88 protein-coding genes, 4 tRNA genes, 1 other RNA gene and 1 pseudogene are annotated in these 101,444 nt (G+C 65.3%); 29 read left to right on the top strand and 65 right to left on the bottom strand.

Features of this window, described 5'->3' with window-relative positions:
* Window positions 1–159: 159 nt before the first annotated feature.
* From M7H45_RS09530 to M7H45_RS09500, 7 genes are all read right to left on the bottom strand, one after another.
* On the bottom strand, window positions 160–1,935 hold the full coding sequence (locus M7H45_RS09530; RefSeq protein WP_298216397.1) for a hypothetical protein: 1,776 nt from the start codon (window positions 1,933–1,935) through the stop codon (window positions 160–162).
* 47 nt (window positions 1,936–1,982) lie between these two features.
* Entirely contained in the window at window positions 1,983–2,870 is an 888-nt protein-coding gene (locus tag M7H45_RS09525) for a CoA ester lyase (RefSeq protein WP_298216396.1), read from the bottom strand.
* On the bottom strand, window positions 2,863–4,743 hold the full coding sequence (locus M7H45_RS09520; RefSeq protein ID WP_298216394.1) for a biotin carboxylase N-terminal domain-containing protein: 1,881 nt from the start codon (window positions 4,741–4,743) through the stop codon (window positions 2,863–2,865). Before M7H45_RS09520 ends, M7H45_RS09525 begins: the two co-directional genes overlap by 8 nt.
* 5 nt (window positions 4,744–4,748) lie before the next feature.
* Window positions 4,749–6,374, bottom strand: a complete 1,626-nt coding sequence (locus M7H45_RS09515) for a carboxyl transferase domain-containing protein (RefSeq protein ID WP_298216392.1) — start codon at window positions 6,372–6,374, stop codon at window positions 4,749–4,751.
* Entirely contained in the window at window positions 6,371–7,531 is a 1,161-nt protein-coding gene (locus M7H45_RS09510; protein WP_298216390.1) for an isovaleryl-CoA dehydrogenase, read from the bottom strand. The genes M7H45_RS09515 and M7H45_RS09510 overlap by 4 nt, the downstream gene beginning before the upstream one ends.
* A gap of 427 nt (window positions 7,532–7,958) precedes the next feature.
* The gene (locus tag M7H45_RS09505) at window positions 7,959–9,743 is read right to left on the bottom strand and encodes a monovalent cation:proton antiporter-2 (CPA2) family protein (RefSeq protein ID WP_298216388.1); all 1,785 of its coding nucleotides are present in this window, start codon (window positions 9,741–9,743) and stop codon (window positions 7,959–7,961) included.
* Window positions 9,744–9,796: 53 nt separating this feature from the next.
* The gene (locus M7H45_RS09500; RefSeq protein WP_298216387.1) at window positions 9,797–10,978 is read right to left on the bottom strand and encodes a UbiH/UbiF/VisC/COQ6 family ubiquinone biosynthesis hydroxylase; all 1,182 of its coding nucleotides are present in this window, start codon (window positions 10,976–10,978) and stop codon (window positions 9,797–9,799) included.
* 274 nt (window positions 10,979–11,252) lie between these two features.
* On the opposite strand from M7H45_RS09500, the gene M7H45_RS09495 reads away from it, so the two are divergent.
* From M7H45_RS09495 to M7H45_RS09475, 5 genes are all read left to right on the top strand, one after another.
* Window positions 11,253–12,578, top strand: coding sequence for an ammonium transporter (locus tag M7H45_RS09495; protein WP_298216385.1), 1,326 nt, complete (start codon window positions 11,253–11,255; stop codon window positions 12,576–12,578).
* 121 nt (window positions 12,579–12,699) lie between these two features.
* Window positions 12,700–13,107: a group II truncated hemoglobin gene (locus M7H45_RS09490; protein ID WP_298216383.1), complete on the top strand. Its 408-nt coding sequence runs from the start codon at window positions 12,700–12,702 to the stop codon at window positions 13,105–13,107.
* Between the two features lie 82 nt (window positions 13,108–13,189).
* On the top strand, window positions 13,190–15,226 hold the full coding sequence (gene tkt, locus M7H45_RS09485; protein WP_298216381.1) for a transketolase: 2,037 nt from the start codon (window positions 13,190–13,192) through the stop codon (window positions 15,224–15,226).
* 4 nt (window positions 15,227–15,230) lie between these two features.
* A complete protein-coding gene (gene gap, locus M7H45_RS09480) occupies window positions 15,231–16,244 on the top strand; it encodes a type I glyceraldehyde-3-phosphate dehydrogenase (RefSeq protein ID WP_298216379.1) in 1,014 nt (337 codons plus the stop codon).
* A 17-nt stretch (window positions 16,245–16,261) separates the two neighbouring features.
* Complete coding sequence (locus tag M7H45_RS09475; RefSeq protein ID WP_298216377.1) at window positions 16,262–17,470, top strand: phosphoglycerate kinase; 1,209 nt, start codon at window positions 16,262–16,264, stop codon at window positions 17,468–17,470.
* A 5-nt stretch (window positions 17,471–17,475) separates the two neighbouring features.
* Here M7H45_RS09475 and M7H45_RS09470 read toward each other — a convergent pair whose 3' ends face one another.
* Window positions 17,476–18,789, bottom strand: coding sequence for an MFS transporter (locus tag M7H45_RS09470; protein ID WP_298216375.1), 1,314 nt, complete (start codon window positions 18,787–18,789; stop codon window positions 17,476–17,478).
* A 99-nt stretch (window positions 18,790–18,888) separates the two neighbouring features.
* Window positions 18,889–19,095, bottom strand: coding sequence for a hypothetical protein (locus M7H45_RS09465; RefSeq protein WP_298216373.1), 207 nt, complete (start codon window positions 19,093–19,095; stop codon window positions 18,889–18,891).
* A 144-nt stretch (window positions 19,096–19,239) separates the two neighbouring features.
* Here M7H45_RS09465 and M7H45_RS09460 point away from each other — a divergent pair, with 144 nt between their 5' ends.
* Complete coding sequence (locus M7H45_RS09460; RefSeq protein ID WP_298216372.1) at window positions 19,240–19,797, top strand: type 1 glutamine amidotransferase domain-containing protein; 558 nt, start codon at window positions 19,240–19,242, stop codon at window positions 19,795–19,797.
* A gap of 18 nt (window positions 19,798–19,815) precedes the next feature.
* Here the strand turns inward: M7H45_RS09460 and M7H45_RS09455 are convergent, their stop codons facing one another.
* From M7H45_RS09455 to M7H45_RS09435, 5 genes are all read right to left on the bottom strand, one after another.
* The gene (locus M7H45_RS09455; RefSeq protein WP_298216370.1) at window positions 19,816–19,974 is read right to left on the bottom strand and encodes a DNA gyrase inhibitor YacG; all 159 of its coding nucleotides are present in this window, start codon (window positions 19,972–19,974) and stop codon (window positions 19,816–19,818) included.
* Window positions 19,971–20,822 carry a ribonuclease E/G gene (locus tag M7H45_RS09450; protein WP_298216368.1) on the bottom strand — a complete coding sequence of 284 codons (852 nt, stop codon included), beginning with the start codon at window positions 20,820–20,822 and terminating at the stop codon, window positions 19,971–19,973. Before M7H45_RS09450 ends, M7H45_RS09455 begins: the two co-directional genes overlap by 4 nt.
* Window positions 20,819–21,379, bottom strand: a complete 561-nt coding sequence (locus M7H45_RS09445; protein WP_298216405.1) for a nucleoside triphosphate pyrophosphatase — start codon at window positions 21,377–21,379, stop codon at window positions 20,819–20,821. Before M7H45_RS09445 ends, M7H45_RS09450 begins: the two co-directional genes overlap by 4 nt.
* Entirely contained in the window at window positions 21,364–21,567 is a 204-nt protein-coding gene (infA, locus tag M7H45_RS09440; protein WP_408832781.1) for a translation initiation factor IF-1, read from the bottom strand. The genes M7H45_RS09445 and infA overlap by 16 nt, the downstream gene beginning before the upstream one ends.
* Before the next feature lie 174 nt (window positions 21,568–21,741).
* A tRNA-Val gene (locus M7H45_RS09435) sits at window positions 21,742–21,816 on the bottom strand.
* A 47-nt stretch (window positions 21,817–21,863) separates the two neighbouring features.
* On the opposite strand from M7H45_RS09435, the gene M7H45_RS09430 reads away from it, so the two are divergent.
* Entirely contained in the window at window positions 21,864–23,189 is a 1,326-nt protein-coding gene (locus M7H45_RS09430) for a chloride channel protein (RefSeq protein WP_298216364.1), read from the top strand.
* On the opposite strand, the gene dnaE is transcribed toward M7H45_RS09430, so the two are convergent.
* Genes dnaE through def form a run of 4 tightly spaced genes read right to left on the bottom strand, consistent with a single transcriptional unit; the run spans window position 23,155 to window position 28,811 of the window.
* Window positions 23,155–26,565 carry a DNA polymerase III subunit alpha gene (dnaE, locus tag M7H45_RS09425; RefSeq protein ID WP_298216362.1) on the bottom strand — a complete coding sequence of 1,137 codons (3,411 nt, stop codon included), beginning with the start codon at window positions 26,563–26,565 and terminating at the stop codon, window positions 23,155–23,157. The two genes, M7H45_RS09430 and dnaE, sit on opposite strands and share 35 nt — an antisense overlap.
* A gap of 37 nt (window positions 26,566–26,602) precedes the next feature.
* The gene (gene truA, locus M7H45_RS09420; RefSeq protein ID WP_298216360.1) at window positions 26,603–27,364 is read right to left on the bottom strand and encodes a tRNA pseudouridine(38-40) synthase TruA; all 762 of its coding nucleotides are present in this window, start codon (window positions 27,362–27,364) and stop codon (window positions 26,603–26,605) included.
* Complete coding sequence (fmt, locus tag M7H45_RS09415) at window positions 27,361–28,263, bottom strand: methionyl-tRNA formyltransferase (protein ID WP_298216403.1); 903 nt, start codon at window positions 28,261–28,263, stop codon at window positions 27,361–27,363. The genes truA and fmt overlap by 4 nt, the downstream gene beginning before the upstream one ends.
* An 8-nt stretch (window positions 28,264–28,271) precedes the next feature.
* Window positions 28,272–28,811 (bottom strand): peptide deformylase, encoded by a 540-nt coding sequence (gene def / locus M7H45_RS09410; RefSeq protein ID WP_298216358.1) that lies wholly within the window; start codon window positions 28,809–28,811, stop codon window positions 28,272–28,274.
* A 136-nt stretch (window positions 28,812–28,947) separates the two neighbouring features.
* Between def and M7H45_RS09405 the strand changes: the two genes are divergently transcribed.
* The 5 genes from M7H45_RS09405 (at window position 28,948) to M7H45_RS09385 (ending at window position 32,658) form a co-directional block, all read left to right on the top strand.
* Entirely contained in the window at window positions 28,948–29,397 is a 450-nt protein-coding gene (locus tag M7H45_RS09405) for an Hsp20 family protein (protein ID WP_298216357.1), read from the top strand.
* 118 nt (window positions 29,398–29,515) lie between these two features.
* On the top strand, window positions 29,516–29,770 hold the full coding sequence (locus tag M7H45_RS09400; RefSeq protein WP_298216355.1) for a DUF1150 family protein: 255 nt from the start codon (window positions 29,516–29,518) through the stop codon (window positions 29,768–29,770).
* Window positions 29,771–29,838: 68 nt separating this feature from the next.
* Window positions 29,839–30,486, top strand: a complete 648-nt coding sequence (gene hisG, locus M7H45_RS09395; RefSeq protein WP_298216354.1) for an ATP phosphoribosyltransferase — start codon at window positions 29,839–29,841, stop codon at window positions 30,484–30,486.
* Window positions 30,483–31,772 carry a histidinol dehydrogenase gene (hisD, locus tag M7H45_RS09390; RefSeq protein WP_298216352.1) on the top strand — a complete coding sequence of 430 codons (1,290 nt, stop codon included), beginning with the start codon at window positions 30,483–30,485 and terminating at the stop codon, window positions 31,770–31,772. The genes hisG and hisD overlap by 4 nt, the downstream gene beginning before the upstream one ends.
* Window positions 31,773–31,794: 22 nt before the next feature.
* On the top strand, window positions 31,795–32,658 hold the full coding sequence (locus tag M7H45_RS09385) for a beta-1,6-N-acetylglucosaminyltransferase (RefSeq protein WP_298216350.1): 864 nt from the start codon (window positions 31,795–31,797) through the stop codon (window positions 32,656–32,658).
* Here the strand turns inward: M7H45_RS09385 and M7H45_RS09380 are convergent.
* The 6 genes from M7H45_RS09380 to ffs form a co-directional block, all read right to left on the bottom strand.
* Window positions 32,636–34,054: a pyridoxal-dependent decarboxylase gene (locus M7H45_RS09380; protein WP_298216348.1), complete on the bottom strand. Its 1,419-nt coding sequence runs from the start codon at window positions 34,052–34,054 to the stop codon at window positions 32,636–32,638. The genes M7H45_RS09385 and M7H45_RS09380 overlap by 23 nt on opposite strands.
* A 12-nt stretch (window positions 34,055–34,066) precedes the next feature.
* Window positions 34,067–35,410: a hypothetical protein gene (locus M7H45_RS09375; protein ID WP_298216346.1), complete on the bottom strand. Its 1,344-nt coding sequence runs from the start codon at window positions 35,408–35,410 to the stop codon at window positions 34,067–34,069.
* 10 nt (window positions 35,411–35,420) lie between these two features.
* Window positions 35,421–36,011 carry a recombination mediator RecR gene (gene recR / locus M7H45_RS09370; RefSeq protein ID WP_298216344.1) on the bottom strand — a complete coding sequence of 197 codons (591 nt, stop codon included), beginning with the start codon at window positions 36,009–36,011 and terminating at the stop codon, window positions 35,421–35,423.
* Between the two features lies 1 nt (window position 36,012).
* The gene (locus M7H45_RS09365; protein WP_298216342.1) at window positions 36,013–36,336 is read right to left on the bottom strand and encodes a YbaB/EbfC family nucleoid-associated protein; all 324 of its coding nucleotides are present in this window, start codon (window positions 36,334–36,336) and stop codon (window positions 36,013–36,015) included.
* Complete coding sequence (locus M7H45_RS09360; RefSeq protein WP_298216341.1) at window positions 36,333–38,108, bottom strand: DNA polymerase III subunit gamma/tau; 1,776 nt, start codon at window positions 38,106–38,108, stop codon at window positions 36,333–36,335. The genes M7H45_RS09365 and M7H45_RS09360 overlap by 4 nt, the downstream gene beginning before the upstream one ends.
* Before the next feature lie 28 nt (window positions 38,109–38,136).
* Window positions 38,137–38,235: signal recognition particle sRNA small type (ffs, locus tag M7H45_RS09355), an RNA gene on the bottom strand.
* 72 nt (window positions 38,236–38,307) lie between these two features.
* On the opposite strand from ffs, the gene nudC reads away from it, so the two are divergent.
* On the top strand, window positions 38,308–39,207 hold the full coding sequence (gene nudC, locus M7H45_RS09350) for an NAD(+) diphosphatase (protein ID WP_298216339.1): 900 nt from the start codon (window positions 38,308–38,310) through the stop codon (window positions 39,205–39,207).
* 311 nt (window positions 39,208–39,518) lie between these two features.
* Window positions 39,519–40,901 carry a hypothetical protein gene (locus M7H45_RS09345; RefSeq protein WP_298216337.1) on the top strand — a complete coding sequence of 461 codons (1,383 nt, stop codon included), beginning with the start codon at window positions 39,519–39,521 and terminating at the stop codon, window positions 40,899–40,901.
* A 119-nt stretch (window positions 40,902–41,020) separates the two neighbouring features.
* On the opposite strand, the gene msrB is transcribed toward M7H45_RS09345, so the two are convergent.
* A complete protein-coding gene (gene msrB, locus M7H45_RS09340; RefSeq protein WP_298216335.1) occupies window positions 41,021–41,458 on the bottom strand; it encodes a peptide-methionine (R)-S-oxide reductase MsrB in 438 nt (145 codons plus the stop codon).
* 164 nt (window positions 41,459–41,622) lie between these two features.
* Window positions 41,623–41,781 carry a hypothetical protein gene (locus M7H45_RS09335; protein WP_298216333.1) on the bottom strand — a complete coding sequence of 53 codons (159 nt, stop codon included), beginning with the start codon at window positions 41,779–41,781 and terminating at the stop codon, window positions 41,623–41,625.
* A gap of 298 nt (window positions 41,782–42,079) precedes the next feature.
* Here M7H45_RS09335 and gshB point away from each other — a divergent pair, with 298 nt between their 5' ends.
* Entirely contained in the window at window positions 42,080–43,030 is a 951-nt protein-coding gene (gene gshB, locus M7H45_RS09330; protein ID WP_298216331.1) for a glutathione synthase, read from the top strand.
* On the opposite strand, the gene M7H45_RS09325 is transcribed toward gshB, so the two are convergent.
* The 4 genes from M7H45_RS09325 to M7H45_RS09310 all read right to left on the bottom strand — a co-directional run bounded on the left by M7H45_RS09325 (window position 43,027) and on the right by M7H45_RS09310 (window position 46,840).
* Window positions 43,027–43,539 carry a flavin reductase gene (locus M7H45_RS09325; protein WP_298216330.1) on the bottom strand — a complete coding sequence of 171 codons (513 nt, stop codon included), beginning with the start codon at window positions 43,537–43,539 and terminating at the stop codon, window positions 43,027–43,029. The two genes, gshB and M7H45_RS09325, sit on opposite strands and share 4 nt — an antisense overlap.
* Window positions 43,540–43,709: 170 nt before the next feature.
* Entirely contained in the window at window positions 43,710–44,963 is a 1,254-nt protein-coding gene (locus M7H45_RS09320) for a DNA polymerase IV (RefSeq protein WP_298216329.1), read from the bottom strand.
* Window positions 44,964–44,965: 2 nt separating this feature from the next.
* Window positions 44,966–45,748: an SDR family oxidoreductase gene (locus M7H45_RS09315; protein WP_298216327.1), complete on the bottom strand. Its 783-nt coding sequence runs from the start codon at window positions 45,746–45,748 to the stop codon at window positions 44,966–44,968.
* A 51-nt stretch (window positions 45,749–45,799) separates the two neighbouring features.
* Window positions 45,800–46,840 carry an acyltransferase gene (locus M7H45_RS09310; RefSeq protein ID WP_298216325.1) on the bottom strand — a complete coding sequence of 347 codons (1,041 nt, stop codon included), beginning with the start codon at window positions 46,838–46,840 and terminating at the stop codon, window positions 45,800–45,802.
* A 158-nt stretch (window positions 46,841–46,998) separates the two neighbouring features.
* Here M7H45_RS09310 and rpmE point away from each other — a divergent pair, with 158 nt between their 5' ends.
* Entirely contained in the window at window positions 46,999–47,226 is a 228-nt protein-coding gene (gene rpmE / locus M7H45_RS09305; protein WP_298216324.1) for a 50S ribosomal protein L31, read from the top strand.
* Between the two features lie 61 nt (window positions 47,227–47,287).
* On the opposite strand, the gene M7H45_RS09300 is transcribed toward rpmE, so the two are convergent.
* The 14 genes from M7H45_RS09300 to secD form a co-directional block, all read right to left on the bottom strand.
* Window positions 47,288–47,731, bottom strand: a complete 444-nt coding sequence (locus M7H45_RS09300; RefSeq protein ID WP_298216322.1) for a hypothetical protein — start codon at window positions 47,729–47,731, stop codon at window positions 47,288–47,290.
* Window positions 47,732–47,754: 23 nt separating this feature from the next.
* Window positions 47,755–48,063, bottom strand: coding sequence for a flagellar biosynthesis anti-sigma factor FlgM (gene flgM / locus M7H45_RS09295; RefSeq protein WP_298216320.1), 309 nt, complete (start codon window positions 48,061–48,063; stop codon window positions 47,755–47,757).
* Complete coding sequence (locus M7H45_RS09290; protein ID WP_298216318.1) at window positions 48,060–48,461, bottom strand: flagellar protein FliS; 402 nt, start codon at window positions 48,459–48,461, stop codon at window positions 48,060–48,062. Before M7H45_RS09290 ends, flgM begins: the two co-directional genes overlap by 4 nt.
* 3 nt (window positions 48,462–48,464) lie before the next feature.
* The gene (fliD, locus tag M7H45_RS09285) at window positions 48,465–49,850 is read right to left on the bottom strand and encodes a flagellar filament capping protein FliD (RefSeq protein ID WP_298216317.1); all 1,386 of its coding nucleotides are present in this window, start codon (window positions 49,848–49,850) and stop codon (window positions 48,465–48,467) included.
* 69 nt (window positions 49,851–49,919) lie between these two features.
* Window positions 49,920–51,422 (bottom strand): flagellin, encoded by a 1,503-nt coding sequence (locus M7H45_RS09280; RefSeq protein ID WP_298216315.1) that lies wholly within the window; start codon window positions 51,420–51,422, stop codon window positions 49,920–49,922.
* Between the two features lie 82 nt (window positions 51,423–51,504).
* Window positions 51,505–54,228, bottom strand: coding sequence for a malto-oligosyltrehalose synthase (gene treY, locus M7H45_RS09275; RefSeq protein WP_298216313.1), 2,724 nt, complete (start codon window positions 54,226–54,228; stop codon window positions 51,505–51,507).
* Window positions 54,225–56,075 (bottom strand): 4-alpha-glucanotransferase, encoded by a 1,851-nt coding sequence (malQ, locus tag M7H45_RS09270; RefSeq protein ID WP_298216311.1) that lies wholly within the window; start codon window positions 56,073–56,075, stop codon window positions 54,225–54,227. Before malQ ends, treY begins: the two co-directional genes overlap by 4 nt.
* 65 nt (window positions 56,076–56,140) lie before the next feature.
* Window positions 56,141–57,871, bottom strand: a complete 1,731-nt coding sequence (gene treZ / locus M7H45_RS09265; protein ID WP_298216310.1) for a malto-oligosyltrehalose trehalohydrolase — start codon at window positions 57,869–57,871, stop codon at window positions 56,141–56,143.
* Window positions 57,868–59,973 (bottom strand): glycogen debranching protein GlgX, encoded by a 2,106-nt coding sequence (gene glgX, locus M7H45_RS09260; protein ID WP_298216309.1) that lies wholly within the window; start codon window positions 59,971–59,973, stop codon window positions 57,868–57,870. The genes treZ and glgX overlap by 4 nt, the downstream gene beginning before the upstream one ends.
* Before the next feature lie 5 nt (window positions 59,974–59,978).
* The gene (glgB, locus tag M7H45_RS09255) at window positions 59,979–62,096 is read right to left on the bottom strand and encodes a 1,4-alpha-glucan branching protein GlgB (protein ID WP_298216307.1); all 2,118 of its coding nucleotides are present in this window, start codon (window positions 62,094–62,096) and stop codon (window positions 59,979–59,981) included.
* Window positions 62,086–65,382: a maltose alpha-D-glucosyltransferase gene (gene treS / locus M7H45_RS09250; RefSeq protein ID WP_298216305.1), complete on the bottom strand. Its 3,297-nt coding sequence runs from the start codon at window positions 65,380–65,382 to the stop codon at window positions 62,086–62,088. The genes glgB and treS overlap by 11 nt, the downstream gene beginning before the upstream one ends.
* Before the next feature lie 5 nt (window positions 65,383–65,387).
* Window positions 65,388–68,210 (bottom strand): alpha-1,4-glucan--maltose-1-phosphate maltosyltransferase, encoded by a 2,823-nt coding sequence (locus tag M7H45_RS09245; RefSeq protein WP_298216303.1) that lies wholly within the window; start codon window positions 68,208–68,210, stop codon window positions 65,388–65,390.
* A gap of 173 nt (window positions 68,211–68,383) precedes the next feature.
* Window positions 68,384–69,331 carry a protein translocase subunit SecF gene (gene secF / locus M7H45_RS09240; RefSeq protein ID WP_298216301.1) on the bottom strand — a complete coding sequence of 316 codons (948 nt, stop codon included), beginning with the start codon at window positions 69,329–69,331 and terminating at the stop codon, window positions 68,384–68,386.
* 10 nt (window positions 69,332–69,341) lie between these two features.
* A complete protein-coding gene (secD, locus tag M7H45_RS09235; RefSeq protein ID WP_298216300.1) occupies window positions 69,342–70,922 on the bottom strand; it encodes a protein translocase subunit SecD in 1,581 nt (526 codons plus the stop codon).
* An 88-nt stretch (window positions 70,923–71,010) separates the two neighbouring features.
* Between secD and M7H45_RS09230 the strand changes: the two genes are divergently transcribed.
* On the top strand, window positions 71,011–71,988 hold the full coding sequence (locus M7H45_RS09230; protein WP_298216299.1) for a Gfo/Idh/MocA family protein: 978 nt from the start codon (window positions 71,011–71,013) through the stop codon (window positions 71,986–71,988).
* Window positions 71,989–72,058: 70 nt separating this feature from the next.
* Complete coding sequence (locus M7H45_RS09225) at window positions 72,059–73,237, top strand: acetyl-CoA C-acyltransferase family protein (protein ID WP_298216297.1); 1,179 nt, start codon at window positions 72,059–72,061, stop codon at window positions 73,235–73,237.
* A gap of 63 nt (window positions 73,238–73,300) precedes the next feature.
* Here M7H45_RS09225 and gatB read toward each other — a convergent pair whose 3' ends face one another.
* The 3 genes from gatB to gatC are packed head-to-tail and all read right to left on the bottom strand — an operon-like array spanning window position 73,301 to window position 76,511.
* On the bottom strand, window positions 73,301–74,752 hold the full coding sequence (gene gatB / locus M7H45_RS09220; RefSeq protein WP_298216295.1) for an Asp-tRNA(Asn)/Glu-tRNA(Gln) amidotransferase subunit GatB: 1,452 nt from the start codon (window positions 74,750–74,752) through the stop codon (window positions 73,301–73,303).
* Window positions 74,752–76,227, bottom strand: coding sequence for an Asp-tRNA(Asn)/Glu-tRNA(Gln) amidotransferase subunit GatA (gene gatA / locus M7H45_RS09215; protein WP_298216292.1), 1,476 nt, complete (start codon window positions 76,225–76,227; stop codon window positions 74,752–74,754). The genes gatB and gatA overlap by 1 nt, the downstream gene beginning before the upstream one ends.
* The gene (gene gatC / locus M7H45_RS09210; protein ID WP_298216291.1) at window positions 76,224–76,511 is read right to left on the bottom strand and encodes an Asp-tRNA(Asn)/Glu-tRNA(Gln) amidotransferase subunit GatC; all 288 of its coding nucleotides are present in this window, start codon (window positions 76,509–76,511) and stop codon (window positions 76,224–76,226) included. Before gatC ends, gatA begins: the two co-directional genes overlap by 4 nt.
* A gap of 47 nt (window positions 76,512–76,558) precedes the next feature.
* Here gatC and ruvX point away from each other — a divergent pair, with 47 nt between their 5' ends.
* Entirely contained in the window at window positions 76,559–77,020 is a 462-nt protein-coding gene (gene ruvX / locus M7H45_RS09205; RefSeq protein WP_298216401.1) for a Holliday junction resolvase RuvX, read from the top strand.
* Window positions 77,021–77,066: 46 nt separating this feature from the next.
* On the opposite strand, the gene M7H45_RS09200 is transcribed toward ruvX, so the two are convergent.
* The 4 genes from M7H45_RS09200 to lipB form a co-directional block, all read right to left on the bottom strand.
* Complete coding sequence (locus M7H45_RS09200) at window positions 77,067–77,246, bottom strand: CsbD family protein (protein ID WP_298216289.1); 180 nt, start codon at window positions 77,244–77,246, stop codon at window positions 77,067–77,069.
* Window positions 77,247–77,284: 38 nt separating this feature from the next.
* The gene (locus M7H45_RS09195) at window positions 77,285–77,452 is read right to left on the bottom strand and encodes an entericidin A/B family lipoprotein (protein WP_298216287.1); all 168 of its coding nucleotides are present in this window, start codon (window positions 77,450–77,452) and stop codon (window positions 77,285–77,287) included.
* A gap of 113 nt (window positions 77,453–77,565) precedes the next feature.
* Window positions 77,566–78,597 (bottom strand): LLM class flavin-dependent oxidoreductase, encoded by a 1,032-nt coding sequence (locus tag M7H45_RS09190; RefSeq protein WP_298216286.1) that lies wholly within the window; start codon window positions 78,595–78,597, stop codon window positions 77,566–77,568.
* 10 nt (window positions 78,598–78,607) lie between these two features.
* Window positions 78,608–79,255 carry a lipoyl(octanoyl) transferase LipB gene (lipB, locus tag M7H45_RS09185; protein WP_298216284.1) on the bottom strand — a complete coding sequence of 216 codons (648 nt, stop codon included), beginning with the start codon at window positions 79,253–79,255 and terminating at the stop codon, window positions 78,608–78,610.
* 57 nt (window positions 79,256–79,312) lie between these two features.
* On the opposite strand from lipB, the gene M7H45_RS09180 reads away from it, so the two are divergent.
* Window positions 79,313–79,398: transfer RNA gene (locus M7H45_RS09180), tRNA-Leu, on the top strand.
* 103 nt (window positions 79,399–79,501) lie between these two features.
* Window positions 79,502–81,778, top strand: coding sequence for an NADP-dependent malic enzyme (locus M7H45_RS09175; protein ID WP_298216282.1), 2,277 nt, complete (start codon window positions 79,502–79,504; stop codon window positions 81,776–81,778).
* 21 nt (window positions 81,779–81,799) lie between these two features.
* Here M7H45_RS09175 and M7H45_RS09170 read toward each other — a convergent pair whose 3' ends face one another.
* Entirely contained in the window at window positions 81,800–82,549 is a 750-nt protein-coding gene (locus M7H45_RS09170) for a GDSL-type esterase/lipase family protein (RefSeq protein ID WP_298216280.1), read from the bottom strand.
* Window positions 82,546–83,382, bottom strand: a complete 837-nt coding sequence (locus tag M7H45_RS09165; RefSeq protein WP_298216278.1) for an undecaprenyl-diphosphate phosphatase — start codon at window positions 83,380–83,382, stop codon at window positions 82,546–82,548. The genes M7H45_RS09170 and M7H45_RS09165 overlap by 4 nt, the downstream gene beginning before the upstream one ends.
* A 79-nt stretch (window positions 83,383–83,461) precedes the next feature.
* Here M7H45_RS09165 and M7H45_RS09160 point away from each other — a divergent pair, with 79 nt between their 5' ends.
* The 6 genes and pseudogenes from M7H45_RS09160 (at window position 83,462) to M7H45_RS09135 (ending at window position 88,582) form a co-directional block, all read left to right on the top strand.
* Window positions 83,462–84,637 (top strand): MFS transporter, encoded by a 1,176-nt coding sequence (locus M7H45_RS09160; protein ID WP_298216276.1) that lies wholly within the window; start codon window positions 83,462–83,464, stop codon window positions 84,635–84,637.
* On the top strand, window positions 84,634–85,854 hold the full coding sequence (locus M7H45_RS09155) for an SLC13 family permease (RefSeq protein WP_298216274.1): 1,221 nt from the start codon (window positions 84,634–84,636) through the stop codon (window positions 85,852–85,854). Before M7H45_RS09160 ends, M7H45_RS09155 begins: the two co-directional genes overlap by 4 nt.
* Window positions 85,839–86,723 (top strand): annotated as a pseudogene (locus tag M7H45_RS09150) (oligosaccharide flippase family protein); the annotation flags it as partial. The gene M7H45_RS09155 and the pseudogene M7H45_RS09150, both read left to right, overlap by 16 nt.
* A gap of 112 nt (window positions 86,724–86,835) precedes the next feature.
* Window positions 86,836–87,339, top strand: coding sequence for a polysaccharide biosynthesis C-terminal domain-containing protein (locus M7H45_RS09145; RefSeq protein WP_298216399.1), 504 nt, complete (start codon window positions 86,836–86,838; stop codon window positions 87,337–87,339).
* Between the two features lie 57 nt (window positions 87,340–87,396).
* Entirely contained in the window at window positions 87,397–88,272 is an 876-nt protein-coding gene (locus M7H45_RS09140; RefSeq protein WP_298216271.1) for an N-formylglutamate amidohydrolase, read from the top strand.
* A gap of 217 nt (window positions 88,273–88,489) precedes the next feature.
* Window positions 88,490–88,582, top strand: a tRNA-Ser gene (locus tag M7H45_RS09135).
* 90 nt (window positions 88,583–88,672) lie between these two features.
* Here M7H45_RS09135 and M7H45_RS09130 read toward each other — a convergent pair.
* The 11 genes from M7H45_RS09130 to ffh form a co-directional block, all read right to left on the bottom strand.
* A complete protein-coding gene (locus tag M7H45_RS09130) occupies window positions 88,673–90,130 on the bottom strand; it encodes an APC family permease (protein WP_298216269.1) in 1,458 nt (485 codons plus the stop codon).
* Between the two features lie 373 nt (window positions 90,131–90,503).
* On the bottom strand, window positions 90,504–91,217 hold the full coding sequence (locus M7H45_RS09125) for a hypothetical protein (protein ID WP_298216267.1): 714 nt from the start codon (window positions 91,215–91,217) through the stop codon (window positions 90,504–90,506).
* A 392-nt stretch (window positions 91,218–91,609) separates the two neighbouring features.
* Window positions 91,610–91,686, bottom strand: a tRNA-Arg gene (locus tag M7H45_RS09120).
* 55 nt (window positions 91,687–91,741) lie between these two features.
* On the bottom strand, window positions 91,742–92,845 hold the full coding sequence (leuB, locus tag M7H45_RS09115) for a 3-isopropylmalate dehydrogenase (protein ID WP_298216265.1): 1,104 nt from the start codon (window positions 92,843–92,845) through the stop codon (window positions 91,742–91,744).
* 4 nt (window positions 92,846–92,849) lie between these two features.
* A complete protein-coding gene (gene leuD / locus M7H45_RS09110; RefSeq protein ID WP_298216263.1) occupies window positions 92,850–93,464 on the bottom strand; it encodes a 3-isopropylmalate dehydratase small subunit in 615 nt (204 codons plus the stop codon).
* Window positions 93,464–94,867, bottom strand: coding sequence for a 3-isopropylmalate dehydratase large subunit (gene leuC / locus M7H45_RS09105; RefSeq protein ID WP_298216261.1), 1,404 nt, complete (start codon window positions 94,865–94,867; stop codon window positions 93,464–93,466). Before leuC ends, leuD begins: the two co-directional genes overlap by 1 nt.
* 113 nt (window positions 94,868–94,980) lie before the next feature.
* Entirely contained in the window at window positions 94,981–95,364 is a 384-nt protein-coding gene (gene rplS, locus M7H45_RS09100) for a 50S ribosomal protein L19 (protein ID WP_298216260.1), read from the bottom strand.
* 27 nt (window positions 95,365–95,391) lie between these two features.
* A complete protein-coding gene (gene trmD / locus M7H45_RS09095; protein ID WP_298216258.1) occupies window positions 95,392–96,102 on the bottom strand; it encodes a tRNA (guanosine(37)-N1)-methyltransferase TrmD in 711 nt (236 codons plus the stop codon).
* Complete coding sequence (rimM, locus tag M7H45_RS09090) at window positions 96,099–96,617, bottom strand: ribosome maturation factor RimM (RefSeq protein ID WP_298216256.1); 519 nt, start codon at window positions 96,615–96,617, stop codon at window positions 96,099–96,101. The genes trmD and rimM overlap by 4 nt, the downstream gene beginning before the upstream one ends.
* Before the next feature lie 16 nt (window positions 96,618–96,633).
* Window positions 96,634–96,978 carry a 30S ribosomal protein S16 gene (rpsP, locus tag M7H45_RS09085; protein WP_298216254.1) on the bottom strand — a complete coding sequence of 115 codons (345 nt, stop codon included), beginning with the start codon at window positions 96,976–96,978 and terminating at the stop codon, window positions 96,634–96,636.
* Window positions 96,979–97,019: 41 nt separating this feature from the next.
* Window positions 97,020–98,390, bottom strand: a complete 1,371-nt coding sequence (ffh, locus tag M7H45_RS09080; protein ID WP_298216253.1) for a signal recognition particle protein — start codon at window positions 98,388–98,390, stop codon at window positions 97,020–97,022.
* Between the two features lie 198 nt (window positions 98,391–98,588).
* Between ffh and M7H45_RS09075 the strand changes: the two genes are divergently transcribed.
* Both M7H45_RS09075 and M7H45_RS09070 read left to right on the top strand, forming a co-directional pair.
* Window positions 98,589–99,935 carry a lipopolysaccharide biosynthesis protein gene (locus M7H45_RS09075; protein WP_298216251.1) on the top strand — a complete coding sequence of 449 codons (1,347 nt, stop codon included), beginning with the start codon at window positions 98,589–98,591 and terminating at the stop codon, window positions 99,933–99,935.
* A 28-nt stretch (window positions 99,936–99,963) separates the two neighbouring features.
* On the top strand, window positions 99,964–101,094 hold the full coding sequence (locus M7H45_RS09070) for a hypothetical protein (protein ID WP_298216249.1): 1,131 nt from the start codon (window positions 99,964–99,966) through the stop codon (window positions 101,092–101,094).
* On the opposite strand, the gene M7H45_RS09065 is transcribed toward M7H45_RS09070, so the two are convergent.
* The coding region (locus M7H45_RS09065) for an ROK family protein (protein ID WP_298216247.1) at window positions 101,058–101,444 on the bottom strand (387 nt) is incomplete at its 5' end. The two genes, M7H45_RS09070 and M7H45_RS09065, sit on opposite strands and share 37 nt — an antisense overlap.

Below are 101,444 nucleotides of genomic sequence, written 5' to 3'. Positions count from 1 at the left end.
ATCGCCGCCGCGCCGGACGGGATGCGGATTCTCCTGCTGCGCCCCGGCGAGACGCCGCCGCCCGGCGCGGTGCGCGCCGCCATCCGCGCGGATGCCGCCAGCCGGGCCGAGGCGGCGGCGATGGAGTGCCCCGGTCTCGTCTGCGGGCCGTGACCCGCCCTAACGGCCCGGACCGGGACGGGGGACGCGCCAGCGCGGATCGCACCAGACGAGGGCGATGGCGATGTCGCGCGAGAGGTCTCTCAGCAAGGTCCGTTCCATGCGGTCATAGCCTTTGCCATGCGGGCGCGCGCCGCAATGCAGCAGGCCGATGAGATGGCCGAAAGTGACGAGCGGGAATAACAGCCCGGTGGCGAGGCGCGAGCCGGTCTCCTCCAGCTCGACCGGCTGGGTATCCCCGATCAGCGCCACCGCCGGATCCTGGGCGGGGAGGATCTGGCCAGGCGGGGAGAGGCTCTCGAAATCGCCCGCCGCGTTTCTGGTGTAGAGCGTCGCGCTCTCCATGTGCAGGGCCCGGCCGACGCCGCCGGTAACGAGCCGCGCCAGGGCGGGCAGGTCGGGCGCGGCGGGCAGGGCGGCTTGCAGCCGGGCCAGGGTCTGTTCGAGATGGCGGAGATCGCCATCGAGCAGGAAGATCACCAGCGTCGTCATCCGGCCCTGGAACCAGGCCATCGAGAGCGCCACGGCGACGGGGATGCCGTAAATCAGCCATTCATTGGCGCGGTGCGAATCCGCGAGGGTATCGAGAAGCTCCTCGGCCAGCTTGACGATGGCGAAGATGAGCGCGACCGACACCGCGTAGGCGATGCCGCGGCTGATGATGAAATCCACCCCGGCGATCCGCCGCGCGAAAATGGCCCAGGGATAGCCGATGCCCACGCCGAGCAGCGCCGTGTCAAAATACCAGAACATCCAGCCGGGCGGCTGCGCGCCGGCGAGGAGGAAAATTTCCTGGATGATATAGGAGGACAGGGTGACGAGGGTGGAGATGAAGATGATGCGCAGGACGAAGCTGCGCTCCGGGCTCGCGCTCCAGACGGCGGCGGCGAAAATGGCGAGGGAGCTCAGCTGTGTCAGGCATTGCGCGACCGGCAGCAGCAGGGGCGAAACCGGGATGAGCGGCGCGTTGAACAGTATGGTGGCGAGCTGGCCCGCGGAGAGACCCACCACGCAGAGCAGGGGGATGGCGAAGACCGCCCAGGTGGCGCGCTTGAGGGCGGGCGCGCCGGGAAACAGAGTCATGGCGAAGGCGGTGCGCATGGCATAGGCGCCGGGGCGGGCCAGGGTGGCGATGGTGAGGCCCGCCACCTGAAGGCTGACGGGCAGCCCGGCGAAGGTGCTCACCGGACTATCCGCCATCGCCCCGCAGCCGAGATAGAGCCCGGCCCAGAAGGCCGGGCGGCCATGGGCGAATTGGAGGATGCAGAGCGAGGACATCAGCAGCGCCAGGCGGATGAGGATGTCCAGCCCGTGCTTGGCAAAATTGCCGCGCTCATGATGGTTGAGGGCTTCCGCCAGCGCCTCGTCCTCCAACCCTTGATGCGCGGCGAGGGCGGCGCTGGCAGAAAGGTGCCGCGGAAGGGGATAGGCGAAGGCGAGCTTCTCCCGCAGGGTCCAGCCGGTCATGTCGATGACCTGGCCGGGGCGGAAGCCTTGCGCCTGCCCGGCGGGGGTCACCGAGACCAGCTGATACCGCCCGCCGCTCAGCATCCGCGAATCCATCTCGACCAGATGGCCGGTGCTGAGCTGCCGCGCCACGCCGAGCGGCGCGCGGGCGCCGCCCCGCACATAGCCCGTGGCCATGAGAATGATGACGAAAAGCCCGAGCGCGCCGAACAGCGCGACCGGGACGGCCCGCCGCCAGTCGAGGTCATGGTGGTTGGCGGCGCGGCGCGGCGGGCGGAGGGCGAAGCGGATGGATGCGAATGAGACCATGGCTCTGGCGCCTCCTGGCGGCTGGACCGGCCCCGCTCCGCTTCCCGCTAGCCCGGCGGCAGGCGTGACAGGGTTTTGCGCGCCTGTTTGAGATGGGGCATGTCGAGCATCTTGCCGTTGAGGGCCACGACCCCCGCCCCGGGATTGGCCTCGAAGAGGGCGACGATTTCCCGCGCGGCGGCGATATCCGCCTCCGAGGGGGTCATCACCTCGTTGATGATCGGCACCTGGGCCGGATGGATGGCCATGACCCCGGTGAAGCCGTCCCGCCGCCCGGCCTCCGCCCAGGCGCGCAAACCCGCCTCGTCGCGAAAATCCGGAAAGACGGTGTCGATGGCCGGCACCCCGGCGCTGGCCGCCCCGGCGATGCAGAGCGAGCGGGCGATGCGGCAGAGATCGTTGAGCACGCCCTCCGGCGTGCGGTTATGGGTGGCGCCGACGGCGGCGGGGAGATCCTCCGCCCCCCAGGTGAGGGCGGCGAGGCGCGGCCCCGCCGCGGCGTAGCCGCCGAGATTGAACACCGAGGCGGCGGTCTCGGTGGCGATGGCGAGGATGCGGGTGCTGCCGGGGGCAAGGCCCGAGGCGGCCTCGAACGCGTCCAGGTAATGAGAGAGGGTGATGACATCCGCCACCGAATCCGGCTTGGGCAGGGCGATGCCGTCGGGCGCGCCGGGCATGATGGCGGCGAGGTCCGCCAGGGTCAGCCCGGTGGCCAGCGGGTTGACGCGCACCCATAATTCCGGCCCGCCGCGCGGCCCGGCCAAGGTTTGCGCTGCCAGGGCGCGGGCCTGGTCCTTGGCGGCGAGCGCCACGGAATCCTCGAGGTCCAGGATCAGCGCGTCCGCGCCCGAGCCCTTGGCCTTGGCGAGCTTGTTGGGCGCGTCCGCCGGGACGAACAGCCAGGAGCGGGGGATCATGCGGGTGGGGTCAGCCATTGGATGTCTCTCCAGGGTCAAGGCGCAGCAGCACGACGCCCTCGGCCACGCGGGCGCCGGGGGAGACGTTGAGTTCCGCCACCACCCCGTCGCACGGGGCGGTGAGGGTCATTTCCATCTTCATCGCCTCCATCACCGCGAGGGGCGCGCCTTTCCTCACCTTATCGCCCAGGGCGACGGCGACGGAGAGGACATGCCCCGGCATGGGCGAGAGGACGAGGCCGCCACTTTCGCCGCCGGACTGGGCGTCGTCAAACGCCGCCGCCTCCCGGAAGGAATAGGCGCGGCCATGGGCGAAGACCACGATCTCCTCCCCCGCCACATGGACGGGCAGAGAGGGGGCGGCGCCGCGCGGCACAATGACTTCATGGGTCTCGCCCTCATATTGCAGCCGCGCCTCGATATGCGGCGGGGCGTTGAGGCGGAAGCCGCGCAGGCCGGGCGGCGCGTTCAGCGTGGCGATGCGCGCCAGGGCGGCGGCTTGCAGCACCTTCGGCTCCGGCGCGGCGGGGCCGAGCAGGGCGGGCAGATGCGTGGCGATGAAGCCGGTATCCAGCCGGGCCTGGAGAAACTCCTCCTGCCGGAGCGTGCGGGCGAGGAAGGCGGCATTGGTCTTCACCGGCCAGACCTGCACCCCGGCGCAGGCGAGGGCCAGGGTTTGCGCGGCGGCCTCGCGGCTGGGGGCGTGGGCGATGATCTTGGCGATCATCGGGTCGTAATAGGCGGTGACCTCGCTGCCCGGCTCGACGGCGCTGTCCACCCGCACGCCCGCCTCCGGCAGGACGAGATGCTCGAGCACGCCGGTGGAGGGGAGGAAGCCGGTTTCAGGATTTTCGGCGTAGAGCCGGGCCTCGATGGCGTGGCCGCTGAAGCGGATCTCCTCCTGGCGCAGGGGCAGGGCCTCGCCCGAGGCGACGCGCAATTGCCATTCCACCAGATCCTGGCCGGTGACCGCCTCCGTTACCGGATGCTCGACCTGGAGGCGGGTGTTCATCTCCATGAACCAGATGCGGTCGGCGCGCAGCCCCTCCGAGGCGTCGGCGATGAACTCGATGGTGCCCGCGCCCTCGTAATCCACCGCCCGCGCCGCCTGCACGGCGGCGGCGCAGACCGCCGCGCGCGCCTGTGCGCCCATGCCGGGGGCGGGGGCTTCCTCGATCACCTTCTGGTGGCGGCGCTGGAGGGAGCAATCACGCTCGAAGAGATGGACGACATTGCCATGGGCATCGCCGAAAACCTGGACCTCGATATGGCGGGGACGGCTGACATAGATTTCCAGCAGCACCTTGTCGTCGCCGAAGGCGGCGGCGGCCTCGCGCTGGCAGGCGGCGAGGGCGGCGGGAAATTCCTCGGCCGAATCGACCCGGCGCATGCCATTGCCCCCGCCCCCCGCCACGGCCTTGATGAGCAGGGGAAAGCCGATGCGCTGCGCCTCGGCCAGCAGGCGGCCGGGCGACTGGTCCTCCCCCAGATAGCCGGGGGTGACCGGCACGCCCGCCTTCTGCATCAGCGCCTTGGCCGCGTCCTTGAGGCCCATGGCGCGGATGGAGGCGGGTTTTGGCCCCACCCAGACCAGCCCGGCATCCAGCACCGCCTGGGCGAAGGCCGCGTTCTCGGAGAGGAAGCCGTAGCCGGGATGGATGGCGGCGGCCCCGGCGCGCTGGGCGGCCGCGAGAATCTTCTCCGCCGAGAGGTAGCTCTCCCGCGCCGGGGCGGGGCCGATCTCATAGGCCTCGTCCGCCTCGGCGACGAAGGGGGCGGCGGCGTCCGCCTCCGAATAGACGGCGATGGCGCGCACGCCGAGGCGCCGCGCGGTGCGGATGATGCGGCGGGCGATCTCGCCGCGATTGGCGATGAGCAGGGAGGGGATCATGCGCGTCACATCCTGAACAGGCCGAAGCGCGGCGCCTCGGGAATGGGGGCGTTGAGCGCCGCCGAGATCGAGAGGCCGAGCACGTCGCGGGTCTGAACGGGGTCGATGATGCCGTCATCCCAAAGCCGGGCGGTGGCGAAATACGGGTTGCCCTCCGCCTCGTAGCGGGCGCGGATCGGCGCCTTGAAGGCGGCCTCCTCCTCGGCGGGCCAGCTGCCGCCCTTGGCCTCGATGCCATCCCGCCGCACCGTGGCCAGCACGCTCGCGGCCTGCTCCCCGCCCATAACCGAGATGCGGGAATTGGGCCAGGTGAAGAGAAAGCGCGGCCCGTAGGCGCGGCCGCACATGCCGTAATTGCCCGCGCCGAAACTGCCGCCGATGAGCACGGTGAATTTGGGCACGCTGGCGGTGGCGACGGCGGTGACCATTTTGGCGCCATCCTTGGCGATGCCCCCGGCCTCGTATTTGCCGCCGACCATGAAGCCGGAGATGTTCTGGAGAAAGACGAGCGGCGTGCGGCGCAGGCAGGCGAGCTCGATGAAATGGGCGGCCTTCTGCGCGCTCTCGGAGAAGAGCACGCCGTTATTGGCGAGGATGGCGACGGGAAAGCCCCAGATGCGGGCGAAGCCGGTGACGATGCTCGACCCGTAGAGCGGCTTGAACTCATGGAAGGCGGACTCATCCACCAGCCGGGCGATGACCTCCCGCACCTCGTAGGGGGCGCGGACATCGGCGGGGATGATGCCGTAAAGCTCCTCCGCCGCGTAGCGGGGCGGCTTGGGGGGCGCGAGGTCGAGATCCACCGCCTTGCGGGTGTTGAGCCGGGCGACGATGCCGCGCACCAGGGCGAGGGCGTGCTCGTCATCCACCGCCACATGGTCCACCACGCCGGAGCGGCGGCCATGCGTGTCCGCGCCTCCCAGCTCGGTGGCGGAGATGACCTCGCCCGTCGCCGCCTTCACCAGCGGCGGCCCGGCGAGGAAGATCGCCCCCTGGCTCTCGGCCCCGCGCCCGCGCACGATCACGGTTTCATCCGACATGGCCGGCACATAGGCCCCGCCCGCCGTGGAGAGGCCCATGACGCAGGCGATCTGGGCGATGCCGCGCGCGCTCATATTCGCCTGGTTGTAGAAAACGCGGCCGAAATGCTCCTTATCCGGGAACACCTCCGCCTGGTGGGGTAGATTGGCCCCGCCGGAATCGACGAGATAGACGCAGGGGAGGTGGTTTTCCAGCGCGATCTCCTGCGCGCGCAGATGCTTCTTCACCGTGAGGGGGAAATAGGCTCCGCCCTTCACCGTCGCGTCGTTGGCGACGATCATCACCTCCCGCCCCGAGACCATGCCGATGCCGCAAATGATGCCAGCACCCGGGGCCTCGTCATCGTAGAGACCGTTGGCGGCGAGCTGGCCGATCTCGAGGAAGGGGGCGCCAGGGTCGAGCAGGCGCTCCACCCGCTCGCGCGCCAGCAGCTTGCCCCGCCCGATATGGCGGGCGCGCAGGGGTTCCGGCCCGCCCAGCCGCGCCGCCGCCGCCTTCTCCCGCAATTCCGCCGCCAGGGCGCGGTTGAGGGCGGCGTTGCGGGCGAAGGCCTCGGAGCCGGTATCGACGGTGGAGGTGAGGTGCGTCATGCGCCCAGCAGCTCCCGGCCGATGAGATAGCGGCGGATCTCGTTGGTGCCCGCGCCGATATCGTAGAGCTTGGCGTCGCGCGCCAGGCGCTCGACCCCGGTTTCCTTGAGGTAGCCCGCGCCGCCGAAGGCCTGGATCGCCTCCAGGCAGACCCGCAAGGCGTTCTCGCTGGCGAGAAGGATGGCGCCCGCCGCGTCGAAACGGGTGGTGTGGCCGGCATCACAGGCCCGCGCCACGGCATAGACATAGGCGCGGGCGGAATTCAGCGCCACGTACATATCCGCGATCTTGCCCTGCATGAGCTGGAAATTGCCGATGGGCTGGCCGAACTGGCGGCGCTCCTTCACGTAGGGCAGCACCGCGTCCAGCGCCGCCTGCATCAGGCCGAGCGGACCCGCCGCCAGCACGGCGCGCTCGTAATCCAGCCCGGACATCAGCACCTTCACCCCGCCATTGAGCGGACCCATGAGATTCTCCTCCGGCACCTCGCAATCCTGGAAGATCAGCTCGCCGGTATCCGAGCCGCGCATGCCCATCTTGTCGAGCTTCTGGCCGGTGGAGAATCCCTTGAAGCCGCGCTCGACGATGAAGGCGGAGATGCCGCGCGGCCCGGCCTGCGGGTCGGTCTTGGCGTAGACCACCAGCGTGTCGGCGATGGGGGCGTTGGTGATCCAGAATTTATTGCCGTTGAGGATGTAGCGGTCGCCTTGCTTCTCGGCCCGCAATTTCATCGAGACCACGTCCGAGCCCGCGCCCACCTCCGACATCGCGAGCGCGCCGACATGCTCGCCGGCGATGAGGCGGGGAAGGTAGCGCCGCTTCTGCTCCGGCGTGGCCCAGCGGCGGATCTGGTTGATGCAGAGATTGGAGTGGGCGCCGTAGGAAAGACCGACGGAGGCCGAGGCGCGGGAGAGTTCCTCCACCGCCTGCACATGGTCGATATAGCCGAGGCCGAGCCCGCCATCCGCCTCCTCCACCGTGATCCCGTGCAGGCCGAGCGCGCCCATCTCGGTCCAGAGGGAGCGGTCGAAATGGTTCTCGGCGTCGATCTTGATGGCGAGAGGCGCGATGCGCGACTGGGCGAATTTCGCCGCCGTCTCGCGCAGGGCGAGCGTGGTCTCGCCCAGGCCGAAATCCATCTCCATGCCCTGCGTCATTCGCGTGCTCCTCCCTCGCATTCTGGTCCGCGTGCTTCTTAACCCCCTGGCCGCCAAAGATGAAGAGCCGGGGTAGGCAGGAGGGTGGTGCGGGCGGCCGGGATCGAACCGGCACGGGATTGCTCCCAACGGATTTTCGTACCCCCACGGTTTTCACCGCCGGCCCGGCGGGGCCGTTTGGAGTCTGGACTATACCTTCGCCCTGGCGCCGCGGCGCTTTAGGCGCTGCCCGTCTAGTCTCTACACCTTCCGGGGCCGGGGAGTCCGGCTCCGGCTTGGCTCGGGGTTGCCATGTGACAGGGTTCCCCGAATTTGAGCAGTTCTACGCCGCGGGTTTCCCCGCGCGCACCCAAATCGTTCAAGTCCGTTGCGTCTACCTGTTTCGCCACGCCCGCACGCGGCTTCTTTAGCGTCTAATTGCGGAGCGTCAAACCGCCGGGCCGGCCGGGGTGTCGCTCTTGTCGGATTGGAAGAGGTCGAGCAGTTCCTGGTTGGTGTCCTGGACGGATTGGATGATCTTCGTCTCATCCCGCGCGAAGGTGAAGGATTCGCGCAGCATGCGGTCGTCACGCTCGCGAAAGAGGGCGATGGCGCGCTCCGCCTGGGATTTGGGCACGTGCAATTCCTCCAGCACGATTTCCGTGAGCCGCAGGGCGGAGAAAAAGGTCTCGCGCACGAAGAGATCCACCCCCGCCTCCATCAGCAGATGCACGTGGTGGCGGTTGCGCGCCCGCGCCACCACGCGCAGATGCGGGAATTTGCGCCGCACCATCTCCGCGACGGCGAGGCTGGCCTCGACATCGTCGAGCGCGATCAGCAGGATTTTCGCGCTCTCCGCCCCCGCGGCGCGCATCACGTCCTCGCGCGTCGGGTCGCCGTAATAAACCTTCATCCCCAGCCGGCGCACCACCTCCACCTGCTCGGGGCTGCGGTCCAGCGCGGTGAAGCGGATCTTCTGCATGGCCAGCACCCGCCCGGCGATCTGCCCGACCCGGCCGAAGCCGCAGATGATGACCGGCGCATCCGCAGGGGTGGAGGCGAGCTTGTCGAAGGGGGGCGGGGATTTCCTTGTCTCCAGCCGGGGGATGAAAAAGCGCTCCGACATGGCGAACAGCACCGGAGAGAGCATCATCGAGAGGGCGATGACCAGATTGGCCCAGGCGGCATAGGCGGGGGCCAGCGTGCCCGCCGCCAGCGCGGCGGCGAAGAGGACGAAGCCGAACTCCCCGCCCTCGGAGAGGGAAAGGGCGAAGCGCAGCGCCGCGCCGGGCAGGCGCCGCCGGACATAGGAGACGGCGAAGGCGAGCAGGGTTTTCACCGCCACCAGCCCGATGACGAGGCCGATGATCTGCAACGGATGGCGGAGCAGCAGGGCGAGGTCGCTCGACATGCCGACCGAGATGAAGAAGAAGCCGAGCAGCAGGCCCTCGAAGGGCTCGATATCCGCGTGCAGCTCGTGCCGGTATTCAGAATCCGAGACCACGACCCCGGCGAGAAAGGCGCCGAGCGAGGCGGAGAGCCTCGCCCAATCCGCCAGCGTGGCCGTGCCGACCACCAGGAGCAGGGCGGTGGCGGTGAACAGCTCCGGCGTTCTAGCCCGCGCCACCGCCCGGAACAGATAAGGCATGAGCAGAGTGCCGCCGAGGAGGATGGCCGCCACCACCGCGACGCCGCGCGCCACGGCCTCCCAGGAGAAATGGGGCGTGCCGCTACCCGCGAGCAGCGGCAGCAGGGCCAGGGCGGGAATGGCCGCCATATCCTGAAACAGCAGCACGGCAAAGGCGTCGCGACCCGGTATGGTGGGCAGGAGCTTGCGCTCGGCGAGCAGCGGCAGGGCGATGGCGGTGGAGGACAAAGCGAGGCCGACGCCCAGCACCGCCGCCTCGGCCACCGGAACGCCGAGGAGATGGGCGACGGCCCCCAGGGCGAGCGCGCTGGGCAGCATCTGCCCCAGCCCCAGGCCGAAAATGGCCTTGCGGAGAATCCATAAGCGGTGCGGCCGCAGCTCCAGCCCGATGAGAAAGAGCAGCATGGTGATGCCGAGCTCGGAGATGTCGCTGATCTCATGGATATTGGTGACGAGGCCGAAGCCGGAGGGGCCGATGGCCACCCCGGCGATGAGATAGCCGAGAATGCTGCCCAGCCCGGCATAGCGGGTGAGCGGAACGGCGATGACGATGGCGGCGAGCAAAATGACGAGGGTCAGGAACATGGCCGATCGCTTTCTAAGCCGCTTCTAAAGCCGCGGGGGAATGAGGGAAGGGGCTAATGGCCCATCGCCGCCAGCATGAAGCGGCGCTTGAGGCCGGGCAGGCGCTCCACGGCGGCGAGGCCGAGATCGCGCGCCAGGCGGAGCGGCGGGAAATCGGTGGAGAAGAGGCGGTCCAGCGCGTCCATGCCGAGCAGCATGGCCATGTTGATGGGGCGCTGGCGGGCCTGGTAGGCGCGCAGCACCGGCTCCGCGCCCGGGTCCGCCGCGCCGCCGGCGATCTCGGCGAGGGCGGCGGCGTCGCGCAGGCCGAGATTCAGCCCCTGGCCCGCGATGGGGTGGACGCCATGGGCGGCGTCTCCCGCCAAAGCGAGCCGCGTGGCGTAATAGCGGGCGGCGTACATGGCCGAGAGCGGGTGGAGCCAGCGCCGCCCGGCCAGCTCGATCTCCCCCAGCCTGCCGCCGAGCCGGGTCTGGGCCTGGGCGGCCAGCGCCTCGTTATCCATGGCGTGGAGGAGGCGGGCATTGGCGTCGCTCTCGGTGAAGACGATGGCGGAGAGATGGGGATGGGCGATCGTGCCCGTCATCGGCAGCACGGCGAAGGGGCCGCCGGGCAGGAAATGTTCCCAGGCGACATTGTGATGCGGGCGCTCATGGGCGATGGCGAAGATGACCGCCGTCTGGCGGTAGGGCAGGCGGGTGACGGGAATGCCCGCCTGGGCGCGCAGCGGCGAGTGCCTGCCCTCCGCCGCCACCACCAGCCGGGCGGTGAAATTCTCATGGCCGACACGCAGCGTGACGCCCTCCGCCGCGCGGGTGACCGTGGCCTCGGCGGGGGCGCGCAGGATGACGCTGGATTGCGCGAGGGCGGCGTTGAGAGCGACGCGGACGGAGCGCGCCTCGATGATCCAGCCGAAGGGCTCGTCGCCGATGGCGCTATGGCCGAAATGCAGGCTGAGGCGGGAGGGGGGCTGGCCGGGCTTGCCGTCGGTGACGTCGATATCGAGGATGGGGCAGGGAGCGTAGGGCAGCCGCTCCCACAGCCCCGCCTCCGCCAGCACGGCGCGGCAGCCATGGGCGATGGCATAGGCCCTGCCATCGAAATCCGGATGCTCCATCGGCTTGAGATCGGCCTTGTCGATGAGCAGCACCTTGCGGCCGCGCGCCGCCAGGGCCAGGGCCAGGGTGCCGCCCACCGGGCCGGCGCCCACCACCGCGATGTCGCAATCTTGGGTCATGAATGCTCTTTGCCAGAACTCCGCCCCGGCGGATAGCAGCGGCCATGGCGAACGAGGCGGGCGGTCCCCGCCTAAAAAAACGGCAAATTTGTTTGAGGGGACGGCGAAGCCGGGCAGCGGCGCGGGAGGCGGGACAGAGTCGCCCCGCCCGCCGGGGCTGGCACATTAATTGCTTTGCTGAAGCTCGCTGATGCACTGGGAGCTTTCACGTTATGCGCCGCTGGCCTGCCAGGGCTCCGGGCCGCAAGGCGGCGCGATGAGGAACGAGGGTTCGATGATAAAAAAATCTTTCATGGGCGTGGCTCTGGGGGTGGGGTTGGCAGCGTTCGGCCTCGCGCCCGCGCTGGCGCAGACCGTTGCGCCGCCGCCGCCTCTCAATTCGGGGGACACGGCCTGGATGCTCACCTCATCGGCGCTGGTGCTGATGATGACCGTGCCCGGGCTCGCTTTGTACTACGCGGGTTTGTTGCGCAAGAAGAACATGCTCGCCATGCTGATGCAATGCTTCTTCACCACCGCCCTCGTCACGGTTTTGTGGTGCATCGTGGGCTATAGCCTGGCGTTCACGGCGGGTTCCGGCCCGCTCGCGCCCTATTTCGGCGGCTTCTCGCGGGTGATGCTGCAAGGCACCGGCCTCACCGGGCTTTCCGGCACCATTCCCGAGACGGTGTTCGCCTTTTTCCAGTGCACCTTCGCCATTATCACCCCCGCCTTGATGCTGGGCGGCCCGGCCGACCGGCTGAAATTCTCCTCCGCCATGGTGTTCGTCGGCATCTGGCTGCTGCTCGTCTATTGCCCGATCGCCCATATGGTCTGGGGGCCGGGCGGCTTTCTCGGCGGGCTCGGCGTGCTCGATTTCGCGGGCGGCACGGTGGTGCACATCGATTCCGCCGTGCCGGGGCTGATCGCCGCGATCATGGTGGGCAAGCGCTCCGGTTACGGGCGGGAGAACATGGCGCCGGGCAACATGGCCTACGCGCTGATCGGCGCCTCCCTGCTCTGGGTGGGCTGGTTCGGCTTCAATGCCGGCTCCGCCCTGACGGCGGGCGGCCTCGCCGGCATGGCGGCCATCAACACCCAGCTCGCCACCTCCGCCGCCGTCGTCTCCTGGGTGCTGGCGGAATGGGCGGTGAAGGGCAAGCCGAGCATGCTGGGCGCGGTCTCTGGCGCGGTGGCCGGCCTCGTCGCCATCACCCCGGCTTGCGGTTTCGTGCCGATTGGCGGGGCGCTGATCATCGGCCTCGCCGCGGGGGTGGTCTGCTTCTGGGGCGTCACCGGCTTCAAGAGCATGTTCGGCTACGATGACGCGCTGGATGTGTGGGGCGTGCATGGGCTGGGCGGCATTCTCGGCGCGCTGCTCACCGGCGTGTTCGCCGTCGCCGCGGTGGGCGGCCAGGGCCATTCCGGCCTGATCGACGGCAACCCGCACCAGGTTCTCGTCCAGGCCGAGGGCATCATCGTCACCATCGTGTACGACGCGGTGCTCAGCTTCATCATCCTCAAGCTGATCGACATGACCATGGGGCTGCGCGTCACCCAGGAGGACGAGATCGAGGGGCTGGACATCACCCTGCATGGCGAGGTCGTCTCCCACGGCTGAGGCTTTGGCGGTTCGCGCCGCTCTCCCCCCTTCCGGCCCGGCCGGGAGGGGGTTTCGTTTGGCGGGCGGCGCCATGATCTGGATCAATGGCGGCGGGCGGGGTTGGTGCTCTGAGCCTGGCATGAGCGAGGCGGAAAGCGGAACCATCTATGACCGGCTGGGCGGCGCGGCCTTTACGCGCGCCCTGGCGGACCGGTTTTATGATATCATGGAGAGCGACCCGGCCTATGCCGGATTGCGCGCGATGCACGAGCCGGATCTGGGCCCGGTGCGGGACTCCTTCGCCGGGTTTCTCGCAACCTGGCTCGGCGGCCCGCGCGACTGGCTGGCGGCGCGCGGCGGCGGGTTTTGCGTGATGTCGCGCCATGCGGGCATGGGCATCACCGCGGAGACCGCCGGCCAATGGGTGGCGGCGATGCGCGCGGCGATGGCCGAGCTGGTGACCGATGCCCGGCTGCGCGCCAAGATCGACGAGGCATTCACCCGCCTTGCCGCCGCCATGGCCCGCGGCGGCGGGGAGAACGCCTGAAATCCGCGCCCCCGCTTGCGCGGCGGGTTGAAGGACGCGACGTGTAGGATTATGCACGCGCCAGACCTGAACGGGCGGAGAGATGGCGAGCAGCGCGGATCAATCGGAGAACGAGGCGGCGCTCAGGCGGCAGGCGGAGGTGCTGGCGCGCCCCTTGGATGAAAACCGGATGATGGCGAATGCCATCCGCGCTTTGGCGGTCGACGCGGTGGAGGCGGCCAAATCCGGCCATCCCGGCATGCCGATGGGAATGGCCGACGCCGCCACCGTGCTCTACCGCAAATTCCTGAAATTCGACGCCGCCGCCCCGGATTGGTGGGATCGCGACCGTTTCGTGCTCTCCGCCGGGCATGGCTCGATGCTGCTTTACGCGCTGCTCCACCTCACCGGCTATGAAGGCATGGGCATCGAGGAGCTGAAACGCTTCCGCCAGCTTCATTCCCCCGCCGCCGGGCATCCCGAATATGGCGAGCATCCCGCCATCGAGATGACCACCGGACCGCTGGGCCAGGGCTTTGCCACCGCCGTGGGCATGGCGCTGGCGGAGCGGATGCTGGCGGCGAAATTCGGCAAATCCCTCGTGGATCACCGTACCTGGGTCATCGCCGGGGATGGTTGCCTGATGGAGGGGGTCTCGCACGAGGCGGCCGCCCTGGCCGGGCATTTGCGGCTGAACCGGCTGACGGTGCTTTGGGACGATAATTCCATTTCGATCGACGGGGCGACCAGCATCTCCACCTCGGAGGACACGCTGAAGCGCTTCGCCGCCTATGGCTGGGCGACCCGGCGGGTGGACGGGCATGATTTCGGCGCGCTCGCCGCCGCGCTCGCCTTCGCGCAGAAATCGGCGAAGCCGACCATCATCGCCTGCAAGACCATCATCGGCTTTGGCGCGCCCCACAAGGCGGGCACGGCGGCGGCGCATGGCGCGCCCCTGGGCGGCGCGGAGGCCGAGGCCGCCAAGCGGGCGCTGGGCTGGGAGCATCTGCCCTTTACCGTGCCCGAGGATATCCAGCGGCTCTGGCGCGAGACCGGGGCGCGCGGGGCCGCCACCCGCCGCGCCTGGCTGAAGCGGCTGGCCCGGCACCCGCTGCGGGCCGAATTCGAGCGGGTGATGCAGGGCAAGCTGCCCGAGGGCTGGGCCGAGGCGATGGGCGCCTATAAAGCGGAGCTGGCCGCCGCCGCGCCCAAGCTCGCCACCCGCCAATCCAGCCAGAAGGCGCTGGAGGCGCTGGTTCCCGCCATTCCCGAACTCGTCGGCGGCTCGGCGGACCTCACCGGCTCCAACCTCACCCTGGTGAAGGGCATGGCGGCGGTGGAGCCGGGCAATTACGCCGGGCGCTATGTTTTCTACGGCGTGCGGGAATTCGGCATGGCGGCGGCGCTCAACGGCCTCGCCTTGCATGGCGGGCTGATCCCCTATGCCGGCACATTCTTCGTCTTCACCGATTACATGCGCCCCGCCATCCGGCTGGCGGCGCTGATGGGCACGCGCGCCATCCATGTCCTCACCCATGATTCGATCGGGCTGGGAGAGGACGGGCCGACGCACCAGCCGGTCGAGCATCTCGCCAGTTTCCGCGCCATGCCCAACGTGCTGGTGCTGCGCCCCGCCGATGCGGTGGAGACAGCCGAGGCCTGGGAAATCGCCATCCGCAACATGAAGGGGCCGAGCCTGCTCGTCCTTTCCCGCCAGGCCACGCCCGCCCTGCGCGAACAGGCCAACGGCAATCTCGTCGGGCGCGGCGCCTATGTGCTGGCCGAGGCGGCCGGGCCGCGCGCCGCCACCATCATCGCCACCGGCACCGAGGTGGCGCTGGCGATGGGCGCCAGGCGCAGGCTGGCGGAGCAGGGGGTGGAGGTGGCGGTGGTCTCCGCCCCGTGCCTGGAACTCTTCGCCCAGCAGGACCCGGCCTATCAGCGCGAGGTGCTGGGCACCGCGCCGCGGATCGGCGTGGAGGCGGCTTGCGGCTTTGGCTGGGAGCGCTGGCTTGGCCCCGAGGGCGTGTTCATCGGCATGCGCGGCTTTGGCGCCAGCGCCCCGGCGGAAATCCTGTATGAGCATTTCGGCATCACGGAGGCGGCGATCGTCGCCGCGGTTAAAAAAGAAGGAAACTGACTCAATGGCTGTAAAAATCGCGATCAACGGCTTCGGCCGCATTGGCCGTCTCGTCCTGCGCGCGCTGATCGAAAGCGGCCGTGACGACGTGACGCCCGTGCTGATCAACGATCTCGGCTCGGTCGAGGATAACGCCCATATGTTCCGCTACGATACCGTGCATGGGCGCTTTCCCGGCACCGTCGAGGTGAAGGGCGACAGCCTGGTCATCACCCATAACGGGCGCAGCTACGGCCCGATCAAGGTGAGTGCCGAGCGCGACCCGGCCAAGGTGCCCTTGCAGGGCGTGGACGTGGCGATGGAATGCACCGGCCTGTTCACCAAGCGCGAGGCGGCGGCGCAGCTTCTCACCGCCGGGGCGCGCAAGGTGCTGGTCTCCGCGCCCGCCGATGGGGTGGACGCCACCATCGTCTATGGCGTCAACCACAAGACGCTGACCAAGGATATGCAGGTGATCTCCAACGCCTCCTGCACCACCAACTGCCTGGCCCCCGTCGCCAAGGTGCTGCATGAGAGCTTCGGCATCGAGCGCGGCTATATGGTGACGATCCATTCTTATACCGGCGATCAGAAGACCGTGGACACGCTGCATAAGGATCTGCACCGCGCCCGCGCCGCCGCCTGCAACATCATCCCGACCTCCACGGGTGCCGCGAAAGCCGTCGGCCTCGTGCTGCCGGAGCTGAAGGGCAAGCTGGACGGCACCGCCATCCGCGTGCCCACCCCCAACGTGTCGCTGATCTCGCTGGACGCGGTGCTGCGGAGCCAAGCGACGGCGGAGGAGATCAACGCCGCGATGAAGAAGGCCGCCGAGGGCGAGCTGAAGGGGATTCTCGGCTATTCCACCGAGAAGCTGGTCAGCTCGGATTTCAACCATGTGCCGGCCTCGTCCACCTTCGACGCGCCGCAGACGACGGTGGTGGATGGCGGCCTCGCCCGCGTGCTTTCCTGGTACGATAATGAGTGGGGCTTCTCCAACCGCATGTCCGACACCGCCGCCTATTTTGGTGCGCTGTGAGCCAGGCGAAGGCGGCCATGCCGGGCCGCACGCTCGACGACGTTGACGTTAAGGGCAAGCGGGTTCTCCTGCGCGCCGATTTGAACGTGCCCATGCGGGACGGCAAGGTGGCGGACGCCACCCGGCTGGAGCGGCTGCTGCCGACGATCCGGGAATTGTCCGGAAAAGGCGCCAAGGTGATCGTGCTCAGCCATTTCGACCGGCCCAAGGGCAAGGTGGTGCCGGAGCTCTCCCTCAAACCCGTCGCCGAGGCGCTGGGAGGCATACTCGGCCGCCCGGTCGGCTTCGCGCCGGATTGCGTGGGGCCCGAGGCCGAGAAGGCTGTCGCCGGGATGAAAGACGGCGACGTGCTGGTGCTGGAGAATACCCGCTTCCATCCCGGCGAGGAGAAGAACGACCCGGAATTCGCCGCGCAGCTGGCCAGGCTCGGCGATATATACGTCAACGACGCCTTCTCCGCCGCGCATCGCGCCCATGCCTCCACCGAGGGGGTGGCGAAACACATGCCCGCCTTCGCCGGGCGGCTGATGCAGGCGGAGTTGCAGGCGCTGGAAAAGGCGCTGGGCCATCCGCAGCGCCCGGTGGCGGCGATCGTCGCGGGGTCCAAGGTCTCGACCAAGCTCGATCTGCTCAACAACCTCGTCACTAAGGTGGATATCCTGGTGATCGGCGGCGCGATGGCCAACACCTTTCTCGCCGCGCAGGGCCATCATATCGGCAAATCCCTCCAGGAGCCGGAATTACACGCCGCGGCGCTGGAGATTTTGAAGACCGCCGCCGCCAAGGGCTGCGAGGTCATCCTGCCCAAGGACGTGGTGGTGGCGGAAAAGCTGGAGCCCAACGCCCGCACCCAGGTGGTGAGGGTGGATGCCATTCCACCCAACGCCATGGTGCTGGATGTGGGGCCGGAGACGGTGGACGCCTTCATCAAGCGCCTGCCGGAGATCAAGACGATCATCTGGAACGGACCGCTCGGCGCGTTCGAGACCAAGCCCTTCGATGCCTCCACCAACACGCTGGCCAAGGCCATCGCCAAGGCGACCAAGGAGGGCAAGGTGATCTCGGTGGGCGGCGGCGGCGATACGGTTTCGGCGCTCAAGCTCGCCGGGGTGCATGACGATCTCACCTATCTCTCCACGGCGGGCGGCGCCTTCCTGGAATGGATGGAAGGCAAGATCCTCCCCGGCGTGGAGGTGCTGAGCAAGGCGTTCTCCAACCTCGGATAGGCCGCTTAGACGGCCGAGAGCGGCTTGGAGAGCTCCTCCAGGGATTTGCCCTCGGCCGGCTCGGCCAGGAAGGCGGCGAGAATTCCCGCCCCCAGCATCAGCGCCCCGGCGAAGCCATAGCCGGCGCAGATGCTCCAGGGATGGCCGGAGCCGATGAGCCGCCCGAAGGCGAGGGGGGCGGCCACCCCGCCCAGCGCCGTGCCGAAGGCGTAGAAGAGGGCGATGGCCATGGCGCGGATTTCCAAGGGGAATAATTCGCTGGCGGTGAGATACGCCGCGCTCGCCGCCGAGGAGGCGACGAAAAATATCGCGGCCCAGGCGAGGGTCTGGGTGGTGGCGTTGAACCAGCCCAGCGCGAAGCCGTAGCCGGTGACGGCCAGCATCAGCCCGGAGAGGATGTAGGTGAGGGCCAGCATCGGCCGCCGCCCCACAGTGTCGAAGAGATGGCCGAGCAGCAGCGGGCCGAGAAAATTGCCCGCCGCCAGCGGCAGGAGATAAATGCCCGCCCGCCCCTGGGGGACGTGGTAGAAGCGGGTGAGCATCAGCGCGTAGGTGAAGAACAAGGCGTTATAGAGAAAGGCCTGCGCCGCCATCAGCGCCAGCACCAGCACGGTGCGGCTTTTATATTGGCCGAACAGCACGGGCAGGATGAGGCCGGGACCGAAACTCTTGCGGGGATGCAAAGTGAGGGCGGGGAGCGCTCCGGGCGGAGGCGTGCCGGTTCTCGCCTCGATCTCGCTCATCACCGCCTCCGCCGCCTCGGCCTGGCCATGCGTCACCAGCCAGCGCGGGCTTTCTGGGATCATGCGGCGCAGGGCGATGACGACCAGGCCGAGCGCCGCCCCCAACCCGAAGCCGAGCCGCCAGCCGAGGCTCTCGGGCAGGTAGCGCGGGTCGAGGAGAATGAGCGTCATCCCGGCTCCCAGCGCCGCGCCCAGCCAGTAGGTGCCGTTGAGGCCGAGGCTGAGGCGGCCGCGCAGCCGCGCGGGCATCAGCTCGTCCACGGCGGAATTGACCGCCGCGTATTCCCCGCCAATGCCGAGCCCGGTGAGCAGGCGGAAGGCGGCGAGCGAGACGCCGTTCCAGGCGAAGGCGCTGAGCAGCACGCCCGCGAGATAGCAGCCGAGGGTGATGAAAAAGATGCGGCGGCGGCCGAAACGGTCCGAGAGCCAGCCGAAGACCAGCGCGCCCGCCACCGCGCCGCCCAGATAGCATGAGCCGATCGCGCCGATATCGCCCGGCCCCAGCCCCAGGGTGCGCGGGCTGGCGAGCACCGCGCCCATGGCGCCGATGATGGTGACTTCCAGCCCGTCCAGCATCCAGCTGGTGCCCAGCCCGGCGAGGATCAGCGCGTGAAAGCGGCTCCAGCGCAGCCGGTCCAGCCGGTGGGGAATGGCGGTGCGCAGGCTATGGATGGGTTAAAACCCTCCGAAGCTGGCCGGGTCTTCCAGCGGGTCGGCGGTGCCGCGCTCCGCCGGCTGGTGCAGGGCGGGCTCGCGGGTATCCGCCTCTCGCGCGGCGCGCTCCGCTTCCTGGCGGGCGCGCTCCATCAACCGCCAGGCCTGGGCGGCATAGTGGCGCATGCGTTCCCTTTCGGCCTCGGAGAGAAAATTGGTTTGCTCCATGCTCCATGGAATAACAGCTTCCGCTCCGCCGATCCTGGCCGGCAGATGAGGAAGGCGTCATCCGGCTTGGATTCCGCGGCGCGGCTCCCAATTGGTCCTGCATTCCATCAGAGGCGGTTTCCGCCAAAGAAAGGAGGATCTCACATGAGCAATCTCAAATCCCTCAAAGTCGCCGTGCTGGCCACGGATGGTTTCGAACAATCCGAGCTGACAGAGCCGGTGCGCGCTCTGCGCGAAGCGGGGGCGGAGCCGGTGGTGGTCGCGCCGCATGGCGGCGAGATCCAGGGCATGCGGCATCATGAGAAAGGCGATAAGGTGAAGGTGGACCAGACGCTCGACCGGGTGGACGCCAAGAGCTTCGATGCGCTGGTGCTGCCGGGCGGGGTCGCCAACCCGGATGAACTGCGCACCAACAAGGAGGCGATGGCCTTCGTCCGCCATTTCGTCGAGGCGGGAAAACCAGTGGCGGCGATCTGCCATGGGCCGTGGAGCCTGGTGGAGGTGGGGGCGGTGAAAGGCCGCAAGCTGACCTCCTGGCCGTCGCTGCGCACCGACATCAAGAACGCCGGCGGGGAATGGGTTGATCAGGAGGTGGTGGTGGATGGCATGGTCATCACCTCACGCAAGCCTGATGATCTGCCCGCCTTCAATAAGGCGCTGATTAAAATGCTGGAAAGCCGGCCGGCGCGGCACGCCGCCTGACGGGCGAGGGGTGGCGGCTCAATCCTTGCCGCCACCTTCCTCATCCTCCTGCCCGGCGGGCACTGGCAGCCGGTAGCTGTCGTTGAGCCAGCGGCCGAGATCGACACCCGCGCAGCGCTTCGAGCAGAAGGGCTTATGGGCGGGATGGGAGGGACGGCGGCAGACGGGGCAGGTCATGGCGGCAGGATTTCATGCAAGGGCGGGCGGACGCGGCGGCGGCTGATCTCCGCGAAGCCGAGATGGGACAGGCCCAGCAGATGGGGGCGGAGCGGATCGTTTTTCAACCCCTCCGCCAGAGGCGGCAACAAGCCGCGCCGCCGCGCCGGCTTCAGTCCCGCGAAATCCACCACGATGCCGCCCGAGAGATTACGCAACACGATCTGGCGGCAGAGTTCCGGAATCACCGCGCGATTGAGCGCGAGCGGCGACATGGCGCTGGCCGCGGCGGCGTCTATATCCAGCAGGGTGGCGGCCGGGGCGGGAGTGATGTGCAGGCGCGCCCCATGAGGGAGCGGGGCCGGGCTTTCACGCAGCGCGGCGATCTCATCCTCCAGCACCGGGTCGAAGGCGCGGGGCGTGTAGCGGGCGGCGGGCAGCTCCGGGCGGAGTTCGGCCAGGAGGGCGTGATCGTCGATCGCGATCTCCTCCGCCGGGTAGCGGGCCGCGAGGTCAGCCAGCGGGCCGGGGCCGCGGGCGATGAGGCCGGGGGCGGCGCCGGGCGGCGCGGGGGTGAGGTCCAGGCGCGGGCCCTTATCCCCCTGGGCGGCGCGGCTGACCCTGACGGTGACATATTGCCCCTGGGTGAGCGTTTTGCCGCCGGCGCTGTCCGGTAGAAATCCGGAGAGGCCGCCGCCGAGGGCCACGAAGCATCCCGCCAGCGCCTTTTCCCGGGTTTCCACCCGCCCGGTATAAACATCGCCCACCCCATCCGGGGCGGCGCGGTTCCAGACATGAAATTCCAGCAGCGCATCGCCGCGCAGCCGCGCGATGCGGATGAACGTATCCTGGACGGAGACGGCGATCACCGCCAGCCCAGGCCGCGCAGCAGCGCGGCGGTCTCGTGGAGGGGCAGGCCGACCACCCCCGAGCAGGAGCCGGCGGTGAAATCGATGAAGGCGGCGGCCCGGCCTTGCAGCGCATAGGCCCCCGCCTTACCCCGCCACTCGCCGCTGGCGAGATAGGCGTTGATCTGCGGCTCATCCAGCCGGGCGAGGCCGACGACGCTCACCGCCACCCGGCAGGCGACGCGGCCATCCGGCGCGCGCACCGCCACGGCGGAAAACACCTTATGGCGGCGGCCGGACAGCAGGCGCAGATGCCTGGCCGCTTCCTCCGGCGAGTCGGTTTTGGGAAGGATGCGCCGCCCGGCGGCGACGACGGTGTCCGCCGCGATTACATAGGAATCGGGCTCGGGCCGCAGTTTTTCCAGCGCCATGCGCCGGGCATAGGCGCGGGGGAGTTCGCCGGGGCGGGGAGTCTCGTCGATATCGGGAGGCAGGACGCGGGCGGGTTCTATGCCGATTTGCCGCAGCAGCGCGAGGCGGCGGGGGCTGGCCGAGGCTAGAATTACTTGAAGCGGAATGTGATGCGGCCCTTGGTGAGGTCGTAGGGGGTCATCTCGACATTCACCCGGTCCCCTGCCAGCACGCGGATGCGGTTCTTGCGCATTTTACCGCTGGTATGGGCGAGGATCACATGGTCATTATCCAGCTTGACGCGGAACATGGCGTTGGGAAGCAATTCGGTGACCGTGCCGCTGAATTCGATCATATCTTCTTTGGACAAACACGCCTCATCTTGCTGAAAACCGGGAAACTGCGCCCAAATGGGCCGGTATTCCGCCCGCGTCAAGCTGGCAGCCATGGGGCGGGCGCAGGGGCGGGTCCCGGCGCGGCGGCGGCGGGCCGGGAAAACCGGGCGCTAACATATTGCAATAGCAGGATATGGTGGGCACAACAGGGATTGAACCTGTGACCCCCACCATGTCAAGGTGGTGCTCTACCGCTGAGCTATGTGCCCATATCCGTGCGGGCTTACTAGCGGCGTTGAGGATGGGAGGCAAGGGCTTGGGGAAGTGGCGGGAGATCGCCGCGCGGCGGCTGCCCCGGTTAATGAGCCGGTTCTGGCGGCGGCGGGCGGCCTTCTGGGGCGGGGCGGTGGGCGTGGGGCTGGCGAGCGTGCTGTTCGCCAAGGCCGCCGATGGCGGCGAGACTTTGTTCCGCGAGATCCGGGCGCAGGGAAGCCTCTGGCCCCTGCTCATCACGCCGCTCGGCTTCGTGCTCTGCGCCTGGGCGGCCTTCCGCCTGTTTCCCGGCTCGCAGGGCAGCGGCATCCCCCAGGCCATCGCGGCGCGGGAATTGCCGCGCGGCCTCGCCCGCCGCCGCCTGCTCTCCCTGCGGCTATGCGCCGGCAAGGTGGCGCTGACGGTGCTGGCGCTGATTTGCGGCGCCTCGGTGGGGCGGGAAGGGCCGACGGTGCAGCTCGGCGCCGGGATCATGCTGCAGGTGAGCCGGTTGCGCGGGCTGCAAAATGAGCGGGGCCTGATCCTGGCGGGCTCGGCGGCGGGCATCGCCGCGGCCTTCAATGCGCCCTTGGCGGGGGTGGTGTTCGCCATCGAGGAGATGAGCCGCAGCTTCGAGGCCAAGACCAACGGCCTGGTGCTGACGACGGTGATCATTGGCGGCCTCGTCTCGCTGGGGGTGATGGGGAACTACACCTATTTCGGCGTGACCAGCGCCACCGTCACCGGGTGGAGGGATTGGGGGCTGACCGTGTTTTGCGGCGTGGCGGGCGGTTTTTTGGGCGGGGCGTTCAGCCGCTGGCTGCTGGGGCTGATGGGCTGGGCGCGGGGGTTGATCGCGGCAAACCCGCGCCGCCGCCTGCTTTATCCTCTGGCTTGCGGCGGCCTCGTCGCGCTGATGGGCCTGCTTTCAGGCGGCGAGAGTTTCGGCGCCGGTTATGCCATCGCCCGCGCGGCGGTGGAGGGCGCGGCGCCGCCCTGGTTTTACTGGCCCGCCAAATTCGTGGCGACGCTGGCGACGGCGGCCTCGGGCATCCCCGGCGGCATTTTCGCGCCCTCGCTCTCGGTGGGGGCGGGGTTCGGCGCCTGGGCGGCGCAAATGGGCGGCGCCGGGGCCAGCCTGGGAGCGGTGCTCGGCATGGCCGGCTATTTCGCCGGCGTGGTGCAGGCGCCGATGACCGCCTTCGTCATCATTGTCGAAATGACCGGCAATACCGGGGCGATGATCCCGGTGATGGTCGCCGCCATGCTGGGGATGGGGGTATCGCGCCTGGTGTGCCGGCGCCCGCTCTATCATGAGATGGCCCATGCCTTTCTTCGCGCCGCGGCGGCGGAGCCTATAGGGTCTCGACCAGCTCCACCCCCGGAATGAGCTTGACCGCCTGGGCCAGCCGGGGCGAGACGTTGAACCCGCCCGGCAGCCGCAGCTCCGGCCGGGCGGCGGCGCCGGTGCGCGGCGCCAGGATCACCCGCCCGCGCCCGCGCCCCTCGCGCTCCAGCAGGGATTTGAGCGAGGGCACCGCCTCCTCGCGGTCCAGCCAGATTTTCAGGCTGGCGCCCGCCTCGCGCGCGGCGTCGTCCAGCAAGGCCACGTCGCTGGCGGTGATGCGCAGCGATTCGCCCTCCAGCTTCAGATCGGCGGTGACCATCAGCGCGGCGCCTTCCTCCAGCATCTCCCGCGCCCGCCCCAGCACCTCGGAGAACAGCGTCACCTCGAAACTGCCTTGCATATCGGAGAGGGTGAGCCACATCATCCGGCTGCCGGTGCGGGTGACGCGTTCCTTTTTGGCGGTGACGGTGCCCGCCAGCTTGACGCGCCCGCCCCCGGCCTCGGCCCGGCGCTGGATGGCGTGGGAGGGCACGACCTCCAGCCGCCGCAGCGCCTGGGCGTACATGTCGAGCGGGTGGGCGGAGAGATGGAAGCCGATCGCCTCCGCCTCGAAGGCGAGGCGCTCCATTTCCGGCCAGTCCGGCCCGCGCGTGAGGCGGAGCGGCTCCGGCCCGCCACCGCCGAACAGGCCGATCTGCCCGCTCTCCTGCTCGGCCAGGCGGGTCTGGGCGGCGCGCAAGATCGCCTCGGCGGCGGCGAAGACGCGGGCGCGGTTGGGCTCGAGACTGTCGAACGCCCCCGCCTTGGCGAGAATCTCGATCTGGGCCCGGGTGAGGCCGCGCGGGTCGATGCGGGCGGCGAAATCCTCGAGCGAGGCGAAGGGGCGATCGCCGCGCGCCCGCACCAGCTCCTGCATTGCCCCCACCCCCACGCGCTTGACCGCCCCCAGCGCGTAGCGGATGGCGGCGCCGCCATCCGGGGCGGTTTCCACCTCGAAATCCGCGCCGGAGCGGTTGATGTCCGGCGGCAGGACCTGGATGCCAAGGCGCAGCGCGTCCGCCCGCAGCATGGCGATTTTCTCGGTATTGGCGAGGGCGAGGGACATGCAGGCGGCGAGCAGCGCCACCGGATGGTTGGCGCGCAGATAGGCGGTTTGGTAGGAGACGAGGGCATAGGCGGCGGCGTGGGATTTGTTGAAGCCGTAATCCGCGAATTTCGCCATCAGGTCGAAGATCTCGTTGGCCCGCGCCTCGGTGAAGCCCTTTTTCAGCGCGCCCTCGCAGAAGATCTTGCGCTGCGCCTCCATCTCGGCATGGATTTTCTTGCCCATGGCGCGGCGCAGCAGATCCGCCCCCGCCAGGGTGTAGCCCGCCATCACCTGGGCGATCTGCATCACCTGCTCCTGATAGACGATGATGCCGTAGGTCTCGGCGAGGATGGGGTGGATGGCGGGGTCGGGCGCCGCCCATGGCGCGCCGCGCTTACGCTCGCAATAATCGGGGATATTGGCCATCGGCCCCGGGCGGTTGAGAGCCTGGATGGCGATGAGATCCTCAAACCGGTCCGGGCGCATCTGGGCGAGGGCGGTGCGGAACAAGGCGGTTTCGAAGGTGAACACCCCGGCGGTGTCGCCGCGCCCGATCATCTCATAGGTCTTGGCGTCATCCAGCGGGATGGCGGCGATGTCCAGCTCGATGCCCTGGCGGCGCAGGAAGTTCAGCGCCCGGTCGATGATGGTGAGGGTGGTGAGGCCGAGGAAATCGAATTTCACCAGCCCGACCTGCTCGACATATTTCATCGAATACTGGGTGACGAGCAGATCCGAGCGCGGGTCTTTGTAAAGCGGCACCAGCTCGACCAGATCACGGTCGCCGATGACCACGCCGGCGGCATGGGTGGAGGCGTGGCGGTAGAGTCCCTCGATCTGCTGGGCGATTTCGAGCAGCCGCGCCAGCCCCTCATCCGCGTCGCGCATCTCGCGCAACCGGGGCTCGCCCGCGATGGCCTCCCGCAAGCTCACCGGCTTGGCGGGGTTGTTGGGGATCAGCTCCGCCACCTTGTTGACCTGGCCGTAGGGCAGGCCGAGCACCCGCCCGACATCGCGCACTGCCGCGCGGGCCTGGAGCTTGCCGAAGGTGATGATCTGGGCGACGCGCTCGGCGCCGTATTCGTTGACGACGTAATTGATCACCTCGTCCCGCCGCTCCTGGCAGAAATCGATGTCGAAATCCGGCATGGAGACACGCTCGGGGTTGAGGAAGCGCTCGAAGAGCAGGGCGTAGCGCAGCGGGTTGAGATCGGTGATGCGCAGCGCCCAGGCGGTGAGCGAGCCCGCCCCCGAGCCGCGCCCCGGCCCCACGGGAATCCGGCGGGATTTCGCCCATTGGATGAAATCCGCGACGATGAGGAAGTAGCCGGGAAAGCCCATCTGCGCGATGACCCCGAGCTCGAACTCCAGCCGTTCCCAATAGGGCGGTTCTTCCGCCTCGGGGATCGCCTCGGCGGCGAGGCGCTGGCGCAGCCCCTCCCGCGCCAGTTCGCGCAGGGTCTCCGCCTCGCCCGCGCCGCCGCGCAGCTTGGCGCAGACGGGCAGCAGCGGCTTGCGGGTGGCGGTCATCACCGCGCAGCCGCGGGCGATGGCGAGGGTGTTGTCGCAGGCATCCGGCAGGTCGGCGAACAAGGCGCGCATCGCCGCCGCGGGCTTGAACCAATGCTCAGGGGTGACGCGGCGGCGGTCTTTTTCCGCCAGCACCCGCCCCTCGGCGATGCAGAGCAGGGCGTCATGGGCCTCATACATGCCGGGATGGGCGAAGAAGCACTCATTGGTGGCAGCGAGGGGCAGATCCAGCGTCTCGGCGAGGATAAGGAAACCGGGCTCGACCGCCTGCTCCAGTGCCTCGCCATGGCGCTGGAGTTCCAGGGCGAGGCGGCCGGAAAACGCCTCTTTCAGCGCCGCCAGGCTGGCGCGGGCTTCCTCCATCTGGCCCTCGGCCAGCAGCCGGCCGAGCGGGCCGCGCGCCCCGCCGGTGAGCAGGAACAGGCCCTCGGCATGGTCGAGCAGCTGGGCAAGGCTGATTTGCGGCTTTGCCGCCTCGCCATCCAGATAAGAGAGCGAGGAGAGGCGTTGCAGATTGGCGTAGCCCGTCTCGGTCTGCGCCAGCGCCACCACGGGGGCGGGCGGGGTGGGGGCGCCGGGGCGGGCGAGGCCGAGCTGGCAGCCGATGATGGGCTGTACCCCGGCCTTGGCGCAGGCCTGGCTGAATTCGAGCGCGCCGAACATGTTGGAGGTATCGGCGATGGCGACGGCGGGCATGGCGTCCGCCGCCGCCAGCGCGGCGATTTTCTCCGGCTTGATCGCGCCCTCCGAGAGGGAATAGGCGGAGTGGACGCGCAGATGCACGAAATCGGCGTGGGGCATGGGACTCCTCGGGCTCCGCGGCAGTGTGGTCCGGCGGTCAGGCCAGTTCAAGCGGCGGGTCGTAGGCCGCGCCGGTGAAATAAAGCCCGGCGGCGGGGGCGGTCTGCCCGGCGGCGGGGCGGGCGCGGGCGGCGAGGATCGCGGCGATCTTTTCCTCCGGCCAGCGTCCCTCGCCCACCATCTTGAGGCTGCCCGCCATGTTGCGCACCTGGTGATGAAGGAAGCTGCGTGCCCGGGTCTCGATGATCACATGCGCGCCCTCCCGGCGCACGGCGAGCGCGTCCAGCGTGCGCATCGGCGTTTTGGCCTGGCAGGCGGCGGCGCGGAAGGAGGAGAAATCGTGATGGCCAAGCAGGAACTGGGCGGCGCGGTGCATGGCCTGTTCATCCAGGCCGGGCCGCACGTGCCAGACCCGCCCGGCCTCCAGCGTGGGCGGCTGCGGCCGGTTGAGGATGACATAGCGGTAGGCGCGCGAGACGGCAGAGAAGCGGGCGTTCCAGCCCGGCGGGGCCGGGCCGCAGCGCAGCACCGCGATGGGGTGGGGCTTGAGGTGGAAATTCATCGCCTCGCGGATGCGGAAGGGGGAAAGGTCCGGCAGCTCGATCTGCACGATCATCGCCAGCGCGTGCACCCCGGCATCCGTGCGCCCGGCGGCGATGGCCTCGCCCGGCTCCGCCCCGCCGCGCAGCCGGGCGGCGGCCTCCTCCACCGCTTGCTGGATGGCGAGCCCGTGTTTCTGCCGCTGCCAGCCCATGAAGGGGCCGCCATCATATTCGAGCTCGAGCGCCCAAAGGCTCAATAGAAGCGCGCCCCCCCGGGCAGCTTGTAGCCGCGCAGGAACTCCTCCGCCGTCATCGGCGATTTGCCCGCCCGTTGCAGCCGGGTGACGCGCAGCGCGCCCTCGCCGCAGGCGATGGTGAGCCCCCCCGGGAGCAGCGTGCCGGGAATGCCGGACCCTTCCACCACCTCGGCGGCGAGGAATTTGACGACCACGTCGCCAAGCAGCCCGAGCGCGCCGGGCCAGGGCTGATAAGCGCGGATGCGCCGCTCCAGCACCGCCGCGGGCAGGCGAAAATCCAGCCGCGCATCCTCGCGGGTGAGTTTGGGAGCGTAGGTGGCCAGCGCCTCGTTCTGGATGATGGGCGCACTCGGCTCCGCCAGCTCCCGCAGGATCAGCCGCGCGCCGCTTTCGGCCAAGCGGTCTTGCAGCTCGGCGGCGGTCTCGCGCGGGCCGATGGGAGTGGCCTCGCGCCGCAGCATCGGCCCCGTATCCAGCCCGGCCTCCATTTGCATCACGGTGATGCCGGTCTCCGCATCCCCCGCCGCGATGGCCGCCTGGATCGGCGCCGCTCCCCGCCAGCGCGGCAGCAGCGAGGCGTGGATGTTGAGACAGCCGCGCCGGGGCGCGGCCAGCCATTCCGGCGGCAGAATCTGCCCATAGGCCGCCACCACGGCGGCATCGAGGCCCAAGGCGCGGAAATGGGCCAGCTCCTGCGCGTCGCGGCGCAGCCGCGCCGGATTGCGCACGGGCAGGCCCAGCGCCAGCGCGGCGGCATGGACGGGGCAAGGGGTTTGCTTCTGGCCGCGCCCGGCGGGTTTGGGCGGCTGCGCATATACCGCCACGATGTCGTGCGCCGCCGCCAGGGCGCGCAGCGCCGGCACGGCGAAATCCGGCGAGCCCATGAAGGCCAGCCTCAGCCGCCCGCTCATGCGCGCGCCTTCAGCTCCTTCTGCGCCTTGGCGAGCTTGCGCAGCAGGATGTTGCGCTTGAGGGCCGAGAGATGGTCCACGAAGAGAATCCCATTGAGATGATCGATCTCGTGTTGCAGGCAGGCCGAGAGCAGGCCCTCCGCCTCGATCTCCTTGCGCGCGCCCTCGGGGTCCTGATAGCGCAGCCGGACCCGGGCGGGACGGGTGACCTCCGCGTATTGGTCGGGCAGGGAGAGGCAGCCTTCCTCCTGGGTGGCGGTTTCATCCGAGCGGGCGACGATCTCCGGATTAATGAGGGCGAGCGGCGCGGGCTCGTCCTTGGCCACATCCACCACGATCACCCGCAACAGGCTGCCGACCTGGTTGGCGGCGAGGCCGATGCCCGGCGCCTTGTACATGGTGGCGAACATGGCGGGAACGAGGCGGCGGATTTCCTCCGCGTCGGCGGCGGTGACGGGACGCGCCGTCCTGCGCAGGACCGGGGCGGGGTGGATGAGAATGGGCAGGACCGGCGCGCCGGTTTGTGTCTCGGACATGCCACGCATGTAATCCGCCGGCCCGCCCCTGCCAACCATTGCCTCTTGCATCGCAGGAAAACCATGCCAACATGTGAACCCGGGTGCCTCGCCAGAGGGCCCACGCCTGCTTCGCTCATTTGGGGGAGCTTTTGACATGACGACACGCGTTTTCACCTCGCCGATGTTTCTCGGCTTCGACCATCTGGAACAGATGATCGAACGCGCCGCGAAAACATCATCCGACGGCTATCCGCCCTATAATATAGAGCAGCTAAGCCCGGTCTCGCTGCGCATCACCCTCGCCGTGGCGGGGTTCACCATGGACGATCTGCAAATCACCCTGGAGGATAACCAGATGGTAATCCGGGGCCGCCAGACTGACGATGCTCAGGGACGCGTCTTCCTGCATCGCGGCATCGCGGCGCGCCAGTTCCAGCGGGCCTTCGTGATCGCGGAGGGGATCGAGGTGAAGGGCGCGTGGCTGGATAACGGCCTGTTGCATGTGGACCTCATCCGTCCCACGCCGCAACCGGTGGTGAAGACCATTCCCATTTCCCGCGGGCAAGGCAAGGTCGCCGCCCCGCGCACGGTGGACGGAGATTAAGGCGGATTTCGCATTGGCGCCGCCGCGCGGGCTGGCCAAAACGGCGGCCCTTACCAAATTAAACTACGCTTGGACCTTGGGCCGGATATGCCGCCCCGAGGGGCTGAAAGGACAGATTATGAACATCAAGACCCATGACGGCACGGCCAATTTCGTTCCCGGCACGGTGCTCGACATTCATCACATTTCCGCTGCCCAGCTGGCGATGCTCGGGCTGGAGGAGATCGCCTTCGTCAAGCCGGTGATGACCGATCACGGCCCGGCTTTTGCCATTCATGCCGCCGACGGCACGCCGATGGCGCTGGCGGCGAACCCGGATTTGGCGGCGGCCGCGATTGTTCAGCACAACATGCTCCCTTATCTGGTGCATTAATCACGTTTCCGCCTGGGCGGACGGCTCCGCCTAGCCGGCCGCCCGGGCGGGTGGTACAGGGCACGGCCATGTCGATCGTGCTCGCATTGCCCAAGGGGCGGATTCTCAAGGAAGCGGGGCCGCTGCTTGCCCGCGCCGGGCTGGAGCCCGAGCCGGACCATGCGGACGAATCCTCCCGCAAGCTGCGGTTTTCCACACGCCATCCGGACGTGGACGTGATTCGGGTGCGCTCCTTCGACGTGGCGACCTTCGTCGCCTTCGGCGCGGCGCAAATCGGCATTTGCGGCGCGGACGTGCTGATGGAGTTCGATTATCCCGAGATCTACGCGCCGCTTGATCTCGGCATTGGCCGCTGCCGCGTCTCGGTCGCCGAGCCGGGGGACGAGGCCGGGCAGACCGATCTCTCCCGCGTCTCCGCCATACGTGTCGCCAGCAAATACCCTAACATCGCCCGCCGCCACTTCGCCCGGCGGGGCATCCAGGCGGAGATCGTCGAGCTTTCCGGCTCGATGGAGCTGGCGCCCGGCCTCGGCCTCTCGCGCCTGATCGTCGATCTGGTGCAGACCGGCGGCACGCTCAAGGCCAACGGGCTGGTGGAGACGGATGTCATCGCCCATGTCTCCTCCCGCCTTATCGTCAATCGCGTGGCGCTCAAGACCCGGCCCGAGGAGATCGGCGGCTGGATCGAGGCCTTTAGAAAGGCGTTGGCGCCATGATGAGGCTTTCCACCGCCCAGCCGGATTTTGCCGCCGCCCTGGCCCGGCTGCTCACCCGCGCCCAGGGATTGGCGGAGGTTTCGGCCCAGGTGCGGGAGATCATCGCCCGGGTGCGGGCCGAGGGCGACGAGGCTTTGCTCGGCTATACCGCGCGCTTCGATCGCCAGAGGCTGACGGCCGCGGAATTGCGGGTGACGAGGGCGGAGATGGACGCCGCCGAGGCCGCGACGCCGCCCCGCCTGCGCGAGGCTCTGGCTGTGGCGGCGCGGCGGATCGAGGCGTTTCACCGGGCGCAATTGCCGCGCGGCATCGAATATACCGACGAGGCCGGAGTGGTGTGCGGGATGCGCTGGGGGGCGCTGGACGCGGTGGGGCTATACGTGCCCGGCGGCAAGGCGGCCTATCCCTCCTCGGTGCTGATGAACGCGATTCCCGCCAGGGTAGCGGGGGTGGGGCGCATCGCCATGGTGGTGCCCGCGCCGGATGGGGTGCTCAACCCCTTGGTGCTGGCTGCGGCGAAAGCGGCGGGACTCGACGAGATCTACCGGGTCGGCGGGGCGCAGGCGGTGGCGGCCCTCGCCTATGGCACGGCCAGCATCGCCCGGGTGGACCGTATCGTCGGGCCGGGCAACGCCTATGTGGCGGAGGCCAAGCGCCAAGTCTTCGGCCAGGTGGGGATCGATTCGATCGCCGGGCCTTCCGAGGTGCTGATCATCGCCGATGACGGGAACGACCCCGACCGGGTGGCGATGGACCTGCTGGCCCAGGCCGAGCATGACGAGGACGCCCAATCCATCCTGGTCACCCCCAGCGGCCGCCTGGCCGCGCGGGTCGAGACCGCGGTGGCGGCGGCGCTGACGGCGCTGCCGCGCCGCGAGATCGCCGGGGCGAGCTGGGAGCGCCACGGCGCGATCATCCTCGTGCAAGGCTGGGACGAGGCGGCGGCCATCGCCAACCAGGTCGCGCCCGAGCATCTGCAATTGATGCTGGCCGAACCCTGGCCGCTCTTTGCCAAAATCCGTCATGCCGGGGCGGTGTTTCTGGGGCGCGACACGCCGGAGGCGATGGGCGATTACATCATCGGCCCCAACCATGTGCTGCCCACCTCCGGCACGGCGCGCTTCGCCTCCGGGCTCTCGGTCTATGACTTCATGAAGCGCACCACCTATGCCGAGGCGCCGGGGGCGGCGTTGGCGGCGCTGGGGCCGCACGCGGTGGCGCTGGCCGAGGCGGAGGGGCTGACGGCGCATGCGGCGAGCATCGCCCTGCGGCTGGCGAAAGACTAGGATTGGAGAGCTGGAAGATGCGATGGCGGACGGAAACGATATCGCCGTTTTGATCCTGGCCCATACGTCTCCCGGCGGATTGGCGGGGCTCGCGCGTTTTTTCGCCGGCGCGGGGTGTGATCTCTTCGTCCATGTGGACGCCAAGGCGGATGAGGCGTGGTTCCGGGACGCGGCCCGCCCCTGGCCGGTGCGGTTCATCACGCCACGGATCAACGTGTTTTGGCGCGGCTTCACGATGATCGACGCGATGATCAGCCTGATCCAGACCGCGCACGGCCAAAAACCCTATGCGCGTTACGTGATTCTCTCCGACGACACGCTGCCGCTGCAGCCGCCGGATGTGATCCGCAACAAATTATCGGGGCCGGAGGAATTTATCACCACCCGCGAGGCGGAGGATTTCAGATTCCGGTACGAGTCGTTTTTTCTTTTCGACAGCGTGGCGACACAGATCCGCTGGATTCCCTTGCGGGAACGGGCCGTCACGCCCGATCTGATCGCGCGCATGAAACGGCTTGAAGCCTTGATGAATCGGGGAAAGAAAAAACTGGAGCGTTTCTGGTACGGCTCGCAGTGGATGGCCCTGACCGCGGCGGCGATGGATAAAATTCTCCGGAGCTGGGAGGATGATGCGTGGCTGCGCGACTCTTTCGAATTTTCCGAGGCGCCGGATGAATCCTATTTCCAGACGATCATCGGGGAAAGCCTGGGGCCGGTCAACCGGCCACTGACCTATGTGGATTGGAACGCGCCCGAGCCGCCCCGCGTCTTCGCCGAGCTTGCCGAGATCGAGGCGCTGAACCGGCCGGAGTTCATGTTTTTGCGTAAGGCCAGGCTGCCGGCGGCGCAGCTTGACCAATGGATCACCCGGCTGCGGGCGCCATAATCCGGCGCAGGATTTCCTCCACCAAAGCATCGATATCCTCCGCCCGCGTGCGGTGGTTGACGATGGCGCAGCGGATCGCCACCCGCCCGCCGATGCGGGTGGTGGAGGGGGCGAACAGCCCATCCTCTTGCAAATCCGCGACCAGATCGATCACCTCATCGTCGCTTTTGCCCTTGATGCCGAAACAGACGATGTTGAGCGGCACCGGCGCCAGCAGGGTGAGCCGGTTGCTGGCCCGCACCCGGGCGGCGAGGCGCTGGGCCAGGGCGCAGCTCGTTTCCACCACGTGGGCCAGCCCCTGCGTGCCGTAGGCGGAGAGGCTCATCCAGACCTTGAGCGCCGAGAAGCCGCGCGAGAGGTCCGGCCCCAGATCGCACGGCCAGGGGAAGCCTCCGGCCAGCCCGCGCGGCGCGGCGGCGAGATAAGGGGCGGGCTGGGCGAAGGTGGCGGTGTGAATCGCCGGGTCGCGCACCAGCACGCAGCCGCAGGAATAGGTGACCTGCGGCCATTTATGAAAATCGAAGGCGATAGAATCGGCGCGCCCGAGCCCGGCGGTGAGGGGGCGTGTGGCGGGGGAGAGGGCGGCGAGCGCGCCGAAAGCGCCATCCACATGGAACCAGGCGCCATGCGCCGCGGCGATCTCCGCCGCTATGTGCAGGTCGTCGAACGCGCCGGTATCAACGCTGCCCGCGGTGGCGGCGACGAGAAAGGGGCGGAACCCCGCCGCGGCATCCGCCGCGATGGCGGCGCGCAGCTTATCCATATCCATGCGGAATTGGTCGTCGAGCGGGATTTTTCGCAAGGCGGCGCGGCCGAGCCCGGCCATGTCCAGCGCGGCGGGAATACAGCGATGCGCCCCCGCCGAGGCATAGGCGGTGAGGCGGGCCCCCGCCACGCCGGTCTCATGCCCGGCCTCGCCCAGCGCCTTCTGGCGCGCGCAGAGCACGGCGCAGAAATTGGCCATGGAGGAGCCGGTGAGCAGCACGCCGGAGGTACCGGCGGGCATGCCGAGCATCGCCGCCGCCCAGGCGATCACCTGCCGCTCCACAACGATACCGGCATGGTCGCGGCCGCCGCAATTGGCGTTCATCGCCCCCGCCAGCAACTCCGCCAGCATCGAGACCGGGTTGCCGCCGCCATGCACCCAGCCCATGAAGCGGGGATGGAGATTGCCGGTGACGTAAGGCTGGATCTCATCGCGGAAGCGGGCGTAGAGCGCCTCCGGCGCCGTGCCCTGGACGGGCAGGGGGGCCGCGAAGCTCTCGCGCAGGACCTCGGGCATGGGCCGCCAGACCGGCTGGTCACGCAGGGTGGCGAGATGGTCCACCATATCGTCCAGCATTTGATGGCCAAGGGCGCGCAGGGCGGACCAATCGGCGGGGTCGAGCGTGTTCATAATAAGGATCCGCTAGACAATTTCAAAATCAAATTTTTCCCAGTCCCGGGCGTCTTGGCGATTGCAGATGAGATTTCCGTTGGGTTCCGCAGAGAGAAATTTATTGTTATGCGAGAAATTAAATTTATTGTCGGGGGTTCGGCTAATATTAAACTCAGCGGCCGAATCTTCATCGACGGGGAGTTCTCCTTTCAGGGAGACTCCTAAATATATTTCAAAGTTATCTCTTTTTATTACTAGATGTCCCATCCTTCCTTTCAGAACCAAGGAAACGGGAATATCAAATTTCGCATCTAGGTTTGCTATCGAAACGTGTCGGCAATTAAATGACCGTAGATTATAAACCAGAACTGTTTTATGAAAACTAGATAGAAAAAAGTTGCGTTTAAAAATTTCTGCTGCGAGGTAGACAACCAGGGCTCGGCGAGAAGGGGGGAGAAGAATCGCTTTGCAAAAATCAAAACATATAAGACTCTCCGTTAAATGCCCTTGTTTATAGAGCTGTTCTGCCAATTCAATGAGATAGGGGCCGGTGAAGCACAGTTTAGGAATTTCCGTAGAGTTTTTATGTTTTAGTATAAAACTAAAAGTCAATTTTGGTCGACGCGACACAGCCCTAGTTGCTAATTCATTACGATAATATCCGGATCGGCGCCGTTGATGCCTTGATATTTGACGTAAAACATTGATGTTTTTTCCTTGGCAGGCGATTTTTAAGTTCTGGAACGCTTCGGTTCCAGCCATGCAGGGAGTAACATTATGATTAACAAATGGAACCTGTATCAATGTTATGTCTACGAAATAATTACAGATTTTGTGCGCGTGAAATGTGTCTGTTGGATTAAAGGGGTCAAAAAACACGTAAGCTGAGCCCGATGTGTCGGAGTGTTTTATGCTCATTCCCGACATTTCTCTTTTAAAGTGCGTTTGCCAACCGGGATTCGTTCCATCACATTCGTTCGGGTCAATCGTCCATTGAGGGCACAACGCGATAATATTAGTAGCCTTGAGCATTCGAGAGTATTTAAGGGCGGCGTACCCGCCCATTGATCCTCCATATAATATGCGTTCTTCGAATTTTTCTAAAAAATTAGAAATGGAAAGCAAAGAGTTTTCCATACTCTCATAAGGGTACCAATTTGGATATTTCGCCATGAAGCCGATAGCGTTAAGAGCCAAATTATTGATAAGCTTTTCTCCGAAAAAATTCAGTCCATTGGCTAGGCTGATTAAATCTCCAAAAGTTATGATTAACTCGTTGGACTGGCCAATATGCCCGATTACCACGATGTTGTGATCGTCATATAAAATTTGGTTTTGAGTGCTCATTTTCAAAAACCCACAGGCTGTATCCATATTTATCTTTTTAGGCCGCGCCGCGGGCGCGCAAGGCGGTGGCGAGCGTGCCCTCATCCAGCACCTCCAGCGCGCCGCCGATGGGCACGCCCTGGGCGAGGCGGGAAACGGGCACGCCGAAGCGGCGCAGCTGATGCGTGAGATAATGGGTGGTCGCCGCCCCCTCCACCGTGGCCGGCAAGGCGAGGATCACCTCCTCCACGCCGCCTTGCTCCAGCCGCCGCAGCAGGGGCGCGATGGCGAGATCCTCCGGCCCCCGCGCCGAAAGGGCGGAGAGCGTGCCGCCCAGCACATGATAGGTGCCGCGATAGACATGGGCGCGCTCCAGCGCCCAGAGATCGGCCACCCCCTCCACCACGCAGATGCGGGCCTCGCGCAGGGGCTCGGCGCAAATGGCGCAAGGGTCGGCGGAATCGAGATTGCCGCAGATCGAACAATTCCGCACCGAGGCCGCCGCCGCCCGCAGCGCCGCGGCCAGCGGCTCCAGCCCGGTCTCTTTTTCGCGCAGCAGCCGCAATACGATGCGCCGCGCGCTGCGCGGCCCCAGCCCCGGCAGGCGCCCGAACAGGCCGATCAGATGCTCGAGTTCCGGCCCGCCCACCTCAGAACGGCAATTTCAGCCCTGGCGGCAGCGGCAGCCCGCCCATGGCGTTCTTGGTTTCGGCCTCCATCATCGCGTCCAGCCTGGCCTTGGCGTCGGCATGGGCGGCGATGATGAGATCCTCGAGCATCTCGGTCTCCGCCGGGTCGATCAGCTTGGGATCGATTTTCACGGATTTGAGCGCCCCCTTGCCGGAAAGCACCACCCGCACGAGACCCGCGCCCGCCACACCCTCCATCTCGGCCGCTTCCAGCCTGGCCTGCATATCGGCCATTTTTTGCTGCATCTGCTGGGCCTGTTTCATCAGGCCGGCGATGTTCTTCATTCCTCTTCTCCTTCATATGAGTCGTCGGGCGGGGTCAGGGCGGCCCAATCCGCCGGCATTTCCGGCTCCTCCGCCGGCGGGGCGGGAGCTTCCAGACGCGCGCCGGGAAACTGGGCAAGAATCGCCTGCACCAGGGGGTGGGCCAAGGCTTCATCCTCTGCCCTGGCGCGGGCGACCCCCTCCGCCTCGTCAATGGTCGGCTCGCCCGGCAGATGGGAAAGGACGATGGTCCAGCGTCGGCCGGTTTCCGCCTCCAGCAGGGCGGCGAGGCGGCCGGTGAGGTCGCGCGGCACGCGGGGGTCGGCGGCGAGGCGCATCTCGATGACCGGCGGGGCGAAGCGCACGAGATGCACGGATTGGCGCAGATGGGCGTAGAGCATCACGTCCCGCCGCGCCTGGGCCAGGGCCACCACGTCTTGAAAGGTGAGGGCGCGGGGCAGGGCCGCCTGAGCCACCGCGCCGCCATTGACCACCGCCCGCGCGCCGCCGCCGGGGCTGCCCGCTGGCGGGCCGGTGAGCGCGCCCTGGGACTCGGTGAGTTTTTTGACCAGATCTCCGGGCGGCGGCAGATCCGCGACATGGCAGAGCCGGATGAGGATCATCTCCGCCCCGGCCCGGCGGTCTGGAGCCGCCTCCACCTCCTGCAAGCCTTTCAGCAGCATTTGCCACAGCCGCCCGAGGAAGGGGATGGAGAGCATATCCGCCAGGGTTTTGCCGCGGGTGCGCTCCATCTCCGGCAGGGCGGGGCTCTGGGCCAGCGAGGGCACGGATTTCATGCGGGTAAGAAGATGGGCGAGGCCCAGCAGATCAGCCAGGAGAATGCCGGGATCGGCGCCGCGCGCGTAGGAATCGTCGGAAATCCTCAGCGCGGCCTGGATGTCGCCCTGCGCCACCGCGTCCATCAGGTCGAAGACGATGCCGCGATCGGCGAGGCCCAGCATCTCCGCCACCATCGGGGCGGTGATTTCGCCGCCATCCTCGGCCCCGCGGGCAATGGCCTGGTCGAGCAGGGAGAGCCCGTCCCGCACCGAGCCATCGGCCGCGCGGGCAATTTGCGCCAGGGCGCCAGGGGCGATGGCCACCCGCTCCTGGGCCGCCACCGCCGCGAAATGGGCGGCGAGGGTGTCCGCCGGCACGCGCCGGAGATCGAAGCGCTGGCAGCGGGAGAGAACGGTGACGGGGACCTTGCGGATCTCCGTGGTGGCGAGGACGAATTTGATATGCGGGGGCGGCTCCTCCAGCGTTTTGAGCAGCGCGTTGAACGCCGCCTTGGAGAGCATATGCACCTCGTCGATGATGAAGACCTTCACCCGGGCCGCGAGCGGCTTGAAGCGGGTGGCCTCGATGATCTCGCGCACGTCGTCCACGCCGGTATTGGAGGCGGCGTCCATCTCCACCACGTCCGGGTGGCGGTCCGCGAGAATCGCCCGGCAATTCTCACAGACGCCGCACGGGTCGGGGGTGGGGCCGCCCTGGCCGTCCGGCCCGGTGCAGTTGAGCGCGCGGGCAAGAATCCGGGCCGTGGTGGTTTTGCCCACGCCGCGCACGCCGGTGAGCATGAAGGCATGGGCGATACGGCGCATGGCGAAGGCGTTGCGCAGGGTGCGGACCAGCGCCTCCTGGCCGATGAGATCATTAAAGCTGAGGGGGCGGTATTTGCGGGCGAGAACGCGATAGGCCGCCGCCGCGGGCGCCCCGGCATCCGGCTCATCGCCAAAGAGGCCCGGGCCCGGCGGCGGGGCGTCTGGCGCATCGTCGTCGAACAAACCCATGAGCGGTGCGGACCTTGCAAGAAAACCGGGCGGGAGACCGGGCAGCGACCCACGCGAACACCGTTATGGCTGCTGCCTTCCGGCCCTGACCAGGTTGGCGGGCCGCAATGTCCGCCGCCGATCTCCCGCGCCGATTATCGCTTTTGCGGAGGGGAAGCGCAAGCTTGGCAGAAAAAACCCGCCATGCCACATGTGAGGCATGACCTCCCTTTATGAAAGCGAAAACGTCCCGGAACCGGTGGGAATGGCGCTGGACCGGGCTGCATATCTGCGGGATGACCCCGCCTGGCAGGCGCGCGCGGCGGAGGATGGCAGGAGCCTCTACGTTGTGCTGCACGAAGGCAGGGCGCTGGTGGAGGAAACGCCAGCGGGGCTGCGGGCCGCGCTGCTGCCGCCGTTTGGCGAGGCGCCCGACCTGTTTCTGGGACGGGTGGAAGGCCGGCCGGTTTTTGCCGTGGATTTCACCGGGCGGGACCTGCCCGCGGCGCTGGAGGGTGGCGATTACCGCGGGTTGCGAAGTTTGATGACCCGCCTGCCCGCGACGCACACGGCTTTGCTGCTGACCGCGCTCGGCATGTTCAACTGGCGGGCGACGCATAAATTCTGCCCGCTCTGCGCGGGGGCTTTGACGCCGCGGAAGGCCGGGTGGATGGCCCAATGCGAGCAATGCGGAAAAGAGCATTTTCCCCGCACCGATGCGGCGGTGATCATGCTGATCACGCGGGGGGAAAAGGCGCTGCTCGGCCAATCCGCAAATTTTCCGGCCAGGCAGAACATGTACTCCACTCTCGCGGGCTTCGTTGAGCCGGGGGAGAATTTAGAGGATGCCGTCCGCCGGGAAGTGATGGAGGAGACTGGTGTGCGGGTAGGCGCCGTGACCTACCATGCGAGCCAGCCCTGGCCTTTTCCCGCCTCATTGATGCTGGGATTTCATGGCGAGGGGCTCAGCGAGGAGATCGTGCTGGAGGATAACGAGATTCTCGATGCTCGTTGGTTCTCCCGTGAGGATGTGCGCAACCGCGAGGCGCTGGGATTTTCGATTCCGCCCGAGGAGTCGATCGCCCGCCGCCTGATCGAGGCTTGGCTGCGGCAGGGATAGTGCGCCTTGCTTGTATTTGGTTTCAAATTTGTAATCTGAACCTTCTGCGGATCGGCTGCCGCTTCCTCTCAAATAGTAGTCAGCGTCTTCAGCTATGAGATGCCCGCCAAGGCAAAAGCCGGGGATTTCCCCCGCTTTAATTAAAATGCGCTGCCTCAAGGTTGAGGGATATAAATTAATAATAAGACTATTATCTGATTTTGAGTCTTTTATATGAAAAAAATACAACCCTGCCTGTGGATTTTTGTTTGCATTTTCCGCAACGCAGCGTTAAACACCCCGCATAAGGTGGGTTTGAGAAGGGGATTCCGATGGTTGGGCAGATTACGATTAACGGTGCTTTCAACGGCCAGTCCGGAATTTTAACGATTCCGTCCGCACTGCCTGATTCCATTAATGCATTCTTAAACCAGTATGCTGGCGGGATGGCTTCCTCCATTTATGGGGGGATGGTCGGTTATGCTGATTACAATCCTGCCTTGGGCGATACGGTTAATAGTGGCGGGCCGGCGTTTCCTGCTGTGTTTGAAATTTCCAATTTCAACAGTGTGGGGGGCATTACGAACGGGCCGGCCATGACGAATTCCGTTTCCGTCCCCGCCTCGGCCACCAGCCTTTGGGTAGAATTTCCTGGGGTGGTCACGGTTGACGGCTCGGCCTTCACCAATCTGGCACTGTTCGGCGCGAATAGCGATGTGACATATAATGTCACCGGCGGGTTCAGCTCGATTTACGCGGCGGGCGGAAAGGATGTGATCTCGGTTGGGGGCGGTTCGCTTTCTGGCGAGTATATCACCACGGGCGGCAGTGATACCGTTTTCCTGAGCGGTCCCACGGGCAGCACGGGCAATGTGAATGCGGTCGGCAACGCCACCACGAGCGTGTTTGTAGCCAATTCGGATAATGCCACCGTTACCGCCTCGGATAGTGCCGTGGCATCCGTGGCGTTTCTGCCGGGGGCGGGCGGCAATCTGGATTTCATCAATAATTCGACCCAGGCCCAGACCGTTTATGGCGGCACTTACATCATTAATGGGAACGTCGTTTACGCAAATAACGCGGTGACGGCTTGGGGCGGCAATGCCGGCGGGTTCTTTGTCGGAGGCCGGGCGGGCTTCAACTCACTGGTCGGCGGAGCGGGTAACGTGACGCTGGTGGGTGGCGGCGCCCAGGATCTCTTGAGCGCGTCGGGCGCGAATAACCTGCTCTATACGGGCCAGGGCGAGGAATCTCTGATCGGCGGCGGCGGGTCCAACGATTTCTTTGTGGGCTTTGAAAATTACGGGATAGGAACAGTGAAGGCGGTGGGAGACCTCGTTTCCGCCGGCGGTTCCGGATCTCAGAACTTCTTGATCGGCCAGGCATCCTCCACCACGCTCACAGGTTCGACCGTTTCAGGCGCCTCGAATATTTATAACGTGTTAGGCACCTATACGACCCTGGGCGGGCAAGAGGTCAGCATCACCGGTGGCGATTTCACCATCACCGATTTCGGCGCGCATGACGCGATTTGGCTGATCAATGGCTCCGGCACCTTCGATTCAGGCGCCCCGACCGTGGAGACGGTGGGTTCTGCTTTGGGCGGAGGCGGATCGCAGATTCTGCTCTCCGATGGGACCACGATCACACTGAAGGGCGTTTCCACCTCGCAGATCGCCGTGGCTAACAATGGTCATGAGATCTATCGCCAGTAAATTTTAAGGCATACAAAAAGCCTGCAAAAAAGCCTGCCCCATCCGGGGCAGGCTTTTTTTGTTTCAGGGCAGGCTCAGCCAAAAAATCTTTAAGGCAGAGATTTATCGTCAGTTAAGTTCTAGATTAGGCTAGAAGCGGCATCTGCTTGTTCCGCCGGACGAAACACCAGCGCTTCGCCATTCATGCAATAACGCAGCCCCGTAGGGGGCGGACCATCCTCAAAAATATGGCCGAGATGGCCACCGCAATTGCTGCAATGCGCTTCCACGCGGATCATGCCATGGCTGCGGTCGATGCTGGTCCCGATCGCGCCCTCGACCGGATCATTGAAGCTCGGCCAACCTGTGCCGCTTTCGAATTTGCTATTGGAGATAAAAAGGGTTTGGCCGCAGCCCGCGCAAGCGAAGCTGCCAGGGCGTTTCTCGTAATTCAACGCGCAGCTTCCTGGACGTTCTGTGGCGTGACCGCGTAAAACGGCATATTGCGCGGGGGTCAGCCGCCGCCGCCATTCCTCGTCGCTCAACGTAAACGGAAATTGCGTCTCTATGGTTGTCATCGCGGCTCTCCTCATCGCTCTGCCGCCTGATATAGGCGCCGCCGACGAGGTGACCAAGCGAGGGCCGATCTATATATTAACCGGGCCAAACCCCAAGGGTCAGCCCGGTGAATGTATGAATGAGCATAAACTAGACGAGGACACGCTGAAGTGCCCTCAGCTGGTTATTTGCTGGTTTTTTCTGCTTTAATGTGGCTCAAAGCCCGCCAACGTTCCAACGTCGCTTCGCGAGCCGGCTTGCCATCGCTCAAAGAGGCCGCGATCAACCGGTCGATGACGGCATTGCGGAGTTCAGCCTCGGTTTTTAGCATATTCGCGGACATCACTCATCACCTTTCGGTCTTGCAGGACGATATGTCCATTGGTTGATCGATAATCGATAATAAAGGCTCGAATGGGGCAGCCTTCTGAAGCTTATGTGGCAAATTATACGCCGCATTGCAGCAAAAAAAATTGTTGATAACTCTTCATTTATTGTCATCGCCCCATCCTGGGGTTTGCGACATGACGCTGGCCTATCTTGTGCCTCGAAAAGGCATTGCAAACGCGCGCTATTGCCGCGGCCCTGGAGCAACACCCCGTCTCCTGATAGCGTGCCGCAAGCCCTAGGCAGAGGATGACATGGCGTCTTTGAATACCGCGGTGCAGATGGACCCGCTGCATCGCATCGATATCACCGGCGATTCGACTTTCGCGCTGATGCTGGAGGGACAGTCACGCGGCCACCGGCTCTGGTATTATGAGGTTCCCCATATGTGGCTGGATGGCGCTGTATTGCGGGCGCGCGTCAAGCCGGTGACGGTCCGCAACGTGGCGGGTGCCCATTATCAATTTGGGCCGGAGGAGGTGATCGCTCTCGGCGGCATGGATGTGGTGCTCATGCGCCAGGACCCGCCTTTCGACATGGCCTATATCACCGCCACCCATCTTCTAGAGCATATTCATCCCAAGACATTGGTGGTCAACAACCCCGCCGCCGTGCGCAACGCGCCGGAGAAGCTCCTGGTCACGCATTTCCCGGAGCTGATGCCACCGACGCTCATCGCCTGGGACCGCGACGCCATCCGCGAGTTCCGGGCGCGGCACAAAGACATCGTCGTGAAGCCGCTTTTTGGCAATGGCGGCATTGGCGTGTTCCGCATCAAGCCGGATGACGAAAATCTCGGCTCCCTGCTCGATATGTTTTTTACCGCCTCGCGCGAGCCGCTGATGGTCCAGCGTTACGAGCCCGCCGTGCGCAAGGGGGATAAACGGATCATCCTCATCGATGGCGAGCCGCTGGGGGCCATCAACCGTGTGCCGGCCGAAGGGGATTCCCGTTCCAATATGCATGTGGGCGGGCGGGCCGAGCCGGTGAAGCTCACGGCGCGCGACCTGGAGATTTGTGCCGCCATCGGCCCGACCCTCAAGCGGCAGGGCCTGCTCTTTACCGGCATTGACGTGATCGGTGAGTATCTCACTGAGATCAACGTGACCTCCCCGACCGGATTGCAGCAGGTGGCACGGTTTGAAAACCTCAACCTGGCCGCCGCGATCTGGGAAAAAATCGAGGCGATTCGCGGGGCCGCCTAGCCGAAGCGGTGCAGGATCTGATGATAGGCCCGGCCGTGATAGACGAGGCCGGAGCCCGCCGGGCCGAGATGAATCGCCTGAACCTCGCAGAAAAACACGGTATGGGTCCCCACATCCACGCTCTGGGTCACCTTGCAATCGAGACTGGCCGCGGCGGTTCGCAAGGCTGGCGCGCCGGTGACGAGGCGGATCCATTCCCCTCTGGCGAAGCGTTGTTCCATCGGCAGATCGCCAACCCCCGCGAAAATGGGGGACAGTTCCTCATGCTCATGGGCCAGCACATTGATGCAGATGAATCCGGTTGATTTGAAGGTCTCGTACTGGCTGCCGGCACGGTTGATGCAGACCAGCACGGTGGGGGGAGTGTCGGTGACCGAGCAGACGGCGGAGGCGGTCATGCCGACATCTCCCTCCGGTCCGCGCGTGGTGAGAATGGTCACGGCCGCGCCCAGCCGGGCCATGGCCTCGCGGAACAGGGCGGGATCGATATCAGCGGCAGGCATGGCCATCCATTCCCGGGAAACTAGGGCTTTCCTGATCCTAGAGCAATGTCTCGATCTGGCTGGGCGGCTTCACGGGCAGCCAGAGCGAACGAAGCGTCACATAAAAAAACTCCGACCTTGTTTTAACGAGCATTCAGTCGTCTGCTTTGAAGTCAATAATTTCGGAGCAGATGGGGCTAGCCTCCTAGGCTTCGCAGGGCGCGGCCGCGTTGGACGGAGTGATCGCCAAAACGGGCGCGCAGCCGGTCGATCGCCTCCTGGCGGGCGCGGCGGCGCGGGGAGGCGGTATCGGCAAGGTCGCCGAGATCCGCCAGCGCGGCGGCGGCCAGGGGGGCCGCGCCAATGCCGATGAGGCGGAAGCGCGTGCCCTCCGCCTCCCGTGCGAGTAAAGGCAAGACGGATTCAAAAATCGTCTCCGGCAGTTGGGTGGGCGCGCTCAGCCGCAGGCTGCGGGTGCGTTGCTCGAATCCGGCGGTTTTTAGCTTCAGCACCAGGCCGGCGGCGGCCTGGTGCTCACGGTGCAGGCGCCGGCCCAGCTTTTCGCATAACGGCCAAAGCTCTGCCTCCAACCCGGCCCGGTCCGCGATGTCAGTGGAGAAGGTGGTCTCGGCGCTGATGGATTTACTCTCCCGCTCAGGCTGTACGGGGCGGTGATCCTGCAAGCGGGCGCGGGCCACCAGCGCCGCGCCCTCCTGGCCCAGCCGGGCCGCCATGCCGGCGTCGAGCGCCGCCAACTGCTCTACGGTGGTAACGCCCAGGGATGCGAGCCGCCGCGCCTGGGCCGGGCCGATGCCGGGCAGCACCCCCACGGATTCCTGCGCCAGCAGGGCTGCCGCTTCCTGCCCCAGAACGGTAAAGCCGCGCGGCTTGCCCCGCTCCGCTGCCAGCTTGGCCAGCATGCGGTTGCGGGCGAGGCCGATGGAGATGGTGAGGCCCAGCTCCTTTTCGGCACGCCGGGCCAGGGCGGAGAGAACGATGGCGGGCGGGGCGCCGTGCAGCGCCTCGGTGCCGGAGAGGTCGAGCACCGCCTCGTCGATGGAAAGCGGCTGCACCTGAGGGGTGAGGCGTTCCAGCATCGCGCGAAGCTGGCGGGAAACCGCGGCGTAGCGGGCGATATCCGGCGGCACGATAATCGCTTCCGGGCAGAGGGCCCGCGCCTTGAACATAGGCATGGCCGAGCGCACCCCGGAAAGCCGGGCGATATAGCAGCAGGTCGCCACCACGCCGCGAGCGCCGCCGCCAACGATGAGGGGCTTGTCGCGCCACTCCGGATGGTCGCGCTTTTCCACGGCGGCGTAGAAGGCGTCGCAATCGATATGGGCGGTGGCCAAGTGAAACAGCTCCGCATGGCGCACCACCCGCACGCCGCCGCAACGCGGGCAGGGCGCGGTATCCGCGCGGGCGTCACAATCGCGGCAGAGGCCCGGCATGGCTACCCGGCCTCATCGTCGATGACATAGGCGGCGGTGATGCCGCCATCGATCGTATAGGCCGAGCCGGTGATGAAGCTCGCTTCATCCGAGGCAAGAAAGGCGACAAGATTGGCGATTTCTTCCGGCTCTGCAAGCCGGCCCGCGGGAATATAACGACGGCGCAACTTCCAGGCCGCCTCATCGGCCAGGAAAGCCTTGACCAGGGGCGTGGCGGTGGGGCCGGGGCAGATGGCGACGGCGCGCAGGCCACGCCTGGCATACATGATCGCGATTTCCCGCGTCATCGCCAGCACGCCTCCCTTGGCGGCGGTATAGGCGATCTGGGGAAAGGCGGAGCCGACCAATGCGACGATCGAGGCGGTGTTGATGATGACGCCGCGCCCGGATTGCAGCAGGTGGGGGAGGCCGTATTTACAGCCAAGAAACACGGAGGTGAGGTTCGCCGCCAGAGTCTGATGCCAAACAGCGAGAGACGTTTCCACCGGCCCCGCATCATTCCCTAGGCATAGCCCCGCATTGTTGAACAGAACATCCAGCCCCCCGAGGGCGGCGGCTCCCTCAGCGAACATGGCGGCGGCGGCGGTTTCATCGGCGAGATCGCCGATGACCGCGACGGCCTCGCCCCCCTGGCTCTCGACAGCGGCTACGACCGCCGCCGCCGCCGCCGGGTTGATATCGGCGCAGATGAGCCGCGCGCCCTCGGCGGCGCATTTGAGGGCGGCAGCGCGGCCAATGCCGCCGCCTGCTCCGGTGAGGAAGATCCGCTTGCCCGCGAGACGCATGAGAGGCCTTTCAGGAATGGCTCTATACTCTCGCGCGGAGCGACGGCCCCGTCAAAGACCGCTCAGGGCCGGGGCGGGGAGGCGGGGGGCCGTCTTGCGCCGCAGCAAAGGGCGCTCGATGGCGTGATGCAGCAGGGCCGCCAATGCCAGAGAGACCAAAAGCGTCAAAGGCAGGAAAATGAGGCTGAACCCTAGCGCATTCCCCGCCATGCGCGGCGCGAGCCAGAGCGCGGCCAAACGCTCGACCGGCTCGTTCATTAGATAAAGCGGATAAGAGATCGCCCCGAGATACAGCAAGGGGCGTGCGGCCAGGGTCTTGGTCCAGCCCTGGCGCTGGCCGAGCATCAACCCGGCCCAGGCCAATGCCGTAAGGCTCTTGGCTGGGGCGGTGAGTGAAGCGAGAACGCATAGTGCCGCCAGTGCCAGCAGAAACGGGCCGGGACGGCCCGCCAGCACCCAGGCGCGGCTGGCGATGCCGAGCGCGAACCAGCCCGCCGCGTCCGGCAAGAAGGCGCGTGAAAACCCGCCATGGGGAAGGGCCTGATACAGAAAGGCCGCGCCCAGCAGGGCCAAAGAGAAGCTCTCCAACCGGCGCGGCGAGATAAGCGCGATGACCAGGTAGAATTGCCATTCGGTGGAAAGGGACCAGGCAGGGCCGAGGATCGTCATCCAGCCATAAGGGAGCCAGCTTTGTGGTAATGCGCCGTGCAGCAAAGTGAGATGCGCCAGCAGATGCGGCCAAAGGGGGGCGGGCAAGGTGGGGGCAAAGATTTCCCACGCCGATTCCTGCCGCCAGGGCAGGCGGGGCAGAGGGTCGCCCTGGCAGGCGGCCAGCAGGGCGAAACCGAGGGCGAGGATATAAACCGGCAGCAGCCGCCGCGCCCGCGCCGCCATGAAAGGGAAAAAGCGGCCGTTATGGCGCTCCAGCGAGCCGGCGATGACGAAGCCGCTGAGACAAAAGAAGAGATCCACCGCCGCCTGCCCGTGGGCGCAGAGTGCGCCGAGCCAGGGCGGCGCCATGGTCAAAGGCATGGCGTGGCCGAGCAGGACGTAGACAGCCAGCAGCCCCCTCACCCCATCCAAGCTCCGCATGCGTTGCATGCCCACAACTTAAACGGGAATTCAGCTTTAAGCCAGCCATATGGGGGTTTATCCAAGCCGAGCCTTGCTTTTATCCCCGCTCCGGCTTAAGTCAGCCATCTTTCGCGCCGCCGGTCGGGATCGGCGGCTGTTTTGCATGGAGACGCGCGGTGAAGGCCAATATTCATCCGGATTACCACGAGATCACCGTCATCATGACGGATGGCACGGAATTCAAAACCCGCTCCTGCATGGGCAAGCCGGGTGACACGTTGCGGCTGGACATCGATCCGAAATCCCACCCCGCCTGGACCGGCCAGCAGCGCATCGTCGATACGGGCGGCCAGGTCGCCAAATTCAACAAGAAATTCGCCGGGATTGGTCTGCGCAAGGGCTGATTCGCCCCTGGGTTCTCCCCCTGAAGCGCCCATTGGCCTTGCCGTTGGCGCTTTGCCTTATTCAGGCTTCCGCGATGAGCCGGCCGGCTTCTTGCACCCCTAAAGCCTGAAGACCGCGCAAAGCGGCGCTGAGACCCCGGTTGAGTTGCTGGGCGCGCCGATTGGCGGTGACGGAGCGCTTGGCGAAGCGAGAGAGGGCGCCGCGCAGGGCCTCGGCCAGGGCGGCGGCGTCCGTCTGCTCGATATGGCGGAGCTGCGCCGCCGCCGCGGCGAGGTTGGAGACGCCAAGCAGGCCCAGCGCCTCCGCGATCTGGGCGAAGGATGGGGCGGCGGCATTGAGGGCGGCCTCCACATGGGCCGACGCCTCTGATATTTCGTTGGGCTTGCCGGTTAGTAGCAGCGAATCCAAGGATTGCAGCTTGCACGTCAGATCCTCGACGAGCTCGAGTCCATGGCGCAGCAACTCGCCGACCGGCGGTGAGTCCTCAATTTTTGGGAGCGGCACCGGCCGGAAGCTGCCTGAAACGGTCACGCCTGGGTCTCGCGCAGAACCGTGGAGATCGCCTGAGCCAGTGTCTCGGGCGACACGTTATAGCTGCCATTGGCCAAAGCGGATTTGATGGCCGCCACATTCGGCTGGTCTATGCCGGATGCGTCGCGCGCCGCCGCGAGCAGGGCGGTGCTGGCCTGGGCGGCGTTGCTGAGCGTAACGCTATCGGTTTGGGGTGGCACCGCCGGGGTGGTCTTGCTCATATCCTGCGCCGCCTGCGGTTTGGCCGCGGCGCCGGGACCTTCCGCCGCCGCACCGGAGGTGAATTTTTGTATCGTATTACTCATGCGGCCACCATTTTGGCAGAAATTTCATGTTCAGGGGAGGCGCCGGTTTCCCGGCAGAGCAGCGTCAGCGCGGCGTCGTAATCCCGCAGGGCCTCCACGCTGTTTTCCGCGTTGGCGCGCAGTAGGGTAAAGCGCAGAGCGGCATAGACCGTACCCAGGGCCGAACCCAGGGCGGCGCCTTTATCATCGGCGATGATGCCAGAAAGCAGAGTGAGCAGCTCATCGGCGCGGGAGATCATCAGCGCCTTGGTGGCGGGATCATTCGCCTCGATCGCCAAGCGGGCGCGCTGCCCATATTGGCGCAGCGCCCGCCAGCCAGGGCGCAGCCAATGCAGGCCGGGCTCGCCGTCGAACATGGCGGCGCGATAGGTGAGGGTGATATCGTCCATGCCGCTCATGGTTTAACCCGAACCTTTGGAGGAAGAACCGAGGAAAATGCTGAGATAGGCCTTGGTGACGCTCGCCGAGCTCTGCTTGCTGACCGCCGAGGTGTACTGGGCGGATAACGCCCGCAACGTCGCGGAGCTTTGCTTGGTCAGCAGCGTGATTTGCTGCTCGATGGAATTGATTGAAGCGTTCAGGGAATTGGTTTGCGCGGTGATGAAGCCGGTGACGCTGGTGCCGGTGATCGAATCGGCGCTGGAGGCGCCCGTGGCGCTCGCCGCGATGGCGTGGAGGCTGGTGTAGAGTTTGGAAATGAGCTTGCCGACACCGTCGGGATTCTGCGCATAGGCGGTGGAAAAAGAGCTGCTGTTGAATTTGACCGCGCCAGAGCTGGTGATGGAAAGGCCGATGGCGTTGGCGCTGAGGCCGCTGGCCTGGAGGGTGCTGACACTGCTCATCAGCTTGTTGCGGAGATTGGTGGCGGAGAAATTGCCCAGCAATAGCCCGGCCTGGGCGGAAGAGGCCGAAGCGCCGGTTTTGGCGGGAATGTATTTGGTCTGCGCCGAGATGGCGGCCAGCGCCGCGTTGAGGCTGGTGGCGACCTGGGACACGTCGCCCGACAAGCCGGCGGGGGAGGAATTTATGGAGATATCGGCATTGCCGGAGCCGGCGAGGGTGATGGTGACGCCGGCGACGGCGGAGTCCAGCGTGTTGGTGGCGCTGGTCACTGGCACGCCGTTGAGACTAAGCGTGGCGTTGCTCGCCGTTCGCGCCAGAATTTCGCTGCCGGGTGTGGCGCTGCTATAGGAAAACTGGGCCAGCGCGCCGGTGCCGGAGACGGAGAAGGCGGCGCCGCTGCCGGTGCCGCTGCTTTGCAAAACCAGGCGCGCGCCGCCGGTGCTGCTGATGACCGAGGCTTTCACCCCGCCCGCTTGATGATTGATCGCCGCCGCCACATTGTTTAGCGTCAGGCTGCCCGAGCCGAGGGAGATGGTTTCGCTCCCGCCGCCGGCCAGGGTGATGGCGAGTTGGCCCGCCCCGCCGGAAAGGGTGGCGTTGGCCGAGCCGAGCAGGCCGGAATAAATCTCCTGCCCTTTGGCGAGGGCGATATTGGTGAGGTTGTAATTGCCAGTGGCGGCGGTGTTGTCCACGGTGGCGGTGGCGGTGGCGGTGTTGCTGGAGATAACGGCCCGGCTGTTGATCGTGCTGATATCCTTGAGATTGCCGAGACTGTCCGACAGGCTGGACATCGCCCCGGCGATGCTGCCCCAGGCGGAGATCAGCGCCTTATCCGAAGTGACCTCGTTTTGCAGGTTGGTGATGGGCGCCTGAAGCCGCTGCGCCACCGTGGTAAGCTGCGCGGTGATCGCGGAGGAGGAGAGGGCGGATACGGAGGACGTCATGACGCACCTGGAGACAAGGATGAAGCGATGGACCGGGGCCATTTAAGCCCCGGTCCGGTTACCAAACCCTTACGGCAGGAGGGAAAGATAGGCCTGCTGCAACTGGGTGGAGGATTTGAGCGCCGCCACGCCGGACTGCGCCTTGATCTCCTGCTGGGTCAGCTGCGTGCTCACCTGCGGGATATTGGCATCCTGCACGACGCCGAGCGCGGTGGTGATGTTCTGGCTGGAGGTGTTCATGTTGTTGATGTTGGCCGTGAGTCCCTGCTGGACCGCGCCCAGATTGCCCCCCGCGTTATTAAGCGCGGCGAGGGCGTATTTAACCACGTTGATCGCCGCGTTGGCGCCGTCGGTGTTGGAGACATTGATGTCGGCGAGATCGGCCAGGCCCGAATTTCCTTTAACGCCGATGGCGGAGCCATTGCTGACCGAGAAGGCCCCGGAAGATTGCAGCTGCACTTGCCCTTGAATGACGCCAGCGGCATTAGTGGAGCTCAGCGTAACGCCAGCAACGGCGGTGCCGTCCGCTTTCACTTGCGTCAAACTACCCGAGCTGACGCCCGTGATGTTGATGTTCTGACCGGCCGCCTGGGTCAGCACGAGATTGCCATTTTTGTCGAGGGCGGCGGTGATGCCGCTGGTCGAGGTTTGGCTGTTGATTTCTGAGACCACCCCCGCCGCGGAGGAAGCGACGATCGTCTGTTTCGTGCCGATCGCGCTGCCGGCGGCGCTCCCCTTTGCCGCCTGGATGCTAAAGGAATATTGCTGATTGGAAGAGCCGGCGGTAAGTTTGAAGGTTGCCTTGGTGTAGGCCTGGGCCTGGACACCACCTTGGTTGGACAGAGTGTTGATGGCGGAGGCGAGCGAGGCGGCGGATTCTCCGGCTGTGGATGCCACTTTCTGGGTACCGCCATTGGCGCCGGTGATGGTGGCGGAGCCGGCGGCGAACGCCGCGCCTGTGGTCGCTACCGTTACCGCGCCGCTGCCGAAGGCCCCATCTTTGGCACTGCCATTCGTTCCTTTATAAGTTGTAGCAAGTGCGGAGGAGTGCCACATGCCGATCTTACTGGCATCGGTGCTGCCGATGGTCAGGGTCGTCGTCTGCCCTTCATTGGCGCCAACCTGAAACTGCACCCCGTTGAAGGTGCCGTCGAGCAGATTGATGTTATTGAATTGGGTCTGCTTGGAGATGGTGCTGATCTGGCTGGTCAGCTGCCCCGCCAGGGTCTGCAGGGACTGCGCCTCGGCCGGGGTCTGCGTGCCGTTGGCCGCCTGTACGGCGATGGAGTTGAGCTGCTGGGCGATGCCGATCTGCTGGCCGATGGCGCCCTGCGCGGTCTGCAGCAGCGAGACGGCTTGATTGGCGTTGGAGGTGGCCTGGCTCAACCCGTTCAACTGCGAAGTGAAGCCCTGGGCGGTGATATACCCGGCCGGGTTATCGGCGGGGGAGTTGATGGACAGGCCGCTGGCCAGCTGGTTCTGCAGGCTGCTGGTGATGTTGGAGGTCTGGGCGATGGCGTTGAGCGCTTGCAGCGCCCCGGTATTGGTCATGATGGAGCCGACGGCGGACATGAAAATCTCCTTGGTTGGGGTTGCCGTACCCCTACATTCGCCCTCCGGTTGAAAAGTTTTCGTGACCGCCTGAAAAATTGTATCAGCCGCTCTCGGGCCGGGCGAGCACCGCCACCGGCAGGGTGGAGAACAATGTCTCCAGCGGAATGACACCATTCTTTTGGACATCCTGCCCGGTGAGGCGATCCCGCCATGGGCCCGCGCCGATCTCCAGCGCCGTGCCGCGCCAGAACGAGGCGGGAAGCAAAGGCTCCCGCAGCCCTTGCCGCCCGGCCAGCCGGGTGACGGCGGCGACCAGCGACTGGCCTTCATGATCCCGGCGGAAGGCGAGAACATGCGCGGCCTGGGGGCCTTGCGCCCGCAATGGCGTGTAGCCGCCCGCCGCGAAGAGAGCGGGAAGTGCCCGCCGCGCCGCCAGCAACCGGGCGATCACCGTCTGCTTCACCGCCCCGGTCCGCCAGCCCGTCACGCCGGTTTCCGGACAGGCAAGGGCGGCGGCGCGGGCCGCGAAATCCACCGCGCGGCGGTTATCCGGGTCGACAAAGCTCTGGTCCCAGAACTCGGTCCCTTGATACAGGTCCGGCACGCCCGGCACGGTGAGGCGCAGCACCGTCTGGGCGAGACCGTTGACGGCGCCCGCCGGGGCGATGCGCGCGGCGAAGGTAGCCATCTCCTTGAGCGCCGGGCGATCGGGATCGAAACAGGCGTGCAACAAGGTGGTGGCGGCGGCCTCATAGGCTTCGTCCGGCGCGGCCCAATCCGTATGGAGCTTGGCCTCGCGCAGCGATTTCTCCTGCCAGGCGGCGACGCGCTCCGCATACGCCTTCAACCCGGCCCCGTCATCGATGGCGAGGGAAAGCGGCCACCCCGCGACGATCATCTGGTACAACATCAGCTCATCCGCAGGGCAGGGGGCGGCACCGGACCGGAGACCGGCGTTGAGCTTCATCCAGCGCGTGGTTTCCCGCTCCCATTCCTCGGGAATTTCCGACAAGACGGCGAGGCGGGCGCGCGTGTCCTCCCCGCGCTTGTGGTCGTGGGTGGCGGTGGCGAGCAGGGCTCCGGGCAGAGTCTCGGCGCGCCGGGCCATGGCGGCGTGAAACGCCTCGGGGCTTAAGGAGAATTGTTCCGGATTGGCCCCCACCTCATTGCGCGAAAGCAGGCGGCCGAAGCGGTAGAAGGCGGTATCCTCCACGGATTTCGCCGCCGTGGGAGCGGAAAGCTGCTGGAAGGCCCGCATCGCCCGCAGGCGTTCTTGCCGCGCCGGGCCGGGGGGCAGGGCGCGCGGCGCCTCCGCCAGCAGCCAGCGGCGCAGCAAGGCCAGAACAGGCCGCGCCGAGTGGCGGCAGGCGCGCTCAGCCTCTTGCAAGGCGCGGTCGAATTGCTGGATATCGGCCGGGCCGCCCCCCGCAGCGCTGGCGTAAATGCGATATACGGGGAAATGCGCGAGCAATTCCTCCAGCCCCCGGCGCAGAGCCTCCTGCGTGTAATCCCGTGTATCGGGGTCGCCCTGCGCGATGCCGTGCAGGCGCCCAGCCAGGCTATTCAGCTCGGCGGCCAGATTCTCCCGCAGGATCTGGCGGCGGGCGCGTTCCTCCTCCACCGCGAAAATTCCCGGCCGCCCGGTCTGGCGCGCCCAGGCGGCGGTGAGCGGTCCCGCGCCTTCCGGATCATGGAGGAGCGCGCCCACCTCGTTCATGAAATCATAACCGGTGGTGCCGTCGGTACGCCATTTCGGCTCGAGGGTTTCGTCCGCGCCCAGGATTTTCTCGACCACGATATAAGGCTCGCCCTGAGCCGCCTCAGCCGGGCGCCGGCTGGTCATAGCCGCCATGGCCCGCCGCAGCTTGCGTGTATAGGCGCCGGGGTTTGCCAGCCCGTCCACATGGTCGATGCGCACGCCGTCGATCAGCCCCTCGGCGTAAAGCTCGAGAATGAAGCGATGGCTGGCCTCGAACACCTCTGGCCGCTCCGCCCGCAGCCCCGCCAGGGTGTTGATGTCGAAGAAGCGGCGCCAGTTGATCTCATCCCCGGCGGTGCGCCACCAGGCGAGGCGGTAATGCTGCTGATCCAGCAATTCGCCCAGGCGCTCCGGGGCGGAGAGAGCGTCGAGCACGGGCTGGATCGCAACCGCTTGAGCGGCGAACCGGCGCATCTCCTGTTTGGCGGAAAGGACCGCGGCGGCGGGGTCGGCCTGGGCCGCCGCCCGGGCGAAAGCCTCCGCCAACTCCCCGCCGCCGGGAATTTCTCCCAGCACCACCGAGGTGCTGGCGGGTGAAAGCGGAAATTCATTCTCGTAATAGGAAAAGTGAAACCCGCCTTTTTCCTGGTCAAGCCGAAGCTTGATCGTTCTGGCCGAGAGAACCTCCCCATAGGGAGCCTCGAGAAACGGGGCGAGAATTTTGCCGCGCAGGGAGGGGGCGGCGGTTTGCCAGTCGATATCGAAAAACGCCGCGTAACGGCTCTTTTCTCCAAATTCCAGCACGTCCTGCCACCAGGCATTGCCCGTGCCGACACCCATATGGTTGGGCACGATATCTAGCAACAGGCCCATATGTTCCGCGCGCAGGGCCGCGACGAGGCGGCGCAGGGCAGGAAGGCCGCCGAGTTCCGGATTGATGGAACCGGGGTCCATGACATCATAACCATGCATTGAGCCGGGCCGGGCGGTGAGCAAAGGCGAGGCATAGAGATGCGAGACGCCGAGCTTGGCGAAATAGGGGATGAGCGGGAGCGTGTGCTCCAGCGTGAATTCCTTATTGAATTGCAGGCGAAGCGTGGCGCGGGGGATCGTGGTAAGCATCATGACACCTGTTGACGGGCGGTATGGAGAGCTGCCAGACGCGCGCGCAAATCCGGCCGGCTGAAGAGTTCCTGGGCGGTGCCGGGCAAGCGGCGGCGCCAATTGGGGTGCTCGGTGGTGCTGCCCGGCAGGTTGGGCGCCTCGCGGGAGGAAAGCGCGTCCTCGACCGGCAACAAAGCGATATGACAGGCGGTTTTGCCGATATGCTGGGACGCGGCGGCGGTGACCGGCAATGGGTCATCCTCGGCGGGCTGCGGGGCGGAGGTGGCCCCTGATTTACGGAACGCCGTCCACAGAGCCCGGCGCGCGGCGGCCCGTTCCGGCTTGCTTTCAGCGGCCAGGCCAAGCCGCGCCCGCCATTCCAGATCCCGCCCCGTCCACCATCCCGCCACGGTGGGCAGATCATGGGTGGTGGTCATCGCCGCGGCCTCGGGGGTCCAGCGCGCGGGGGCGCGGAAGCCGCTTCGCGTCCGCTCGAACCACATCACCCGCATGCCGCCAATGCCGGCTGCGGCGAGCTGGGGCTGGAAGCCCGCGGGCACGGTACCAAGATCCTCCCCGACCAGAACGGCGCGGTGCCGGTGGGATTCCAGTACCAGCAGCCGTAACAGATCCGGGAAGGGCATGGCGAGATAAGCGCCCTCCGCCGGCCCCCGCCCGGGCGGGATCACCCAAAGGCGCATGAGGCCCAGCGCGTGATCCACGCGCAGCCCTCCCGCGTGATGCAAGGCGTGCCGGACCATTTCCAGGAAACCGGCAAAACCGCTGCGCCGCAGCCCCGCCGGCGAGAAGGCGGTTATGCCCCAGCCCTGCCCCTCGCGATTGAACAGATCTGGCGGCGCGCCCAGTTCCAGCCCGCCCAGAACCTCATCCTGCCGGCTCCAGCAATGGCTGCCCGAGGGGTCGGTGCCGACGGCGAGATCCGCAATGAGCCCGATGCGGGCACCCGCCCCGCGCATGGCGTTTTGCGCGCCCGCCAGGCCCTGGGCGGCGCGCCATTGCAGCCAGGCATGGAACGCGACGGTTTGCGCATGGGCCGCCATGAAGTCCCGCACGGCGGAAGAGTCGGGGTCGCGATAGGCCTCCGGCCAGGTGCGCCAATCGCAGGAGGTGCCGCCCAGCGCGCCAAAATGCTCGGCCAGCGCCTCGAAAATGGCGTGACGCTCCAACCCGACGCCGCCTTGGGCGCGAAACGCCTCCAAGCCCCGCCAATCCGTGACCACCTCGAAATCCCGGCGAAGCAGGGCAAGCTTGCGCCGGGAGGCGGCTGGCCAGTCTATAAGGTCGCCTGCCTCATCCCGCCCCTCGCGGGCGATGTGCAGCACGTTGAGCGCCACCCGGCTGGAGGGCGAGTAAGGCGCGTAACGCGTCACGTCCGAGGTGAACATGGCATGGACCGGGCTCAGCAACAGAGCGGAGGCGCCCTGTTTCGCCGCCGCCTGGGCAAAGCTTTTGAGAGCCTCGAAATCGCCGATGCCACCATCCCGCGCCCGGCGCAAAGCGTAGAGCTGCACGGTGAGGCCCCACAGCTTGGCGCCTTGGCCCGCATCTTCCAGGCTGAAGCCCCGCCGGGGGGCCACCGCCACGGTGAAGGCGTGGGTTCTCGTCTCCAGCCGGTGATAACCGGGCGTCCCGATGGCGGGCAGGAGCGCCTGACGCCCCTGTTCCTCCAGCGTCATATCCATCGTGGCGCCGTCTTCCAGCCGTAGCCGGGCCGCGCCGGGGCGGCAGGGAAGCAAAACCGGCTCGTCCAGCCAGGAGGTCACCAGCGGGGGCGGAGAGCGCGCTTCGCCATCCTCGCCCAGCGCTTCCAAAATCGCCCGCAGGCTGGCATCGCTCACGGTTTGCATCCTCCCGCCGGCATCCTTCCATCGCCGGCGCAACCCCGCCCGGGCGGCGGTGCGGTGAAGGTTGCTCACAGGGCGAGCCAGAGGCAGGTGGTGAAAGCCGGCAGGCTAGGCCCCGCCTGTGGCCCAAAGATCAGGCGGCCAGGACCAGCCTCCACCGCCACAGGGGTAGCGCCGAGATTACAGGCCAGGGTCAGTTCCGCGCCGTCGCCCATCCGCCACGTGGCCCGCACGGCGTGGGTGGAGAGGGGGTGCGCCCCCGTGCTCATGCACCCGGCCAGGCGGGGGGCGATCTCCCGGGCGCGCAAAGACAGACAATCCCGGTAAAACCGCGTCCATTCATTCTCCACGAATTGAGGGCGGCTCGCCTCGTAGGTGGATTCGCTGTTGGGGTCGGGAATTTTTTCCCGCTGGGCCGGATCCGCGAAAGCGGGGAATTTAGCGAATTCCTTGCGCCGGCCCTCCGTGACCAATTTCCGCAATTCATCGTGATGGTCGGTGAAGAACAAAAAGGGCCTCGTCTCCCCGTATTCCTCACCAAAAAACAGCATGGGGATTTGGGGCGTGAATAAAAGCAGCGCCGCGGCAGCCCGCAGCGCCTCCGGACCGGCCAGCCGCGTCAGACGCTCACCAAAGGCGCGATTGCCGATTTGGTCGTGATTTTGCAGGCAATTGACGAAGGCGGTGGTGGGTAGATGGGCGCTGGGCGTGCCACGCTTCTTGCCTCCGGCATGCGGCGATGGCTCGCCCTGATAGGCGAAGCCCTCCGCCAGGCAGCGGGCCAGCAGCCGGGAGGCGTCCTGAAAATCCTCGTAATAGGCATCTTTCTCGCCGGTAAGCAGCACGTGCACGCAATGGTGGAAATCGTCATTCCATTGGGAATCGAAACGATCATTCCCGCCGCCGAGGAGAGAGGCGTCATTTTCCTCATTCTCCAGGATGAGATGAACGTGCCTGCCTGTTGCCGCCCTGCGGATGGCGTGAGCAAGTTCGTGCAAAAATGACTTATCGGCGATGGCGTGCACGGCGTCGAAGCGCAGACCGTCGAACCGGTAGTCACAGACCCATTGGAGGGCATTGTCGATGAAGAAATCCCGCACCGGGCGCCGGCTGAAATCAATGGCCTCGCCCCAGGGGGTGGTGATGTCCGGCCGGAAGAAATCCTTGGCGTAAAGGGGCAGATAGTTGCCGTCGGGTCCGAAATGATTATACACCACATCCAGGAAAATCTGCAGCCCATATCCGTGCGCGGCGTCCACCAAGGCCTGCAATTCGGCAGGCGTGCCGTAGGCCCGGTCCGGCGCGTAGGGCAGCACGCCGTCATATCCCCAATTGCGGCGGCCAGGAAAATCCGCGATGGGCATGAGCTGAACAGCGGTGACGCCCAGCGCCGCGAGGCGCGGCAATTGGGCGGCGATGCCCGCGAAGCCGCCGCACAGCCCGGGATGCAGCTCATACACCACCGTCTCGGCCAGGGGCCTGCCCCGCCAGGAGGCGTGCTGCCAGGAATAGGAAAGATCGGTAACCAGGCTTGGGCCATGAACGTCGTCGAGCTGGGCGCGGGAGGCAGGATCGGGCACTAATGTTTCGTTGTTGATCCGGTATTGGTAAGCCGTGCCCGCCGGGGCGCGTCCGCTGGCTTGCCACACGCCTTGCCCATCCGGCGCGGCTTTGAGAACCGCGCCATTAGCCAGAATGACTTCCACCGCATTGGCTTGGGGAGCCCAAAGCCTGAAGAGGGTCTGCTCAGCCGTGGTGGGAACGGCGCCGAAATGGGGGCGGACGGGTTTGGCTGTCATATGGGACTCGCGGTTAGGAGGAGAACACTGCGGGGGTCGACGTGAATCACTTCTTGCGGGAGGATTTCCGATCTTTCCGGCGCCGCGCTATCAATCAATAGAATCCAGCCCAGTTCAGGATTGGGAAGGATGAATTCGCGCGAGGCATTCGAACCGTTAAAAATGGTCAAGGTTATGTCGAGCGTGTCATTATCCCGTGTCGCCCGGCGCAGGGAGAACATTTGCGCCGCGGGGTCCAGCCAGGCGGCGGCGTCCAGAAGGCGTCCGGTTTCATCGAACCAGGCCACATCGACGATGCCAGGCAATATTTCCGCCGTGCCGTGGAGAAAATGGCGGGGCCGCAGGCTGGGATGCGCGGCGCGCAGGGCAATGAGCCGGACGGTGAAACCGAAAAGAGACTGAGCGGACGAGCGAGACTCACCGAGCAGGCCCGACCAGTCCAACCAGGAAATTTCATTATCCTGGCAGTATGCGTTGTTATTGCCTTGCTGAGTGCGTCCCATCTCGTCCCCCGCCAGGAACATGGGGGTGCCATGGGAAAAAAACAAAGTGGCAAGCAAGGCCCGCTTGGTGGTTTCGCGCGCGAGGGTGATAGCCTCATCCTCGCTGGCGCCTTCTACCCCGTGATTGAGAGAAAAATTCTCGGGATGGCCATCCTGATTATCCTCGCCATTGGCCTCGTTGTGCCGTTCGGAATAAGAAACCAAATCCTGGAGGGTGAAACCGTCATGCGAGCAAAGGTAATTAATGCTTGCGCGGGGGCCGCGATGAAATTTGTCGAAAATCTCGCTCGATCCCATCAGGCGCTTGGCGAGCTCGGCGCGCTGGCCAAGGTCGCCCCGCCAGAAGCGGCGCACGGTATCCCGGTAACAATCGTTCCATTCGCTGAAACCGGGCGGATGATTGCCGAGCTGGTAGCCGCCCGGGCCGATATCCCAGGGTTCGGAGATTAACTTGACGCCGGCGAGGACGGGGTCCTGGCGAATGGCGTCGAAGAAACCTGAAAATGGATCGAATCCATAAGGTTCGCGTCCCAATGTGACGCCGAGATCGAAGCGGAACCCATCGATATGGTACGATTCCACCCAATAGCGCAGGGAATCCATGACCATCTGCAGGACCCGGGGGTGGGATATGTTCAAGGTGTTTCCACACCCCGTGTCATCCACCAGATAGCGCGGCGCGCCATCCACGCCGCGGTAATAGGAAAGACTGTCCAGCCCGCGCCAGGAAAGGGTGGGGCCTTTTTCGCTGCCCTCGCACGTGTGGTTATAGACGACGTCGAGAATCACCTCGATGCCCGCAACATGAAGTTTACGCACGGTCTCGCGAATTTCATCGAGAGTGCCGTCTGGGCCGCCGAGATAAGAGGGCTCCGGAGCGAAGTAGGCAAGGGTGGAATATCCCCAATAATTACTGACCCCCCGTTTGAGCAAAAAATTTTCCTGCAGGAAGGCATGAACCGGCAGCAACTCGATGGCGGTGACGCCGAGGCTGTGAAGATATTCGATCATCCATGGGTTTCCGAGCGCGGCAAAACGGCCACGCTCGCTTTCCTCGATTTCAGGATGTTTGATGGTCAGGCCTCGCAAATGGGCCTCGTAAATCACGGTCTCGTCCCAGCCCCGGCGGGGCGGCGCGCCCGGTCCCCATTCAAATTTCTCATGCACCACCATGGCTTTGGGCATGAAGCCGGCTGAATCTCGCCGGTCATAAGAAAGATCCTCGCGCGGGGAGCCGATATGATAGCCAAATAGCGCATCCGACCAGCGCAGCCGCCCAGCCAGTTTGCGCGCATAGGGGTCGAGCAAAAGCTTGTGCGGGTTGAAGCGATGCCCCGCCTCGGGAATGTAAGGTCCGTGGGCACGAAACCCATATAACAAGCCGGGCCGCGCCTGGGGGAGATAGCCGTGAAAAACCTGCTCCGTGCATTCCGGCAGGGTCTCGCGGCGCAATTCCCGCCGGCCCGACGCATCGAATAGGCAGAGTTCGATCCGTTGGGCATGGGCCGAGAACACGGCGAAATTGACCCCCAGCCCATCCCAATGGGCGCCAAGCGGGTAATGGGAGCCGCGTCCCAGCGGTTGCTTAGTCCAGGGCATTCCGTTTAGGCCATACGCAGATAAATAACGCCAAGGGGCGGCAAGGTAAGGTTGAGAGATGCCGGTTGCCCATGCGCCGGTATGGGTTCCGCGGTAAGCGTGCCGCCATTACCAACGCCAGAGCCGCCAAAGCCCTGGATGTCGGTATTCAAAAACTCCCGCCATTGCCCGGCGGGCGCGCCGACCCGGTACTCATGGCGCGGCACGGGCGTGAAATTGCAAATCACCAGGACAGTGGTTCCATCATTTCCATAGCGTAAAAACGCAAACACGCTTTGCTGATAATCATCCCCCACTACCCAGGAGAAGCCCGCGCTGTCGAAATCCCGCTCATACAAGGCGGGCGTGTTGCGCACGGCCTGGTTGAGCTCACGGACGAGGGACTGGACGCCGCGATGATGGTCGTACTGCAGAAGCCACCAGGGCAGTTCGGATTCATGATTCCACTCGGTCGGCTGACCGAATTCACAGCCCATGAACAAAAGCTTCTTGCCGGGATGCGCCCACATGAAAGCGAGATAGGCGCGCAAATTGGCGAAGCGCTGCCAGTCATCTCCTGGCATCCGGCCGAGCAAGGAACGTTTGCCGTGCACCACCTCATCATGTGAAATGGGCAGAATAAATTTTTCTGAAAAAGCGTAAACCAGACCAAAGGTCATTAAATTATGATGATAGCTTCGGTAGACCGGGTTTTCCTGCATGTAAGACAGCGTGTCATGCATCCAGCCCATGTTCCATTTATGGGTAAAGCCCAGACCGTTTCCTTGCGGTGGCGCGGTGACGCCAGGCCAGGCGGTGGATTCTTCCGCAATGAGAAACGCGCCCGGACAGCTCTCCTGCACGATCTGGGAAAGTTCCTGCAAGAATTGAACGGCTTCGAGATTCTCGCGCCCCCCGTAAATATTGGGAACCCATTCACCGGGTTGGCGGGAGTAATCACGGTACAGCATCGAGGCCACCGCATCCACGCGCAACCCGTCCACGCCATATTGGCGGAGCCAGTATAAGGCGCTGGCGATCAGGAATTCTCGCACCTCCAATCGTCCTAAATTATAAATCAACGTGTTCCAGTCCCGGTGGAAACCCTCCCTGGGATCTTGGTGCTCGTAAAGATGGGTGCCGTCGAACAAGGCAAGACCATGCGCGTCGGAGGGAAAATGAGCGGGCACCCAATCCAGTATCACGCCGATGCCGGCCTGATGACAGGCTTCGACGAAACGGGCGAACCGCTCCGGTGAACCCATCTCCGGCATTGGCGCAAACTGGCTGAGTGGCTGATATCCCCAGGAGCCGCCGAAAGGATGCGCCATGACCGGCAGTAATTCTATGTGGGAATAACCGAGATCCACGACGTAGGGGATCAGCCGTTCCGCCAGCTCATCCCAATCATAAGACCGGCCATCATGATGCTTCATCCAGGATGTCGCATGGACTTCGTAGATCATCAGAGGCGCGTTAAGCGGCGCATAGCTGGGCCGGGGCGGCGGGGTCCATACCGGGGCGACAATGGAGGCGGTGCCCGGCGGCAGTTCCGCCTGACGGGCGATGGGGTCAGCTTTCAAGGGAAGCAGGCCGTGCGGGCCAATAATTTCATATTTATAATATTCACCGGGACCTAGACGGGGAATGAACAATTCCCAGATTCCGGAATTTCTCCGGCGCATAGGGTGGCGCCGCCCGTCCCAGCTGTTGAAGTTACCGACCACGGAGACGCGTTGGGCGTTAGGCGCCCATACCGCGAAGCGAACCCCGGGAACATCTTCCACACGCATGGGAAGCGCGCCCAGGCAATCCGCCAGATTGTGATGCTTACCCTCCGCCAGGAGGTAGAGATCGAAATCTGATAGCAACAATCCGAAGCTATACGGGTCCTCGGTCTCCTGTATCGCGCCGCCCCAATCGATTTGTAGAACATAAGGTTCCTGATTTTTATTAGTCGCCTCAAAAAGAGCATCACTTATTTTTCTTGCGTGATCTATGACGTTGCCACTGGTGCGGCCTTTTAGCGTTACCGCCTGGGCGCCGGGTAATAACACGCGCACGATGTCTCCATGCGGCCCAAGAAGCGAGAATGGATCACCGTGGCGGCCTTGCTCCAAGGCGATGAGGGCGTCATCGAGCATTTTGCAACTCCCGGTTCATCGTTTGGGTGATGAGCGCTTCTATGCCCTTGAGAGGAATACCAAGCCAGCTTGGCCGGTTCGCCGCTTCATAACAGATTTCGTAAGCGGCTTTTTCAATGAGGAACAAGGTCAGGAGATCTTCCATCGCCTTCGGTTCAAGCGCAACGGCATAATGGGCTTTAATGACCTCCATATAGGAGCGAAGAAATTCATCATGCATATTATCGACAAAGCGGCTCACCACGCTGGTGGATTGCTCTTTTTCCGGCGTGACGGGGCCATGCTGCGCTGCCGCCGCGGCGTAGTCAAAAGAGCGCAGCAAACCGGCGACGTCCCGCAAGGGTGAGCTTTTGCGCCTGCGCTCCGGAAGGGGTTTCGCGGGTTCGCCCTCAAAATCGATGATAAATACATCGTCGCTTGACACGAGAACTTGGCCAAGATGAAAATCGCCGTGAATACGCGTCGCCAGAGTGCCTTGAGCGGCGGCGGCAAGTTTGGGCAGGAGAGCTTGTATCCTCTCAGCGGCGCTCAGCAGGCGTTGAGCCCTGTCGCCGGTTTCACGGTCACTGAACTCCTTGGTGTTTTGCAGAATATCCACGGCTTTCCGGAACTGGCTTACCGACATGTCACCCCAATTCCGTGCATCTTCCGCAGAGACTTTGTCGGGAGCAAAATCGGGGTTATCGGTTGGTTTCGCCAACACAACATGCAGTTCCGCGAGCCTTGTGCCAACGGCGCGGGCGAAGCTCCGGTAGTTACTAAGCTGGTGGGCGTCCTCAGCCTCGTCGCGTCCTTCCATACCGCCCATATCAATGAGGCGGCTCAGATAATTCAATGTAACCTGCCAGGCATCTCCTTGGTTTTCTCGGAATTGTTGAGCTACCATAAGGGAGCAGGAGGTCTCGTCATTCTTCCATTCCGCCACTTCACCCAATAGGGCGGGTGTATTTTTATAGCCGTTTTGGGTCAGGTATCGCGTCATCTCGATCTCGGGGTTCACCCCGGCATAATAATGGCGGATGAGCTTTAAAATCACCTTGCGATCGACGATGAGCGAGCTGTTGGATTGTTCGGCTGAAAGCCTGCGGATTTCTGGATTATCTGAAAGCTTGATTTCCGACAATGGCGCTTCAGCAATAAAGCGAAGCTCGCCTTCCGGCAGTTTTGCTATCGCATTGTTCTGTAAGCCCCGAACGATTCCGAAAGCGAAAGCGTCCATCGCAAAGGCGTCGGTGAGATATCCGGTGCGCCGCCCTTGCCGTACCCGCCCGAGAGCAAGCTGAGCCGGCAGCGGTGCGTTCGTCTCGCCATCCCAGCAAATTCCCAAGGGCAAATTATAATATTCAACGTCATCACCGAAACGTACCTCAAGACCAGTTACAAGAAAACCTGGCAGTTCGGCAACCGGTTGGGTGCGGGTTAGAGTCACGCTGTCGATGGATCGATCCTTAGCGCCAAACCACCGCCGGCGCGCCAGATAAGATGGCAGAATATCGGTTTCGAGCAATGCCCTGTCTGGGGGCTGCGCTACATCCTGAATGCCCTTACGGATTACCAAAGTAAGAAGCTCTGGAAGCGGGACGGATGGCTTGACGTGCCAGGGCGGCAGGGCCTCTTCATTCGCTAAAATGAACCAATAGAATGCGAAGGGAGGTAGGGTCAACAGATAGGTCAGCTGGCCAATGGCGGGGAAGCCGGACGTACCGATGAGATCAACCGGCACACGGCCCTCGAACTCGGAAAGATCGAGCTCCACCGCTTGAGCGTTTCTGGAAAGATTGGAAACGCAAAGTATGATTTCTTCCTGCCCATCCTCATTTTTAAACCGGCGCAAATAGGCAAGGATTTTACGGTTACCGGGATAAAGAAATTTCTGCGTTCCCCTGCCGAATGCGCGGTGGCGCTTGCGCACGGCCAGCATCCTCCGGTTCCAATTGAGAAGGGAATATTGGTCAGCCATTTGCATTTCGACATTCACGGCCTGGTAGCCATAAAGCGCATCCATGATGGGCGGCAGAACCAGCTGGGCGGGATTGGCGCGGGAAAAACCTCCGTTGCGGTCGGCTGACCATTGCATCGGCGTGCGTACGCCGTCGCGATCCCCCAAATGGATATTATCGCCCATGCCGATTTCATCGCCATAATAAAGCACGGGCGTGCCGGGCATGGAGAGAAGCAGGCTGGTCATGAGTTCGATTCGTCGCCGGTCGCGATCCATCAGCGGCGCCAGACGGCGCCTTATGCCCAGATTGAGCCGGGCGCGAGGGTCCATGGCATAGGTATTCCATAAATAATCGCGCTCGGAATCCGTCACCATTTCCAGCGTGAGTTCGTCATGGTTCCGTAGAAAGACCGCCCATTGGCAGTTGGGAGGGATCTCGGGCGTCTGTCGCATGATATCGGTAATCGGATAGCGATCCTCCTGCGCGATCGCCATATACATCCGCGGCATGAGGGGAAAATGAAATGCCATATGACATTCATCGCCGTTTCCGAAATATTGCTGAGCGTCCTCCGGCCATTGATTGGCCTCGGCAAGCAGCATGCGTCCAGGTGCGTGGGCGTCGAGCGCCGCCCGGATCTCCTTCAAAACCGCATGGGTTTCAGGCAGGTTCTCATTATTCGTTCCTTCGCGCTCGATGAGATAGGGAACGGCATCAAGACGGAGGCCATCGACACCAAGATCAAGCCAGAACCGCATGATTTTCAAAACTTCGTGCCGCACACGCGGGTTGTCGAAGTTCAAATCCGGCTGATGCGAGTAGAAGCGGTGCCAGTAAAACGCCCCGGCTTCCTCGTCCCAGGTCCAGTTGCTCTTTTCGGTATCCAAAAAAATGATGCGCGTTTGGTCATATTTTTTATCCGTCTCGGACCATACATAGAAATCTCGATAGACGGAGCCTGGCTTTGCCTTACGCGCGCGCTGAAACCAGGGATGCTGATCAGAGGTATGGTTGATCACCAGCTCCGTGATCACCCGGATCTTGCGCTCATGCGCCGCGCGGATGAAGGCTCTTACATCGGCCATGGTTCCATAATTCGGATGCACGTTCCGGTAATCGGAAATATCGTAACCATCGTCGCGCCCCGGCGAGGGATAAAAGGGTAACAGCCAGATCGCCGTCGCGCCCAGCCCTGCAATATAATCGAGCTTTGAGATCAAGCCAGGAAAATCGCCGATGCCATCATCGTTCGAATCGAAAAAGGATTTGATATGCAATTGATAGATGATCGCGTCCTTATACCATTGCGGATCATCACCGGTGGGAGGCAGGGGTTTTTTCATGGTTACTAGGTCCGCGGGCTGACATGCCAGATGCAGTAAGGTATTTCTGCGGGATTGAGGTATACAGGCTGATATTTGCCGTGCCATACGAACCGCACGTCACGGACGAGGTCCATCGCGGCGAGGGCGCCATCATCAGGCAGGCCAAACCGCCAGAGCGGCAATTCCAGCGTTGCCTGTTGAGGGTTGAACGGATCGAGACTGATCGCGACCAGCAATGTGTTTCCATCTGCTGCCGTTTTTCTGAAATAGAGAACCTGTTCATTGTCACAGGGAAGAAATTCCACGTTAAGATGGGTTTGCAAAGCTGTGTTGGTGCGCCGGATATGGTTCAGGCGGGTAATCTCCCCTACAATATTCTGGGGAGTATCGTAATTCCACGCCCGCAACTGGTATTTTTCGGAATCGAGATATTCCTCCTTACCTGGCACAGGCGTGGCCTCACAAAGCTCGAACCCGTTATAGATCCCAAAAAGCCCTGATAAGGTGGCGGCGAGAGCGGCACGAATGAGAAAACCCGGCCGCCCGGAATTTTGCAAAAAAACAGGGTTGATATCTGGTGTGTTCACGAAGAAATGCGGCCGGAAAAACTCACGGACCGGCGGCTCATTCAATTCCTCCAGATATTCTGTCAATTCGCGCTTGGTATGGCGCCAAGTGAAATAGGTATAGGATTGAGAGAATCCGATCTTTGCCAACTGATACATCAATTTGGGCCGGGTGAACGCTTCGGCCAGAAAAATCGCGTCGGGATGGCGGGAGCGGATATCGCCGATCATCCATTCCCAAAAAGGCAGAGGCTTCGTATGCGGATTATCCACGCGGAAATACCGTATGCCGTGATCCACCCAAAATTGTACGACGTCGCGCAATGCATGCCACAACGCGGGCTGGGCCTTCTCGGCGTAAAACTCCACGTTGACGATGTCTTCATATTTCTTTGGCGGGTTTTCGGCATGCCGCAACGAGCCGTCCGGACGCCAGGCGAACCACTCCGGATGCTCGCGCAGCCAGGGATGGTCAGGCGAGCATTGGATGGCGAAATCCAGGGCGATGTCTATATCGTATTGCTTGGCGGCACGGATCAGGTCCCGAAAATCATCCAGCGTGCCGAGTTCCGGGTGGATGGCATCGTGCCCTCCCGCCTCGCTGCCGATGGCATAAGGGCTGCCGGGATCTCCTGGCTCCGCCCGCAAGCTATTGTTTCGGCCCTTGCGGTTGGTGTGGCCGATGGGATGGATGGGTGGGAAATACAGCACATCGAACCCCATCGCCGCGATACGGGGAAGCTGCCGCACCACATCCCTGAAGGTTCCGTGCCGTTGGCCATCCCCGGACTGGCTGCGCGGGAAAATCTCGTACCAACTAGCGTATCTCGCGCGGAGCGGCTCGGCATCCAGCGGGTAGGGTTGGGATTTCGTAAGAAACTGGCGGGGCAACGCGGCGCTGATCAGCTTGGCGTAGGCCGGCGAGAGCAGCTTTTCCTCCAACTCCGCCTCTGTCGCCCCTCGCCAGGTCTGGCACATCTCCCGCACCACCGGGCTCGCTTGCATGGCCTCCTCGACCAGCAGCATGCCTTCCTGGATCTCAAGGGAGACGGCCTGCCCGGCTTTTATTTTTTTCTCCAACCCCGAGGTAAAATTCCGGTAACGGTCAATCCAGGCGGAGACGATGAATTCGCATCGTCCCATGCGAGGCGCGGGGATCTCGCCGCGCCAGCGGTCATTCTCAATCAAGCTCATTGGCGCGGCCCGCCAACTCCGCTCATCCTGGCAGCGGTACAAAATTTCGCCGGCGAGATGCTCGTGCCCATCACAGATGAGGTCGGCCTCGATCGTAACCGCCTCGCCGAGAATCCGCCGGGCCGGATAACGCCCCGCATCGACGGAAGGGGTGATGGCGTCAACCGTGATCCGTGGCGCCTTGGGATTGAGTTTGGGAGCAGGGCGGCTGACAGGGGGGAGAGGCAGGATTTCATAATACCGCGCCTCACCGGCGCCGAATTGGATCCTGTCGAGAGGACCCAGCGTCTCTCCCCCCTCGCTGCGGAGGCTCCCCGCCTCGATATCAGGTAAATAGGCGGACGTTCTCGCGCTGACGCTCTCGTGCAAAGACGCATTGGCGACGGCAACCAACCCCTGGCGTAACAATACGGCCAGTGGCGCGGCGGTGGGGGAGACCACCCTGGCGGCCTTGGATCCGGCGAAACGGCAATCCGCGCGCCGTTTGGCCAGGAGCTGGCTGATCTCACCTTCCAGCGTGGCACTGCCGAGAAACAGCGTCTTGCTCACCCCCCAGCCGGGGGAAAACATGGCGGAGGCTCGCAAGGCCCGGATGATCTGCACCTCGTTATTGAGAGCCGCGCCGGGTGGGGTGGCGAAACAGAAAGCCCGCCCCAGCCGCTCCACCCGGGCGGTATCGGCGTTCAACCAATCATCACGGAAGTTCCAATAGCAGAGGGAGCTGGTGGCGAAATCGAATCCGGCATCGCTTAAAATCTGCAAGCTTGGCGCCGGCGCACCAAAAATCTCGGCGATCGCCACCATATCGGCATCGCGCTCTTTCAACCCGCTTATAAAACCGGCCCGAAAGAACTCGGGCAGTTCATGCGCGCGCCGGAAGTAGAATCCGCCCGCCCCCTCGGTCGGCAGCCGCTCGGCCAGGGCGAATTGGGTGGGGTCGAGCGCGACGACCGGCGCCATCCCCGCGGAGCGCGCCGCGTCCATCGCTCCGGCCAGGGACTCGGAAGGGGAAAACAGGGCATGGGAGAAGCCCATCGCCGCCGCCGCCGCGAACTCCTCCGCCCCACCGTCGCTAAACAGGGCCATGCTCGCGGGAGGCTTGCCTTGGCGCGGCCTTGTCCTGGAAATTCCTGCATCCGCCCGGTCATCGCTTATCAAGCCCATGCTGAAGCACATGGCCCGCGTGCCGTTGGGTTCAATGAAATTTACTGATTTGCAATGCCCGGGCTATTCGTCCCGCCGCGCGGCCGGGAGTGGGGTCATCGCGGGGTTGGCTTCGCCGCCGCGGCCGTCCGGCGCAGCCTGTGTTCCCCTAGAAAAAGTAGGATCGGCGCGGCGATGAAAATGGAAGAGGATGTGCCCACCACGATGCCGAACAGCATGATCCAGGCGAAGCCGGAGAGAGCCGCGCCACCGAACAGCGCGAGCGGCAGAGCCGCCAGAAAAACTGTGCCCGAGGTGCCGAGGGTGCGGTTCAGGGTCTCATTGATCGAAAGATCGATCAGGTCGCGCAGGCGCATCGTTTTATATTTGCGCAGATTCTCCCGCACCCGGTCATAGACGACCACCTTGTCGTTGGTGGAATAGCCGATGATGGTGAGAATCGCGGCGATGGTGACGAGATCGAAGGGGATGCGGGTGATCACCATGAAGCCGATGGTCTTGGTGGTGTCGAGGATCAGCGTGGCGACAGCACCGACGGCGAACTGCCATTCGAAACGGAACCAGATATAGGCGAGGATCATCACGAAGGAGAGGCCCAGCGCCTCGATCCCTTGCAGGAAAAGCTGGCGGGAAACCGAGGCGCCCACCGCCTGGGTGGAGAGGATTTTCGCCCCCGGCGCGGCCTTGGCCAGGGCGTCCTGCGCTTTGCCGATGGCGGTCTGGGTGGCGGCAGCGGTATTCCGGCTTTCCAGGCTGATCAACACCTGGTCGCCCTGGCGCCCCACCGCTTGCAGCGCCGCATCCTCCAGCCCGGCCTGGGCCAGGGCGGTGCGCAGGGCCGGAAAATCGGCACGTTGCGGGGTTTGCACCTGCAACACCACGCCACCCTTGAAATCCAGCCCCATGTTGAGGCCGGGGTGGAAGAAAAGGACCACCGAGGCTAGAGAGAGAACCGCCGAGACGATGAGCCCGGCGAAGCGGCCCCTCATGAAGCGGATCTTGGTTCCGTCCGGAACGAAGCGGAAGGCCGGTCTGTAGAACATGGGGCGGGTCCTAAACGGGCAGGGCGGCGGGGCGGCGCGTGGCATACCAGCGCGAGGTGATGAGGCGCACGACCACGGTGGCGGTGAACATGGTGGTGAGAATGCCGGCGCAGATCGTCACGGCGAAACCGCGCACGGGGGGCGAGCCGAAGATGAACAAGGTGATATGGGCGAGCAGCGTGGTCACGTTGGAATCGATGATGGTGCCGTAAGCGCGCTTATATCCGGCCTCCAGCGCGGCGAGCGGCTTGCGTCCGTTCTGGCGGGCTTCCTCGCGCACGCGCTCATTGATGAGAATATTGGCGTCCACCGCCATGCCCAGGGTGAGGAGAATGCCCGCCATGCCGGGCAGGGTTAAAGTGGCGCCCATGACCGAGAGGATGGCGAGCATGAGGATGAGGTTGAGGATGAGGGCGATATTCGCGAACCAGCCGAACAGGCCGTAAAACAGCGCCATGAAGAACAGCACGAGCAGGAAGCCGACGATGAGGGAAAGCGCGCCCGCGCGGATGGCGTCGGCTCCCAGCTCCGGCCCCACGCTCTGCTCCTCCACGATGCTGAGCGGCGCGGGCAGCGCGCCCGCGCGCAGCAGCAACGCCAGATCCGTGGCGGATTGAGGGGTGAAATTGCCGGAAATCTGGCCTGAGCCGCCGGTGATGGGTTCCCGGATCACCGGCGCCTCGATGATCTTGCCATCGAGCACTATGGCAAAGAGCTTGCCGACATTGGCGCTGGTCACCTGGGCGAATTCACGCGCGCCCAAGGCGTTGAGGGTGAAATTCACCACCCACTGGCCGGTTTGCGGGTCGGTGCTGGCCTGGGCGGTCTGTAAATCCGCCCCATCCACCGCCACGCTGCTCTGTACCGCCAGCTTCTGATTGGGGTTGTCGGCCATGGGCAGCCATTCATCACCCGGCGGCGGGGGCTGGCCCGGCACAGCGCTGGTATCGACCAGCTGGAAGGTCATGTGCGCCGTGGTGCCGATCAGCGTCTTCACCCGCTCCGGGTCTGAGATGCCGGGCAACTGCACGACGATCTGATTCTGTCCCTGACGCTGGACGAGCGCGTTGAGCACGCCGGAACCGTCGATGCGGCGCTGGATGATGGTCATCGCCTGCTGCACCGCCTGCTCGTTGCGTTGAACGCGCGCCTGGGCGGGAATGGAGAGGGCGATGGCCCCATCGGGCAGTAGCGAGACGTTCAGGCTGGGTGTGGGCGAGCCAGGCTGATAGGTAATAAGGCCTTGGAGCGCCTGGAGGGCCTGCTGGGCCTGGCCGTCAAGGGGCGTCAGCGTGACCCGGCCGGCCGCCGGGTCGGCGTGAAGGTCCTTATATCCCAGCCCGGCCTTGAGGAGCGTCTGCCGCGCCTGGCCGACCAGCGAATTCAAATCCTGAGCCTCGATCGCCTTTGTGTCGAGCTGGAGAAGAAGGTAGGAGCCGCCCTTGAGATCGAGTCCGAGATGGAGCTGATTCCAGGGCAGAAAGCCAGGCCACCAGCCGGGCCGGGGGCCGAGATTGGGCAGGCTGAGCAGCACCCCCAGCCCGCAGACGAGCAGGATTGCGAATGTCTTCGCGCGGCTGAAATAAAGCAAGACGGGCTCCAAAAATGCCAGACCGTTCGCCCTATGGCGGGCCGTGACGTTGCGCGCAACCCCGGGGCGGAATAGAGGCCAAGGGGAGATGGAAGAACCTTTGCGGGTCGGGCTGATCGGGGCGGGGCATTTCGGCCGCTACCACGCGCTGAAACTGGCGGCGGCGCCGCGCGCCCGGCTCGTCGGCCTCGCTGACCCCAACGCGGCCCGCGCCAGGGAAGTGGCCTGGGAGGCTGGCTGCCCCGTTCGCGCCGTGGAGGAGTTGCTGGCCGAGGCCGAGGCCATCGTCATCGCCGCGCCGGCGGAGTTCCATTACGATCTTGCGGCCAGGGCGCTTGCCGCCGGGCTGCATGTGCTGGTGGAAAAACCGGTCGCGGCGACGCTGGCCCAGGCGGATGATCTCATCGCCCGCGCGGCGCGGGCGGGGCGGGTGCTGCAAGTGGGGCATCTCGAGCGATTTTCCGCCGCGCATGGGGCGGTGGCGCAGCGCATGGGCCGCCCTCTTTATATAGAGGCGGTGCGTATCGCCCCGTTCAAGCCGCGCGGCACGGATGTCTCGGTCATTCTCGATTTGATGATCCACGATCTCGACCTCGTTCTCACTCTGGCAGAGTCCGAGGTGGTGAGCGTGGACGCGGTGGGCGCACCGGTCGCCAGCCGATTCGATGACATCGCCAATGCCCGCATCCGTTTCGCCTCCGGCGCGGTCGCCACCATCACCGCGAGCCGCATCTCCCTCAAGACCGAGCGCAAGATGCGGATTTTTTCAGCGAGCGGGTATTTGACGGTGGATTTCTCAGCCCGCAAGCTGACCCTGGTGGGACGGGGCATCGGTATGAAACTGCCAGGCTTTCCGGAATTCGGCATCGAGCAGGCGGGCTGGCAGGACCACGACGCGCTAGCGGCGGAGCATGAGGCGTTCATTGCCGCCTGCCTGGAAGGCGGACCCGTGCTGGTGGACGGCGCCGCCGGCAAGCGGGCCCTGGCGGCGGCGCTGATGGTCAGCCGCTCCATCGCGGAAAGCCGGGCGCAGGCCGAGGCCAGCGGGTTGGTGCCAAGGCCATAGTCTTGACTTCTCCCCTTGCATCCCTCCCCATGGGGCCATCCTTTCCGACCTCAACGAAGAAAGCCAAGTCATGACGGATGTTTTCATACTCTCGGGCCAGCGCACCGCCATCGGTGATTACGGCAAGAGCCTCAAGGATGTGCCGCCAACCAAGCTGGGCGAGATCGTCATCCGCGCCGCGCTCGGCAAATCCGGTGTCACCGCGGCGGATGTTCAGCATGTGATGATGGGCAATGTCATCCATACCGAGCCGCGCGACGCCTATCTTTCCCGCGTCGCCGCCGTGGGCGCGGGCATCCCGGTGGAAACGCCGGCGCTGACGCTCAACCGGCTTTGCGGCTCCGGCATGCAGGCGGTGGTCTCCGCCGCCCAGTCCATCATGCTGGGCGACGCCGATATCGCCGTAGCGGGCGGGGCGGAATCCATGAGCCGGGGCGGCTATCTGCTCCCCAATGAGCGCTGGGGCGCGCGGCTGGGCGATTCCCAGGTGGTGGACATGGTGGTGGGCGCGCTCCACGATCCGTTCGGTCACGGCCATATGGGCGTCACGGCGGAAAATGTCGCCGCGCAATATGGCCTCTCGCGCGGGGATCAGGACAAATTCGCGGCGGAATCGCATCGCCGCGCCGCCGCCGCCATCGCGGCGGGATATTTCAAGGAGCAGATCGCCCCGGTGGAACTGCCGTCCCGCAAGGGCACCGTGATCTTCGACACGGATGAGCATCCCCGCTCCGACACATCGGCCGAGAGCCTGGCCGGGTTGAAACCCGCCTTCAAGAAAGACGGCACCGTGACCGCCGGTAACGCCTCGAGCCTGAATGACGGCGCGGCCGCGCTGGTGCTGGCCAGCGGCGCGGAGGTCAAACGCCGGGCCCTCAAGCCATTGGCGCGCATCGTCGCCTATGGCCATGCCGGGGTGGCGCCGGAGGTGATGGGCCTGGGGCCGGTTCCCGCCTCCCGTCACGCCCTGCGCCGGGCCGGGCTCAGCGTCACGGATATGGACGTGATCGAATCCAACGAGGCTTTCGCCGCCCAGGCCTGCGCGGTGGCCAAGGATCTCGAATTCGATCCGGCCAAGGTCAACCCGAATGGCGGCGCCGTCGCCCTCGGCCATCCGGTCGGCGCCTCCGGCGCCATCATCACCGTCAAGGCGATTTACGAGCTTCACCGCGTGGGCGGGCGTTACGCGCTGGTGACGATGTGCATCGGCGGCGGCCAGGGCATCGCCATGGTGCTGGAACGGGTCTGAGCCAAGCCATCCGGTCAGCGCCTCCTCGATTTCGAATGGATGCGCTGGCCGGGGCGGCCATTCTCAGCCGAGCTGTTTTTTCACGGCCTCGTTTACCAGGGCGGGATTGCCCTTGCCCTGCATCGCCTTCATCACCTGCCCGACGAAGAAGCCGAATAGCTTGTCCTTGCCGGCCTTGTATTCCGCTACCTTATCGGCATTTGCGGCCAGCACGCGGGTGACGGCGGCGTCGATCGCGCCAGTGTCCGTCACCTGGCGGAGGCCCTTTTCCACGACGATTTCGGCGGGCGGCTTGCCGGTTTCCACCATCTCCTCGAACACATCCTTGGCGATGCGGCCATTGATGGTTTTATCCGTGATGAGATCGAGCAGCGCGCCCAGCGCGGCCGCGCTCACCGGCGGGTCGGCGATGCTCTTGCCGGTCCGGTTCATGGCGGCGAAGAAATCGCCCGTCACCCAATTGGCGGCGAGCTTGCCGTCCCGTCCCCGCGCCACCTCCTCGTAGAAATCGGCCACCTCCTGCTCCGCCACCAGTACACCGGCATCGTAGAAGGGTATGCCGTATTCGGCGCAGAAACGGGCGCGCTTCTCATCCGGCAGTTCGGGCAGGCCGCGTTTCAGCGCCGCCACCCAATCCTCCTCCAGCACCAGCGGCAGCAGGTCGGGGTCGGGGAAATAGCGGTAATCATGCGCGTCCTCCTTGGAGCGCATGGAGCGGGTTTCGCCCCGGGCGGGGTCATAGAGCCGGGTTTCCTGCTCCACCTCGCCGCCGTCTTCCCAGATCTCGATCTGGCGCAGCGCCTCGGCTTCCACCGCGTGCATGACGAAGCGGATGGAATTGACGTTCTTGATCTCGCAGCGGGTGCGGAAGGCCTCGCCCGGCTTGCGCACCGAGACATTCACATCCGCGCGCAGCGAGCCCTCTTCCATATTGCCATCGCAAGTGCCGAGATAACGCAGGATCTGGCGCAGCTTGCGCAAATACGCCCCGGCCTCCTCCGGCGAGCGGATATCCGGCTCGGAAACGATCTCCATCAGCGCCACCCCGGCCCGGTTGAGGTCGATGATTGACTTGGTGGGATGCTGGTCGTGCATCGATTTGCCCGCATCCTGCTCCAAATGCAGGCGGGTGATGCCAATGGGCTTGAGCGTGCCATCCGCCAATTCGATCTCGACAATGCCCTTGCCGACGATGGGATGGGCGAACTGGCTGATCTGATAGCCATTGGGCAGATCAGCGTAAAAATAATTCTTGCGGTCGAAGCGCGAGAACAGGTTGATCTGCGCCTTCAGCCCCAGCCCGGTGCGCACGGCCTGGGCCACGCATTCTTGGTTGATGACCGGCAGCATGCCGGGAAACCCGGCATCCACGAAAGAGACATGCGCGTTGGGCTCGCCGCCATAGGCCGCGGAGGCGCCAGAGAACAGCTTGGAGACGGAGATGACCTGGGCATGGACCTCCAGCCCGACGACGACCTCCCAGGCGCCGCTGCGCCCTGCCAGCGTATAGGCCATTATTCCGCCCTCACTTGCGGCAGGGCGGAGAATTGGGCTGCCCGCTCCAGGGCGGCGGCCACGGTGAACACCGTCTCCTCGTCGAAATGCCGGCCGATCACCTGCAGGCCGAGCGGCAGCCCTGCCGCCGAGAGACCGGCGGGCACGCTCATGGCTGGCACGCCCGCCAGCGAGGCGGGCACGGTGAACACGTCGTTGAGATACATGGTCAAGGGGTCGGTCATCGTCTCATCCAGGCCGAAGGCGGCGGAGGGCGCGGTGGGGGTGAGAATCGCATCCACCTCCATAAAGGCGTCGGTGAAATCGCGCAGGATCAGGCTGCGGATTTTCTGCGCTTTCAGGTAATAGGCATCGTAATAGCCATGGCTCAGCACATAGGTGCCGATGAGAATGCGGCGCTTGACCTCGGCGCCGAACCCCTCGGCGCGGGTACGCTCGTACAAATCGATGAGATCCTCGCCCTCCACCCGCAGCCCGTAGCGCACCCCGTCATAGCGGGCGAGGTTGGAGGAGGCCTCGGCGGGAGCGATGATGTAATAGGCGGGCAGGCCGTACTTTGTATGGGGAAGAGAGATGTCGCGGATTTCCGCGCCCTCTGCCCGCAGCCAGGCGATGCCCTGTTCCCACAGCGCCAGAATTTCCGGATTCGTGCCCTCCAGCCGGTATTCGGCCGGGACGCCGATCTTCAGCCCCTTCACGCTGCGGTGTAACGCCTGGGTGAAATCCGGCACCGCTCGGTCGGCGCTGGTGGAATCCTTCTCATCGAACCCCGACATGACGCTCAGCATCAGGGCATTATCCTCGACATTGCGGGCCATCGGGCCGGGCTGGTCAAGCGACGAGGCGAATGCCACCACGCCGAAGCGCGAGCAGCGGCCATAGGTGGGCTTGATGCCGGCAATGCCGGTGAAGGCGGCGGGCTGGCGGATGGAGCCGCCTGTATCGGTGCCGGTGGCGGCCAGGGCGATGCGCGCCGCCACCGCGGCGGCGGAACCGCCTGAGGAGCCGCCCGGCGCCAGCCTGGCCTCCGCGCCATGGCGCTTCCACGGGCTTTCGACCGGGCCGAAGGCCGAGGTCAGGTTGGAAGAACCCATCGCGAATTCGTCGAGATTGGCCTTGCCCAGCATCACCGCGCCTGCCGCCTTCAACCGGGCCGAGACCGTGCTTTCGTAAGGCGGGACGAAATTGCCGAGGATCTTGCTCGCCGCCGTGGTGCGCACGCCCTCGGTGCAGAACAGATCCTTCATCGCGATGGGAATGCCGGTGAGTGGCGTCGCGCCGCCCCCGGCAAGCCGCCGGTCAGCCGCCCTTGCTTGCTCCAGCGCCAGTTCCGGCGTGGGCGTGATATAGGCGTTAAGGCGCGGGTTGAGCGCCTCGACCGCCGCATTATAGGCGGCGGCGAGTTCCACCGCCGAGATCTCGCGCGCCCGCAGCGCCCGCGCGGCGCCCGCGATGGTCAGGTCGAAGACGCTCATTCCACCACTTTCGGCACGGCGAAGAAATTACCGATCCGGTCGGGAGCGTTGGCCAGGATTTTCTCGGCCATGCCGCCATCGGTCAGTTCGTCCGCGCGGCTGCGCAGCGCCATCCGCATACCGCCGGAAAGAGGCTCCACCCCTTCCACATTGACCTCCGCGAGCTGCTCGACATAGCCGAGGATCGCGTTCAATTCGCCCTGGAGGGTGGCGACCTCCTCATCCCTCACCCTGATGCGGGCCAGCTTGGCGATCCGTCGGACCGTTGCGGCGTCCAGCGACATAGTTAAATCCCTTGGCTAAAAAATCCGGGCGGACCATACAGGCGGGCATGGCGCTCTACAACCTGCCGAACTTCGCCGCCTTGCTGCCCCCTGGCGCGCGGCTCATCGGGCTGGATCCGGGCGCGCGGCTCATCGGCGTGGCCCTTTCGGACGTCAACCGCCAGATCGCCAGCCCCTACGCCACGCTACCGCGCGCCAGGCTGGGGCAGAACGCGGCGGCCGTGGCGGACATCGCCGCGCGCGAGGGCGCTGGCGGCCTGGTCATCGGCCTGCCGCTCGATATGGGGCAGAACTGGGGGCCGCGCGCCCAGGCGGCGCGGGATTGGGCGCACGCTCTCAGCGCGGCGGCGCGGCTGCCGGCGATGATGATGGATGAAAGCCTCTCCACCGCCGAGACCCATGAGAGACTCATTGCCGCTGGCCTGAGCCGCGCCCGCCGGGCCGCACTTGTGGACCGGCTGGCGGCGGCGGAGATTTTGCAACGGGCGCTCGACCGGCTGCGCGCATAAAAAAGGCGGCGGAGCCATGCCCCGCCGCCGCTTAAACCATGCTCCGTTAGGGCTGGTTGCCCTTGGCGGCGTCTTTGATGCCGCCAACGGTGTTCTGAACCTTGCCCTCGACCTTGTCCGCCTTGCCTTCGGCCTGCATCTTGGTGTCGCCAGTGAGTTTGCCCACCGAATCCTTCACCGCGCCCTTGGCCTGCTTGAAGGCGCCTTCGATACGATCCTTATCCATGCTTCATCCTTTCGATGTTGTCGGGACTGCCCCCACCCTTAAGGGCTGGGTGATTTCGGCGCGTTGTTATTGGCGCTGTCGGTCAAAGCGTGACCGCCTTGGGAGAGATCTTGTCCGACCCCGGCGGTCGTATGACAGGCCGCCAGCCCCATGCTCAGGCCCAGCGCCGCGATCATTCCAAACGCCAACCGCAATTTGGCGCGCATCGCAAATCCTTTTATTTTTCAAGCCCCACCATGGGGCTCTTCATCACCAAGAGATCGCGAGCCCTAAGGAAAATTCAACAAAGAAGAGCGAAGCTTTCAGGATTTAAATGTTTCTACAATGAACCGACGCTATGAGCCAATCCGAATTCCTTGGCCAGCAGCTCATAGGATCGTACCCGGGCCGCAGGATCATAGGCGGCGGTATTGATGGATATTTCGTCGAGTTGAAGCTCGCTCACCAGCGCGCGCAGGCGTGCCGCCACCTGCGGCGCGGTGCCGATGAAGTTGCGCTGCATCGATGCCTCGATGCGCTCTTTTTCCGCCGGGGAGAAAGCGAATTTATCCGCGTCCTCCGGCGAGGGCAGGGGGATATATTGCCCACGATTGCGCATGCCCCAGAAGGCCGCCCGGGATTTCGCCCAATACCATGCCTCCTCCTCCGTTTCCGCCACCAGGGCGAAGACCGTCACCGAGGCGCGTTTCGGCCCCGCCCCGGTATCGCGGAATTGGGAATGGTAGAGATGCAGCGCTTCGGCGGCTCCCGCGCCATCCGAGAAGAAATAGGCGAAGGCATAAGGCAGGCCGAACCAGGCCGCGAGCTGGGCGCCATAATTGGAGCTGCCGAGAATCCATATCTCTGGCACATAAGGGCCGCGCGGTTCGGCGACGATGCTGCGGAAAGGATGCTCGGGCGGCAGCGGCGCGCCAGAGACCCAGGCCATCACATCCCGCACCTGGGCGGGAAACATATCGGCGGGGTTGCGCGCATTGGCGGGGTTGAGCGCCAGGGCGGTGAGGCTGTCGGAGCCCGGGGCGCGGCCGAGGCCCAGGTCGATCCGCCCGGGAGCAATGGCCTCCAGCACCCTGAATTGCTCCGCCACCTTCAGCGCGGAATAATGTGGTAGCATGACCCCACCCGCGCCGACACGGATGCGGCTGGTGGTGGCGGCGATGGCCGCCGCGAGAATTTCCGGGGCTGAGCCGGCGACCGAGCCGGAGCTGTGATGCTCCGAAAGCCAATAGCGGTGATAGCCGAAAGCCTCGCAGGCGCGCGCCAGGGCGAGACTTTCCCTGATGGACTCATCCGGCGAGACGTTGACGCGGATGGGCGACTGGTCGAGCACGGAAAGTTGAAGCTTGTCCATTGGACAATCCTTATCCAAAAACCTTATGCCAATGGCGCCGCAAGGCGGCGTCCACCTCCGCCATATTGGCGCGCACCCCCAGCGCGGCCAGGCTGGTCACGCCATGGGCGCTGATGCCGCAGGGCACGATGCCGCTGAAATGGCCGAGATCGGGCGCAATGTTCAACGCCAGGCCGTGCCAGCTGACCCAGCGCGAGACCCGCACGCCAATGGCGGCAATCTTCTCCTCCCGCCCGTCCGGCCGCACGACCCAGATGCCGACCCGCCCCGCCCGGATTTCCCCCTTCACCCCGAATTCCTTGAGCGTCTCGGCCACCCAGCGCTCCAGCCCGGCCACGTAGCCGCGCACATCCCGGGCGGGAACGCCGCCATGCGGGCGGGCAAGATCGAGCATGACATAGGCAATTCGCTGGCCGGGGCCGTGATAGGTCCATTGGCCGCCGCGCCCGGCCTTGAAAACGGGGAAACGGGCGGGATCGCGCAAATCCTCCGCTTTTGCCGAACTTCCCTCGGTATAGAGCGGGGGGTGTTCCACCAGCCAAACCAGTTCCTCCGCCGTGCCGGCGCGGATGGCGGCGGCGCGCTCGCGCATCCGCTCCAAGGCGGGCTCATACTCTGTCAGGCCGGGGGAAACCTCCCAGCAGGGCTGATTTTCCATGGCTGGCTACCCTGTTGCAGGGTTTCGGATCATAGTCTATAGGCTCCGCGCCCCGATGCGGTCGTGGCGGAATGGTAGACGCGCAAGCTTGAGGTGCTTGTGGGGGAAACCTCGTGGAAGTTCGAGTCTTCTCGACCGCACCAAAATTTCCGAATAGCTTGAAAGCGTGTGCTAAAGGTGCGGGTTGCCATGCCCGCCGCGCCGGGCCATGAACGGTAAAGCCGCTGAAACTGGGAGGGGAACGCCATGGATGAGGGTTTACGCAAGGCCGCGCTGGAATATCACCGCCACCCCCGGCCGGGAAAGCTCGCCATTGTTGCGACCAAGCGCATGGAAACCTCGCGCGACCTTTCCCTGGCCTATTCGCCGGGCGTGGCGGCGGCCTGCGAGGCGATCCAGGACGACCCCGACGCCTCGTTCGATCTCACCTCCCGCGCCAATCTCGTCGCCGTCATCACCAATGGCACGGCGGTGCTGGGGCTGGGCAATATCGGCGCGCTCGCCGGCAAGCCGGTGATGGAGGGCAAGGCCGTCCTTTTCAAGAAATTCGGCGGCATAGATTCTTTCGATATAGAAATTAACGAGACGGACCCCGATAAATTCATCGAGACGGTGGCGCGGCTGGAGCCGAGCTTTGGCGGCATCAATCTCGAGGATATCAAGGCGCCGGAATGTTTCAAAATCGAGCAGACCCTGCGTGAGCGGATGCATATTCCGGTATTTCACGACGATCAGCACGGCACGGCGATCATCGTCGGCGCCGCGGTTCTGAACGCGATGATTATCCAGAAGAAGCGGATTGAGGAGGTGAAGATCGTCACCTCCGGGGCGGGCGCGGCGGCACTCTCCTGCGTCAATATCCTCAAGGCGCTGGGAGCCAGGGCGGAAAACATCACTATGACCGATAAGGATGGCGTGGTGTATGAAGGGCGGCCCCATCTGGATCCCAGCCTCACCGGGGTGGCGCGGAAAACAGAGGCGCGCACCCTGGCCGATATTCTGCCCGGCGCGGATATATTTCTCGGCCTCTCGGTGCCGCGGGTGCTGAAGGAGGAGTGGCTGGAATGGTTCGCGCCCAACCCCCTCATTCTCGCCCTGGCGAATCCGGAGCCGGAGATCATGCCGGATATCGCCCGGCGGGCCCGCCCGGACGCGATCGTGGCGACTGGCCGTTCCGATTTCCCCAATCAGGTAAATAACGTCCTTTGCTTTCCCTATATTTTCCGGGGCGCGCTGGATGTGCGCGCCACCGCGATCACGGAGGGGATGAAGCTGGCGGCGGTGCGCGCCATCGCCGAGCTCGCCCAGGTCGAGGCCTCGGATGTCGTCGCCGCCGCTTATGGCGGCCAGGCGCCGGTTTTCGGGCCGGAATACATCATTCCCAAGCCGTTCGATCCCCGGCTGATCCTGCATGTGGCGCCCGCCGTGGCCAAGGCGGCGATGGATGAGGAGGTGGCCCGCAAGCCGGTGACCGATTTCGAGGCCTACAGGCACGAGCTTGAGCGCTCCGTATACCGCTCCGGCCAGCTTCTGCGCCCGGTCATCGAGATCGCCCGCAAGGCCAGGCCGCGGATCGTCTATGCCGAGGGCGAGGATGAGCGGACGCTTCGCGCGGTGCAGAGCGTGGTGGACGACAAGATGGCCGAGCCTATCCTGCTCGGCAATGCGGAGGCGCTGACCGCGAAAATTCAGTCGCTCGGGCTGCGGCTGAAACTGGGCGAGGATGTCCGGCATATCGATCTGGAGCAAGAGCCGGAATTGTTCCAGCGCGTTTACGCCGATTACGCCAAATGCGTGGGCCGGCGCGGCACGCCGCCGGATGCCGCCGCCCGCCATGTCCGCAAGCGCCCCACCGTCACCGCCGCGATGCTGTTGCGCCTGGGCGAGGCGGATGCGGCGATCTGCGGCGGCACCGGCGATTGGTGGCGGCAATTTCAATACGCGCTGCCCATCATCCCCCGCCGCGCAGGATGCAGCCGGGTCTACGCCATCACCGCACTCATTCTCCAGGCCGGGCCGCTATTCTTCTGCGATACCCATGTGAATCTCGACCCCAGCGCCGAGGAAATCGCCGAGATGACGCTGATGGCGGCGGATACGGTGCGCCATTTCGGCATGGCGCCCAAGGTGGCCCTGCTGTCGCATTCCAATTTTGGCGCTTCCAACTCGCCTTCCGCTAAAAAGATGCGCAAGGCGCTGGGTCTCATCCACGCCGCCGAGCCGGAGCTGGAAGTGGATGGCGAGATGCACGCCGACGCCGCCCTCGCCGAGCAGATCCGCCATCATGCCCTGCCGGAATCCACCCTCACGGGCACCGCCAATTTGCTGATCTTTCCTACCATCGACGCCGCGAACATCGCCTTCAACCTGGTGAAGGCGACGGGAGAGGCGGTGACCGTGGGGCCGTTGTTGATGGGGTTGGACAAGCCGCTCCACATCGCCGTGCCGAGCACCACCGCCCGCGGCATCATCAACCTCTCCGCCGTGGCCGCCATGGAGGCGGCGGGGATGAAGGCGAAGTGACGCTGCGGCGGCGCTTGGCCTTCAGCGCACATATTTTCTTACATAAGGGGCCAGGGCCTCGGCGATTTTCGTCATCCCCGCCCGGTTCGGGTGCAAGGCGGGCCGGGGCGGGGTAAGGAGCGGGTCCACGAACAGGCCGGCATCCACCTTGCCGTCGCGGATGAACAAATTCCGCAGATCGATGAAGGTCACCGCCGGGTTGCCCTGATAGGCGCGGGCCAGCGCGGCGTTGGTGGCGAGGGTCTGCTCATCCACCCAGGCGCTGCGGATGGAGGGAAGCACACCCAGCAGCAGGATATGCGCGCCGGGCAGTTGGTGGCGCGTGTTGGAGACCACGGCCTCGATGGCGGGAACGGTCATCGCCGTGTCCCAATGGACCCGGCCGAAATTATTCGCGCCGATGAGAATGATGGCGAGCTGGGGATGCAGCCCGGCCACCTGGCCATGATCCAGCCGCCAGATGAGATTGGCGGTGGTGTCGCCGGTAAAGCCGAAATCCAGCGCGCCATAGGGGGCGTAATATTTATCCCAGACCGGCTTGATATCGTCATAGCCGTGCCCCCCCTGGCGTTGCCAGAAAAAGGTGATCGAATCACCCAGCCAGACGATTTTCGCGTTGGGGGTCTCCGCCTTTTCCACCAGCATCCGGTGCCACAGCGTGCTCCACCAGGGCAGGTCGGCGCGGCTGATGGGCGCCTCGGCGATGTTGGCGCTGGCGGACGCGGCGGCGGGCAGGAGCAGCAGCGCCGCGAATAACAGGGCGCGAATCACAGCCCCGCCGCGAGCAGCGCGAAGGCGAGCACGCCCGCCACCGCGCAATAAAGGGCGAAAGGGTTGAGCGCCCATTCATCATGGTCCTTGAAATAGCGCATCAGAAAGGCCGTGCTGGCATAGGCGACCAGGCCGGAGAGAATGGCCGCCAGCAGCGAGACGCCGAGCAGCGCGTGCAGCTCATGCTGGCGGATGAGCTTGGGCAATTCCGCCACCGCGGCGGCGAGGATGACCGGCGTGCCCATGAGGAAGGAGAATTTCGCTGCCCCGGCATGGGAGACGCCGCGTGTCAGCCCGCCGACGATGGCAGCACCGGAACGGGAAATGCCGGGCAGGAAGGCGAGGCATTGGAAGAAGCCGATGATCAGCGCGTCTTGGTAGGAAAGCCCGGTTTCGCGCCGCTGGCCCCGCGCGCGCAGCCTCTCCCCCAGCCAGAGGAGCCCGGCATTGAAAACGAGAAAGACGCAGGCCATCAGCGGGCTGCCGAAAAGATGGGCAATGGGTTTTTTCAAAACCGCGCCGATGATGACGGCCGGCAGCGTCGCCACGATCAGCTTGGCGAGCAGGGCCCGGGCGGAGACGTTTTCCGAGGCATGGCCGAGCCCCAACACTCCGCGCGCCATGCTGATCCACTCCACGTAAAAATAGGCGATCAGCCCGATCGCGGTGCCGACATGCAGCATGACGAGAAAGGGCAGGAAGCCGGGCGCGCTCTGGTCGATGCCCCAATGCAGCAAGGCGGGAACGATGACGGCGTGGCCGAGGGAGCTGACAGGGAACAGCTCGGTCGCCCCCTGAAGAATGGCGAAGAGGGCGGCGTGGATGAGATCCATTGTGAAGCGTCTCCGGCGGCGGGGCGGAATCGCCCCCGCATTGCATTGCAGAATTTGCCGCCGCCGTTAAGTCAGCGGCATGTCGAATTCTCTCTCGCGCGGGCCGTCCCGCCTTCTGGTCGGGCTGATGGCGGCCTCCTGCGGCCTCATCGTCGCCAATATCTATTATTCCCAGCCGCTGGTCGGGCTGATCGGCCCCCAGCTGCATATGAGCGGACGGGCGGAGGGGCTGATCGTCAGCCTGACCCAGCTTGGCTATGCGGCGGGGATGATCTTCCTGGTGCCGCTGGGGGACCTCATGGAAAATCGGGCCCTGGTGGTGGCGACGGTCTCCGCCACGATTCCCGCCTTGATCCTCGCCGGGCTGGCCTGGACTCCGGGCATGATGCTGACGGTCTCGGCGCTGATCGGCCTTAGCTCGGTCGCGGTGCAGATGCTGATTCCCCTGACAGCGCATCTCACTCCGGAAGCGCGGCGCGGCCGGGTGGTGGGCACGGTGACGGGCGGCCTGCTTTTTGGCATATTGCTGTCCCGCCCGGTGGCCTCGGTCATCACCGCCTATGCCTCCTGGCGGCTGGTGTTCTTTCTTTCCGCGGCGGTGATGGCCGGGCTGGCCCTGCTGCTCAGCCGGGCGCTGCCCCGCCGTGAGCCCGAGGCCAAGGAGCATTACGGCGCGCTGCTCGCCAGCCTGTTCGCCCTGCCGCTGCGCTTTCCGGTCTTACGGGAGCGGATCGTCTATCAAGCCGCCTGCTTTGCCGGCTTCTCGCTGTTCTGGACGGGGGCGCCGCTCTTTCTCATGCATCGCTTCGGCTTCACCCAGCGCGGCATCGCCGTATTCGCGCTGGCGGGGGCGTTAGGCGCCTGCCTGGCGCCCGTGGCTGGGCATCTCGCGGATCGTGGCCATACCAGGGTGGCGAGTTTCTGGGCTCTTATGGCGGTGCTGGCGGCGTTCGGCATCGCCGCGCTCGGTGGCTGGCGCCACTCGGTGGTGCTGTTGGCGCTGGCGGGCATTATCCTCGATGGCGGGGTACAGACCAGCCTCGTTCTCGGCCAGCGCTCGATCTACGTGCTGACCCCAGAGCTGCGATCGCGCATGAACGGCGTGTTCATGGCGAGTTTCTTTCTGGGCGGCGCGGCGGGCTCCGCCTTCACCGGACCGCTGCTCATCCATGCCGGCTGGGGCGGGGTCTGCGCGGCGGGGGCGCTGATGCCTCTGCTCGGGCTTTCCTATTTCGCCGCGGCCGGGCGGAAATGAGCCTCGCTCTTATCGTTCTTATCGTGTTCGCCAGCTTAGTTGGCATAATGGCGCGGCCCTTTCGCCTGCCGGAGGCGGTGTTCAGCCTGGCCGGGGCGGGGGTGCTGGTGGGGCTGGGGGGGCTGCCGCCGGGCGCGGCCTGGCGCGCGGCGGGGCAGGGGGAGGATCTTTACCTGTTTCTGGCTGGGATGATGCTCCTGGCCGAACTGGCATTGATTCAGGGCGTGTTCACTTGGGCGGCCGCGCATCTGGCCCGGCGCGCGGCGGGCAATGCGGCGCGGCTGTTCAGGATGGTTTACGGCCTCGCCACCCTCATCACCGTGTTTCTTTCCAACGACGCGACGGCGGTGGTGTTTACCCCGGCGGTGGCGGCCATGGCCCGCCAGGCTGGCGCGCGCAACGCTTTGCCTTACCTGCTGATTTGCGCGTTCGTCGCCAATGCCGCCTCCTTCGTCCTGCCGGTTTCCAACCCCGCCAATCTGGTCCTCTTCGGTGGCCAGATGCCCCGCCTCGGCAGCTGGATGCGGCTTTTTGGCCTAGCCTCGCTCCTCGCCATCGCCGCGACCTTCGCGCTGCTCTGGCTCACGCAGAAACGCCATCTCAACCAAAGGCTGGACATACCGGCGGAGGCGCCAAGCCTGACCCCAGGCGGGCGCTGGACCCTGGCGGGGCTGGCCGGGGCGGCCATGCTCCTCATTCTCGCTGCCGGGCTGGGTTGGCCGCTCGGCCTGCTTACCTTTTTGCTGGGCGTGGGCTGCACCGGGCTGGTCTGCGCGCTGGCGCGGCAATCGCCCTGGCCAGTGATGCGCGGGGTCAGCTGGAACGTGCTGGCCATGGTGGCGGGGTTGTTCATCATGGTCGGGGCGCTGGACCGGGCCGGGCTTATCCAAGCCCTCTCCGGCTGGGCCCGGAGCGGCCCTCTGGTCCTGGGTGGCGGGCTGGCGCTGCTCAGCAATCTCGCCAATAACCTCCCCGTCGGCCTCTTGGCGGCGCATATGCTGGCGCATGCCGGGACGGGGCAGAAGGCGGCGGCGCTGATCGGGGTGGATCTTGGTCCCAACCTCTCCATCACCGGCTCGCTGGCGACGATTCTCTGGCTCACCGCGCTGCGCCGGGCGGGGGTGGGGATGAGCGGTTGGCGGTTTTTAGCCCTGGGCGCGGTGATGATGCCGCCTGCTCTGCTTCTGGCGCTCGCGGGGCTATGGTTGAGTCTTTAAGCCGGGTACAATCTATGCTTGTATGGCGCATGAGCTTGGCGCGCGGCGCGGCGCGGGGCGCCGCCTGGAATTTCGCAACCATCCTGGCCGAACGGGCGGTGGGCTTCGCCATTTTTGCCGTGCTGCTGCGCGTGGTGCCGGCGCCTGATGTCGGCATCATCGCCATCGCCGGGTCGGTTTCCGAGCTGGTGCGGATCGCCGCCAATAGCGGGGCGGGGGCGCAGGTGCAGGCCAGCCCCGGTAATGCCGAGATCGAGGCGGGGGCGTTCTGGAGCCAATTGCTGACGGCGTTGCCTGCCATGCTGGCGCTGAGCGCGGCGGCGCCCTGGATCGCCCATCTCTACGGCCAGCCCGCGCTCAGCCCCTTGCTGCGGTTGATGGCGCTCAACGTGGTGATGACCTGTTTTCTCATCGTGCCCTCGGCGCGGCTGGCCTCGCAATTCCGCTTCAAGGCGATCGGGCTGATCTCCCTGGGCAGCACCGCGGCGGGCGGGGCTTGCGCCTTGCCGTTGGCGCTGGGCGGACATGGCCTGGCGGCGCTGGCGACCCAGCGCATGGCTGGGGTGGCGTTTTACGCGTTCTGCGCCTGCCGCGCTGCCCGCTGGATGCCCCCGCCTCCGCCCCGCCTGGCCGCGCTGGCGGCGGGGTTCCGCTTCTCTTTGCCGATGATGCAAGCCGCTTTTGTAGATTACCTGGCCCTCACGGGCTATGTGATGCTGGCCGGGCTGCGGCTGGAGGTGGTGGCGCTCGCCCAGTTCCGTGTCGCCCAGCGCCTGCTGGAAGTGTTGCAGGAACTCTCCTTTCTCCCCGCGCGCAAGCTGTTGCTGCCGGTGCTGGCGGCGGTGCGGGCGGATGAGCAGCGTCGCCGCGAGGTGCTGCGGCGTATGCTCGACCTGATCGCCATGCTGATATTTTTCACCAGCGCGGTGAGCGGAGCAGCCGCCGGGCCCGCTCGTTCACCTCTTGTTCGGGGCGAAATGGATGGCGGCGGCGCCGGTTTTCGCCCTACTCAGCCTCACCGCGCCGTTTCTGGCGCTTTACGGCCTCATCAACCCGCTTTTGGCGAGTCTGGGCGAGACGAGGCGGCTGCTGCGTTACGCCGGCTGGAATGCGCTGACCATCCTGGCCGTGTGCTGGCTGGCCGCGCCGTTCGGCCTCGAAGCGCTGGCCTGGGGATTAGCGGGGCGGGGCGTGGCGGCGGCGGGGTTGCTTTTGCTGGCGCTGCGCCAGGCTGCGGGTGGCGAGGCTTGGCCCTTATTCCGCCGTCTTGGCGTGCCCTGCGCGGGTCTGGCGGGGGCGCGGCTGGCGGCCTGGGCGCTCGAACCTGCAATGCCTTCTCTCAGCCCGGCATTCGCCCTCGCCGCCCTGGCGGGAAGCGCGGGGGGCATGTTCACCGTCATCGTCATCGCCCTGGCGCCCCGGCGGGTGGGGAGCATGGCGGGGCAATTGCGCCGGGCGTTTTTCCTGCGGCCGGCTTTGAGTTGAAAGGGAAATTTGGTTTCCCTTGCCCGGCGGCAATCATGCTGATTGAATGACGCCGCCATGAGCCAGCCCCCGCCTATCACCCTTCACCGCCCGGCGCGGTGGTCGACCGGAATCGTTCTGACCTCGCCCCATTCCGGCCGGCGCTATCCGAAGGCGTTTCTCGAATCCTCGCGGTTGGATGAGCGGGCGATTCGCGGTTCGGAGGATAGTTTTATCGACCGGCTCTTTGCCGATGGGCCGGAATTGGGCCTGCCGCTCCTCGCCGCCGAGTTTCCTCGCGCCTGGTGCGATGTGAACCGGGAACCCTGGGAACTCGACCCCGCCATGTTCGCCGACGCCCTGCCTCCCCATGTCAATACGGCCAGCCCGCGCGTGGCGGCTGGGCTCGGCACCTTGGCGCGGGTGGTGGGCAACGGGGAGGCGATTTACGCCCGCAAGCTGGCTTTTGCCGAAGCCAAGGAGCGTATCGAAAATTGCTGGCGCCCGTTTCATGAGACGCTGGCCGGATTGATCGAGGAAAGTCTCGATCTGTTCGGTCATTGCCTGGTGCTGGATTGCCATTCCATGCCCACGCCGCGCGCCCGGCTCGGGCCGCGTTGCGACATTGTGCTGGGAGATGGGCATGGCACGGCCTGCCGCCCCGAGTGGTCGCGCCGGACGCAGCTGTTTTTTGAGGAACTCGGGTTTACCGTGCGCCGGAATGACCCATACGCTGGCGGGTTCATCACCCGCCATTACGGCCGGCCACGCGAGAAGGTCGAGGTGATCCAGATCGAAATTTCCCGCGGTCTCTACATGGATGAACAAAATTTCACCGATAGGCCTGGTTTCGATACCCTTCGCGCCACGCTCACTCGGTTTATGGAGCGGATGATTGCCGCCAATCGCCTGGGCGGAGCGATGGATTTCGGCTTCAGCGCCGCCGCCGAATAAAAAAGGCGGCGCCGAAGCGCCGCCAAGTTTAGGGAGGAAACGTCCAAGAAACAGGGGAGAAAACTCACCCTGCCCAACCTATATAGGAGACATTATGCTGCGGTGCAAGATATTTTTGCATTGCAGCAAAAACTCTCTCTCGCTATTTCGCCTTGATGGGCTTTACCTCTCACCGGGGGCCAATTATGAGCAAACGCGGCGGTTGGAAAACCCAGCCGGAGGGGTGGCCGAGAGGCTGAAGGCGGCGGTTTGCTAAACCGTTATACGCTGTCAAGGCGTATCGTGGGTTCGAATCCCATCCCCTCCGCCAAATAATGCCCCCGCCGGAGCCTCGTCCGCCGCCTTGTCCTGGAACCGTTGCCGCATGCGCTAAATCTCCCTGTTTTGGCTGGGTGGGGTCTTAACCGCCCAGTTTTACCGGTTCATCCGCGCCCAGCACCGCCCCGGCCTTGCGCAGCGTCTCCGGCCGGGTGATGGCGAGCCAGATCGCCCCGGCAGTGAACAGGCCGAACCAGGCCAGCGTGATCCAGGGCATCCAGGTATAGGGCGCATCGCTATTCTCGACGATCTGCCCGGCGAACAGCCCGACCATCAGTAGCCCGCCCACTGCCGGCAGCACGAGATGGCGGATCCGCCGGCCGCTGCGCTGGCGCATGAAATAGGCGATGGCGGCGATGTTGGCGAGCACGTAAACGACGAGAATGGCCAGCGTCAGCAGAAAGCCGAGATAGCCATAAACATTGCTGCCGCCATCGGGGTTGGCGAGCCCGCCGGAGAGCGCCCCGACCACCAGCACGACGGCGAAGGTGAACGCGCTCTGGAACAGCACAGCATTGGAGGGGGTGTTGTGCTTGGGGTTGATATGCGCGAGCGGGCGCGGCAGCAGCCCCTCGCGCCCCATGGTGTAGAGAATGCGCACGATGCCGGAATTGGAGTTCACCGACACCGCGAACATGCTGGAGACCGAGGCGAGAATAATGAGCGGCGTCATCCACGGCGCGTACATGTGCGCGAGGTCGTTCCACGGGGTCGAGGCACCGGTCAGCGCGTTCACCTTGTCATCGCCCAGCCCGATCACCTCGGCCCAGATGCAGAAGGTGTAGATGGCGCCGACCACGAGGGTGGAAAGCGCGATCGCCAGCGGCACGTTGCGCCGGGGGCGGCGCACCTCCTCACCCAGCGTGGTCGCGCCCTCGAAGCCGACGAAGCTGAGCGCCGCGAACACCGCGCCGATCACCAACCCCTGGGTGCCGTGTGGTGAAGAGGCGGGGGAGAGTGGATGCAGCGACAGCCCATGCGCGCCGCCCATGGCAACCACGATCACCGCCATTGTCAGCACCACGGCAACCTCGATGAGGAACAGGAGCATCGCCGTGCGCAGCGAGGCCTGAATCCCCTCCAGCGCCAGGAAGGTCATGAAACCCCAGGGTAGCAGCGAGATCAGCCCCCAGGGGATATTGAGGCCGAATTCCTGCTGGATCGTCTGTTGCAGATAAGCGCCGATCAGCGCCACCTCGATCGGAGGCAGCAGCGCATAGGCGAGGAACATCAGCCCCCCGGTGACGAATCCGGCATGCGGCCCCAGCCCCTGCGTAACATAGGTGTAAAATGAGCCCGCGCTCGGCATTTGCGCCGCCATCTCCATGATGCCGCTGGCGGTGATGAGCATGGCAATCAGGCAGGCGAAATATACAAACGGCGTCGCCGGACCGGAAAATGGCGTGGAGAATTGCGGGTTGAAAAAGGTGGAGACCGCTGGGCCCATGATCGCGGCGGACATGATGACCGCGCCGGGCAGGCCGACGGAATTGGGTTTCAAGCGCGCCTGCGGCGGCGGGAGGGAAGCGGTGTCAGACATGACGGCTCCTCAGTTGCGGGTTATTGTTGTCGGTCGCGGTCGTCGGGCCGACGGGCTCCGGTCATCCACGCAACGTTATCTGCCGGCGCCTAGAAGGTAGGGGTCAGATCGATTAAATCCAACATGATTACTTTAACGTATTAACCGAAATTCTCCAATGTCTGGGGGTAGATGAAGGCTTGATAAAACCCGCGCTGGGCGTTTCCCTCAGCGCTATTGTTCAAGCCCGTCCAGCCAATGTTTGGGCAAAGGTCATAAGGCGTCCACTCGAAAGAACAGTGGGTATATCAAACTGTCCACATGCAGGCCGCGTTCCCCCGCCGGATCTGACGGCGAAGGCTGGTAATAAAGCGAACGAAAGGCGGTTTTCAGCTCATAGGGGCTCCTGTCCCGGCGGGGGCACGGCGCACGCGGCGAATGCGTGGCAATCGCTGATGATATCGGCAAGTTGTGACAGGGTAGAGCCCTTTCGGGGCGAATAAGCGCCACTGAAGACCGCCGAGCCGATGGTGAAGGCATCCGCCCCGCGCTGGGCGATGCTGGCGATACGGGCGGCGGAGTCGATGCTGCCCGCGACGATCAGCCGTCCCGCGCCCACCCCGCGGCGCGCAGCCTCGACGAGATTGAGCGGCGTATCCTCGGTAGCACGGTAGGCGAGCAGATCAGCCCCCGCGCAGCCCTTGGCCATAAAGACGCGGCATTGCGCCTCGACTTGGGCGGCGGTGCCGGCGAGCTTGGTGGGGTGGCCGAGCGGCGTGCCAGGAAAAGGGTAGTAGCGGATGACGGTGCCACGAATAATCGCCAGCGTGGCATCGATTTCGGTGCCGCCGAGCAGATGGTCCACCCCCAGCGCTACGGCGGTGCGCGCCGAGTCGAGCGCGGCCTCCGGCATAGTGCTCACGACTTCCATATAGGGGCTGGCACCCAGGGAGCGGATTTTGGCAGTGAGTCTGTGCAGTGTTTCGACACTGACGCCGACATCCTTGAATCCGATATGCTTGAGTCCCAGCGGGCGGATCAATTCGCAAAGATCCAGACAGTCGGTTATGGTCTGATCGTTGCGGGTCAGCATGAAAATGAAATCCATCAAACGGCTCTCCCCAGAACCCACCAGACCATGCCGGCTGAGAGGACTGTTTAAGTACTATTCAGCCTGTATGGGGCAATAGCGTTCGCGAGCGCCGAATAGCCAAAGGGCGTCCATTCCCGATAAGTATCCCATCGAACCACGATAAAAAAATAACCCGATCCGGGCTTTCCCGTAAGGCGGAATCGCACGGCGAGCGCCGCTACCGCAGCAAATTCGCTATGTGACCCGGCCCCCCAGGCGGCGCGTTTCCTGCCCATTCTGAGGGCTGGCGCTGGCTCTCGGGGTAGACGAAAACGGAGACAAGATTGTTTCTGGGTAGAACGGTATCCCCCCTGGTATCCGGCCCGTTTGGCCGTTCCAGTGAGTTACCCATAAGCTATTGAATTAGGTGGCGCGCCCGAAGAGATTCGAACTCCTGACCCTCAGATTCGTAGTCTGATGCTCTATCCAGCTGAGCTACGGGCGCGTCGTGGCGCGGGGTGTAACCGAACCGCCGCTTTCAGGCAACCCCGCCCCGCCGATTATGCTCCGAGCTCCGTGAGCAAGGCGTCCCCCATCTCGCGGGTGGAAACGGGAGAGCGGCCCGGTAGGGCGATATCCGGCGTCCGCACGCCCTTCGCCAATACCCGCGCCGCCGCTGCCTCGATGGCGTCGGCCTCCTCCTCCATGCCGAAGGAAAGGCGGAGCAGCATGGCGAGGCTCAAAATCTCCGCCAGCGGGTTGGCCAGACCCTTGCCCGCGATATCCGGAGCCGAGCCGTGGATCGGCTCGTAAAGGCCCGGCATCCGTCCGGAGGTCTCCCGGGCACCCAGCGTCGCCGAGGGCAGCAGCCCCAGCGAGCCGGTCAGCATCGCGGCGAGATCGGAGAGAATATCGCCAAACAGATTGCCGGTGACGATGACGTCGAACTGGCGGGGGTTTTTGGCCAGCTGCATCGCGCAATTATCCGCATACATGTGGGAGAGGGTCACATCCGGAAATTCCTCCTCCCGCAACCGCGTCATCACCTGCCGCCAGAGCAGGCCGGATTCCATCACGTTCGCCTTTTCCACACTGCAGACGCGGCCCTGACGCTTGCGCGCCAGCTCAAAGGCTACCCGCCCGACGCGTTGAATTTCCGGCGTCGTGTAAACCTCGGTGTTCACGCCTCTCTGCGTGCCGTCTGGCAGCGTCTCGATGCCGCGCGGCTCGCCGAAATAGACGCCGCCGATGCATTCGCGCACGATCATGATATCGAGCCCGCGCACCAGATCAGGTTTCAGCGAGGAGGAGTCCACCAGCGCGTCGAACACCTTGGCCGGGCGGAGATTGGCGAAGACCTTAAGTTCCGCCCTCAATTTGAGCAGCCCGCCTTCGGGCCGGATCTCAAAGGGCACCTTGTCCCATTTCGGCCCGCCGACGGAGCCGAACAGCACCGCATCCGCCGCCTTGGCCTTGGCCAGCGCCGCATCGGTGAGAGGCACGCCATGGGTGTCGATGGAGATTCCCCCCACCAGTTCCTCCTCGATGCGGAAACTCGCCCGGCGGCTCGCCTCCAGCCAGTCCAGCACCCGCCGCGCCTCGGCCATCACCTCCGGGCCTATGCCGTCACCCGGCATCAGCAACATCGTCTTATTGGCGATCATGTCGTCACGCTCCCTGAATTTTCGGCAGCCAGGAGGGCATCCGCGCCTCGTAAGCATCGATCGCCGAAGCATGCTCCAGCGTTAGGCCGATATCATCAAGCCCGTTCAGCAAGCAATGTTTGCGGAAGGGGTCGATCTCGAAGGGAATCTCCTCGCCATTTGGGCGGATGACCACCTGCCGGGCGAGGTCCACGGTCAGCCTGGCGTTTTCTCCCATGGCGGCGTCCGCGCGCAGCTTGGCGCAGGCTTCCTCCGGCAGAGCGATGGGCAGCACCCCATTTTTGAAGCTGTTATTATAGAAGATGTCGGCGAAGCTGGTGGCGATGACGCAGCGTATGCCAAAATCCTTCAGGGCCCAGGGGGCGTGCTCGCGCGAGGAGCCGCAGCCGAAATTATCGCCCGCCACCAGTATCTCGGCGTGACGGTAGGGTTCCCGGTTGAGAATAAAATCCGCCTTCTCGCTCCCGTCTGGATTATAGCGCATATCGGCGAAGAGGTTGCGTCCCAGCCCGGTGCGCTTGATGGTTTTGAGAAACCGGGCGGGAATGATCTTGTCCGTGTCGATATTGTCGATATCCAGCGGCGCGGCGATGGCGGTGAGGGTGGTGAATTTATCCATCAGATCATCTCCCGGACATCGGTGATCCGCCCGGTGACAGCGGCGGCGGCGGCCATGGCGGGGGAGAGAAGGTGGGTGCGCCCGCCCGGCCCCTGGCGGCCCTCGAAATTGCGGTTAGAGGTGGAGGCGCAGCGTTGGCCCGGCGTCAGCTTGTCGGGATTCATACCCAGGCACATGGAGCAGCCCGCCTCGCGCCATTCAAACCCGGCCTCGGTGAAAATTTCCGCCAATCCCTCGCGCTCCGCCTGCTGCTTGATCAGCCCGGAGCCCGGCACCACCAGCGCCCGCACGCTGGGAGCGACGCGCCGCCCCTTGGCCACGGTGGCGGCGGCGCGCAAATCCTCGATGCGGGAATTGGTGCAGGAGCCGATGAACACCACGTCCACGGGCGTGCCGGCGATCTGCTGCCCGGCTTCCAGCCCCATATATTCCAGCATCCGCTGCATCTGGCCGCGCCGCGCCTCATCCGGCTCTGCCGCGGGGTCTGGCACCGTGCCGGTGATAGGCAGCACCGTTTCCGGGCTGGTGCCCCATGTCACTTGCGGGATGATATCCTCAGCCCGCAATTCCACGATTTTGTCGTAATGCGCGCCCGCATCGCTGCGCAGAGTGTGCCAATATTCCACCGCCCGGTCGAAATCGGCGCCCTTGGGCGCGAAGGGCCGGTCTTTGATGTAGGCGAAGGTCGTCTCATCCGGGGCGATCAGCCCGGCGCGCGCCCCCGCCTCGATGCTCATATTGCACATGGTCAGCCGCCCGGCCATGTCCAGGGCGCGGATCGCCTCGCCCGCGAATTCGATGACATGCCCGGTTCCGCCTCCGGTGCCGATCTTACCGATGACCGCGAGCATGATATCCTTGCCGCTGCACCCTGCGGGCAGCTTGCCCTCGACGCGGATAAGCATGTTGCGGGCCGGTTTCTGCAACAGGGTCTGGGTAGCCAGTACGTGTTCCACCTCGGAGGTGCCGATGCCGAAGGCCAGCGCCCCCAAGGCGCCATGGGTGGAGGTATGGCTGTCGCCGCAGACGATGGTCATGCCCGGCAGGGAGATGCCCTGTTCCGGCCCCACCACATGCACGATGCCCTGGCGCGGATCGGACATCGGGAAATAGGTCACCCCGAATTCCTTGACGTTCTGCTCCAGCGTCGCGATCTGCAGCGCGCTCTCCGGCTCGTTCACCTCGGTCAGCCGCTCCGGGCTGGTGGGCACGTTATGGTCCACCACCGCCACGGTGTTTTCCACCCGCCGCACCTTGCGGCCCGCCATGCGCAGCCCCTCGAAGGCTTGTGGGCTGGTCACCTCATGGACCAGATGGCGGTCGATATAGAGAACGCAGGTGCCGTCCTCCGTCTTGTCCACCACATGGGCGTCCCAGATTTTATCGAATAATGTTTGGGCCACGATCATTCCTCCAGAGTTGCGAAGGGCCAGAAGAACGGCAGTTCTCCTGGCCCCTGGGCGGCTTTTGCGGGCCGCCGCGCTCAAAAAACCGGCTCGCGCCGCGCGGGGCCGTTTTACTTGGCCGGGGCTTCGCTCACCTCGCGCGCCTTCTCGGCGATGCGGGCGGATTTGCCGCGGCGGCCGCGCAGATAATAGAGCTTAGCGCGGCGCACATCGCCCCGGCGGACCACGTTGATCTCCGCGATGATCGGCGCATAGAGCGGGAATACGCGCTCCACCCCCTCGCCATAGGAAATTTTGCGCACGGTGAAGGAGGAGTTGAGGCCGCGATTGGAGCGGGCGATGCAGACCCCTTCGAAAGCCTGGATGCGGGAGCGCTCGCCTTCCTTCACGGTCACGTTCACGCGCAGCGTGTCGCCGGGAGCGAAATCGGGGATGGTCTTGGTCTCGGTCAGCTTCGCGATCTGCTCGGCTTCGAGGGTCTGGATGATGTTCATGGGTTCAGTCCTTTTCGAAAGCGGTGTTTAGGGCGCGGCGGCGCCGCTGGCAATGTGGCAGGCGTAGAGATCGGGGCGGCGGGCATGGGTGACGGCGGCGGCCTGGGCGCGCCGCCAGGCGGCGATGGCGGCATGGTTGCCCTGGGTCAGCACCTCCGGCACCGGCCGGCCCTCCCATAGGGCTGGGCGGGTATAATGCGGGTATTCCAGCAGCGCTCCGGAGAAGCTCTCCTCCACCGCGCTGGCCTCCTCGCCCATCACGCCTGGCAGCAGGCGGATCACGGCGTCCAGCAGCACCAGCGCCGACAGCTCGCCGCCGGAAAGGATATAATCGCCAATGCTGATCTCCTCGCCCCGCCGGGCCTCGATCACGCGCTGGTCGATCCCCTCGAAGCGGCCGCAAACCAGAACCGCCCCTGGCCCCGCCGCCAGCGCCCGCACCCGTTTCTGGGTCAGCGGCGCGCCGCGCGGGGTGAGAAAAATCAGCGGCCGCTCATCCGCCGCCGGCATGACATGGGCGATGGCGGCATCCACCACATCCGGGCGCAGCACCATACCGGCGCCGCCGCCAAAGGGCGTGTCGTCCACCGCGCGGTGGCGCCCCAGGCCGAAATTCCGCATATCGGTGGCGGCAAGGCTCCAGATTCCCCGCGCCAGCGCCCGCCCGGCGAGGGAATGGCCGAGCGGTCCGGGAAACATGGCGGGAAAGAGGGTGAGAATATCGGCGCGCCAGCTCATCCCTTCGTCTCCTCCCGCGCATCCACCTCCACCGGCGGATTCACCACCAGATAGCCATGGCCGATACGCACTTCCGGCACGCAGGCGCGGGTGAAGGGGATGAGCCGCCCATCCGTCAGTTCCAGGCTGGCGCCGGCGCCATGGTCGAGCACGGCCGCCACGCTGCCGAGCGTCTTGCCCTGCTCGTCCCGGGCCGCGAGGCCGATGAGATCGGCGAGATAGAATTCGTCATTTTCCAGCTCGGGCAGGGCGGAGCGAGGCAGAAACAGCCGGGTGTTGGTCAGCCGCGCCGCCGCGTCACGGTCGGTGATCCGGCGCGGCGCGCCATTCACGATCTCGCTGATCCAGGCGACGCCATCCGCCGCCCATTCCAGGACGAAGCTTCGGCCTCCGGCATCGGCCAGCACGTGCCGCGCGAGCCGCTCCGGCGTCTCGCCGTGGCAATGCACGCGCACCTGCCCGCGCACGCCATGCGGCTTGCCGATGACACCCATCAGGATCAGCCTCTCCGTCACCCTTATCCCTAACGGGTCAGGCCGCCTCGGCCTTGGCGCGGGCGGCGGCGCGCTCCTGCGCCTTCTTCTTCGGCGCGGATTGCTTGGGCTGTTCCGTCCGTGCCGGCGCCTTGATCAGCTCCACCTTGGCGAGAAACCGGGCGACGCGGTCCGTCGCCTGCGCGCCCTGGCCCAGCCAGTATTGCAGGCGCTCGGTCCGCAGCGTCACCCGCTCGGCATGGTCCTGCGGCAGCATCGGGTTGTAGGTGCCCACCCGCTCGATAAACTTGCCATCACGCGGCGCGTTCGCATCGGCCACGACGATGTGATAGAAGGGGCGTTTCTTGGCCCCGGCGCGGGACAGACGAATTTTGACAGACATTGGAACTCCTTGGTTTAAATCGTCGGGTTTAAATCATAAAATCAAAAGGGTTTGCGGCCGCCCTTGGCGCCCATCGCGGCCTGCATCTGGCGCATCATCGCCTCCGGCCCGCCCATTTTATTCATCCGTTTCATCATCGTGGACATGTCATCGAACTGCTTGAGCAGCTTGTTCACCTCCTGCACGGAGGTGCCGGAGCCGGCCGCCACGCGCTTCTTGCGGCTGGCCTTCATGATATCCGGCTGCCGACGCTCGCGCGGGGTCATCGAGCTGATGATGGCGATGTGACGCTTGAAAACGCTCTGGTCGAGATTTGCGTCGGCGATCTGCTGCTTGATCTTGCCGATGCCGGGCAGGAGGCCAAGAATGCCGGAGAGCGAGCCCATTTTGGAAATCTGCCTGAGCTGCGCGGCGTAATCCTCCAAATCGAACTTGCCCTTCGCCATCTTCTTGGCGAGTTTCTCGGCCTCGGCCTGGTCGATATGGGCAGCGGCCTTTTCCACCAGCCCGACGATATCGCCCATGCCGAGAATGCGCCCGGCGATACGCTCGGGGTTGAACTCGTCCAGCGCGTCCAGTTTTTCGCCCTGGCCGATCAGCTTGATCGGCGCGCCGGTGACCGCGCGCATGGAAAGGGCCGCGCCGCCGCGCGCGTCACCGTCCAGCCTGGTGAGAACGATGCCGGTGACCTGCACCGCCTGGTTGAAGGCGGTGGCGGTGGTCACGGCATCCTGGCCGGTCATCGCATCCACCACCAGCAGCGTTTCCACCGGGTTCACGGCGGCGCGGATGGCTTTCACCTCTTCCATCAGCGCCAGATCGATGGAGAGCCGCCCGGCGGTATCCAGGATCACCACGTCATAAACTTCCCGCCGCGCCGTCTCCATTGCCCGCTGGGCGATCTGCAAGGGCGTCTGGCCGGGGATGATTGGCAGGCTGGTGACTTCGGCGCGGCTCGCCAATTGCTCGAGCTGCAACTGCGCCGCCGGGCGCTGCGTATCCAAACTCGCCAGCAGCACCTTCTTGCGCTCGCGCGTGCGCAGGCGCAGCGCGATCTTGCCGGAGGTCGTGGTCTTGCCCGAGCCCTGCAGTCCGACCATGAGGATGGGCACGGGGGCGGGGGCGTTGAGGTTCAGCGGAACGGATATGCCGCCCAGCGCCTCGATGAGAGCGTCATTGACGATCTTCACGACCATCTGGCCGGGGGTGACGGAGCGCAGAACCTCCGCCCCCACCGCCTGCTCCCGCACCTTGGCGACAAAATCCTTCACCACCGGCAGCGCCACGTCGGCATCCAGCAGCGCCAGGCGGATCTCGCGCAGCGCCTCGGTGACATCAGCCTCCGAGAGCGCCCCGCGGCGGCGGAGCCTGTCGAAAATATCCGAGAATTTGCCCGACAGCGCGTCGAACATGCGGCAAGGTCTCCAAAATCCAAACAACGCCAAACGCGCCGTGGTGCGAACCCTCGCAGCACGGCGGTTATGCCGGGGCAGGCCATGCGCCCGCCGCGCCCGCCTGTCAAGGGCCGGGGCGCGGGGCAGCCCGTTTCTTGACGCCTGGGGAAAATGGCTTAACACCACGGCTTTCCGCCCATCAGAAACTCTGGCCGAATGTCCCGTCACCGCGCTGTCCTCGCCTCCATGTTCAAGAATGCCGGGTTTCTCGCCGGCGGGCGGGTGGTGAATGCGCTGTGCAGCCTGGCCTATGTGGCGCTCGCCATCCGCGCCCTCGGGCTCGATGATTTTGGCAAGCTCGTCCTCATCAACTCCATCGCCATGACCGGCTCGATGCTGACCCGGCTGCAAAGCTGGCGGACGCTGATCCATTTCGGCAACCAGGCCTATCAGAGCGGTGATGTGGCGGGGTGGCGCGACATTCTTTCCTTCTGCATCCGGCTGGACGCGATGGCCGCTTTGGCCTCATTGCTGTTCAGCCTGGTGGGGATGCGCCTTTATGGCGCGCTCTCCCACTGGAACCCGGCCGATATCGCCATGGCGGAACTCTATGCCTGCGTCGCGCCGTTCATGTACACCGGCTGGTGCGCCGGCGTGCTGCGCATGACCAATCGCTACCATTACGTCACCATCAACGACACCTGCGCCGCCCTGTTGCGCACCGCCGGGGTGGCAGCGGGGTTTCTGCTCCAGCTCCGCCTGCCTTATTTCCTGGCGGTCTGGGCCGCGTCGATTGTGCTGGATTACGCGCTCTACGTCTTCTTCTCCCTCGCCATCGTCAAAAAACTGCACGGTTTTTCCTTGCGGAGGGCATTTCGCGGCTGGGGCTGGTCGCGCCCCGGGCTATGGTCCTTTACCCGCGCCGTCAGCCTCAACCAGAGTCTCAATAACGTCTCGGGCCATCTGGCCACCCTGCTCGTCGGCGGCGGGCTGGGGGCCGCGGAGGCGGCCATCTTTCAAATCTGCCGTCAGCTCGCTGAGGCCATCATCGCCCCCGCCCAACTCCTCACCCCGGTGCTTTATCCCGAGCTGGTCAAGCTGCGGGACGGGCGGGACTGGGCCGGGCTCAAACTCGTGACCCGCCAGATTTTCCTCGCTCTGCTCGCCTTGTCGGTGGTTCTGCTCGTCATCGCCCGGCTGGGGGGCGAGGCCATCTTCGCGCTGATGGCGCATGCCCGAATTCCGCATGTCACCTCCTATGTCTGCGTCATGGTATTGGCCGCGGTTTTTTTGCTTCTCATCACGCCGCTGGAGCCGCTTCTCACCGTCATGGGCCGGATCGGCTTTCTCACCCGCAACCGCGCGGCGGTCATGCTGGCCTATTTTCCCGCGCTCTATTTCGCCACACGGTTCTTCGGCCTTGGCGGCGCCTGCCTCAGCACGGCCCTTTGCAATGGCGCCATTCTGCTCTCCTGCCTCATCGGCATGCGGCTCTATCTGCGCGGGCCGCAAGAAAGGTTGCTGAATCAGCCTGCCGGGTCGATAGAATTAACATCGAGATGATTTCCGGCCCGCGAGCAAACCGCCCCTCATGAAAATTGCCGTCATCTACGTCGCCGAGCCCTATCAATGCTATCACGGCGCCACCGTCGCCAGCGCTCTGGCGGAAGAACCCGGCTGCGAGGTGGTCGAATATTACGCCTTCGCCGATACCCCGGCCCATCTCGCCCGGATCAGATCGGCCATGGGCAAACCCGCTCTTCCCATCCGCGCCTTGGCGAAACCTTGGCCGGCGCGGCTTCTCCACCGCGTCAAGCTCCACGACCAGGAGCGGACGCTGATCCTCCGACACAACGTGAGCGAGCTGAACGGCTACGACGCGGTTCTCGCCACCGAGAACACCGCCGGTATTCTGAAAGCGGCCGGGTTGACCCGCCCGCGCCTGATCCTGCTCAAGCATGGCGCCGGAGACCGCTACGTCAAGGACCAGGCGCTGATGCGCAATTTCGACCTTGTCCTGCTGCCTGGCCCTAAAATGGAGCGCTATTATCTGGAGCGCCACCTGCTCGGCGGCTGCCGCAAGATCATCGGCTACCCCAAATTCGATATCTTCTCGGCGGTGAAGCGCAAGGCCCACCCCGCGGCCAAACCCTTCGCGCTCTATAACCCCCATTGCCGGGGAGACCTGTCCTCCTACTGGGCGTGCCTTAAACCCTTGGTAGCGGGCTTTAAGGCACAGACCGCCTATGACCTTCTCGTCGCGCCGCATATCAAGCTGTTTCACCGGGATTTCGGCGCGCGGCGGTATCGGCTCCGGCGGCTGCAGGGCGGCAATGTCGCGGTGGATACCGGCTCGCCCGCCATGCTGGACATGACCTACACCGCCACGGCCTCGCTCTATATCGGTGATATCAGCAGCCAGGTTTATGAATATCTGATCTCCCCGCGCCCCTGTGTCTTCCTCAATCCGCGGCGTCTGCGCTGGCGGGACGACCCGCATTTCATCCACTGGACTTTGGGGGAGGTGGTGGAACGGTCAGAGGACATCATGCCCGCCGTGGCCCGCGCCGCCGAGCGTCACGCGCTCTACCGCCCTGCCCAGGAGGCGATGGTGAGAAAGGCCTTCGGCACCGATGATCTGCCCTTGTTCGGCGCCGCGCGGCGGGCGGCAGCGGCGATCTTCGCTCATCTCGGCTGCCCGCCCCCCTCGTCTCTCTCCTGAGGCCAGAGCCAGGCGGCGCCGCGCACGCCCGAGGAATCGCCGTGCCGCGCCTTCTTGATATTCGGCGCTGCTTGATCCGAAAAAATATAAGGCCGCATCAGATCTGGCAGAGTCTCATAAAGATGAGCCATATTGGAGAGTCCGCCGCCCAGCACGATGCAATCCGGGTCGAGCAGATTGGTGATCACCGCCAGCGCCCGGGCCATCCGGTCCGCGTGCCGGGCCAGCGCCGCCTGCGCCTTGTCGTCCCCGGCGGCGGCGCGCTCGGGCAGCGAGCCGGCATCGTGATAGCCCGGCCCGTCGCATTCGCGCGCCAGCGAGGGGCCGGCCAGATACAGCTCCAGGCAGCC

This window comes from Acidocella sp. (assembly GCF_027352905.1).
Classification (GTDB): Bacteria; Pseudomonadota; Alphaproteobacteria; order Acetobacterales; family Acetobacteraceae; genus Acidocella.
This window is presented reverse-complemented; position numbering and strand designations above follow the sequence as displayed.

Bases quoted from the DNA above. Each gene is read 5' to 3' on its own strand.
- M7H45_RS09530 (WP_298216397.1), bottom strand. From the start codon at position 1,935: ATGGTCTCATTCGCATCCATCCGCTTCGCCCTCCGCCCGCCGCGCCGC.
- M7H45_RS09525 (WP_298216396.1), bottom strand. From the start codon at position 2,870: ATGGCTGACCCCACCCGCATGATCCCCCGCTCCTGGCTGTTCGTCCCG.
- M7H45_RS09520 (WP_298216394.1), bottom strand. From the start codon at position 4,743: ATGATCCCCTCCCTGCTCATCGCCAATCGCGGCGAGATCGCCCGCCGC.
- M7H45_RS09515 (WP_298216392.1), bottom strand. From the start codon at position 6,374: ATGACGCACCTCACCTCCACCGTCGATACCGGCTCCGAGGCCTTCGCC.
- M7H45_RS09510 (WP_298216390.1), bottom strand. From the start codon at position 7,531: ATGACGCAGGGCATGGAGATGGATTTCGGCCTGGGCGAGACCACGCTC.
- M7H45_RS09505 (WP_298216388.1), bottom strand. From the start codon at position 9,743: ATGTTCCTGACCCTCGTCATTTTGCTCGCCGCCATCGTCATCGCCGTT.
- M7H45_RS09500 (WP_298216387.1), bottom strand. From the start codon at position 10,978: ATGACCCAAGATTGCGACATCGCGGTGGTGGGCGCCGGCCCGGTGGGC.
- M7H45_RS09495 (WP_298216385.1), top strand. From the start codon at position 11,253: ATGATAAAAAAATCTTTCATGGGCGTGGCTCTGGGGGTGGGGTTGGCA.
- M7H45_RS09490 (WP_298216383.1), top strand. From the start codon at position 12,700: ATGAGCGAGGCGGAAAGCGGAACCATCTATGACCGGCTGGGCGGCGCG.
- tkt (WP_298216381.1), top strand. From the start codon at position 13,190: ATGGCGAGCAGCGCGGATCAATCGGAGAACGAGGCGGCGCTCAGGCGG.
- gap (WP_298216379.1), top strand. From the start codon at position 15,231: ATGGCTGTAAAAATCGCGATCAACGGCTTCGGCCGCATTGGCCGTCTC.
- M7H45_RS09475 (WP_298216377.1), top strand. From the start codon at position 16,262: ATGCCGGGCCGCACGCTCGACGACGTTGACGTTAAGGGCAAGCGGGTT.
- M7H45_RS09470 (WP_298216375.1), bottom strand. From the start codon at position 18,789: ATGCTGGACGGGCTGGAAGTCACCATCATCGGCGCCATGGGCGCGGTG.
- M7H45_RS09465 (WP_298216373.1), bottom strand. From the start codon at position 19,095: ATGGAGCAAACCAATTTTCTCTCCGAGGCCGAAAGGGAACGCATGCGC.
- M7H45_RS09460 (WP_298216372.1), top strand. From the start codon at position 19,240: ATGAGCAATCTCAAATCCCTCAAAGTCGCCGTGCTGGCCACGGATGGT.
- M7H45_RS09455 (WP_298216370.1), bottom strand. From the start codon at position 19,974: ATGACCTGCCCCGTCTGCCGCCGTCCCTCCCATCCCGCCCATAAGCCC.
- infA (WP_408832781.1), bottom strand. From the start codon at position 21,567: ATGATCGAATTCAGCGGCACGGTCACCGAATTGCTTCCCAACGCCATG.
- dnaE (WP_298216362.1), bottom strand. From the start codon at position 26,565: ATGCCCCACGCCGATTTCGTGCATCTGCGCGTCCACTCCGCCTATTCC.
- def (WP_298216358.1), bottom strand. From the start codon at position 28,811: ATGTCCGAGACACAAACCGGCGCGCCGGTCCTGCCCATTCTCATCCAC.
- M7H45_RS09405 (WP_298216357.1), top strand. From the start codon at position 28,948: ATGACGACACGCGTTTTCACCTCGCCGATGTTTCTCGGCTTCGACCAT.
- M7H45_RS09400 (WP_298216355.1), top strand. From the start codon at position 29,516: ATGAACATCAAGACCCATGACGGCACGGCCAATTTCGTTCCCGGCACG.
- hisG (WP_298216354.1), top strand. From the start codon at position 29,839: ATGTCGATCGTGCTCGCATTGCCCAAGGGGCGGATTCTCAAGGAAGCG.
- hisD (WP_298216352.1), top strand. From the start codon at position 30,483: ATGATGAGGCTTTCCACCGCCCAGCCGGATTTTGCCGCCGCCCTGGCC.
- M7H45_RS09385 (WP_298216350.1), top strand. From the start codon at position 31,795: ATGGCGGACGGAAACGATATCGCCGTTTTGATCCTGGCCCATACGTCT.
- M7H45_RS09380 (WP_298216348.1), bottom strand. From the start codon at position 34,054: ATGAACACGCTCGACCCCGCCGATTGGTCCGCCCTGCGCGCCCTTGGC.
- M7H45_RS09375 (WP_298216346.1), bottom strand. From the start codon at position 35,410: ATGGATACAGCCTGTGGGTTTTTGAAAATGAGCACTCAAAACCAAATT.
- M7H45_RS09365 (WP_298216342.1), bottom strand. From the start codon at position 36,336: ATGAAGAACATCGCCGGCCTGATGAAACAGGCCCAGCAGATGCAGCAA.
- M7H45_RS09360 (WP_298216341.1), bottom strand. From the start codon at position 38,108: ATGGGTTTGTTCGACGACGATGCGCCAGACGCCCCGCCGCCGGGCCCG.
- nudC (WP_298216339.1), top strand. From the start codon at position 38,308: ATGACCTCCCTTTATGAAAGCGAAAACGTCCCGGAACCGGTGGGAATG.
- M7H45_RS09345 (WP_298216337.1), top strand. From the start codon at position 39,519: ATGGTTGGGCAGATTACGATTAACGGTGCTTTCAACGGCCAGTCCGGA.
- msrB (WP_298216335.1), bottom strand. From the start codon at position 41,458: ATGACAACCATAGAGACGCAATTTCCGTTTACGTTGAGCGACGAGGAA.
- M7H45_RS09335 (WP_298216333.1), bottom strand. From the start codon at position 41,781: ATGTCCGCGAATATGCTAAAAACCGAGGCTGAACTCCGCAATGCCGTC.
- gshB (WP_298216331.1), top strand. From the start codon at position 42,080: ATGGCGTCTTTGAATACCGCGGTGCAGATGGACCCGCTGCATCGCATC.
- M7H45_RS09325 (WP_298216330.1), bottom strand. From the start codon at position 43,539: ATGGCCATGCCTGCCGCTGATATCGATCCCGCCCTGTTCCGCGAGGCC.
- M7H45_RS09320 (WP_298216329.1), bottom strand. From the start codon at position 44,963: ATGCCGGGCCTCTGCCGCGATTGTGACGCCCGCGCGGATACCGCGCCC.
- M7H45_RS09315 (WP_298216327.1), bottom strand. From the start codon at position 45,748: ATGCGTCTCGCGGGCAAGCGGATCTTCCTCACCGGAGCAGGCGGCGGC.
- M7H45_RS09310 (WP_298216325.1), bottom strand. From the start codon at position 46,840: ATGCGGAGCTTGGATGGGGTGAGGGGGCTGCTGGCTGTCTACGTCCTG.
- flgM (WP_298216320.1), bottom strand. From the start codon at position 48,063: ATGAGTAATACGATACAAAAATTCACCTCCGGTGCGGCGGCGGAAGGT.
- M7H45_RS09290 (WP_298216318.1), bottom strand. From the start codon at position 48,461: ATGAGCGGCATGGACGATATCACCCTCACCTATCGCGCCGCCATGTTC.
- fliD (WP_298216317.1), bottom strand. From the start codon at position 49,850: ATGACGTCCTCCGTATCCGCCCTCTCCTCCTCCGCGATCACCGCGCAG.
- M7H45_RS09280 (WP_298216315.1), bottom strand. From the start codon at position 51,422: ATGTCCGCCGTCGGCTCCATCATGACCAATACCGGGGCGCTGCAAGCG.
- treY (WP_298216313.1), bottom strand. From the start codon at position 54,228: ATGATGCTTACCACGATCCCCCGCGCCACGCTTCGCCTGCAATTCAAT.
- malQ (WP_298216311.1), bottom strand. From the start codon at position 56,075: ATGCAAACCGTGAGCGATGCCAGCCTGCGGGCGATTTTGGAAGCGCTG.
- treZ (WP_298216310.1), bottom strand. From the start codon at position 57,871: ATGACAGCCAAACCCGTCCGCCCCCATTTCGGCGCCGTTCCCACCACG.
- glgX (WP_298216309.1), bottom strand. From the start codon at position 59,973: ATGCCCTGGACTAAGCAACCGCTGGGACGCGGCTCCCATTACCCGCTT.
- glgB (WP_298216307.1), bottom strand. From the start codon at position 62,096: ATGCTCGATGACGCCCTCATCGCCTTGGAGCAAGGCCGCCACGGTGAT.
- treS (WP_298216305.1), bottom strand. From the start codon at position 65,382: ATGAAAAAACCCCTGCCTCCCACCGGTGATGATCCGCAATGGTATAAG.
- M7H45_RS09245 (WP_298216303.1), bottom strand. From the start codon at position 68,210: ATGGCCCTGTTTAGCGACGGTGGGGCGGAGGAGTTCGCGGCGGCGGCG.
- secF (WP_298216301.1), bottom strand. From the start codon at position 69,331: ATGTTCTACAGACCGGCCTTCCGCTTCGTTCCGGACGGAACCAAGATC.
- M7H45_RS09230 (WP_298216299.1), top strand. From the start codon at position 71,011: ATGGAAGAACCTTTGCGGGTCGGGCTGATCGGGGCGGGGCATTTCGGC.
- M7H45_RS09225 (WP_298216297.1), top strand. From the start codon at position 72,059: ATGACGGATGTTTTCATACTCTCGGGCCAGCGCACCGCCATCGGTGAT.
- gatB (WP_298216295.1), bottom strand. From the start codon at position 74,752: ATGGCCTATACGCTGGCAGGGCGCAGCGGCGCCTGGGAGGTCGTCGTC.
- gatA (WP_298216292.1), bottom strand. From the start codon at position 76,227: ATGAGCGTCTTCGACCTGACCATCGCGGGCGCCGCGCGGGCGCTGCGG.
- gatC (WP_298216291.1), bottom strand. From the start codon at position 76,511: ATGTCGCTGGACGCCGCAACGGTCCGACGGATCGCCAAGCTGGCCCGC.
- ruvX (WP_298216401.1), top strand. From the start codon at position 76,559: ATGGCGCTCTACAACCTGCCGAACTTCGCCGCCTTGCTGCCCCCTGGC.
- M7H45_RS09200 (WP_298216289.1), bottom strand. From the start codon at position 77,246: ATGGATAAGGATCGTATCGAAGGCGCCTTCAAGCAGGCCAAGGGCGCG.
- M7H45_RS09195 (WP_298216287.1), bottom strand. From the start codon at position 77,452: ATGCGCGCCAAATTGCGGTTGGCGTTTGGAATGATCGCGGCGCTGGGC.
- M7H45_RS09190 (WP_298216286.1), bottom strand. From the start codon at position 78,597: ATGGACAAGCTTCAACTTTCCGTGCTCGACCAGTCGCCCATCCGCGTC.
- lipB (WP_298216284.1), bottom strand. From the start codon at position 79,255: ATGGAAAATCAGCCCTGCTGGGAGGTTTCCCCCGGCCTGACAGAGTAT.
- M7H45_RS09175 (WP_298216282.1), top strand. From the start codon at position 79,502: ATGGATGAGGGTTTACGCAAGGCCGCGCTGGAATATCACCGCCACCCC.
- M7H45_RS09165 (WP_298216278.1), bottom strand. From the start codon at position 83,382: ATGGATCTCATCCACGCCGCCCTCTTCGCCATTCTTCAGGGGGCGACC.
- M7H45_RS09160 (WP_298216276.1), top strand. From the start codon at position 83,462: ATGTCGAATTCTCTCTCGCGCGGGCCGTCCCGCCTTCTGGTCGGGCTG.
- M7H45_RS09155 (WP_298216274.1), top strand. From the start codon at position 84,634: ATGAGCCTCGCTCTTATCGTTCTTATCGTGTTCGCCAGCTTAGTTGGC.
- M7H45_RS09145 (WP_298216399.1), top strand. From the start codon at position 86,836: ATGGCGGCGGCGCCGGTTTTCGCCCTACTCAGCCTCACCGCGCCGTTT.
- M7H45_RS09140 (WP_298216271.1), top strand. From the start codon at position 87,397: ATGAGCCAGCCCCCGCCTATCACCCTTCACCGCCCGGCGCGGTGGTCG.
- M7H45_RS09130 (WP_298216269.1), bottom strand. From the start codon at position 90,130: ATGTCTGACACCGCTTCCCTCCCGCCGCCGCAGGCGCGCTTGAAACCC.
- M7H45_RS09125 (WP_298216267.1), bottom strand. From the start codon at position 91,217: ATGGATTTCATTTTCATGCTGACCCGCAACGATCAGACCATAACCGAC.
- leuB (WP_298216265.1), bottom strand. From the start codon at position 92,845: ATGATCGCCAATAAGACGATGTTGCTGATGCCGGGTGACGGCATAGGC.
- leuD (WP_298216263.1), bottom strand. From the start codon at position 93,464: ATGGATAAATTCACCACCCTCACCGCCATCGCCGCGCCGCTGGATATC.
- rplS (WP_298216260.1), bottom strand. From the start codon at position 95,364: ATGAACATCATCCAGACCCTCGAAGCCGAGCAGATCGCGAAGCTGACC.
- trmD (WP_298216258.1), bottom strand. From the start codon at position 96,102: ATGAGCTGGCGCGCCGATATTCTCACCCTCTTTCCCGCCATGTTTCCC.
- rpsP (WP_298216254.1), bottom strand. From the start codon at position 96,978: ATGTCTGTCAAAATTCGTCTGTCCCGCGCCGGGGCCAAGAAACGCCCC.
- ffh (WP_298216253.1), bottom strand. From the start codon at position 98,390: ATGTTCGACGCGCTGTCGGGCAAATTCTCGGATATTTTCGACAGGCTC.
- M7H45_RS09075 (WP_298216251.1), top strand. From the start codon at position 98,589: ATGTCCCGTCACCGCGCTGTCCTCGCCTCCATGTTCAAGAATGCCGGG.
- M7H45_RS09070 (WP_298216249.1), top strand. From the start codon at position 99,964: ATGAAAATTGCCGTCATCTACGTCGCCGAGCCCTATCAATGCTATCAC.